Annotated in this window: 88 protein-coding genes, 2 rRNA genes and 4 pseudogenes (2 of these 94 cut by a window edge); 58 read left to right on the forward strand and 36 right to left on the reverse strand. The window is 38.1% G+C overall.

Features of this window, described 5'->3' with window-relative positions:
* From N824_RS20775 to N824_RS20785, 3 genes are all read left to right on the forward strand, one after another.
* Window positions 1–1,064: the final stretch of a TonB-dependent receptor gene (locus N824_RS20775; RefSeq protein WP_048907068.1), read on the forward strand. Its footprint begins 1,951 nt before the window's first position; the window shows 1,064 of its 3,015 coding nt (coding positions 1,952–3,015); the start codon falls outside the window, past its left edge; the stop codon is at window positions 1,062–1,064.
* A gap of 19 nt (window positions 1,065–1,083) precedes the next feature.
* The gene (locus N824_RS20780; protein WP_048907069.1) at window positions 1,084–2,601 is read left to right on the forward strand and encodes a RagB/SusD family nutrient uptake outer membrane protein; all 1,518 of its coding nucleotides are present in this window, start codon (window positions 1,084–1,086) and stop codon (window positions 2,599–2,601) included.
* 108 nt (window positions 2,602–2,709) lie between these two features.
* Complete coding sequence (locus tag N824_RS20785; RefSeq protein WP_048907070.1) at window positions 2,710–4,110, forward strand: aryl-sulfate sulfotransferase; 1,401 nt, start codon at window positions 2,710–2,712, stop codon at window positions 4,108–4,110.
* Window positions 4,111–4,120: 10 nt separating this feature from the next.
* On the opposite strand, the gene N824_RS20790 is transcribed toward N824_RS20785, so the two are convergent.
* The gene (locus N824_RS20790) at window positions 4,121–5,413 is read right to left on the reverse strand and encodes a DEAD/DEAH box helicase (RefSeq protein WP_048907071.1); all 1,293 of its coding nucleotides are present in this window, start codon (window positions 5,411–5,413) and stop codon (window positions 4,121–4,123) included.
* 227 nt (window positions 5,414–5,640) lie between these two features.
* On the opposite strand from N824_RS20790, the gene N824_RS20795 reads away from it, so the two are divergent.
* From N824_RS20795 to N824_RS20840, 9 genes are all read left to right on the forward strand, one after another.
* Entirely contained in the window at window positions 5,641–8,784 is a 3,144-nt protein-coding gene (locus tag N824_RS20795) for a SusC/RagA family TonB-linked outer membrane protein (protein ID WP_048907072.1), read from the forward strand.
* 28 nt (window positions 8,785–8,812) lie between these two features.
* Entirely contained in the window at window positions 8,813–10,303 is a 1,491-nt protein-coding gene (locus N824_RS20800; protein WP_048907073.1) for a SusD/RagB family nutrient-binding outer membrane lipoprotein, read from the forward strand.
* A 75-nt stretch (window positions 10,304–10,378) separates the two neighbouring features.
* Window positions 10,379–12,808 carry a phosphocholine-specific phospholipase C gene (locus tag N824_RS20805; protein WP_048907074.1) on the forward strand — a complete coding sequence of 810 codons (2,430 nt, stop codon included), beginning with the start codon at window positions 10,379–10,381 and terminating at the stop codon, window positions 12,806–12,808.
* Between the two features lie 289 nt (window positions 12,809–13,097).
* Window positions 13,098–13,511, forward strand: coding sequence for a hypothetical protein (locus tag N824_RS20815; protein WP_152542433.1), 414 nt, complete (start codon window positions 13,098–13,100; stop codon window positions 13,509–13,511).
* 3 nt (window positions 13,512–13,514) lie between these two features.
* A complete protein-coding gene (locus N824_RS20820) occupies window positions 13,515–14,066 on the forward strand; it encodes an RNA polymerase sigma factor (protein WP_048907077.1) in 552 nt (183 codons plus the stop codon).
* On the forward strand, window positions 14,063–15,286 hold the full coding sequence (locus N824_RS20825; RefSeq protein ID WP_048907078.1) for a hypothetical protein: 1,224 nt from the start codon (window positions 14,063–14,065) through the stop codon (window positions 15,284–15,286). The genes N824_RS20820 and N824_RS20825 overlap by 4 nt, the downstream gene beginning before the upstream one ends.
* A gap of 48 nt (window positions 15,287–15,334) precedes the next feature.
* The gene (locus N824_RS20830; RefSeq protein ID WP_048907079.1) at window positions 15,335–16,285 is read left to right on the forward strand and encodes a hypothetical protein; all 951 of its coding nucleotides are present in this window, start codon (window positions 15,335–15,337) and stop codon (window positions 16,283–16,285) included.
* Between the two features lie 18 nt (window positions 16,286–16,303).
* Window positions 16,304–17,392: a winged helix DNA-binding domain-containing protein gene (locus tag N824_RS20835; RefSeq protein ID WP_048907080.1), complete on the forward strand. Its 1,089-nt coding sequence runs from the start codon at window positions 16,304–16,306 to the stop codon at window positions 17,390–17,392.
* 29 nt (window positions 17,393–17,421) lie between these two features.
* Window positions 17,422–17,964 carry a YfiT family bacillithiol transferase gene (locus N824_RS20840; protein WP_048907081.1) on the forward strand — a complete coding sequence of 181 codons (543 nt, stop codon included), beginning with the start codon at window positions 17,422–17,424 and terminating at the stop codon, window positions 17,962–17,964.
* Between the two features lie 8 nt (window positions 17,965–17,972).
* Here the strand turns inward: N824_RS20840 and N824_RS20845 are convergent, their stop codons facing one another.
* Window positions 17,973–19,193: an FtsX-like permease family protein gene (locus N824_RS20845; protein ID WP_048907082.1), complete on the reverse strand. Its 1,221-nt coding sequence runs from the start codon at window positions 19,191–19,193 to the stop codon at window positions 17,973–17,975.
* A gap of 815 nt (window positions 19,194–20,008) precedes the next feature.
* On the opposite strand from N824_RS20845, the gene N824_RS20855 reads away from it, so the two are divergent.
* Window positions 20,009–20,761, forward strand: coding sequence for a DUF1835 domain-containing protein (locus N824_RS20855; RefSeq protein WP_152542434.1), 753 nt, complete (start codon window positions 20,009–20,011; stop codon window positions 20,759–20,761).
* A 130-nt stretch (window positions 20,762–20,891) separates the two neighbouring features.
* Here the strand turns inward: N824_RS20855 and N824_RS20860 are convergent, their stop codons facing one another.
* Complete coding sequence (locus tag N824_RS20860) at window positions 20,892–21,308, reverse strand: RNA-binding protein (RefSeq protein WP_048907085.1); 417 nt, start codon at window positions 21,306–21,308, stop codon at window positions 20,892–20,894.
* Between the two features lie 229 nt (window positions 21,309–21,537).
* Here N824_RS20860 and N824_RS20865 point away from each other — a divergent pair, with 229 nt between their 5' ends.
* Window positions 21,538–21,804, forward strand: coding sequence for a hypothetical protein (locus tag N824_RS20865; protein WP_048907086.1), 267 nt, complete (start codon window positions 21,538–21,540; stop codon window positions 21,802–21,804).
* A 162-nt stretch (window positions 21,805–21,966) separates the two neighbouring features.
* On the opposite strand, the gene N824_RS20870 is transcribed toward N824_RS20865, so the two are convergent.
* From N824_RS20870 to kaiC, 5 genes are all read right to left on the reverse strand, one after another.
* Window positions 21,967–22,503 carry a pyridoxamine 5'-phosphate oxidase family protein gene (locus N824_RS20870; protein ID WP_048907254.1) on the reverse strand — a complete coding sequence of 179 codons (537 nt, stop codon included), beginning with the start codon at window positions 22,501–22,503 and terminating at the stop codon, window positions 21,967–21,969.
* Window positions 22,504–22,675: 172 nt separating this feature from the next.
* Entirely contained in the window at window positions 22,676–23,902 is a 1,227-nt protein-coding gene (locus N824_RS20875; RefSeq protein ID WP_048907087.1) for a PAS domain-containing sensor histidine kinase, read from the reverse strand.
* A gap of 6 nt (window positions 23,903–23,908) precedes the next feature.
* Window positions 23,909–24,205: a circadian clock KaiB family protein gene (locus N824_RS20880; RefSeq protein WP_048907088.1), complete on the reverse strand. Its 297-nt coding sequence runs from the start codon at window positions 24,203–24,205 to the stop codon at window positions 23,909–23,911.
* Complete coding sequence (locus N824_RS20885) at window positions 24,198–24,497, reverse strand: circadian clock KaiB family protein (protein ID WP_200869920.1); 300 nt, start codon at window positions 24,495–24,497, stop codon at window positions 24,198–24,200. Before N824_RS20885 ends, N824_RS20880 begins: the two co-directional genes overlap by 8 nt.
* 5 nt (window positions 24,498–24,502) lie before the next feature.
* Entirely contained in the window at window positions 24,503–26,227 is a 1,725-nt protein-coding gene (gene kaiC, locus N824_RS20890; RefSeq protein WP_048907090.1) for a circadian clock protein KaiC, read from the reverse strand.
* Window positions 26,228–26,655: 428 nt separating this feature from the next.
* Between kaiC and N824_RS20895 the strand changes: the two genes are divergently transcribed.
* The 3 genes from N824_RS20895 to fmt are packed head-to-tail and all read left to right on the forward strand — an operon-like array spanning window position 26,656 to window position 29,147.
* Window positions 26,656–27,930, forward strand: coding sequence for an exo-beta-N-acetylmuramidase NamZ domain-containing protein (locus N824_RS20895; RefSeq protein ID WP_048907091.1), 1,275 nt, complete (start codon window positions 26,656–26,658; stop codon window positions 27,928–27,930).
* A gap of 35 nt (window positions 27,931–27,965) precedes the next feature.
* A complete protein-coding gene (locus N824_RS20900) occupies window positions 27,966–28,178 on the forward strand; it encodes a hypothetical protein (protein WP_048907092.1) in 213 nt (70 codons plus the stop codon).
* Window positions 28,179–28,238: 60 nt separating this feature from the next.
* The gene (fmt, locus tag N824_RS20905) at window positions 28,239–29,147 is read left to right on the forward strand and encodes a methionyl-tRNA formyltransferase (protein WP_048907093.1); all 909 of its coding nucleotides are present in this window, start codon (window positions 28,239–28,241) and stop codon (window positions 29,145–29,147) included.
* 5 nt (window positions 29,148–29,152) lie between these two features.
* Here the strand turns inward: fmt and N824_RS20910 are convergent, their stop codons facing one another.
* The 8 genes and pseudogenes from N824_RS20910 to N824_RS34485 form a co-directional block, all read right to left on the reverse strand.
* Window positions 29,153–30,136 (reverse strand): 2-hydroxyacid dehydrogenase, encoded by a 984-nt coding sequence (locus tag N824_RS20910; RefSeq protein WP_048907094.1) that lies wholly within the window; start codon window positions 30,134–30,136, stop codon window positions 29,153–29,155.
* A 59-nt stretch (window positions 30,137–30,195) separates the two neighbouring features.
* Window positions 30,196–30,564, reverse strand: coding sequence for a DUF4440 domain-containing protein (locus tag N824_RS20915; RefSeq protein ID WP_048907095.1), 369 nt, complete (start codon window positions 30,562–30,564; stop codon window positions 30,196–30,198).
* A 50-nt stretch (window positions 30,565–30,614) separates the two neighbouring features.
* Entirely contained in the window at window positions 30,615–31,856 is a 1,242-nt protein-coding gene (locus N824_RS20920; RefSeq protein ID WP_048907096.1) for an alkaline phosphatase family protein, read from the reverse strand.
* Window positions 31,857–31,862: 6 nt separating this feature from the next.
* Window positions 31,863–32,786, reverse strand: coding sequence for a metallophosphoesterase (locus tag N824_RS20925; RefSeq protein WP_048907097.1), 924 nt, complete (start codon window positions 32,784–32,786; stop codon window positions 31,863–31,865).
* 33 nt (window positions 32,787–32,819) lie between these two features.
* Complete coding sequence (locus N824_RS20930; protein WP_048907098.1) at window positions 32,820–34,613, reverse strand: RagB/SusD family nutrient uptake outer membrane protein; 1,794 nt, start codon at window positions 34,611–34,613, stop codon at window positions 32,820–32,822.
* Between the two features lie 33 nt (window positions 34,614–34,646).
* Window positions 34,647–36,884, reverse strand: a pseudogene (locus N824_RS20935) (SusC/RagA family TonB-linked outer membrane protein).
* Window positions 36,769–37,401, reverse strand: a pseudogene (locus tag N824_RS34480) (TonB-dependent receptor plug domain-containing protein). Before N824_RS34480 ends, N824_RS20935 begins: the two co-directional pseudogenes overlap by 116 nt.
* Window positions 37,307–37,849: pseudogene (locus tag N824_RS34485) on the reverse strand (carboxypeptidase-like regulatory domain-containing protein). Before N824_RS34485 ends, N824_RS34480 begins: the two co-directional pseudogenes overlap by 95 nt.
* Window positions 37,850–38,038: 189 nt before the next feature.
* On the opposite strand from N824_RS34485, the gene N824_RS20940 reads away from it, so the two are divergent.
* Window positions 38,039–38,665, forward strand: coding sequence for a TetR family transcriptional regulator (locus N824_RS20940; RefSeq protein ID WP_048907099.1), 627 nt, complete (start codon window positions 38,039–38,041; stop codon window positions 38,663–38,665).
* Here N824_RS20940 and N824_RS30385 read toward each other — a convergent pair.
* From N824_RS30385 to N824_RS20955, 4 genes are all read right to left on the reverse strand, one after another.
* Entirely contained in the window at window positions 38,633–38,896 is a 264-nt protein-coding gene (locus tag N824_RS30385; protein WP_152542435.1) for a hypothetical protein, read from the reverse strand. The two genes, N824_RS20940 and N824_RS30385, sit on opposite strands and share 33 nt — an antisense overlap.
* Window positions 38,897–38,959: 63 nt before the next feature.
* Entirely contained in the window at window positions 38,960–42,412 is a 3,453-nt protein-coding gene (locus N824_RS20945; RefSeq protein WP_048907100.1) for a gliding motility-associated C-terminal domain-containing protein, read from the reverse strand.
* 118 nt (window positions 42,413–42,530) lie between these two features.
* The gene (locus N824_RS20950; RefSeq protein ID WP_048907101.1) at window positions 42,531–43,487 is read right to left on the reverse strand and encodes a sugar phosphate isomerase/epimerase; all 957 of its coding nucleotides are present in this window, start codon (window positions 43,485–43,487) and stop codon (window positions 42,531–42,533) included.
* A 99-nt stretch (window positions 43,488–43,586) separates the two neighbouring features.
* Entirely contained in the window at window positions 43,587–44,507 is a 921-nt protein-coding gene (locus N824_RS20955) for a DUF6263 family protein (protein WP_048907102.1), read from the reverse strand.
* Between the two features lie 156 nt (window positions 44,508–44,663).
* Between N824_RS20955 and N824_RS20960 the strand changes: the two genes are divergently transcribed.
* From N824_RS20960 to N824_RS20980, 6 genes and pseudogenes are all read left to right on the forward strand, one after another.
* Window positions 44,664–45,248: a TetR/AcrR family transcriptional regulator gene (locus N824_RS20960; RefSeq protein WP_048907103.1), complete on the forward strand. Its 585-nt coding sequence runs from the start codon at window positions 44,664–44,666 to the stop codon at window positions 45,246–45,248.
* A 42-nt stretch (window positions 45,249–45,290) separates the two neighbouring features.
* Window positions 45,291–46,637: a TolC family protein gene (locus tag N824_RS20965; protein ID WP_052334243.1), complete on the forward strand. Its 1,347-nt coding sequence runs from the start codon at window positions 45,291–45,293 to the stop codon at window positions 46,635–46,637.
* Between the two features lie 21 nt (window positions 46,638–46,658).
* Window positions 46,659–47,825, forward strand: coding sequence for an efflux RND transporter periplasmic adaptor subunit (locus N824_RS20970; protein WP_048907104.1), 1,167 nt, complete (start codon window positions 46,659–46,661; stop codon window positions 47,823–47,825).
* A 19-nt stretch (window positions 47,826–47,844) separates the two neighbouring features.
* Window positions 47,845–48,021: pseudogene (locus tag N824_RS35630) on the forward strand (efflux RND transporter permease subunit).
* Between the two features lie 32 nt (window positions 48,022–48,053).
* A complete protein-coding gene (locus N824_RS20975) occupies window positions 48,054–51,020 on the forward strand; it encodes an efflux RND transporter permease subunit (protein ID WP_255327469.1) in 2,967 nt (988 codons plus the stop codon).
* A gap of 121 nt (window positions 51,021–51,141) precedes the next feature.
* The gene (locus N824_RS20980) at window positions 51,142–52,479 is read left to right on the forward strand and encodes a sulfatase-like hydrolase/transferase (protein WP_235207230.1); all 1,338 of its coding nucleotides are present in this window, start codon (window positions 51,142–51,144) and stop codon (window positions 52,477–52,479) included.
* Window positions 52,480–52,586: 107 nt separating this feature from the next.
* Here the strand turns inward: N824_RS20980 and N824_RS20985 are convergent, their stop codons facing one another.
* Both N824_RS20985 and N824_RS20990 read right to left on the reverse strand, forming a co-directional pair.
* Window positions 52,587–53,426, reverse strand: coding sequence for an aminotransferase class IV (locus N824_RS20985; RefSeq protein ID WP_048907105.1), 840 nt, complete (start codon window positions 53,424–53,426; stop codon window positions 52,587–52,589).
* Entirely contained in the window at window positions 53,427–54,458 is a 1,032-nt protein-coding gene (locus tag N824_RS20990) for an RluA family pseudouridine synthase (RefSeq protein ID WP_048907106.1), read from the reverse strand.
* Between the two features lie 299 nt (window positions 54,459–54,757).
* On the opposite strand from N824_RS20990, the gene N824_RS20995 reads away from it, so the two are divergent.
* The 3 genes from N824_RS20995 to N824_RS21005 all read left to right on the forward strand — a co-directional run bounded on the left by N824_RS20995 (window position 54,758) and on the right by N824_RS21005 (window position 57,516).
* Complete coding sequence (locus N824_RS20995; protein ID WP_048907107.1) at window positions 54,758–55,633, forward strand: 1-aminocyclopropane-1-carboxylate deaminase/D-cysteine desulfhydrase; 876 nt, start codon at window positions 54,758–54,760, stop codon at window positions 55,631–55,633.
* 147 nt (window positions 55,634–55,780) lie between these two features.
* Window positions 55,781–57,112, forward strand: coding sequence for an L-lysine 6-transaminase (gene lat, locus N824_RS21000; RefSeq protein ID WP_048907257.1), 1,332 nt, complete (start codon window positions 55,781–55,783; stop codon window positions 57,110–57,112).
* Entirely contained in the window at window positions 57,112–57,516 is a 405-nt protein-coding gene (locus N824_RS21005) for a hypothetical protein (protein ID WP_048907108.1), read from the forward strand. Before lat ends, N824_RS21005 begins: the two co-directional genes overlap by 1 nt.
* Here the strand turns inward: N824_RS21005 and N824_RS21010 are convergent, their stop codons facing one another.
* The 4 genes from N824_RS21010 to N824_RS21025 form a co-directional block, all read right to left on the reverse strand.
* On the reverse strand, window positions 57,517–58,878 hold the full coding sequence (locus N824_RS21010) for an acyl-CoA dehydrogenase family protein (RefSeq protein WP_048907109.1): 1,362 nt from the start codon (window positions 58,876–58,878) through the stop codon (window positions 57,517–57,519).
* A gap of 69 nt (window positions 58,879–58,947) precedes the next feature.
* A complete protein-coding gene (bshB1, locus tag N824_RS21015; RefSeq protein WP_048907110.1) occupies window positions 58,948–59,664 on the reverse strand; it encodes a bacillithiol biosynthesis deacetylase BshB1 in 717 nt (238 codons plus the stop codon).
* A gap of 27 nt (window positions 59,665–59,691) precedes the next feature.
* A complete protein-coding gene (locus N824_RS21020; protein WP_048907111.1) occupies window positions 59,692–60,168 on the reverse strand; it encodes a glutathione peroxidase in 477 nt (158 codons plus the stop codon).
* A gap of 5 nt (window positions 60,169–60,173) precedes the next feature.
* On the reverse strand, window positions 60,174–60,791 hold the full coding sequence (locus tag N824_RS21025) for a DUF4294 domain-containing protein (RefSeq protein ID WP_048907112.1): 618 nt from the start codon (window positions 60,789–60,791) through the stop codon (window positions 60,174–60,176).
* 315 nt (window positions 60,792–61,106) lie between these two features.
* Here N824_RS21025 and N824_RS21030 point away from each other — a divergent pair, with 315 nt between their 5' ends.
* From N824_RS21030 to N824_RS21045, 4 genes are all read left to right on the forward strand, one after another.
* Window positions 61,107–63,314, forward strand: a complete 2,208-nt coding sequence (locus N824_RS21030) for a bifunctional (p)ppGpp synthetase/guanosine-3',5'-bis(diphosphate) 3'-pyrophosphohydrolase (protein WP_048907258.1) — start codon at window positions 61,107–61,109, stop codon at window positions 63,312–63,314.
* A 63-nt stretch (window positions 63,315–63,377) separates the two neighbouring features.
* Window positions 63,378–63,869, forward strand: coding sequence for a Fur family transcriptional regulator (locus N824_RS21035; RefSeq protein ID WP_048907113.1), 492 nt, complete (start codon window positions 63,378–63,380; stop codon window positions 63,867–63,869).
* A gap of 37 nt (window positions 63,870–63,906) precedes the next feature.
* Window positions 63,907–65,184, forward strand: coding sequence for an adenylosuccinate synthase (locus N824_RS21040; RefSeq protein ID WP_048907114.1), 1,278 nt, complete (start codon window positions 63,907–63,909; stop codon window positions 65,182–65,184).
* Window positions 65,185–65,273: 89 nt separating this feature from the next.
* Window positions 65,274–66,524 (forward strand): anthranilate synthase component I family protein, encoded by a 1,251-nt coding sequence (locus tag N824_RS21045; RefSeq protein ID WP_048907115.1) that lies wholly within the window; start codon window positions 65,274–65,276, stop codon window positions 66,522–66,524.
* Window positions 66,525–66,559: 35 nt separating this feature from the next.
* Here N824_RS21045 and N824_RS21050 read toward each other — a convergent pair whose 3' ends face one another.
* Genes N824_RS21050 through N824_RS21065 form a run of 4 tightly spaced genes read right to left on the reverse strand, consistent with a single transcriptional unit; the run spans window position 66,560 to window position 69,322 of the window.
* Window positions 66,560–67,387 (reverse strand): M48 family metallopeptidase, encoded by an 828-nt coding sequence (locus N824_RS21050; RefSeq protein ID WP_048907116.1) that lies wholly within the window; start codon window positions 67,385–67,387, stop codon window positions 66,560–66,562.
* Window positions 67,388–67,397: 10 nt separating this feature from the next.
* Window positions 67,398–68,048: a glycerol-3-phosphate 1-O-acyltransferase PlsY gene (plsY, locus tag N824_RS21055; protein WP_048907117.1), complete on the reverse strand. Its 651-nt coding sequence runs from the start codon at window positions 68,046–68,048 to the stop codon at window positions 67,398–67,400.
* 3 nt (window positions 68,049–68,051) lie between these two features.
* Window positions 68,052–68,894: a carboxylating nicotinate-nucleotide diphosphorylase gene (gene nadC, locus N824_RS21060; RefSeq protein WP_048907118.1), complete on the reverse strand. Its 843-nt coding sequence runs from the start codon at window positions 68,892–68,894 to the stop codon at window positions 68,052–68,054.
* Between the two features lie 35 nt (window positions 68,895–68,929).
* Window positions 68,930–69,322 (reverse strand): DUF4783 domain-containing protein, encoded by a 393-nt coding sequence (locus N824_RS21065; RefSeq protein ID WP_048907259.1) that lies wholly within the window; start codon window positions 69,320–69,322, stop codon window positions 68,930–68,932.
* Between the two features lie 212 nt (window positions 69,323–69,534).
* Between N824_RS21065 and gpmI the strand changes: the two genes are divergently transcribed.
* Together gpmI and N824_RS21075 are read left to right on the forward strand one after the other, a co-directional pair.
* Window positions 69,535–71,055 (forward strand): 2,3-bisphosphoglycerate-independent phosphoglycerate mutase, encoded by a 1,521-nt coding sequence (gene gpmI / locus N824_RS21070; protein WP_048907119.1) that lies wholly within the window; start codon window positions 69,535–69,537, stop codon window positions 71,053–71,055.
* Window positions 71,056–71,586, forward strand: a complete 531-nt coding sequence (locus N824_RS21075) for a hypothetical protein (RefSeq protein WP_048907120.1) — start codon at window positions 71,056–71,058, stop codon at window positions 71,584–71,586.
* Window positions 71,587–71,639: 53 nt separating this feature from the next.
* Here N824_RS21075 and N824_RS21080 read toward each other — a convergent pair whose 3' ends face one another.
* Entirely contained in the window at window positions 71,640–72,266 is a 627-nt protein-coding gene (locus tag N824_RS21080; protein ID WP_048907121.1) for a tetratricopeptide repeat protein, read from the reverse strand.
* A 317-nt stretch (window positions 72,267–72,583) separates the two neighbouring features.
* On the opposite strand from N824_RS21080, the gene lon reads away from it, so the two are divergent.
* Together lon and N824_RS21090 are read left to right on the forward strand one after the other, a co-directional pair.
* The gene (gene lon / locus N824_RS21085; protein ID WP_048907122.1) at window positions 72,584–75,055 is read left to right on the forward strand and encodes an endopeptidase La; all 2,472 of its coding nucleotides are present in this window, start codon (window positions 72,584–72,586) and stop codon (window positions 75,053–75,055) included.
* A gap of 105 nt (window positions 75,056–75,160) precedes the next feature.
* Window positions 75,161–76,114, forward strand: coding sequence for a lipid A deacylase LpxR family protein (locus N824_RS21090; protein ID WP_048907123.1), 954 nt, complete (start codon window positions 75,161–75,163; stop codon window positions 76,112–76,114).
* Here N824_RS21090 and arfB read toward each other — a convergent pair.
* Window positions 76,111–76,521, reverse strand: a complete 411-nt coding sequence (arfB, locus tag N824_RS21095; protein ID WP_048907124.1) for an alternative ribosome rescue aminoacyl-tRNA hydrolase ArfB — start codon at window positions 76,519–76,521, stop codon at window positions 76,111–76,113. The two genes, N824_RS21090 and arfB, sit on opposite strands and share 4 nt — an antisense overlap.
* Before the next feature lie 91 nt (window positions 76,522–76,612).
* On the opposite strand from arfB, the gene cmk reads away from it, so the two are divergent.
* From cmk to N824_RS21130, 7 genes are all read left to right on the forward strand, one after another.
* Complete coding sequence (gene cmk, locus N824_RS21100; RefSeq protein WP_048907125.1) at window positions 76,613–77,293, forward strand: (d)CMP kinase; 681 nt, start codon at window positions 76,613–76,615, stop codon at window positions 77,291–77,293.
* A gap of 161 nt (window positions 77,294–77,454) precedes the next feature.
* Window positions 77,455–78,621: an efflux RND transporter periplasmic adaptor subunit gene (locus N824_RS21105; protein WP_048907126.1), complete on the forward strand. Its 1,167-nt coding sequence runs from the start codon at window positions 77,455–77,457 to the stop codon at window positions 78,619–78,621.
* 45 nt (window positions 78,622–78,666) lie between these two features.
* Window positions 78,667–81,843, forward strand: a complete 3,177-nt coding sequence (locus N824_RS21110) for an efflux RND transporter permease subunit (protein WP_048907127.1) — start codon at window positions 78,667–78,669, stop codon at window positions 81,841–81,843.
* Window positions 81,844–81,853: 10 nt separating this feature from the next.
* Complete coding sequence (locus N824_RS21115; protein ID WP_048907128.1) at window positions 81,854–83,254, forward strand: efflux transporter outer membrane subunit; 1,401 nt, start codon at window positions 81,854–81,856, stop codon at window positions 83,252–83,254.
* A gap of 88 nt (window positions 83,255–83,342) precedes the next feature.
* Window positions 83,343–84,020, forward strand: a complete 678-nt coding sequence (locus N824_RS21120) for a response regulator transcription factor (protein ID WP_048907260.1) — start codon at window positions 83,343–83,345, stop codon at window positions 84,018–84,020.
* Between the two features lie 28 nt (window positions 84,021–84,048).
* Window positions 84,049–85,362 (forward strand): HAMP domain-containing sensor histidine kinase, encoded by a 1,314-nt coding sequence (locus N824_RS21125; protein ID WP_048907129.1) that lies wholly within the window; start codon window positions 84,049–84,051, stop codon window positions 85,360–85,362.
* 77 nt (window positions 85,363–85,439) lie between these two features.
* Window positions 85,440–85,643 (forward strand): hypothetical protein, encoded by a 204-nt coding sequence (locus N824_RS21130; protein ID WP_048907130.1) that lies wholly within the window; start codon window positions 85,440–85,442, stop codon window positions 85,641–85,643.
* A gap of 211 nt (window positions 85,644–85,854) precedes the next feature.
* Here N824_RS21130 and N824_RS21135 read toward each other — a convergent pair whose 3' ends face one another.
* A complete protein-coding gene (locus N824_RS21135) occupies window positions 85,855–86,871 on the reverse strand; it encodes a LacI family DNA-binding transcriptional regulator (RefSeq protein WP_048907131.1) in 1,017 nt (338 codons plus the stop codon).
* Between the two features lie 264 nt (window positions 86,872–87,135).
* Here N824_RS21135 and N824_RS21140 point away from each other — a divergent pair, with 264 nt between their 5' ends.
* The 16 genes from N824_RS21140 (at window position 87,136) to N824_RS21215 (ending at window position 112,002) form a co-directional block, all read left to right on the forward strand.
* A complete protein-coding gene (locus N824_RS21140; protein ID WP_048907132.1) occupies window positions 87,136–89,535 on the forward strand; it encodes a TonB-dependent receptor in 2,400 nt (799 codons plus the stop codon).
* 8 nt (window positions 89,536–89,543) lie between these two features.
* Window positions 89,544–90,701: a PepSY domain-containing protein gene (locus N824_RS21145; protein ID WP_048907133.1), complete on the forward strand. Its 1,158-nt coding sequence runs from the start codon at window positions 89,544–89,546 to the stop codon at window positions 90,699–90,701.
* Window positions 90,702–90,833: 132 nt separating this feature from the next.
* On the forward strand, window positions 90,834–91,808 hold the full coding sequence (locus N824_RS21150) for a GlxA family transcriptional regulator (protein ID WP_048907134.1): 975 nt from the start codon (window positions 90,834–90,836) through the stop codon (window positions 91,806–91,808).
* Between the two features lie 173 nt (window positions 91,809–91,981).
* Window positions 91,982–93,916, forward strand: a complete 1,935-nt coding sequence (rpsA, locus tag N824_RS21155) for a 30S ribosomal protein S1 (protein ID WP_048907135.1) — start codon at window positions 91,982–91,984, stop codon at window positions 93,914–93,916.
* A 115-nt stretch (window positions 93,917–94,031) separates the two neighbouring features.
* Window positions 94,032–95,645, forward strand: coding sequence for a beta-N-acetylhexosaminidase (locus N824_RS21160; protein WP_048907136.1), 1,614 nt, complete (start codon window positions 94,032–94,034; stop codon window positions 95,643–95,645).
* 85 nt (window positions 95,646–95,730) lie between these two features.
* Complete coding sequence (gene pyrR / locus N824_RS21165; RefSeq protein WP_048907137.1) at window positions 95,731–96,279, forward strand: bifunctional pyr operon transcriptional regulator/uracil phosphoribosyltransferase PyrR; 549 nt, start codon at window positions 95,731–95,733, stop codon at window positions 96,277–96,279.
* Between the two features lies 1 nt (window position 96,280).
* A complete protein-coding gene (locus N824_RS21170; RefSeq protein ID WP_048907138.1) occupies window positions 96,281–97,213 on the forward strand; it encodes an aspartate carbamoyltransferase catalytic subunit in 933 nt (310 codons plus the stop codon).
* A 133-nt stretch (window positions 97,214–97,346) separates the two neighbouring features.
* Window positions 97,347–100,364: a tetratricopeptide repeat protein gene (locus N824_RS21175; protein WP_048907139.1), complete on the forward strand. Its 3,018-nt coding sequence runs from the start codon at window positions 97,347–97,349 to the stop codon at window positions 100,362–100,364.
* 11 nt (window positions 100,365–100,375) lie between these two features.
* Window positions 100,376–102,079, forward strand: coding sequence for a TonB-dependent receptor (locus N824_RS21180; protein WP_048907140.1), 1,704 nt, complete (start codon window positions 100,376–100,378; stop codon window positions 102,077–102,079).
* 54 nt (window positions 102,080–102,133) lie between these two features.
* Entirely contained in the window at window positions 102,134–103,525 is a 1,392-nt protein-coding gene (locus N824_RS21185) for an SPOR domain-containing protein (RefSeq protein WP_152542436.1), read from the forward strand.
* Between the two features lie 2 nt (window positions 103,526–103,527).
* Complete coding sequence (locus tag N824_RS21190) at window positions 103,528–104,238, forward strand: MotA/TolQ/ExbB proton channel family protein (RefSeq protein WP_152542437.1); 711 nt, start codon at window positions 103,528–103,530, stop codon at window positions 104,236–104,238.
* Window positions 104,238–104,639 (forward strand): biopolymer transporter ExbD, encoded by a 402-nt coding sequence (locus N824_RS21195; RefSeq protein WP_048907142.1) that lies wholly within the window; start codon window positions 104,238–104,240, stop codon window positions 104,637–104,639. The genes N824_RS21190 and N824_RS21195 overlap by 1 nt, the downstream gene beginning before the upstream one ends.
* Window positions 104,639–105,454, forward strand: a complete 816-nt coding sequence (locus N824_RS21200) for a hypothetical protein (protein WP_048907143.1) — start codon at window positions 104,639–104,641, stop codon at window positions 105,452–105,454. The genes N824_RS21195 and N824_RS21200 overlap by 1 nt, the downstream gene beginning before the upstream one ends.
* A gap of 43 nt (window positions 105,455–105,497) precedes the next feature.
* Window positions 105,498–106,784, forward strand: coding sequence for a folylpolyglutamate synthase/dihydrofolate synthase family protein (locus N824_RS21205; protein WP_048907144.1), 1,287 nt, complete (start codon window positions 105,498–105,500; stop codon window positions 106,782–106,784).
* A gap of 108 nt (window positions 106,785–106,892) precedes the next feature.
* On the forward strand, window positions 106,893–108,554 hold the full coding sequence (pafA, locus tag N824_RS21210; RefSeq protein ID WP_048907145.1) for an alkaline phosphatase PafA: 1,662 nt from the start codon (window positions 106,893–106,895) through the stop codon (window positions 108,552–108,554).
* An 85-nt stretch (window positions 108,555–108,639) separates the two neighbouring features.
* The gene (locus tag N824_RS21215; protein ID WP_048907146.1) at window positions 108,640–112,002 is read left to right on the forward strand and encodes a methylmalonyl-CoA mutase family protein; all 3,363 of its coding nucleotides are present in this window, start codon (window positions 108,640–108,642) and stop codon (window positions 112,000–112,002) included.
* A gap of 70 nt (window positions 112,003–112,072) precedes the next feature.
* Here the strand turns inward: N824_RS21215 and N824_RS21220 are convergent, their stop codons facing one another.
* From N824_RS21220 to N824_RS21230, 3 genes are all read right to left on the reverse strand, one after another.
* Window positions 112,073–113,053 carry an acyl-ACP desaturase gene (locus tag N824_RS21220; RefSeq protein WP_048907147.1) on the reverse strand — a complete coding sequence of 327 codons (981 nt, stop codon included), beginning with the start codon at window positions 113,051–113,053 and terminating at the stop codon, window positions 112,073–112,075.
* A gap of 231 nt (window positions 113,054–113,284) precedes the next feature.
* Window positions 113,285–113,396 (reverse strand): 5S ribosomal RNA (gene rrf, locus N824_RS21225).
* Between the two features lie 111 nt (window positions 113,397–113,507).
* Window positions 113,508–115,343: ribosomal RNA gene (locus tag N824_RS21230) — 23S ribosomal RNA — on the reverse strand; it runs 1,042 nt beyond the window's last position.

Genomic DNA, 115,343 nt, shown 5'->3' on the forward strand with positions numbered 1-115,343 from the left:
GTGGCCTAGTAGCTACACGTTTGCCAAATCCAGATTTAAAATGGGAAAGTAACTACCAATTTGATGCTGGTATAGACATGGGCTTTTTAAATGACCGTATCAATGTTACCGCAGATTATTATCACAAAACAACAACAGATCTTTTATTGGATATTCCAGTTCCACAGGAGTTTGGGTTTACAGTTCAAACAGTAAATGCCGGCGAGCTACAGAATCAAGGTGTGGAACTTTCAATAAACACTAGAAATGTTGAGACTGATAATATGACCTGGAATACGACCTTAAACATTGCTTACAACAAACAGAAAGCTACAGACTTATTTGGCAGACCTTACATCATTTCACAAACATCTAATCCAGATGGTAGCGTTCCAGCAGCTGATTTCACAAAACTGGTAGTAGGAAGAGAATTGAGTGAACTGTATGGGTATGTTTATGATGGTGTTATTAAAACCGATGAAGTTTATGCTCCACAGCCACTTTCTAAACCAGGTGATCCTAAATATAAAGATCTAAATGGCGATGGAGCCATTACTGCCGATGACCGTCAGATCTTAGGTAATGCATACCCTCACTATGTATTGGGTTTCAACAACAGTTTCACTTACAAAGGATTTGAATTAGGTGTATTCTTCCAGGGAGCTTTTGGTGCCGATCTTTACAACATGAATCGCTTGCTATTGGAAACTTACACGGGTACGGATGCGTTACAGCGCTGGACTCCTCAAAACAACAATACTGATATTCCAAGAAACGGATACTTTACTTCAAAATATGGTGGTTATATCAACTCCAGATTCGTAGAGAACGCATCATATGTGAAACTAAAAAACCTAACTATCGGTTACAACATCCCTACTTCAAAAATCGGGTTCTTAAAAGGGGTTAGTAAAGCTAAAATCTATTTCACAGCTCAGGACATATTTACGATCACCAATTATTCTGGTCCTGACCCAGAGGTAAGCACTAACGACGCCGGTAACTCAAACTTAAGAGCTGGTCTAGATTTCAATGCCTACCCTGCTTACCGATCGTTTACTCTTGGTCTTAAATTAAATTTCTAACCTATTACAATTGTCAATTATGAAACGTACTATAATTTTATTATCAGCTTGTTTAATAGGTCTTGCTTCATGTAAAAACACTGCAGAGCCTAACGTATATAGCATACTTACAGAAGTTAATGCTTTTCAAACAAAAGCAGATGCAGTAGCTGCTGTAAACGGAGTTTACGCCAGGCTGAAACAGCCAAGTGGAATTAGTGACTCGTACCAATACTATGCAGGCTTCCAAATGGCCATTACAGACTTTACAACAGATATTGGTCACTCTTTTCAGTCTGGAGATATTTCACAACTTTCAGATGCGCAATGGTCTACTAACAACAAATACCTAAATTTTGCTTACCAGCATCAATACAAACTGATTGCTGACGCAAATAACGCCTTAGTTAATATCCCTAAGATCAAAACACTAACTGAGGCAGAAACAAATCAGTATTTTTCAGAGATTAAGTTTCTAAGGGCCCTGGCTTATATTGATTTAACTGATGAATTTGGCCCTGTTATTCTTATAACAGAGGAAGAAATGAAAAATCCTGACTATTCTGCTAAAACAACACCGGCAAGTCTGGAAGCCATCAACACATTCTTAATAAACGACTTAGAAAGTGCAGCGGCAAACCTGCCTGTAAATTACGAAGGAAAAGCAATTTACCCTACAAATGATGTGGGTCGTGTTACTAAAGGTGCAGCCCTTTCTTTACTTACTAAACTGTACATGCGCGAGCATCAGTGGCAAAAAGCTTTAGAAACCATTCAAAAGATAGAAGACTTACACCAATATGAGTTATATCCAACTTATGCAGGGCTTTTTGCAGAAAGCAACAAATGGTGTAAAGAATCTATTTTTAGTGCACTGGCTGATGCCCTTAATGATGGAACAGAGTTAATGAACCACTTTGGGCCTTTAAACAATCCGCTTGTAACAGATCGCTGGCAGTACTATGCTGTAAGCTGGACTTTCTGGAACTCATATGCACCAAACGATGAGCGTCGTGAAATGTTCTTTTATAGCTATAAGGGCACTGACGGTTTACAGTACATGCAAGCACCTGCCGGCCAAACTACCCCGCCAGAAGGCAAATACTACTTACCAGATGTTGCTACTAAAAAATATGCAGATCCAGCAGGCTCTAAAACCTACTATGATGGTCACGGTATTCCAATTCTACGTTATGCAGATATTGTACTATGCAAAGCAGAAGCATTAAACGAAGTAAACGGACCTACGCAGGCAAGTATTGACCTGATTAACTCGGTAAAAGCACGTTCAAAAGCAACCCTGCTTGGCGCCCCGGGCACTTATACCAAAGATAGCCTTCGCGACAAAATTCTACAGGAACGAGGATGGGAATTTTTCTTCGAATGCAAACGCAGAGCAGACTTAATCCGTATGGGCAAATACCAGGAAGTAGTTAACACTTATCTAAAATCAGTTGGCAAACCAGCTTCTATAGATATTGCCAAACACAAATATTTCCCTTATCCTCAAACTCAGGTCGATTTAAATCCGAACCTGAACAATGCAGGAAGACTTTAATAATTAATAAATTTAATCGGGATACAGCAACCTACACGGTATTGTATCCCGTTTTTTGTTTCTATACATTTTCATATTACCTTGTACTACAGCTAAAAAACTATTCATATGCAATTCATAAAGAGACTGATTCCCCTATTCTTTTTATTTCTGTTAAGTGCCTGCGCTAACCAGTGCGAGCAACAAATTATAGAGATAAAACTCAGCGCTCCGGATAGGAATAGCTTAAAGGTACATGCCGATGTAGAACTCAAAACCTCTTTAGATGTTTCAGTCGAATATTGGCCAAAGGGAAAAGAAAAACAAATAACAAGAACTCCCGTTTCGGTCAACAAAAAACATCACCGCATCGTGATGACCAACTTAAATCCCAAACAAGAATATCAATACCGCGTAATCACTCAGACCAGTAAATGCGAAGCCAAAAGCAAAACCTACGACTTTAAAACAACGGACTTCCCAATGTGGATACAGGACTTCTTTAAAGTTTATGCCCCTGATCCTAAAGTAATCCCTACCTCTTTCAAAGAAGGCTATATGCTTATCTACAGAAGAGAAATACCCGGCATTATTTTCATTATAGATGATAAAGGGGCAATAAAATGGTACCATCAGGTAGATGGAACAGGTTTTAAAACTACTCACTTTACCCAAAACAAAACCTTGCTTTCTATTCTTGGTAATGATGAATACCCAACCAGTTATGGCAATGAAATACTGGAGGTATCTTTAAATGGCGATACCCTGCTTCATCTCAAAAAAGGTGAAAAGGATTTTAAGCAAACTATACATCACGAAATTATATTAAACAAGCAAAATCACGTAGTTACCTTGTGTGTAGAACAAAAGATAATGGACCTTAGTAAATATGGCGGCAGCAAACAAGACACTATTAAGAGCGATGGCATTTTAGTAATGGACAGGAATGGCAAAAAAGTATGGAGCTGGAAAGTATTTGATGAGCTTGATCCGTTAAAGGACAAAAATTTAATGAGAGACAAGAAAGACTGGATGCACGCAAATAGCTTAAACTTCGATAAGGATGGCAATTACATCATTTCCTTTTATAACAACGGACAAATCTGGAAAATAGACGCCAAGACAGGTAAAGTGATCTGGAAATTCGGTAAAGATGGCGACTTTAAAATGCCTGAAGGGAGCACGTTTGATCAAGGTCATTCGGTTCACATGAACAATCAGGGTAACCTGATGCTGTTCGATAATGGCACCAGTAAAAAACTATCGAGAACACTGATATTTAAGTTAAACGAAGGCAATAGAACAGCTCAACTGGTTACCGAAACAAAACTTCCACAGGAAATCTATAACGACCGCATGGGAAGCTCTTACCTGATAGCTGATACCGCAATTTTACAATGTACCTCAAAAAGACACACTGTAGTACTCACCAACTTTAAAGGCACTTTCCTTTGGATGCTCAAAAGTAGTATTATGCCTTATCGTGTAGAGTTTATACCTAAAGAAAAGTTAGCACCCTATATAGAATAACACGGAGTAATTAACCGTGTTTCTTTTTCATTGTCATTTTAGCTTTCTGCCCTATTCCGTAGTTGTAATCTTTCGTGTTGCTTTCTTTTTTATCATGAAAAGCACCACCACCTTTGGGAGCTTCAACGGTTTCTTTTACTGTTTTAATTTTAGTAGAGGCTTTAGCAACTTTATCAATCACCAAATCTTCAGGCAAATCCATAACCGGAATTTTAGCACCTAACGACTGCTCAATCTTCCTTAAATCTACCAGTTCCATATCAGTAGCAAAAGTAATGGCCACAATCTCTTCCGGCCCTGATTTTACAACCCTACTTAAAAACAATTCCTTTTGTTCAGTAACCTCAAAGTGGAATAAAAATGGAATACCCGATAGGTCTACACTTGCAGATCCCTCATTTGCTACAATTAAAACCCTTGCTTCAGGGGTATCTTTAAAATCTTCTATATGATCAAAACCCTCTTCATCAAAAAACAGCGGATTCAATACAGAAACCTCACCTGGTTTGGCTGAGTGTATGCTTTTGCCCAGTTTCTGCGCTGTTAATCTCGAATTCACGAAAACTACAACCTTATCAAACACCTCATCATCACGCAACAACAGGTTCAGTAAGTTCACCTTGGTTTTAAAATTAGGCACCTGGTATAACAAAAGCTCATGCGTTATTGCCTTACGCTCTCCAAGATCTTCAACCTCTAGAGTAGTAGGGAAATTCATAAACTGATCAATCATCAGGTTCAGTTTATCATGAACAACAGTGGTAAAAATCAAATGCTGAACCTTACCCGCACTTCTTGCCAATTCACAAACCGGCAATTGCATGCCTTGCTTTACAATCACTTCAGCATCATCAACTATCAGCATCTGTAACCTGTTTAAGTTCAGGCCAAGTTTTAAATATACCGCACGTGCTCTGGTAGGTGTAGCCACCACAATATCAATACCATCAAGCAGTTCTTGAATCACCTCATCCATACCCCCTGTACCATACAAACCGATAATACGCAGATTACGGTTTTTACTTAAAAGCCGGAACTCTTCAATTACTGCAAGCACGCGCTCCTGATCCGGAACCAGAATTAATACTTTAGGAGCCTCATCAGTACTGTATTTTAAACGCATTAAAACGCCAAGCACGTAGGTTGTGGTTTTGCCACAGCCTTCTGGTCCAACAGCAATAATATCTTGCCCGCCAATTATCCTGGACATAGTTTTTGCCTGAATTTCTTTAGCAGAGATATATCCGGCATCATTCATTGCTGTTACCAGCGACTTGCTTAGTTTTAATTTATCTAACGACACAGTTTCCTAATATTAAATTATAATGGCGCAAATTTACGGAAATAAAACAACATCGTTATTCATAGAAAACAGAAAGCTAATACATAGTTAACAATTAGTTTAATCTATAACCTTTAAGTTATAAGCAACTCCCTTCCTCTACTTCAAAATCACAAAACCATAATCCCATTTTCATATTGATTTTACAGCGCCCATCTAGCTTTGCGCTGTAAAAATCAAACTCAAACATGAAAAGAAAACTACTTTTGTTTAGTGTTCTATGCCTTTTCTTCGCTCAGGCAGCCATAGCACAAAATCTCATCAAAGGAGTCGTAAAAGACACCAAGGGCGTGGGCATACCAGGCGTTAGTGTAAGTGTAGCAAATACAAAAAAAGCAACAGTTACAGATTTCGAAGGTAAATACAGCATTCCGGCAGCTGCCGATGCTACACTTACTTTTACTTACCTCGGCTATATTTCTCAAAACGCAGACGTAGCAGGTAACACTCAGCTCGACATTACCCTCCAGGAAGATTCTAAAACACTAGGCGAGGTAGTAGTAACTGCAATTGGTATTAAGCAACAAAAGAAAAAAATTGGTTATGCCACGCAGGAGGTAAAATTAGATGTATTGTCAGAATCAAAAACAATGAACATCGGTAATGCCCTGTCCGGACAAGTTGCGGGTTTAACGGTAAATAACCCTACTGGGATGTTCCAGGCACCAGGCTTCTCTTTAAGAGGTAAAAACCCACTTATTGTAATTAATGGCGTCCCTGTCGAAACAGACTTTTTTGATGTTTCTGGTGATAACATTGCCAATATAAACGTACTAAAAGGCACGACAGCATCTGCTTTGTATGGTTCCAGAGGTAAAAATGGTGCGATATTGATCACTACAAAAAATGCTGAAAAAGACGGGCTTGAAATCAACATCAATACCAACAATATGGTTACTGCAGGTTTCACTGTATTTCCTGAAACCCAAACCGAATACGGAAACGGATCCAACGGCAAGTACGAATTCTGGGATGGTGAAGATGGAGGTATCTCTGATGGTGATATGATTTGGGGGCCTAAATTTCAGCCAGGTGTTAAAATAGCACAATGGAACAGCCCTATCAGAAACAAGCAAACCGGAGAAACCATACAATGGTACGGAAATGTTAAAGGTACCATTTATGACGATAAATCTAAATATGAAAGAGTACCTACTGATTGGGTTAGACACGACAACCTAAACGATTTTCTTAGGCCCGGTATAGTAACCAACAACGATTTCTCGGTAGCCTATAAAGGTGCCAAAGCACAATTTTATGCCTCAGGTAAATATTCATTTCAAAGAGGTCAGGTGCCAAATACCTCACTTACAACAGGTGGCATGAACTTTAACTCTTCATTTAACCTTACCAGTAATCTTCAATTAGACGCTACCCTATCTTACAACAAAGTTAGCTCTCCAAACTACCCACGTTACGGGTACGGACCTAAAAACCATATGTACACCATTTTGATATGGATGGGCGACGACGTAAACGGCAAAGATCTTAGAGACCATATGTATGTTCCAGGCATGGAGGGATACAGACAGGCAAACTATAACTACGCCTGGTACAACAACCCGTATTTTGCTTCACAAGAACTTACACAAGCAACAGACAGAAATGTATTAAATGCACAGGCAAAACTTAGATGGCAGGTAACGCCTGAATTAAGCTTGCAGGCAAGAGCTTCGGGACGTGAAAACAAATCGTTCGACAACATGAAAAGTCCTAAATCGTACATGAACTACGGCGATTCAAGAAATGGGGATTACAAAATGTGGAACAATTCACAAATGAATGTCGATCTGGATTTCCTTGCCTCATACAATAAAGAGATCTCAAAAGACCTCAACTTCACATTAAATGCGGGTGCATCAACCTTCAATAGAGACATACAGCAAGAATACTCATCTAGTGATGGTTTAATTGTACCTTTTGTTTATAGCTTAAACAACACCCAGGGCCCCGTACAGGCAACAAATTACCTGGAGCAGAAATCTATACGAAGTGTATACGGATCGGCAAATTTCGATTTGTTTAATGCGATTTACTTAAACGTAACTGGCAGAAACGACTGGTCATCAACCCTTGCAAAAGAAAACAGGTCATACTTCTACCCATCTGCATCTTTAAGTACTATGATTTCGGATTATATTAAAATGCCTAAAGCCTTAGATTACCTTAAACTTTATACCTCATGGGCAAAAGTATCAAATGATCTTGCTCCGTATAGCATTAGCTCTACTTACACAAAAGACGTAACCTACGGATCAACACCATCAGTTACCTACCCTAACGGGATCATCAACCCTAACATCAATCCAGAGAAATCTACATCCTACGAAGTTGGTCTATCAACCTCACTGGTAAAAAAAGTAGGCTTGGAATTTACTTATTATAATGTAATTGATGAAAATCAGATCATAGATTTAAGCACATCAGAGGCATCCGGCTTTAAAACACGTAAGGTAAACGGCAACAAATACAAAACTCAGGGTCTGGAAATAATGGCTAATTATAGCGCTGTAAAAAGCCAGAACTTTAGCTGGGATATCGCCACAAACTGGAGCACTTCTGTAAAGAAATTAACAGAAATCTATAACAACCAAGCTAAGTTTGGCGATCTGAAATTAAATGAAAGAGCAGATAGCTTCTACGGAACAGTATGGCAAAAAAGTGCCACAGGCGAGGTAATTCTTGATCCAAATACTGGTTTGCCCACCAGAGATAACTTCAACGTAAACCTTGGTCACAGCGATCCAAGCTGGCGATTAGGCTTGCAAAACAAGTTCATGATAAAAGGTTTTGATGTAAACATCGATATCGATGGAGCATGGGGCGGCGTTATGCGCTCTGTAACTATCGAAAAAATGTGGTGGGGTGGTAAACATCCTAGCTCCGTTGAATTCAGAGACGCAGAATACGCAGCCGGAAAAGCAATTTACATTCCACAAGGTGTAGTAATTACCGGTGGCGAACTTAAAAGAGACGTAAACGGAAACGTACTTTCAGATACACGTACTTATAAGAAAAACACAACTGCTGTAAACTGGCAAACATGGAGTCAGATCTATCCATACCAGGCAAGAGTTACTGAAGAAGAGAACAAGAAATTTGCTAATGTTTTTGATCGCTCATTCTTCAAATTAAGAAGAATATCGGTAGGCTACGACCTTGCAAAGGTTATAAAAATGGGCAGTTTAAAATCAGTTCACGTATCTGCTTACAGCTACAACCCTTTGATGTGGAAGAAAATGCCATTACTAGATCCTGATTACGGTAATGACGATAACCTGCAAGATCCATCTGCAAGATTTATCGGCTTCTCATTAAGCGTAAAACTTTAACAGCTATCACATTTAAAACAAAAGAATAATGAAAAAATTAATATATAGTTTACTAGCCGGGGTAATCCTTATGTCATCGTGCAAGGACCAGGATTTGATGAACATAGATCCGAATAAACCAACCCAAACCCACCCTCAGCTTTTGCTTACTAAAATAGAATGGGATACCTTCCGTGCCTACAGTGGTACTTCACCTCTTTACGCAACCCGTATGCTTGTGCAAACAGATGGCGAAAGTGAAGGTCAGTATTTCAAATGGGGAAGAGGTAATTTTGATTCATACTCCTCTCTTAGAAATGTGACCAAGATGATAGAAGAAGCCGGTCGTATTAATGACAACTCTTACATCGCCTTAGCCAAATTTTTTAGAGCTTACTACTTTTACAACCTAACCCTTACTTTCGGCGACATTCCTTATAATCAGGCCTTGAAAGGAGAAGATCAGACAGGTTATATGCCACCTGTTTACGACAGCCAGAAAACCGTGTTTCAAGGTATCCTTAAAGAGCTTGATGAAGCAAACAACATGCTTAAAGGCTTAAACGTGATCATTGCTGGCGATATCATTTACAAAGGCGATGCGGCTAAATGGCGCAGACTAGTTAACTCCTTCAGATTAAAGGTGTTAATGACCTTATCGAAAAAAGAAAACGACAACGACCTGAAAGTTAAAGAAGCCTTTGCTCAGATTGTACAAAGCGAACCTATTTTCGGCAATACAGAAGTCGATGGTGATGGTCAACTGATCTTTCTAGATCAGGAAGGAAGCCGGTACCCAGAGTTCAACTCAAGCGGATTCGGATCTGGTATGTTCATGGCATCTACTTTTATAGAGCATCTTCAAAATAGAAAAGACCCGCGTTTATTCCTGTATTGTACGCAAACAAAAATCGGCAAAGAGGCAGGTAAAGCAATCGATGATTTTACCTCATACGAAGGTGGAGACCCTGCTGCGCCATATGCAGAAACCAGTATTAAAGCCGCAGCAGGTAAGGTATCTAAAGTGAACGACCGCTTTCCAAGCAACCCCACAAATGAGCCATTAGTACTAATGGGCTACTCAGAACAGGAATTTATTATTGCTGAAGGAATTGTAAGAAACTGGATTTCGGGCGATGCCAACCAACATTATAAAAACGGTGTAAAGGCATCCTTTAAATTCTATCAAACCTATGTTAAAGGCTATGAGGCTTACTTAACAGAAGAAAAAGCAAATGAATACTTGGCATATCCAGTAAACAACTTTGCATTGAGCACTACAACTGCCCAAAAAATGGAGCAGATAATTACTCAAAAGTATTTAAGAACATTTTTCCAGTCGGGATGGAGCGCATTTTACGACAACCTTAGAACAGGATATCCTGAATTCCGTCGCCCTGCCGGTGTTACCGTTCCTTACCGTTGGATTTATCCTCAATCGGAATATGATAATAACAGAGACAATGTTTCAAAAGCAATTGAAACTCAGTTTGGTGCAGGAAACGATAAAATTAACCAACAAGTTTGGTGGATAAAATAAGCTCATATTCTTTATAATTTATTCAAAGGATTGATTAGTTTAGGCTAACCAATCCTTTTATTATAACACACTAAAATGGAAACCAGAAGAGACTTTATCAAGAAAGCATCCCTATTAACCGGTGCGCTAGGCATAGCTGGCATCTTACCGCCATCAATACAAAGAGCAATGGCAATAGACCCTAAAGTGGGCAGTACCTTTTTAGATGCAGAACATGTGGTATTTTTGATGCAGGAGAACAGGTCTTTTGATCATGCATTTGGCACACTTAAAGGCGTAAGAGGCTTTAACGATCCTAGAGCCATTGCCCTGCCTAACCAATACCCTGTGTGGTTGCAAAGCAATAAAAAAGGCCAAACGTATGCCCCATTCAGGTTAAACATTAAAGATACAAAAGCAACCTGGATGAGCGCTCTTCCACACTCATGGGAGAACCAGGTAGATGCCCGTAATAACGGAAAATACGATGGATGGCTGGAAGCCAAAAGATCAGGCAATAAGGAATATGCTGATATGCCATTAACCATGGGATATTACAATCGCGAGGACATCCCTTTCTACTATTCCCTGGCCGATGCATTTACAGTTTGCGACCATAATTTCTGTTCTATATTAACGGGAACCAGTCCTAACCGCTGCTTCTTCTGGACCGGTAAAATCCGTGAAGAACAAAATGCAACCTCAACCGCACACCACTCTAACGGATATATCGACGGTTCAGAAAATATTTCATGGGGTACATTCCCGGAGCGTTTGTCTAAGCACAATGTAGACTGGAAAATATACCAAAACGAGCTAAGTGTGGGCGTTGGTCTGGAAAATGAAGAAGATGACTGGCTTGCTAATTTTACAGATAATGATATGGAGTTTTTTAAACAATATCATGTAAAAAGGCATCCGGAACATCTGGTTTATCTGCGCAAAGCAAAAACTGAACTGGAAGCCAAGTTAAAAGACAAACCAGACGAAAAACTAAAAAAGAAGCTTGATTTTGTAACCAAGGAAATAAAGTTTTTAGAAGTAAACACTCTTGATAAATTAACTCCTGAGCAGCAAGATTTACATAAAAGAGCATTTGTAACCAATCGAAATGATCCAGACTTCCATCGTCTTGAGACCATCACTTACGATGATAAAGGCACTAAAAGAACTGCCCAGATCCCTAAAGGAGATGTGTTGCATCAATTCCGTGAAGATGTTGACGGCGGCAAATTACCCACCGTTTCATGGCTAGTTGCGCCAAGCAACTTCTCGGATCATCCCGGAGCACCTTGGTATGGCGCCTGGTATCTTTCAGAAACCATAGACATTTTAACCAAGAACCCCGAAGTATGGAAAAAGACCATCTTTATTCTTACTTACGATGAAAACGATGGATATTTTGATCACCTACCCCCTTTTGTATCTCCAGATCCAAAAAATCCTAAAACAGGGGTAGTTTCAAAATCCTTAGACAACAGCTCGGAGTATCTTTACAAAGGTGAAAATAGTGAGAGAGAAAGTTCTTTAGGTTTAGGCTTTAGAGTTCCAATGGTAGTTGTATCGCCATGGTCTAGAGGCGGTTATGTAAACTCACAAGTATTTGATCATACCTCCTCTATTCAGTTTTTAGAGCGGTTTTTAAGCCATAAAACCGGTCAGAAGATATACGAAGACAACATCAGTTCGTGGAGAAGAAGCCTATGCGGCGATTTAACTTCCGTATTTAGACCATACAATGGAGAGAACATTCCATTGCCAAAAGTAGTTGAAAGATTACCTTTTCTCGAAAGTATCCACAAAGCCAAATTTGCCAAACTACCTAATAACTTCAAAAACCTGGATCAACTTGCCATTGCAGGCATCATTAAAAACCCTAAAGGCAACCCTAACTTACCTAAGCAGGAACCCGGAATTAAACCCGCAAATGCAATCCCTTATGAGCTGTATGCACATGGTGCATTAGACATGGCAAACAACCTGTTTAAAATTGGCTTTACTGCAGGGAATAAATTCTTTGGCGACAGAGCAAAAGGTGTCGGTTTCATAGTATACGCTAATAATAACAACTGGAACTTTACCGTTGATGCAGGCGATACTATAGACTATAACTGGCCATTAAACAATGGCATTTATGATTTAAAAGTGTACAGTGCTAATGGTTTTTACCGCAGGTATAAAGGCAGTGCCAACGATCCTAAAATTGCGGTTTATTTAATGTACCAAAGTGAAAAAGATGGCAGGAGGGTTAATGGAAATGTATTGTTACACGTTAAACGTATAACCAGTGGTGAGCAAGTTAGCTTAACTGTAAAAGACACCAGCTACAAAAAAGCTCCCATTAAAGCTGTTTTAAAGAAAAATCAGGAAGAGATTTTTATACCTATTGACCTGAAATCAAGCCATAGCTGGTATGATTTGACTGTAACTTCAGAAAAACATGTGGGTTATAGTCAGCAATTTGCCGGGCATGCAGAACATTTAAAAGAAAGCTTTACCGATCCGCTAATGGGCCATTTGGTTTAAGGCTTCTCTCCCATCAAGATCAGTAGGGATGTAAAGAGATCGAAGCTAAAAACACTTGAAAAAGTATTGAGAAACACTTGGGTTGGAAGATCGTTGAGATATGTAAAAGATATTTCAATCATCTCTATAACACCCTTCAAGCATTCCTTAAATATATTTCCATTCAAGTGTTTCTCAAGCCTTTCTTCGGTATTTCTCAATTGTTTCCAATAGAAATCAAAAAAAATATCTGTAGCCTTGTAGCGTTTCTCATCGCCCCTGCGTAATAGTAAGATATAAACCAGCTATTATGGACATCAACCAAATACTACCAATTGCATTAAGCTTATGCTTATTTATGAGCTGTAAAAAAAGTGATGACAAAATAGTTTTTAGCGGAACATATACAGGAAAGTTTATTGAAGGTCCAGTCAATCAGCTTGTATCTGTTAACACAGAAGTTAAGTTTAGCGGCGACGGGTATGCAGCTACAAATGGTACTGGTATATTTACAGTTGAGAATTCTTCAAAGATTAAATTTTCCATGGATTATGTAGCATCAATGGATTATGTTGGTAACAAGGTTTTGCAGGGCGATTATAGCTATGTGACTAAAGGAGACAGTTTGATCTTAGACAAGATATTTCCTTCTACAGAACACCACTACACCTTAACAAGCACTATTAGTTACAAAAATCAATATAGATTAAAGCGAATGAAATAATAAATGTCCATCAAACATAACGCCTCAGATGCCGAGTTAATTAAGGAGTGTAAAAAGGGCAACCTAAAACACCAGGAAATGTTGTATAAGCGCTTTTATGCTTATGCAATGGGCATTGCCATGCGCTACCTTATTAATAAAGATGATGCTTTGGTGGTAGTAAATGACGCTTTTATTAAAACATTTAATGCGCTCTATACTTTTAAAGATGATTTAGAATTTAAGCCTTGGTTTAGAAAAATATTGGTTAATACCGCTCTCGATAGTAAAAGAAAGAACTTAAAATACATTCATGATAGTGAAATCCCAGAGGTGTTTCAGCAAACCATGTATCCATCAGCTATTGAAAAACTCTCGGCAGCTGATATTTTGAACTTAATGAAACAACTTCCGGAAACGCATCATGTAGTTTTTAACCTGTATGAAATTGATGGCTATTCACATAAAGAGATTGGTTTAATGTTAAGTATACCCGAAAGCTCATCAAGAACTTACCTGACCCGGGCGAAACAGGCATTGCAAAAATTAATACAAAGTGACCTTATAAAGATATGAACACGTTAGACGATAAATTCAGCAATCATATTAAGGCAGTTTTCGAAGAATTTGATACTGAAGGGGCAGATTATGGCTGGGCTGAACTTAGAAAAGATTTTCCGCCAAAAAGCAGTCATAAGCCACTGTACCTTTGGTTATCGGGCATTGCTGCATCTTTATTGCTTGCTGGGGTGCTCTTATTCAACACTTATAATAATGATTCTTTAAAGAATGTTACGGAGCAAAACAATATCACAAAAACCAATCCTGTAGCACCTCAAAAATCCGACAGCAATTTAGATAAGGCCACTAATAAGCAGATTAATACTTTTGATAAAAGCATTGTATCTGCAAAAATTATTGAAGGAATTGCGCCAGTCAACTTAGCCGGAAAACAGCTGATAGTTGATAAGGTTACTGATACAACCCTAAATAAGGAGCCCAACAGAGATAGCATCAATCTGCTTGCAAATGTTGTTACCGCTAAAACCGATAGTGTAAAAAAAACTAAACCTTCAACACTTGAGTTTTTACAAGAAGAGAATGAAAAAGAAAACAAATCTTTTGCATCTGTAGGTAAAAAAGCCAGAGAAGATAAAAAAAATGCATTATTTGATGTTTATACTGCAACGTTTTTAAATTATTACGCAGATAACCCTGTAAAAGTAAATGCAGGGGCGGGTTTCAATGCAAACATTCGGATCAATAAGAATGTGTACCTTTCTATGGGTGCCGGCATTAGTGAAACCAACATTACTTACCAGAGCTCTGTTCCTTCTTCTTTATCTAATTTGTCGAGCGGTGCAGCAGATGCCGCCCTTATGAACGGTTATGTAGTGGGGGCAAATGGCACTAAATTGGATGCTCGTTTTATTAATATAGACGTTCCTGTAGCTGTTAAGTTCTATCCCGGCAAAAGCGGCAAGTACTATCTTTCTACAGGCGTAAATTCAAGTACCTACCTCAATCAAAAATATTCCAGTTCTATAAGTGGTTTTAATCCCTCTGCAAATAGTTATTCAGACTTTAAAGGAAGAACTGAAGAAAGCAATTTTAAGGGATTTGATTTTGCCAACAGTGCTATTTTTGCTGTAGGGATAAATCAGTCGCTTGGAAAAAGCAGCACATTAACTTTTGAGCCCTTCTTTAGGCCGTCGTTACGTGGTTATGGCGACAAAAATATCAAAATAAACACCGCCGGCCTGAACCTGAAATTAAGTTTGGGTGGCAAGAAATAGTTGTTAAATTTGATGGTAGATTTACCATCTATCTTAAATTAAATATCTATGAAAAAGACCTCTCCAATCCTGACCTTGCTATTGCTGGTTTGTTGTGTTAATGCAAATGCGCAATTCGGCAAATTAAAAGATGCGTTAAACAATGCCGCAGGAAACATCCTTAATAATAAACAACTTAAGCTACTTCAAAGCGACCCTATAACAACCAACTTTGACGATTGCAACAAGAAGGAAACAATGCCTGTAGACTTTGGCGCCGACTCCGTAAAAAAGAAACTCTGTGACTTAACCTCAAGCTATACATCGGCACAGGGCTTTACTTTAAAACCGGGCTTTTATACCGGAACTTTTAAAAGCTTTTGCTTAAAAGCAGGTACTCATGGACCAGGAAATGGCGATGGCTATTTATATGCCCCGCTGGCAGGCCCGAAAGAGACGATTGCCAGAACGCTTATCGCAAATTGGGAACAGCACCCTGAAATTGAACAAAGCAAAGTGCAATTGCTTTTATGGGCAATCATTGCAAAAACTAACTTCAGTAAGCTCTCGCCTGATCTTCAGTTGGTGGCAGCTAAATTGCTTAACAAAAATGATATTTCGGCCTTAAGCAGCAGCATAATGGATTATTTATCGAGCGAAGCGATGTTAAAAATAACTGCCAACCTACCTGAACCTGCCAAGACCATTGTAGAAATTGAAAACAAAATGAGAGGACTGTTATATCAGGCCAATTCATCGTACGATCAGATTGAACAATTGGCAATGCTTAGTGGTAGTGCTGTTCCAAATACAGATTTCCCAAGGGGGATATGGGGTTTGCATCCTGATGGTTATTATATTAAATACCTGCCTCATTCTTATACCAGAACGGAAGTGGTTATTTATGTCCCTAAAACAATTGCAACTGTAAATTATCTGCCTGTTGGTATGGTTGCCGTACCTGCAAGCAGGGGTTGTCAGCGTTTAGGGCAGTCTAATTTATTGGCTTGCGAGAATTAACATCGTACACATCCCTATATGAATGTTTCTGATATTATTAATTACCGTCTCTTTAATCAGCAGATTGCCAAAACTTCATTTAGTACTCCTCAGGAAATTGTAAGCTGGATGGTGGCCATGCAGGCGCAGGAATATGCAATGTCGAAATGGGCAATTGGTTTGCGGCTAAACGATGTTACCGATGCGGATGTAGAAAAAGCCTTTAATGATGGCCAAATACTGAGAACTCACTTGCTTCGCCCTACCTGGCATTTTGCAACTCCAGAAGACATTAGATGGTTACTTGAGCTTACTGCTCCCAGAATCCGTAAAGCCATGGCTTATTACGAAAGGGAGCTTGAACTTGACGGCAATCTTTTTAACAAATGCAATGATATTATTGGTAAGGCATTAACCGGTGGCCATCACCTTACCCGACTTGAGTTGAGTGATCTGTTTCAAAATAATGGGATCAGTTTAAATGGCAGACAAATGGGTCATGTAATGATGAATGCGGAGATGGACTGTTTGGTGTGTAGCGGCAGGCGCGAAGGCAAACAATTTACTTATGCTTTGTTTGATGAAAGAGCGTCGACTGCGATCTCGATAGCTAGAGATAAGGCTTTATTATTGCTAGCCGAACGATATTTTGCAAGCAGAGGGCCTGCTACACTTAAGGATTTCTCAGTTTGGTCTGGCCTAACTATTACCGACGCGAAAAAAGCTGGTGCCATGCTTGATAGTAAGGTATTTATCAAAGAGGTATTTGAGGGTAATGAATATCTGCTAAAAAGGGAAACATTGGAACTGGCATTGGATGCTTCCTTAGCTAAAAAAATTCAAAAGAGTTTCCTGATGCCTGATTACGATGAGTATGGCATGGGATACATTGATCGCACTGCGATATTTAATCCGATAAAGTTAAGTAGTGAGTTTAGAAAGAAAAACCCTGTGTTCGACAGAATGATTATTGTTGATGGCATAATTGAGGGGACATGGAGAAGGACTATAAAAGGCAAATCTGTAATTGTTGAGACGTATCTTTTTAGGGAATTAAACAAAGTAAAATCAGAGGCTGTTAAGAAATCGGCAAACAGATTTGTTAAGTTTACAGGTAATAGTGAATGATTTGCATTAGATATAAATAGACCACCAAAATGACTTCAACTGAGTTAGAAAAACTACGTTACCCGATTGGAAAGTTTGAGCAACCTGCTCAAATCACTAAAGCTTTATTGGATGGTTATATAGCTACTATTGCTTCGTTTCCTGAAGTTTTAAGGAAAGAGGTAGCTCATTTAACCGATGCGCAGCTAGACACTCCTTACAGACCAGGAGGCTGGACTGTGAGACAGGTAGTTCATCATTGTGCCGACAGCCACATGAACAGCCAGATAAGACTTAAATGGGCTTTGACCGAGGATAGCCCTGTAATTAAAGCCTACTATGAGGAAAGATGGGCTGAACTTGCAGATAGCAAGGGATTGCCGGTTGAATCGAGCCTGAGGATATTAGATGGGTTGCATCAGCGATGGGTGTTTCTACTAAATTCACTTAGTGCAGAAGAATTGGAAAGAGATTTTATACATCCTGAACATGGCAGAAGTATAAAGATCAATGAAAATACGGGTTTATATGACTGGCATTGCTGTCATCACCTTGCTCATATTACTGAATTGAAAAAGAGACAAAGCTGGTAACTAGCTTTCTATTTAAACCTGATTGCTTTTAAAGGGCTTATTCTGCTCACCAATAACGAAGGTATAATAAGTACCACAAAGCAGATTACAATTGTAGAGATGTTTAGTAGCAGCACATCGGTAAATTGTATTTCAATTGGCACATATGCGAGGTAATAAGAGGTTTGATCTAATTTAAAGATATGGGTATGGGTTTGCAGAAAGGCTAAGCCAAGTCCCAGAACGTTACCGAGTATAACCCCGATTCCGACCAGGTAAAGTGCATTATAAAGGAATATTTTCATTACACTAAAATCGGTCATGCCGAAGGTTTTTAGCATACCGATCATATTGGTACGTTCCAGTATCATGATCAACAAAGCAGTAATCATATTGATTACGCCCACTACCATCATTAACGCCAGGATAATTTTTGTGTTTACATCTAACAGGGATAGCCAGGTAAAAATTGCCGGAAAATAGTCTTGAACAGATTCTGACTTCAGCTTTGTTTCCAGTTCTGTGTAAATGTTGGTTGAAACGGTTTTTAGATTGGCAAAATTCTTAATTCTGATCTCTATCCCTCCTATTTCATTCGGTTTCCAGTTGTTTAAACGGCGGATCAGATTAAGATCGCCCATTACAAAGCCTTTGTCGATCTCTTCTACACCGATATCATAAATTCCTACTATTTTAAATGGTCGCCTGCGAGGAGGATCCTGTACGAAATGCATGATAAAGTCATCGCCTGTTTTTAGTTTAAGGCGATTGGCAGTAAATTGAGATATCATGATTTGCTTAGTGGCGGCAGCACTATCAGCAAAGTTTATAACTGTTCCGCTTACCAGGTGTTTACGTATGTAATCCCAGTTAAAGGTCTTATCTATGCCTTTAAAATTTATGCCTTCAACTTCATCATTAGCAGAAATGATGGCTGGTTTTGTAGCATAGGGTTGAAAATATTCGATATCGGGATTGCTTTTGAGCTTGGCAATAGTTTCTGGTTCAGGTACAAAAGGCGACAGTTCAAATGAATTGTTAAGATCGAACTTAAAAATCCTTACATCGCCAATGTAACCTCTTACTTTTTCCTGTATTTCGCTTTTAAAGCCTTTAATAATAGCGACAGAAAGCATCATTACAGCAAGACTGAGCATTACCCCTGCTATAGCAATACGAACTATTAGTTTTGAGAATGTGCGCTCAGATTTTACGGCGATACGCCCTGCTATGAAATATTCTGTATTCAACCTCTTGCAATAAATTGTAACGTAGCAACAATGCTTATTTTAAAAAGCACATTTTGTCTCTTTTCTACTATCATTTCTGGTTGTAAAAATGCAATTTTTATTTCATTAATTATTCTGTTAATTCCAAATGGAATTAACAATTAAATCCATATTCTTAGATGTTCGCCTTTTAATTCTTGTTGCTCAATTCAAAGCGAGTAAGAACCCGAAAGTTACTCCTCTGTTTAATGGTGTTATCATATGTAGCGTTTTGCATTCTCAACTCGTACAAATACTAACAGACTTAAATTACAATAAAATTAATGAAACTAAATACGTTTTATATTTATGGTATTACTGGTTTGGCCTACTATGATACAAACATTGCCTAACAGAAAAATCTTAAAATCTATGCTTAGAACAAGGTACTATCTAATCTCATTGCTTTTATTTCTGATCTGCCTTTATGCTGTTCTTATGTTGAGGGCTAGTGTAGATCTGGATAAAGTTATCGCTGCTGTAAAAATTATAGTTTTCCCTGCTTTGGTGTGCCTGCTGGTTATGCTGCTGCTGCCATTGTCATTATACCTTTTGTACAAAGGCAATAGTACGGGTAGGGTCAAAAAGCATGTCAGATTTCGATAGTGATAATAACTTTTGCATGTGGCGTAACCCAAAATATTTCTATTATGGTAAATACAGAACTCGCGATAAGTAATCTTATTATATTCAAAAACCTAAACGACAAAATGGCGATTGGTTTTATGCAGTCCTCAGCCATTATTTATATCTTTATAWSWKCRRWAKARATAAGCCTCATAAAAAACCTTACAGTCATGGTGTACAATATTTTAAATGGCGAGTCCCTTGCTTATAGTTTTCCAGACGCAAAAATTGAAGGGGATATTATTGTTGTTAGAGAAGGTCTTATTGACGGAGAATTATCAGGCGACAACCTTCATGACTTTTGGCATACAAGAGCCAAATACATGAAAATAACAGAAACCGAATACAATAATTCTGTTGTAAAAGAATTTGAAAAAATAACAAATGCACCTGATAATTCAGAGTTTAATCTTTGGTTTGAGTATGACTTGTTTTGTCAAGTAAACATGTGGTTTGTTATTTCAATTATCAATAGTTTGCCAATAAAGAAAAAGGTTTTTGCTGTTTATACTTCTTACTTAGACAAAACCAGTAAACACTTTTGGAATGGCTTTGGACCAGCAAATTCAGATGAACTTAAGATTTGTTATGCGAATAGAATTCCTTTAAGTGAAGTTGACATGAATTTAGGTCAACAGTTGTGGAAGGCTTATAAAAACGGTAATCTGGAAGAGTTGACAAATCTTTCAAAGCATCAATCTTTAGCTTTTCCGTATTTACAAGAAGTAGTGAAGGCACATGTTGACCGCTTTCCAAAAGATGGCACAAAAGGGAGACCAGAAAAGGTTATTGAAGACATTACGAAAAATATTTCCACTGATTTTCATAAAGTTTTCAAAGAATTTTGGAACCGAGAAAGCATTTATGGTTTTGGCGACATTCAATTGAAAAGTCTCTATGACAAAGTAATGCACTACCGCTAACTTGTGTATTGCTTCAAGCGCGGCAGCCGCCTTCCCTCTTTACWRAKANWTTATTCTTCTTCTTCAACAAACGTGATCTTATTGTCAAAAGGATCGTAAACGGTTACTGTTATGATAACCTCGAAGACCATTAAACCCGATCCTCACTACTCTTTACCGCCATACTGTTCGTTGAGGCCCTCTCTTTTCTGGGACGTTTGTTTTTAGCATTTAATCCCGAAACGTCACTTTTTTTAGAATTTAGGGCACCCTGAGCTAAATGAGCAGCGTTTTGTCTTGAAATCGCATTGTTCTTCACTGTATTCTTTTGCTCTGCTAGCTTAACGGTAACTTTTCTGCCTTTTACGGCCGTTCCATTTATAGCGTCGATAGCCCTATCGGCGCCGGCCTGATCCATCATTTCAATAAAACAATAGCCCAGACTTTTATGCGAATCCTTATCCCTAACCATACTTATACTATGAATCATTCCATAAAGCACAAACAACTCAATAAGCTCTACCTCCTGCATATCAGTCGGATACCCTACAACAAATAACTTAACCATGAAATTCTGATAAATAAATCCCTTAAAGAAGCCAAAATAATAAATTATAATTTCATTTTACTACACAAAAACCAGCACAATTTGTTACAGTAATAATCGAACTTATCTTGTCGTAATAAACTGATGCCTTTTACGGAAATTTTGGTAATTCCAACACCAGACAATGAAACAATTTTATAAACCACCGAATGCAATGTAATTTGACGAATAAAAAACTTACTTTACGCATATGAACGAGCTCAGGAACGGATATTTCGAATTTGACATCGATATTTATCAGGAATGGAAAAGAACAGGGTATCATTATGTAGCTATCATCACCATTAATGCAGACATGTACGAGTACCTGGATGAATCAGCATTTGAAATTATCCCACATACCAACAGACCAGAAATAGTAGAAGAGGTCTACGCCATTGACTCTGAATATCTCCTCGCCTGCGCTAATCAAGACCTTTTGGCGACAATGTTCATCGTGCATAAACGTTACTTATAATTTCTCAATATTTCGTTCTTAGCTTGTTGTAATAAAATTAATCATGATTGTCCATTGTTCGACAGTTGATACCTAAGTTCTTCCCTTGCAGATATGGAAATTTACTGGCTTTGATGTATAAAACCAGTAAAGACAAAAGCCGGCACAGCAGAACTGTGATTTTTATACCTTAAGCTGGCCTTCAATGGAATCGTCCAGTGTCTTACCTATTGCGGCACCGATCAGCATTTTAACACCGGCGACCAGGTTACCGTTTTTCGTATCCCAGTAATAACCGTCACTGGGACTCACTTTAATTAAGGAAATTCTAGAATCATTTTCTCCCTCTGTAAACCAGGTTTTCATGAGTGGCTTCCAAAGTGCCTTGATTTTTGATTTATCGTCATGAATGGTGGCTGTACCGGTTAAATACAGGAAGTCTGAATGTTTGGAGCCTTTAAAGTAGAGCTTCACTTTAGACGCTATATTAATTTCCAAATTGGTATGACTATCATTGGCACTAACCAACCAAAGGTCTCCATTATCTTCTACTTGTTGTATACTCATTGGTCGTACTCCCATGGAAGGCCCTGTTTCTGCCTGTGTACAAAAAAAACAAATGTCCGACTCTGCGATGAGTTCCCTGATTTTTTCGACAGCGTCTTTGTTATTAAGATTTTCGTAATTTTGTTCCGGCTGGTTTTGATTGATGCTATTCATAATTTTTGGCTTTGTTCTTTGGTTAACAAGCCCCACCCGTAAATGTTTTGTATATTTTGGACCTTCCCTAAACAGGATAAAAGCGGCGAAACAAGTCCATGACAATTAAAATAAAATTAGTTTATACTTTTTTTAACATCCATACCAGACACCCTGGTATTGAATAATTTGGTTAACTTATTAATGGTAGTAATACATAGAAGGTTGACCCTTGGCCGAAGTTACTGGTAACACCCATTTTCCCTTCATGGGACTTTACAATTTCCTCGCAGATATAAAGGCCCATTCCTAACCCCCCTGCCATAACGCTGGCTTCATCCACGCGGTAAAAGCGATCAAAAATTTTCTCGAGCTGCAGCTCAGTCATACCAATACCGTAATCCGTAACGGCAATTCTGACCATACTTCCCTCTGCGAAGATCTTAATAAAAGCATTCAGGTTTTCAGGAGAATATTTCACGGCGTTGCTGATCATATTCATCACGACCTGTTCCAGCCGCTCCTGATTGCCCAATACAAAAAAATCACCTTCAGCGTCAAATATCAGCTTAAAATCAGGAAACATATAACCAGCGTTTTCTACACATATTCTCACAAGCGAACTTACCTCAACTTTCGTTTTACTGAAGTTTAGTTTCCCCGCTTGTATCTTACTCACATCCAGTAGGTCGTTCACCAATATCTCCAGTTTATTTAGAGAACCAGAAGCCTTAGCAATTAGCATGGTGAACTGATCGGGGATATTGTCATTGCTGTACCTGGAGATTAATTGTAAATACGCTTTCAAACTGGTCATGGGTGTTTTGAGTTCATGACTGGCAATGCTGATAAATTCATCTTTTCGCTTGATCATTTCGGTCTTGGCCGTTAAGTCTGCAGCTTTATTTTGAGCCTCTATCTGCTGAGTCAAATCTGTGCAAATGATGCTTAAGGCTGTACCATCTTCCATATCGAGATTGGTAAATGAAAGCTGAACGGGCATTTCTTTACCACTATTTGTCGTTAGCAATTCTCTAGTTTTATAATCGCGCAGCCCTTCGGAGGATAGAACAAGGCTTAATTTTTCAGCGGTATACCCGCCGATAAATTCATCAAAGTGCCTTCCGATAATTTCATCCAGAGTTATTCCACACATATCTGCGAAATAGCTATTGCAGTAAAGTATAACACCTGAACTGTTGAGTGTAATTGCTCCCTGCTGCATTTTTTCAATTAAGACCCTAAAGGTACGGTCGGCACTTTTAAGCGTATAGACCTGATGGCCGGATACACCCTGCACCACTAAGGCGTCTACCATCCCAGTTCGTATGGCCTCTATCGTGTCAGTGGCTTCTTCCAGTTGATGCCGTAATTCCGCCAATTCGGCTTCTAGTTGCTCCTTTGTATTTTCGTAATGCATAACTATTTAGATCGCTATATCTGAGGGGTTAATGCCCAGTCCGCGCAAAACCTTGACACGATCAGACATGTCGCCTATCAAATGCCGTGTGGGTGTCGGACTTTTTTTGATTAAGGTGGGAAGGGCGATGATCTGCTCTTGCTTTGCCAGCTCCGGTTGCTGGTATACGTCCACCACTTCAAGTTTATAATTTCCTTTAAGATGCATTTCGCAAATTTGCTTGAGGTTATTTAAAGCGCGAACAGAATTCGGCGACGCACCTGAAACAAACAGCACCAGTCTATATTGTGGGCTACTAGACATCCACACTCGATTTTACAGAGATGATATTTAAGCCAACGAGAACCTTCTCCTCATTACTGAGATCTCCGATAATTTTACGGATCGGCACCGGAACTTTTCTTACCAGGGTTGGCACGGCAAAAATCTGGTCGCCTTCGGCCAATTGTGGTTTCTCCAGCAAATCGATCACTTCTATTTTATATTTGCCTCGTAAATGTTCCTCACAATACTTCTTAAGATTGCTTAACGCACTTACAGACTTTGGGGTCTTACCGGCGATGTACAGCCTTAATTCCCAGGTTTGCTCCGTCATCCCCATTATTTCCTTGCTTTAATACTCTTACGTTTTTGAATCATCTCCATTCGGTTATCTTCCTGTATCTTATGCTTCAATTCCTCTTCAAGATATACCTTGTTTAGTTCTTCTTCCACAGATTCGAATTCGGTCTGTAGGCCGGCAATCTTCGCTTCCAGCAACTTACGCTTTCTGCTAATTTCACGATCTTTACGGCTAACAGCCTGACCGTGCAGAGCTTGTCCTGTTTGCTCACGCAAAATATGTGCCTCTCTTGCCGAGCCAACCAGAACACCATCCGGTCCCAGGTAAACATCTACCAACTCCAGACCTTCGTCTGTAATGATAAATTCCCTGATCTGGTTGGAGTGTCCCATACCTCTCGATTTCATCACATATAAACCACGGTTACGCTCGCCATTCGATTCGATATCCCTGATGAGCAGCCAGGCGTCAACCAGAGAAGAAATCCCCTCATCTGTCTGCTCATTAAAGGTGTTATTTAAGGAAAGAGCGGTAAACATTACCGTGATGCCCTCGTTTTGCAGGTAATCTACCAACCTGATTAACATAGATTTCACTTCACTTACTGATCCAACAGTAATGAGATTGGTAACGGGATCAAGGACCACAATATCAGGTTTGAACCGTTTAATACTCTTATGGATAGCGACCAGATGCATCTCCAGTCCATGTAAGGTTGGCCTGGAAGCATGAAATTCCAGCAGGCCAGATTTTATATGCTTATTCAAATCAATGCCGATAGAGCGCATATTTCTTATGACTTGCTGAGGTGATTCTTCAAAAGCAAAATAGATGCATTTTTTCCCATCCAAACAGGTGGCATTTGCAAACGAAGATGCTATACTTGTTTTACCTGTACCGGCCGTGCCGGAAATGAGGATGGTGCTTCCTTTGTAAAATCCAGCACCGCCAAGCATTGTATCAAGGCTGGGGATCCCTGAAGAGATCGGTTCTGTAGAAACTGCGGAATCAAGTTGTAAGGAAGTAACGGGCAATACAGAGATGCCATCTTCGTCAATTAAAAAGGGATATTCATTGGTGCCATGTACAGAACCACGATATTTTACGATTCTCAGTAACCGCGTTGAAATCTGGTTACTGATCCTGTTCTCTAACAGAATCACACAGTCAGATACATACTCCTCCAATCCCTGCCGGGTTAAAGAGTTGTCACCTCGCTCACCGGTAATGATTGCGGTAACACCTTTTTCTTTTAACCATTGGAAGAGCCTGCGGATTTCAGATCTTAATACGATTTGGTCATCCAATCCTGCGAAGAGGTTTTCAATGGTATCTAATACGACGCGCTTTGCTCCTATACTGTCTATCGCATAACCAAGCCTGATGAAAAGACCTTCGAGGTCATATTCACCCGTCTCTTCAATTTCGCTCCTTTCAATATGAACGTGGTCTATTCTGATCAGCTTATCTTCAATCAACTGATTCAAATCAAAGCCCAGGGACGCAACGTTCATGGTCAGCTCATCCGCTTTCTCTTCAAATGCCATGAAAACACCGGGTTCATTGTAGGTTAACGCCCCTCGCACCACAAATTCTATAGACATAAGTGTTTTACCACACCCGGCCGCGCCGCATATCAAGGTGGGCCTGCCTGCTGGGAGACCACCCCCGGTTATCTCATCCAAACCATTAATCCCTGTTCGTGATTTCGGCAGTAACCCTGCTTTTTTCTGCTTCTGCAATTTATTTATTTTCTTAGTCATTACAATCGGACACTTTTCTAAATCTATTAAAAAATCATTAAATCTCAGAATTAGCTAATTGTCTTAAGCCTGATCCCTTTTAATTCGCGTTTCTTACCCTATAATACCAGTTACAATGGCTAGTCTGCGTAACGCTTTTCGCTAAATAGCATTGGTGATCCTCACCCCCATTCTGCCTGATTATTTACGTGCAAATTGTATAAAACATCGGATAATCCACGTAATACCAAAGCATATCTTAATCTTTCTTTGTTAAAATATTAATCAAAAACAGTTGAACACCCATATTGTTTGCGACACGCCACCTAAGCAGTAAGGGTACTGAGTTTTTATGCCGCCACCTTTAATGAGGTATCTTATCAGCCATTTTTTATTATCTTTATCTTTGTAGAAGCGGTTCTTCAAACGTAAACTTTACCCTAAACCAAATGACATCATCTATTATACATACTTTAAGTACTGCATTGCTTACGCTTTCTCTTCAGGCTTGTGGTTCATCAACCAAAATAGCCCTTAACCCTGCGGTACCAAATCCATACAAAGTAAAAGCTGAAAACTTTGACAAGCCTAAAGCAGAGGAGCTACGTACCGGTGCAGAGCAAACGGAATTGTACCTGCCTTATTTAAAGGGAAAGCGTGTAGGTATGGTGGTAAACCCAACCTCCATTATTGGAAAGGAAACAACGGTTGACAGCCTGCTGACGCTTGGCGTAAAGGTGGTTAAGATATTTGGACCCGAACATGGTTTTAGAGGCGATGCAAGTGCAGGTGTAGCGGTGGATGATGCAGTAGATGCTAAAACTGGAATAAAGGCGATATCGCTATATGGAAAACATGCAATTCCAACAAAAGAAGATCTTAGTGATGTAGATATTATGATTTTTGACATTCAGGATGTTGGAGTTCGTTTTTATACATACATAAATACTTTACAGCATGTAATGGAAGCCTGTGCCGCTAATAATAAAGAGGTATTGATTCTGGACAGACCAAATCCTAATGGGTTTTACATTGATGGGCCTATATTAGAGCCGCAACACAAGTCGGGTATTGGTTTAAAACCGATTCCGGTTGTACATGGATTAACTGTAGGCGAATATGCTCAAATGCTAAATGGCGAAGGTTGGCTTGATAATAAATTGAAATGCAAAATTAAAGTAATTAAGGTTGCCAACTATACACATGATACTCCTTATGAGCTCCCGGTAAAACCATCACCAAACTTAAATACTGCGCAGTCGATTTTACTATACCCTACTACCTGCTTGTTTGAGGGCACTTATTTAAATCATGGGCGCGGCACTATGTTTCCTTTTACTATAGTGGGTTCTCCTTTTTTAAAGGATGAGTACACCTTTTCGTTTACCCCAAAAAGCATTAAAGGTATGTCTGAATCTCCATTATTTATGAACCAGGTATGCTATGGGTTGGATCTTAGGGAATATGATGTAAATGAGTTTAGAAAGGAAAAGAAAATAAAACTGAGCTGGTTAATTGAACTATACAAGGCATCTCCAAACAAAGCAGATTTCTTTAACTCTAAATTGAGCAAACAAATGGGCACTATTGAAAAGCTTATTGGCGTTTCGAGCTTTAGGACACAGATTATTGCCGGTAAATCTGAAGAAGAAATAAGGGCAAGCTGGGAGCCAGGATTAAGTAATTACAAAACAATGCGCAAAAAATACTTGTTATATCCATAAGTAGCCACTAATGGCTATTATTAAAGACTTTGGATATGAATAGCGAGCCTAAAAAGAAAAATGAAAAGCCAAGCAGTAACTTCAGAGAAGAAGTTTCGAAGGACAAAGTTCCTGCGGGGAATAAGGCTGTAAAAAAACCCGAGGATAAGGATTATAACAAGGAAGAGGCAAACTTTAAAAACCCTGCCAAGAAAAGGGAACAAAGCGAACAACCCGTTCATTCAATAAAAAAAGCCCCTAAAGAATAGCGGCCATTAGCTGTATATGCGCTAATTTTTTAGTTATTTTGCCACCTAAAACACCGGTTAATGAAAATAGTTTTTATGGGTACGCCCGATTTTGCAGTTGTTTCTTTAAATGCTTTGGTTGAAGCCGGATTTGATGTGGTTGGTGTGGTTACCGCAGCAGATAAGCCCGCTGGTCGCGGACAAAAACTTAATGAAAGTGCTGTTAAACAGTATGCAGTATCCAAAGGAATAAAAGTATTGCAACCTTTAAAACTGAAAGACCCTTTGTTTATTGATGAATTAAAAAGCCTAAACGCCGATTTACAGGTGGTGGTAGCGTTTAGAATGTTGCCTGAAATGGTATGGGATATGCCGGCAAAGGGAACTATCAATCTACATGCATCTTTACTACCACAATATCGCGGGGCAGCTCCGATAAATCATGCGATCATTAATGGAGAAAAAGAAAGTGGCGTTACTACATTCTTTTTGAAACATGAAATTGATACAGGCGATGTAATATTTTCGGAAAGCGTCTCGATCAGTAATGATGACACTGCGGGAGATTTACACGACAAGTTAATGAATGTGGGCGCTGGATTGCTGGTTAAGACCGTAAAGGCAATAGAAGCCGACAACTATACAGAGCAACCTCAACCACAAGGTGATGAGCTGAAACATGCGCCAAAGATATTTAAAGAGCATTGTTTAATAGATTGGAACCAGTCTGGCGATAAAATATACAATCTGATTCGTGGATTAAGTCCTTACCCAACTGCTTTTACTAAACTAAATGATAAAACCCTTAAGGTGTTTAAGGCCGAGTTTGAAGAAAAAGAACCGGGTATCTCGCCTGGAAGCTTTTTATCAGATGGGAAAACTTATTTAAAGTTTGCTGCCAGGGATGGTTTTATCAAATTCACTGATCTACAATATGAAGGCAAAAAGCGTATGCAGGTTGATGAATTTTTAAGAGGCATGCGTTTGTAAAATCTCTATTTTACCCGGTTTACCAATTCTTCTCCATTCGAAAATGCATCTACATTTTTAAATGTTATTTGAGCTATTTCTTCCATTGCTTCTTTGGTAAAAAAGCCCTGATGAGAGGTAATCAGTACATTGGGGAAAGAGATGAGACGGGTAATCAGATCATCCTGAATAACGTTTTCTGAGTGGTCATGAAAAAAAAGGNTGCTTTCCTGCTCGTAAACATCGAGGCCCAGATATCCAAGCTGTCCAGTCTTTAATGCTTTAATAACTGCTTTTGTGTCGATCAGACCTCCCCTGCTTGTATTGATCAGCATTGCGCCCTCTTTAAAAAGTTTAAGGGTTTCCTTGTTGATCAAATGTTTGGTTGTTTCGGTAAGCGGACAATGAAGCGCTACAATATCCGCATCATCTAATGTTTCCTGTAAAGTGCCATATTTAACGCCAAGTTCCTGAAGTTCTGTAGATGGATAAGGATCATGTGCGCTTATTAAACAACCAAAACCTTTTAAGATTCTACAAAAAGCCTTGCCTATGTTTCCAGTACCTACTACAGCTACTTTGTGTCTATGTAAATTAAAACCCATGAGTTTCTCCAGGGAGAAATTACCTTCACGAATCCGATTATAAGCTTTATGTGTTTTACGGTTCAGGGTAAGAATTAGCGCTATCGCATGCTCTGCTACAGCCTCTGGCGAATAGGCAGGGACTCTTAAAACAGGAATAGCCAATTCATTTGCTGTTTCAATTGCCACATTATTAAAGCCTGCACAGCGCAAAACAATTAGTTTTATTCCGCCTTTATGCAGGGTTTTTACGATATGAGAATCAACACGATCATTTACAAAAATGCATATTGCGTCGAAACCTTCTGCCAGTTTAACGGTTTCTTCTGTTAAGGCAACGGTAAAGAAAGATAACTCATGACCAGTATTAAATTTGCTTAAAAATTCTTCATCGTATCGGTAAGTACTAAATACAGCTATCTTCATGTCTATAGGGTTATGTGCTCTAAGTTAATGACTCGGGATTAATTTCTGCTATAACCAGATTAGTTTAGTGAAACATAAAGCTCGCTTTGTGTAAGCCATTTTCCTTTTACCTTACGCCACATTGCGGCATAATTACCATGATACTTGGCATTTTTGTAATTCCATTTTCCGTTTTCCCATGCCAGATCGCCACTTTTACTGATCACAATTGTTTCGGGGATTCGCTCAAAAAGTGGACTGCTTTTGGAGAACATGTATTTCCAGTCGGCAGCAATTTCAGCTTTGCCAACGGTATGGCTACCATCGCCAGCGATCTGTACAAAATCATCAAGCCAATATTTGGATACTCCGTCGACATCCTTTTTTGCGATGCAGTTGTTTGAGTCTAATCTTGCTTCTTTTATTAATAATGCCTCTGGTGAATTCATAATGGCAAAATTACAAGTTAGACTTGTAATTTTGCCATTGCTTATCGCATCTATTTTGCCGGAGAAAGGACTACCCATTTGTTTAGGGTATTATCTTTAGCCTGAATGACAACCTTATAAAACTCCGATGGATAGTCTTTAACATTGGCAAAAAAGTGCTGCTGACTAAGATCTGTTTCACCTAAAAGATGATAAGTATCTTTTCCTCCTGTTTTAAAATTATTTGTTGTGGTCAGCCAGATTTTAACCTTTCCGGTTTTTTGCAACGCTTTCCAGCTGACATCAATATGATTCTGAGTATAGATTGTTTTAAGCGCTGCAATAGATACCGGGCCAATGAAAGAAGTGCCATCAACTTCTTGTGCTATACTGTCGGGTAGTTTTACATTTAAATAATTGGCTATTGAAGGCATTATATCAACCACGCCAAGATCGAAATATTGGCCATAAGTGTTTAGGTTTTTATAATTGCTTACCATCCAGGTTGATCTTTGTCTGTCGGACTGCCCACCGTGTCCCTTTCCGCTTTTTTCATCACGACCATGATCTGTGGTGATCACAATTAGCCAGTCCTCTTTAAAGTTTTTCTGACGGTAGCTTATTGCCTCCCATACTTTACCTACCTGTTTATCCAACATCGCCACAGCATTATAGAACTCAGGACTATCGCCGTGTGCATGGCCCATATCATCTGTATATTCCAGATAGATCCAGGAAAGATCAGGTGCTCTATCATGAATGGTGGTAGCAGCATCAGCAATTACCTGTTCATCAATACGGTGCATATAATCTGCCTTTTTATCGTGCTTAAAACGAACAGTATCCAGTTCATAGCCGTCAAAAAAGTAATCAACCTTTAAGTTCCCGGCTTCCGGTAAATTATGGCCGAGTAATTTGGTGCGGTTATCTGTCCAGCTAGAGAAAATAGCAGCTTTCTTATTTGGATATTGGGTCTTAAATAACCTGAATATGTTCTGATAGTTATAATTTGGCTCCTTGATATCATTATCGGGCACATTGTGCTTATTCACCCATGTGCCGGTTAGCAAGCTATTATAACCAACTGCAGAAATAGTAGGAGTTTCACTGTAGGTACCTTTGCCACCCCCAACATACATTCGGGAATAAGATCCTGCCTGTACGATCTTCTTAAAATTAGGAAGATTTTGGGTTTCGATTACGTCGGCAGGAATGCCATCAGCAATAATGTAAACCACTTTTTGTTCTCTCTGCTGCGCATTAGTGGCTGCTGATAAGAAAAAGCAGATTGTTAAAATAAATGGGATTCTCATGGTTTGTTAATAAGTGTGTGGAAAATATTCATTTTCAACTGTTCCATCTTCATAGAGATTCAGCATTGCATAGCCGGGAGGAGTTTCTAAATAATAACCAAGGCCGGCAGATTCAGCATCGCCTTTACCCCACCAGAAACCACTCATTGCACCATTACAGCAATACAAAACATCATTATAATGAGTATTATCTGATAAGTGATTATGTCCGCTTAAGCAAACTCTTACTTTATCGCGATGCTTCTGAAACAGGTCTTTTAGCTTCTTACAATCAGAGTGACCACCACCTACAAGAACTTGAGTAGTACCCAAAATTGGATAGTGCGACATTAGTAATGTTGGTGTAGATGCCGGCAATTTTTCCAATTCTTTCTCCAACCATTCGTATTGTTCCTGATCTAGTGAGATATTGCCATTGTTCCCGTCAAGTACAATAAAATGCCAGTTCTTTTTTGAAAAGCTGTAATATCTGTTAGGAATTTTCAAGCGCTTAACCACATAGTTTTTTCCATACATTTCATGTTCTTTAGATGGGGCCTTCCACCATGAATCGTGGTTACCAATGCAGCTGTGGACTTCGTATTTATCCAGTGTTTTTATGCAATCATCCCAAATACCCCACTGCTTAATTACCTGATCATATACAACATTGTCGTACGATGCATCACCAATAGAATCACCACCGTTCAAAAAGAAATCTGGTTTGTGCCTAGTAATGATATGTTTTAAGCATTTTTTAAAACGTTCAGGGGCATTTTCACCTTCTCCAATATGCACATCGGTTATATGTGCTACAGAAAGAGCCAGCTTTTTGGTTTTCTTATCCTGCTTTTCCGGATTGGAAGCAAAGGCAGACAGGCCGCTGGTTGCTACGGCGCCAACAGCTAGTCCTGCTGCCTTTAGTAAAGATCTTCTTTTCAGTGTCGTCATTTTGTTTTTTTTTCTAAATGGGCATATTGGTCATTACCAGCCAAATACTTGTTTTAGGTTCGAATTTAATACAATTTGTTGCTGAGGAATAGGACGATAATAATATTTTGGATCCTCAAACTTACGGGTAACATTTTCAGTTACGATAGCTCCTCCATTGGTACCATTTTTAAGGAATACAGTAGCATCAGATCCTATCTCTCCAGTGCGGTAATATATAAGTGTTATTCCTAATGAGTTCTTTTCCTTCTTGTCTTCTGCAGGAATAGTAACAGACTTATCTATTAAAATAATATCTTCTATCCCATCTCCAGTTAAATCATATTTACCTAAACCTGGAAAATACATTCCTTCCGGGCTTTTAGTCAATAGTTTTCCTGCTTTCCATCTCATCAAATCATCGTACCTGCTGTTTTCAAAAGCAAACTCAACCCTACGTTCTCTTCTGATCTCCAGAATTACACCCTGATTCGATTCAATATTGTCAAACTGCTGCTGTAGTAATGGATCAGGAGATGCATTTGCCTGCGCTAAATTAAGATCTGGCATGCCAACTCTTCTTCTAATCAGGTTAACGGACTCATCTAACTGCGATTGATTAAGTGTACCCAATTCAGCCAATGCTTCTGCATAGCTTAATAGTACTTCTGCATAGCGATAAACAGGAAAATCAACGCTGTTTAAAATTACATTATCGGTACTGTTTACATATCCTTTTAATTGATGATAGCCTGTAAAGTTTTTATTTAGCCTTTGAAGATAGGGCTGCGCATCGGGAACTCTAATCCATCCTGGATAAGCCATTGTTTGAGCTAAACGCGGATCGCGGTTTTCAAACTCCTTTACAAAGCCAAGTTTATCGTAATTTGGTATTGCGGTAAAACGACTGCCATCCTTCATTAAATAGGCCTGTATAAGGTCTTTTGCTGGTGCTTGTTCATAATCTCCAAATACTACACCATTTACATTTTGGCCTCTGTTCTTGGCCTGATCAAAAATATTAACCAATATAACTTCTGGATTAGTAGCCAAATCCTGACTTCCAAATAAGGTAGCATAATCTTGCAGGGGCTTTCCTGTATTGTAGATAGAGAACTTTTTAGAAGCCATTATCTCACCACTAACCCTGGCTGCAGTTTCTAAGAAAACGTTTGCTGATGCTTTTAAATTAAGCTCAGTGTGATACTTGCGATAAGTTCCTTCATAAAGCGCTGTTCTTGCATATAAAACGGCTGTAGCCCATTTCCCTGGTGTTCCGGCAGGTACACTTTCTCTAACATTCTTGTAAGCAAAATCCAGGTCGGCCATTATGCTGTCAATCACCAGTGCCCGTGGGTCACTCGCTTTAAACAACAATTCTTTATCCTGCGGATTCAAAGTACCAGAGTACCATGGTACATTAGAAAAACGCTTTACTTTATCCAGATAAAATTGCGCACGATAGTACTTGGCCAAACCAACATAATGCTTTTTAATTTCGGAACTAATGTTTGCTTTGTTGTAGTTCTCCAGAAAATAATTAATGTCACGCAACCTGGTCCAGCCCCAGCCAGTATTGATATTTTGAGCATTAGTATTACCTGCCATTACATTCTTTACTTCTACAGCAGCAGTTGTGGCTACGTTATCACTGCTTTGATCGTTCAGATAACTACCACGGTCTGGCATAGATAATAGTCCATTTACATACAGAGCAAGATCTTCCTCTGTGTTAAAGAAAAGGTTTGGGGAGATAGAAGTTTGGGGAAAACGATCCAAATCACCCTTTTTACAAGCGCCCAATACAGTTACAATAACTATAAACAGGATATATATATTCTTTTTCATAACTAATTTTTAATGATTGTTAAGCTCCGATTATTAAAAGTCAAGGTTTAAACCAACTGCATATTTCCTTTGAAATGGATATGCCCATGCGCTTGTACTTTGATTTACAGATTCTGGATCTACGAATTTCTTGATTGCGGAAAACTCATAAATATTTTCTCCAGATACAAATATCCTTAAGCGGTTAACCTTAAAACGTTTGGTTAAACTCGATGGTAATGTATAACCTAGTGTAATATTTTTAATCCTTAAATAAGCTCCATTTAGTAAATATTTTGTTTGCGGTATATCTAAACCACTACCATAATTAGCATCGGCCAACCAAGATTGCAGTACAGGATACTGAGAATCAGTATTTGCATCGGCAAGTCCTGCTGCAATGTATGATGCAGAATGTTTAGCCCGTTGTTCAGGTGAATCGGCAGATCCCCTGTAGAAGTTTAAGTTCCATGGATAAACATTAGCGTAAGGTTGTTGATAAGGACCCCAGAATAAATAATGATGAGGATAAAAGTCTCTTTTTAGTACCCCTTGAAGGAACACTGAAACATCAAAGCCATTCCAATCCATATTCAGGTTGGCTCCAACACTATATCTATCACTACTGTTTCCGATCACTTTAAGATCTTTTGGGTCATCAGTACTTAAACCTCTTTCTATCTTATTATCGCCGTTCAAATCTTTATACTTTGGCCATCCTGGAAGGATTTCCAACGCGCCCCAAGGAATAAGGCTCGATTCATCTAAAGCAGCTATTTCTTCTTTGTTCTTGAAGAAACCATCATTTTCAAGTCCCCATATCTCGCCAATATTCTGTCCTATACGGTAAGAAGAGAATAAGTTCTGATCGTTTGTGAATTTTGTAATCTTAGAGCGGGAATCTGAAAGGAATATCTTAGTTTGAAAGTTAAATGGTTTAGATCCAATATCAAATCTATCCCGATATGTTACAGACAATTCCCATCCTTTGGTTCTGAGATCTGCAGCATTTTGCGCGGGAGGTGTTGTCCCCAATACACCTGGCAACTCCTGCCCTGCAACTAACATTCCTTTAGTGTCGCGAATATAATAGTCAAATCCAAGAAGGAATTTATCATTAAGCAATCCTATATCGGTACCCATGTTAAGTGTTGAAACCCTTTCCCAGGTATAAGTTTGTGGATCGATAAACAATTGCGGAGCTCCCAGAATAACCTGACGCTGCACACCATCAATCAAATAATTTGAAGGACCTGCCGGAAGCGTTTGAATATAAGAGAAGTCACCTACATTCTGGTTACCAAGATCTCCATAGGTTGCACGAAGTTTAAGGGTTGACAATACCGGAGCCAAAGGCTTAATAAATTCTTCTGAACTTGCAATCCACGCAAGTGAGGCTGATGGGAAGAAACCCCAGCGGCTTTTAGTTGGGAAACGGGATGAACCGTCATAGCGTCCGGTACCTTCTAAAATATAACGATCTTTAAACGTATAGTTTAATCGGCTAAAAACACTGTTGGTTCCATAAGCCTTGTAGCTTGTGCCTATTGTAGGATCACCTGTGGTTAAACCAAGATAAGGAAGGGATGATGAAATCAACACGCCACGCTGAGCATCTACTGTTGAATAGCGATAGTTTTCGCTGTTATAGCCCACCATCGCACTAAAGAAATGATCGCCTATGGTTTTCTTATAGGTTGTATACAAGTTAAATACATTATTGTATAAATAGCCATTGCTTTCATTTACATAACCATTACCACCTTCTTCTCTAATATCGTCGGGTCCATATCCAATTTTATATTTTTTCGAATCATTATGGTATTTCCATAATTCCCTTTTGAATGAAGCATCCCCATTTACCTGTAAGTCGCCATTAAGGAAGGTGGCAACAGCGCCAGTGATGTTGTGAAAGCCAAACATATTCTGAAGGTTACTGCCTCCATCAACCAATCTGGCGGCAAGTCTGCCCGCAGATGTATTTGCCCAGGTTCCATCCGGGTTTTTAGCAACATCGGTAGGTTGCAGATAATATAAGTCTCTAATGTCTGCAGTAGGTAAAGCACGCTTAGTTTCGTAAATGTTAAGGTTATTATCCAACTTAAGCCAGCTTGTTGGAGAAAACCCTACTCTTGACCGTAAACCATATCTGTCCCAAAAATCAGCTGTGAGTTTGTTAAGTCCGTTCTCTTTTGCGTAATCTGCAGATAAATAGTAGGTCAGCGGNWTMWSATYKRMANKWGCKYCGYSTNGRKAAAGAKWTAGTATGATTTTGCGATATACTTGCATCATTAAAAAAGTACCCATACCAATCGTTGCTTCCCATGTAAGCCCACTTTCTTGGATCAGCTGGGTCCAGTCGGGTATCTGCAATGGAGGGATTTTCTGATCTTTCTTTTGCCCATTTATAATATTCGTCCGAGAAATTCACGTAATCCCAGGGAGTATTATCTGTAGCTGTTTCCAAAACCCTGGAGAATATATACGGATCGGTAACGGGTTTAGCAAGTACCGTTGGCTTACCCCAAGAGCTAAAGGCATTATAGCTAATGGTTTGTTTACCGGCAGCTCCCTGTTTGGTTGTAATCAAAATTACACCAAAAGCGGCTCTGGCACCATAAATTGCAGCTGATGCAGCGTCACGTAAAACAATAAATGATGATATGTCTGATGGTGTTAACCTTAGCATATCATCGTTGGTTGATGGAATTCCATCAATTACAACTAAAGGTGAACCTCCGTTGATGGAAGTATATCCTCTTATATTTATTACTGGGACAGTACCAGGAGCACCGCCACCATAAGAAATGTTTAATCCAGKRYTRANRKCMKTGYAAWGNNKGMAYWAMGYTGGCCACCGGTCTTGATTCGAGCTCCTTTCCAGATATCTGATCTATTGCACCTGCAATGTTAATCTTCTTCTTTGTACCAAATCCAACAACCACCACCTCTTGAAGGTCGCTCAGATCTGGAGTTAGAGTTACGTTTAGCTGTGTTTCCCCATTAAGGTTAATTTCTTGCTGTTTATATCCAATGTAGGAAAAGACAAGAATTGCCTTAGGGCTTACATTTGTTAGGGTGTAAATACCATTTGTGTTTGTTGCAGTGCCCAGCTTTGTTCCCTTTACACTGATGTTAACTGATGGAATTGGCCCTTTAGTTTCGGCATCCCGAACCACACCCTTTACGGTGATATTCTGGGCAAAACTCTTTGCTGCAAAAAACATGAAGCAAATTAGTAGTAGCTTTTTTTTCATAATTGCATTGAGATTAAGTTTGTTTGGTTTGGTATCGTATTTACTGTCTGAGCGTCGCAAATATCCACTTGCAATGTTAACAGCAGGTTAGAACTAAATTAATAAATTAATTGAACATACATTCAATCTATAAAAATAAATTTGTGAAATAAGATTACTTTTGATTAGTTTGGAAGAATAAATTTTATCATGGGAAGAAAGAGCCTGAAAGAGGCAAGACAACTAGAAATTATTAAGATATTTTATAAGGTTGCTAAAACAGAAGGTTACGAAAATACCTCAATAGCGAAAATTGCCAAGGTGATGGATATCAATCCAAGCCTTATTATCCACTACTTCGAAACAAAAGAAGACCTAACTTATGGCCTTATTGATTATATACTTGAAAGATATCTGCTGATCTACACTATTAAAAATAAGGACGCAGTTACGCTTTCAGATTTACAGAAAACAATTGAAATGCTCTTCTCAAAAAAATGGAATTTGCTTTTTGATGATGGATTGTTTTATACTTTTTATGCTCTGGCATTCAGAGAAAAAAAGATAAAAGCAAAGTATAAGACCATACTAGACTCGCTTCGTTTTGCTCTTGCTTCAATGATAGCACGGTGCAATGAAAAAAACTTGATTAAAATAGAGGATTCTAAAGCGGCAGCTGACTTAATTTTTGTACTGGTTGATGGTGCTTATTTTTACCTTTCTTTAGAAAACGATAAAAAGGCCTATGCTGAAAGACTGGATTACTATAAAAGTAAAGCCTATCAGATTTTGGGAATGGACGCGTTAATCCTTTCGGACAGTACTCTGAGTCCTTAACTGGCGCCCTAAAGCATATACTCCAATAAACATCCAGAGTATGTTGGCAACAGCATTTGGCATATCATTACTGTCCACCGCTGTTGCCACTAAGCATAGTCCGCCAATTATATTCAGCAACTGAAAAGTGAGCGATTCAGCAGTTATCAGTTTTATGCTTAATAATAAATAGCCTACAGTACATAAGACCACACCCAGCCAGCCAATGCTCGTTAATATAATTTGCTGCATACTTGAAACTTGTTTAAAGAGTTAAAAGTAAAATTGCAATTTTAATATGATACCGAGGAAATTTTATCGGATAATAGTTATACTGCCTTTTAATAAACCACAGGCTCGTTTTAAATCAATTATGTAATAGTAAGTACCTACTGGCAAATCTTTTCCATTTTGCCGGCCATCAAACGGTTGCTTATACCCTGTGGACGCAAATACCTTCTGTCCGTAACGATTAAAGATCAACACAGTCCCTTCAGGATAATTTATCATATCGGGTATTAGCCAAACGTCATTATGCCCATCATTATTAGGAGAAATAGCATTTGGTAATTTAGACAAACCTTCATTTTCAATAGTAACTCTTATTCTTGCAGCGGGACTTTCACATAATCCTACTACTTGTCTAACAAAATAGTTTTGGCTAGTTATAATATTAACCTTAAAAGTCCCAGAGGTACTTTGATCTAAACGGGTTCCATTTTCATTAAGCAGCACATAAGTGCCGAATTCAGGCTGCATTACCTGAATAAAAGCATCACCAGGAGCACAAATCTTTAAATCATTTAATATTGGAGGAGATAAGATTTTATCTTCATTTAAAACAGTATACAGAATAATTTGTCTCGAACAGGTAACCGCATCACCAATCGTAAGCGAATAATTACCTGCGGAAATATTTTCAAGAAGTGATCCAGAACCGATTGACTGACCATTACTGTCAGACCAATAATAATAATATGGAGGCATTCCGGAAATACCAGGAGCTTTAATGCTTCCTTTGCCTAGATTGCATTGGTCGTTTGTAACTTTTTCTTCGTCCCGATTTATAACAGCTGCAGCAATGTTCAATATTGAAAATTCTCTATAGAAAGATTCGCAGTTCTTATTATCAGTAAGATATAATTTATAGCTTCCACCCGGCCCCGTTAAAGTCATTGAATTACCCACTGTCATGCCTGAGGCATTAACCCACCTAACTCCCGAAGGTTGTAGACCATTTACTTTAATTGTGATTGATCCATTTGGTTGGTTACAGGAAGAAATGGTCTGACTAACACCTTCGACATCAAATCTTGTAGATGGTAATTCTTTAACTTCATAGACCTGGCTTTGCTGAGTACAGCCAGAGGCATTGCTTGCCACCAAATGATAGTTCCCGACACCAACTCCTGTCAAGTTCAAGGAATGTCCTACTTCCTGATTAGCTTGATTCAACCATTTATATGTAGTAGCCCCCGTAATTATCAAGCCGGTTACCCCGCCAATTGTTGAATTACAAGCTACTGGAATGAGCTTCGCATTCGCTTCATCAATAGTAATTCCATTTGTTTCTTTGACCTGAACGGGAGCAGATGCTAAAACGGGGCATGCCGTTCCATCTTTCACTTCAAGAGCATACCAGCCTGATTGAACATTTACTAGGTCTCTTGTATTACCTACAGTTACTCCTGCAGCATTTTTCCAGGTGTAAGTAATATTTCCAGTTCCTGTTACTTTAACGCTGGTTATGGAACCACTAGAGCCATTGCAGGTTGTATTTTTAAAAACGGCACTGGATAGGTCAATGGAAGGGCCGGTTTGATTGGTCAAAACAATTGGGCCATACCTAACTATACAATCGTTATAACTGGCCTCAACAAAGTAAGTCCCTGCTCCTGCTTCAATTAAATCAAGGGAATTTCCTCTTTCCCTACCGCTCTGGTCTGTCCACTTAACTTTATAAGGAATACTGCCATTTGATAAATAAAGATAAGTAACCGAGCCGTTATTCATCCCACATGATGGATTTTGGATTTTTATATCCCGATCATCAAATTTTGGCGTCCCATCCAAAATTTCATAATCATAAGTTTCTGAGCAGCTGCTATTCAATAAAGTTAAGCGGTATTTACCCGCAGGCACATTCTTTAGGTCCGGATCATTGCCTACAACCTTATTTTGTTCATCAGTCCACTCATATCCCCCAGTATTTTTAAAACGCTGACCGACAATTGAGCCATTGCTATTCCCACAGGTAGCATTTAAAATATCAGTATATTCATACAAAATTGGCATGGTATACATTGAAGTAAAACCATTACGGGTGGCTGTTGCTACGATCCCTTTCTGGATATCACCTTCGTATTTCCATAAACCATTAGCATCTGCATCTATCGTTGTAATATAAGATACGGGCTGGCACCTCTCACAGTCGTCATCCCAAAAAAGCTCTACTTTTGAAAGGGGTGTAGCCGTTCCGGACACAAAGGTAGCCGTCATTTGTTTAATTTCTATCTCAGGCAGGAGTGTGCTGGGTGTTACATACACTGCTTCTTCCCGTCTAATATTTACACAAAAAATACTGTTACGTTGTACCAATATAGATGTTGGAGATACAACAGCTAGCTGTTGTCCACTTATGACGTTTGGTTCTCCGGAATTCTCACCTCCTACCTTAACATTATCATTTGAAGTCAAGTGAATTCCTGCCGGATATGAGGGAACTCCAGGGTAAGACTCTTTTACAATTCTATTTCCTTGAAAATTTATTCGCCCTGAAACCTTTTGAATAAAAGTCGAATACGACCCTTGTATCTTATTATCCAAAACATCAAAGGAATAGGGATAGTAATCATCCCCGTTAAAACTGAAATTATTAAAATTAATTGCGAAAATCATTCCATCATAAAATCCGGGCAGTGAAATAGTGGCCCCATTAAAGTCATATCCAAAGTGATTATTTTGTATTAGAAAGGAGGATTCGAATACCCTATTGGGTAAGGCAAACTGGCTGGTGATACAATTTGTGCCTCCAATTATGTTTCTTTTGGCTACATCATCACCACCAATTTCAATCCTGCCTTTGCAGTAACTTAAATCAATTCCTCCATTATAACCAAAAAGAACCTCTCTGTTTGTTTTGCCATCGGGTTCAAATCCAAGAATATTTGAGAAAAACTTAAGATTTTCAACACCTGACTCCGATGCTTCTACACCATTTTTTATTGAAACTGGAGAAGTAGAAATAACATACCCATTATTGACTATTACGTTCCCTTTTCCGGGAGCACCAATTTGGATATTTCTGGCATTTTCAGCATATATGGCAGGTGCTGGTGCTAATAATTCGCCATCCAGTCCATAGATTATACTCCCTTGGAAATCTCTTATATAACATCCATAAAGTTCAAACCCATCTATATCAACAAGAACAAAGGCACCAAAAGATAGGGTTTGGCTTTGAGGCTGTATAATTACTTTGGCATCACTAATACCAAAACTATTTCCAGGTTGTGTGGTTCCATCTATGGCAAGATTTGAAGTCAGATATTCAAGGGCGGTGATCAGAGTGATCGTTCTCTGATCCTGGGATGTGCCAGGTAAATTAAAATGAATATAATCTTTCTGGCCCACCCCGTTTGCTGCAGCTTTCTGAAGGGCTTCCCTTAACGAACCAACGCCACTATCAGCATTGCTGGTCACTACAAAAATTTCAGAAAAAGCACTAAAATTCAAGCAGAGTAAAATCAACAGCAATATAAACCTCATAATAAGAGCGCGTATTTAATGGCAAAAAAGCATTGCTAGCTTATCTAACAATCAAATCTAAGCTTTTATTAATATTGGTATATATCAATTTGAGATAAAATTTTTACAGATAGATGCTCTATACCCCTGCTTTCTTAAGCACCTCTAAAGTTTTTCTTAATCCCGTTTCTGCTACCTTTTGCAAATCCTGTTTATAATATTCGGGATTATAAAGCTCCAGAGAAATGCAGCCTTTAAAACCTGTTGATTTAAGGTCTTTGAAAATCTGCGGCAGAGGCAGAATTCCATCACCAGGGAAAACACGGTCTTTATCTCCCAAGTCGGCAACCGCTGCCGGAGAAGAAGGCACATCTGAGAATTGGAATATAGCAATAGCATCGCCATTGATGAGTTTCAGCCCTTCAAAACCACCTTCAGAGATATACATATGATAAGTATCAGGAATCACCATCGCTTTTGGATGATTAGCATCTAAAGCAATCCCCATTGCCTGGCCCAATGTTTTTACGGGTTGATATTTTACAAACACAAGGGCCGGGTGAATGTTAAATTCCTTTAACCCAATTTCAATAATATCCTTATATCTATTTGCTATCCATTTCTGATTAAAGTTATCTCCAGCTGTATCAGGAATGGTTTGAATATGCTGAGCGCCTATATCTGCAGCCATGCGCATTCGATTGCGTGTATCTTTCAAAGATTTGTCGAACAATTCTTGTGTAGGAGGCAGGGAGTTCCATAAACCTATTACACTTGGCACAAACAGACCCAGGTCTTTTATTTCTTTTCCAAGGTCCTTCAAATTACCGCCCTTTGCTTCGTACTCTTGCAATTCTCCATCCCATGGTTCAATTGCATCGTAGCCTGCTTTAGCAGCTATTTTTATTTTATCTTTTAACGATGCGGGTCTTATAGTAGCAGTATCCAGACAAACAGGCCACGGACTGGCACCTTTTTGATAACGTTTTTCTTTTTTGTCTTTTGATAATCCTGTTTCTCCAAGCACATACATAGTTGGCGCAACAGAAACTGCTCCTGCAATAGCACTAAGATTAATAAATTTTCTGCGGTTCATATAATTAGATCAAGGTTTTATAATTCGGTTTTCACGAATATAAAAATATTCCAATCTTTTTAATACTTCGTATCAGTTATTATACGAAACTGTACCTGCCTACTTATCTGTAAACACCATATCACTGGTCATTTCCATAGGAATCGTCACACCTTCAGGCATCTTATCATTTGCTTTAATCTCCATACTTCCTTTAATATCCTGATTAATCTTTCCTTCAATTATCCAACCTGTATTCTTATCAATCTTAATAACTGAATTCATAGTGCCAGCAAGATTATACTTTATTGGCATTCTATTAATTTCCGTATAAACATCCTTATTTTTTGTGGTAAACATGGAAGCGCCACTAACAACAAATTCTGTTGCAGTAATTTCATCAAGCTTATAAACACCATCTAACGTTGCAGACATGCCTGCTTCCAATTCTGTTTTCACATTCCATGTATCGCCTTTTGCTACTGCTCGGTCGGGGAACACCGCAGACAGCATTTCCAGATTACCTTTAAAAGCTTTATCGCCATACGACTGCATAATCTTACTCCGCATTTGCTCTTTCTGCTCAGCAGTGAGCTGAGGGAACTTTTCAAATACTCCCGCATATAGTGCCTCTACATTCTTTACTTCCGTTATTTTACCCGCCTTGGTCATTTTAATTTGGAAAGATTTATTTTTCATCATACCAAAAACCGAAGACAAAACATCTTTTTCATCGTTCTTTTCAGAATCAAAGGTAGACTCGCCACCCGGGTGAATTATTTTCATTGACAAGTTTACATAGCTTACGTCCATGCTATATATCCCTGCTGTATTATCTGTAACAACATACTTCATTTGACCGGTTATGGTCATATTAATATTTATAGCCTGACCATTCATTGTTTGCTTTACAATGGTATTGGCTACAGTTTTCTGAGTATAAGTTTGTCCTTTAGTTAGCTTTAACTCAATCTTTTGAGTTTGCGACAAACAAGAAAAACATACAAAAACAGAAAGAAAGAAACTGAAAATAATTTTCATAAGGCGTTAGTTTGATTTAAAGAATTAGTTACAATAACTAGAGTAAAATTACAGGAAAATGCGACATTTCTCTAATATCACCAATAAATCATTTATATGTAACATTCTGTTTATATCACTATATATCTACTAAAGATTTCTCTTCTTTGCGACCGAATGAACGTTCAATTAAACAATTTCAACAGCAAGCGCGAGGCTATTTTAAATAGCACATTAGTACTCGTTAAGGAGTACGGATTTCATGGCGCTCCTATGAGCCAGATTGCCAAACATGCCAATGTGGCCGCAGGAACCATCTATCATTATTTTGATTCGAAAGAAACACTAATTGTTGAGCTTTATATAAGAACTAAAGATCAACTGGCAGAAGCCATACTTGAAGGCTATGATGAATCAAAATCCTATAAGGATCGTTTCTTTAAATTCATGATCAATCAATACAATTTTTATATACAAAATGAACCTGCAATGGTCTTTCTGGAGCAGTATATAAACTCCCCTTTTGCAAAGAATTTCCCCGAAAAAGACAGTATTTTGTTTAAGGAAAAAGTAATTGGATTTTTTCAAGCCGGAATAGATGGAGATTATTTTAAAAAAATAGACCCCAGATTGCTCGGACCAACAATAAGAGGCACGTTAGTTGCGGCTGCAAACTTCAGATTATCAGAGCATATGATATACTCTGAAGAGGACATTACGGAGGTGGTGCAGATTGTTTGGGACGGAATTAAAAGACAATAATATATATAATGGCTTTAACTATACTCAATTCCCCTTTTAAATATGAAAATTCATAAATTACTCGTAATGCTTCTTATAGGTTTACCCGCATTGCTACCCGAAAAGTTGGTAGCACAAACGGCAAACAATGATAAACAGCTCAGCAATGCTACACTTCAGGAAGTGATAGATTATGCACTAAATAACAGACCGGGGGTGAAGCAATCTCAGATCGATGAAGAGATTGGCGAGCGCGATATCAAATCAGCGCTGTCCGGCTGGTTCCCTCAAATTAGTGGTAATGCGAATTATAACAACAACCTAAAGCAACAGGTAAATGCGCTTACTACTAATGGCGAAACCAACTACATAACCTTTGGCACCAAACATACTTCTGCGGTTACTTTACAGGCCGATCAGCAATTTCTAAATGCTGGTCTTATTCAGGCTTCAAAAGCCTCTAAATATTACAGACAACAGTACAAGCAAAGTACAGAAAACACTAAAATAAATACTGTTGTAGATGTGAGCAAAGCATATTTTGATATCCTTACCAGTGGCGAGCAGTTAAACATTATCAATGAAAACATAGCCCGTTTAGAAAAACAACTGAAAGATGCATCTGCTCAGTATGAGCAAGGCTTGGTAGACAAAACAGATTTTCAACGTGCCCAAATTAGCTTAAGCAACTCCAAAGCCGATAAAAAGAGAACTGAGGAATTGCTAAAATATAAATACGCTTATCTTAAAGAGATCATCGGATATGGTACTGATAAAGACTTTAGTTTAAACTTAAAGTCCGACAGTATGGAACAAGGTATTCTTTTAGACACCAATGCACAACAGGCTTATCAGAACAGAGTTGAATATCGTTTGCTGCAAACGCAAAAGCAATTACAACATTTAAATACCAGCTACAATAAATGGAGCTACCTGCCCTCCATTTCTGGTTTTGTAAACTATAGCTAWAATTATTTAAACAACAACTTTAGCAATCTGTACGATAAATCTTTCCCAAGTTCGGTACTTGGGTTAAAACTAAGTGTCCCAATTTTTCAGGGAACCAAAAGAATTCAGGAAATCAGAAAATCTGAATTACAGGAAAAAAGAATTGACCTTGATTTGTTGAATACTAAAAATCAAATCAATACGCAATATGAGCAAGCAATGGCTACTTACAAAGCAAATCTGAACGATTGGAAAACAGCAAGATCAAACGTTGATATTTCCAGACAAGTATACAATACGATTAAACTTCAATACGATGAGGGGATTAAAACTTATCTGGACCTGATGACATCAGAAACAGATCTGCGTACTGCCCAACTCAATTACTTAAACTCATTATACAGTCTGCTTTCTTCGAAACTTGACGTACAACAAGCACTAGGAACTATCATCGTAAATTAACGTAATTTAATAAGAACTCAAATGAATACTACTAACTACATAAAACTAGGCATCGTAATACTAGGAACAGTTACATTAGCCTCTTGCGGTGGCGATAAAAACGCCGGACAACAGCAAGGTCCCCCTCCCGCTACACCCGTAACCACTTACACTGTATCAGATCAGGAAGTAATCACTACAGATTCTTATCCTGGGGTAGTGGTTGCTTTAAACGAAGTTGAACTACGCCCGCAGGTTGGTGGCTACATCACGGCTATCTACGTAAAGGATGGTCAAAAAGTATCAAAAGGTCAGAAGCTTTATGAAATTGACCGCACAAAATATATTGCTGCAAACAACACGGCTAAAGCAAATCTTGCGGTTGCCAAAGCTAATCGCGATAAAGCAAAAAAAGATGCTGATCGTTATACCAGACTTGCAGAGCAAGATGCAGTGGCAAAACAACGTGTTGATTACGCGTTAACAGATTTGGCAAATGCAGAATCACAGGTAGCCGCAGCACAGGCTCAGTTATCATCTGCTGCAAATGACCTACAGCGTTCAATCATCGTATCGCCGTTAAACGGAACAATAGGAATATCTCAGGTTAAACTGGGCGCTTTAGCAACTCCTGGTACAACTTTATTAAATACGGTTTCGAGCAATAATCCTATAGCAGTAGACATTGCTGTTAACCAGGCAGAAATTCCTCGTTTTGTACGTTTACAAAAGAATACTGCAGCAGTAAAAGATTCACTTTTCAATATTCAATTACAGGATGGCAGCATTTATACCGGGCAAGGCCATATTACCGCTATCGATCGCGCGGTTGACCCCCAAACAGGAACCATCAAAGTAAGGATCAGTTATCCAAACGCTGAAGGGAAACTTTTTGCAGGTATGACTGTAAATCTAAAAGCTTTAAATAAAGCGTCAGAACATCAACTGGTAATTCCATACAAATCTGTTATAGAGCAGCTGGGCGAATTTAATGTTTTTGTTGTAGGTGATAGCAGCAAAGCCGAAGCCCGCATCGTTCAACTGGGTAAACAGTTTGATAAAAATGTAGTGGTAAAAAGCGGACTAAAACAAGGGGAAGTAGTTGTGGTAGATGGTGTACAAAATGTACGTCCAGGTGCTGTAGTTACGACCGCTCCGGCTGATGCAGCCCCGGGAGCACAACCAGCAGCAGGCGCAGTTAAAAAATAGATTTAAAGAATTCAGAGATATGATATCAGAAGTATTTATAAAGCGACCCATCACAGCTATTGTGATTTCCCTTTTGATTGTTCTGGTTGGTACCATCGTGATTACCACATTGCCGATCAGTCAATACCCAAATATAGCACCTCCAACGGTTACTGTWAGNTNGRMAYSWATWYCKGWKCAKATGYGCAAACTGTAGAGCAAACTGTAACTACACCCATAGAAAGCCAGATCAATGGTACTCCGGGCATGAAATACATGTCATCGAACAGTACATCTGATGGCCGCTCGGCAATAACCGTTACTTTTGATGTGGGTACAAACATAGATGTCGCCGCCCTCGATGTTCAAAACAGGGTGGGTATTGCAGAACCTGCCTTACCCGAAGCGGTAAGACGTTTAGGAGTAACCACTAAAAAAGCAAACAACGATATTTTGATGGTGCTTGGACTTTACTCTCCTAATGGCACTTATGATCAGAAATTCATTTCGAACTACGTAAACTTATACGTAAAAGACGCTCTATTAAGGATTAAAGGTGTTGGAGATGTTCAGGCATTCGGTCAGCCTTTTAGTATGAGGATCTGGCTTGATGCCAACAAACTTGCCAGACTGAACTTAACCCCAGCAGATGTTTCGGCTGCAATTGCAGAACAAAACTCTAGAATCCCGGGTGGTACAGTAGGTGGCCCTCCTCAAAACAGCAATCAAACTTTCGAATTCTCAGTAATCCTTGATGGTGACCTGAGTACGGAAGAGCAGTTTAGAGACATTGTAGTAAAAACAGGAGCCGATGGTTCTGCAGTTTACTTAAGAGATGTAGCCAGAGTAGAGCTTGGTGAGTTTGCTTATTCAACCAATTCAAAGATAAACGGTAAGGTGTCCTCTATGATGGCCATCAACCAAACTCCAGGTGGTAATGCTGTGCAAACAGCCGATGGAATAGATAAAGCCATGCTGGAGCTAAAAAAATCTTTCCCTAAGGATCTGGATTATGTAGTGGCTTACGAAACGGTATCTATTGTAAAGGTTTCCATCAACGAGGTAGTTCATACCCTTGTAGAAGCCCTTATACTGGTAACGCTGGTTGTATTTTTCTTCCTTCAAAGCTGGAGAGCAACGTTGATCCCAATTCTGGCGATCCCCGTTTCCATAATAGGTACTTTTATCTTCTTTACCCTTTTCGGATTCTCTATAAACGTACTTACCATGTTTGGTTTCGTACTGGCCATCGGTATTGTGGTGGATGATGCGATTGTGGTGGTAGAAGCTGTGCAGCATTACATGGATCACGAAGGACTTTCGGCACCTGATGCAACACGCAGGGCGATGAAAGACATCACCGCACCGGTAATTGCCATCGCATTAATACTTGCAGCTGTATTTATTCCGGTAGGATTCATACCCGGCATGGTTGGTCAGTTGTATCAGCAATTTGCCATCACCATTGCAGTTTCGGTATTGATCTCGGCATTTATCGCTTTATCATTAACACCGGCATTATGTTCATTGCTGCTTACACCAATGAACCTGAACAAAGATTCAAGGGGATTAAACAAGTTCTTCTTTAAATTTAATATATGGTTCGCCAATGTAACCAGCAAATACTCAAACGGTGTAAAATGGGCCTTAAAAAAGGCTCCTTTAATGATGATCATTTTGATCTGTCTTTATGTTGGAACCATTGGTTTATTTGCTAAAAAACCATCCGGTTTTATACCTAATGAAGATGCAGGAGTATTTTTGATGGGTGTTACTTTGCCAGAGGGAGCCTCTGCAGTACGTACCGATGCATTAATCAAAAGAGTTACAGAATCCATACTAAAAAAATACCCTGAGGTAAAAAATGTTACTTCAATTGGTGGTATCAACATCCTAAACAGATCATTCAAATCTAATGCTGCCACATTCTTTGTGCAGTTAAAAGATTGGGACGACAGACCAGGGGACGTGGCTACAACTATCGCCAATATTTCTCAGGACTTTAAGGGTGACAAAGAAGGGAGTGTAATTGTTGTTGCACCGCCTCCCATTCCTGGATTGGGTATTAGTGGTGGTTTCTCTTTACAGATCCAGGAAAAACAAACCGGCGACATAAAGCAGTTTGAGGCCAACGTGGGCAAGTTCCTTGCTGCCGCCAATCAGAGACCGGAAATTGCGATGGCCTATACCCTATTTAATGCACGAACTCCAAATTACCAGGTCCACGTTGATCGTGACCAGGCTAAAAAGATGGGCGTCTCAATAGGTACAGTTTATAGCACTATTTCCGCTTATCTGGGTAGTAGCTATGTAAACGACTTTACCAAATATGGAAGAAATTTCCGTGTAGTTACTCAGGCCGACACCAATTTCAGAAAAGGTATTGAGAACCTTAACGGTCTGTATGTTAAAAATTCGGCAGGTGCCTCTGTACCATTAAGTTCAATAGTTAGCTATAACATAGTAGAAAAAGCTTCCATTATAAATCACTTTAACCTGTTCAGGTCTATTGAGGTAACAGGAGCGGCAAAACCAGGCTTTAGTTCTGGTGATGCCCTTACTGCAATGGAAGAAGTTGCAGCACAAACCTTACCGGCAAATTATTCCTATAATTTCTCCGGTTTGAGTTTAGAGGAAAAAGAAGCAGGTAACAGTACCACATTAATCTTTGCACTTATTATTGTTTTCGTATTCCTGTTACTCGCTTCTCTATATGAAAGTTGGTCTGTTCCATTCTCTATCCTTTTGGCTGTGCCACTTGGTCTGTTTGGAGCTATTCTGGCACTTACATTTTTGCCAAAACTCGACAATAATATATACGCACAGGTCGGTTTAATTACACTGATTGGTCTTTCTGCAAAAAATGCAATCCTTATTGTCGAATTTGCGAAAGAACGTGTGGATTGGGGTATGGAGTTAATTGCAGCTACAATTGAAGCAGTGAAACTTCGTTTACGCCCAATTATCATGACATCTCTGGCCTTTATATTAGGGGTTATTCCATTGATTATTTCTCATGGTGCAGGTGCTGTTTCCAGGATGACAATCGGCTGGACAGTTGCAGCAGGTATGCTTTCGGCAACCATTCTTGCCATATTTATTGTACCTGTATTATTTGTGTTAATTACTAAGCTTGCGTATGGTAAAAAGAAACTTGCAGAATTGCAGGCTTCTTATAAACCAGAAGAACATAAAGATACTTTGCATGCCGATTAAGCTGTAAAGAGTAAGGTTTAAACACGTAAAAAGCTGACCATATGGTTGGCTTTTTCTATATACAAGTATTTGATAATGGATGTATTTTATTACATTACGTACCTGTTTAATCAGCGTCCATATGGTTAGTTTTATTATGCGAAAATCAACACTTTTAAAAACCTTGTTTAGTATTGCAAGTTTTACCCTTGCATCTTTTCAGAATATATCTGCCCAGCAAAAACCCAATATTGTATTTGTTTTAACAGATGATATGGGCTACGCTGATTTGGGTTGCTATGGTAATCCGGTTATAGAAACACCTTTCTTAGATCAAATGGCCGCCAAAGGTATTAAGGCTACCAATTTCGCACTGGCATCTCCAACCTGTTCGCCGTCACGTGCGGCATTTCTTACCGGTCGATACCCTACCAGATACAATATCCCTGCGCCTTTAGGGCCTGGTTCTGATCAGGGTTTGCCTGCCTCAGAACTTACAATGGCTGAAATTTTAAAAACCGGTGGGTATAAAACCAACATGATTGGTAAATGGCATTTGGGCGACAAAAAGGCTAACCTGCCAATGGAACAAGGTTTTGATAATTATTACGGATTGCTATATAGCCACGATTACCGCAGCCCTTATGTGCAAACCGACACCACCATTAAACTGTACCGAAACTATAAGCCAGAGGTCTACAAGCCTGCTGATAGCTCACTAACCTCTTTATACAACAATGAAGCTATAAAGTACATTAAAAAACAAAAAAAGGGGGAACCATTCTTTCTATATCTTGCCTATAACATGCCTCATTTACCAGTATATTTTGCTGCCCACAAAAAGAATAGCGACTTAACACATGGCGGGGAACTTGGTTACGTTGTAAACGAAATGGACAGAGGTTTAAGTCAAATCTGGAAAACATTGGAACAACAAGGCTTAGCCGACAATACTATTTTTATTTTTACGAGCGATAATGGCCCCTGGACTAATTACCCTGAAAGGATGTCTGGAGATGGTAAAACACGACAGAACCATGTCGGATACGCCGGAATATTCCGCGGCAGTAAGGCTACTACCTATGAAGGTGGCACAAGGGTTCCATTTATCTTATACTGGAAAGGACACACACAAGCACAGGTTCAGAAACAACTTTTTAGCAGTGTTGATTTATTGCCTACCCTGGCCGAATGGAGTGGTACTAAACTACCTGATAACCTTAAAATTGACGGGCAATCAGTAACTCCATTATTTACTAAAAAAGACGTACCCTTCCAGCATCAACCAGTATACTACGTCCATTACGGTGTTCCGGAAGTAGCCCGCATAGGAGATTGGAAACTTAGAAGAACCAAAGAAAGCGGGATAGAATTATTCAATCTGGCAGAGGATCCTTCAGAACGGGTAAATTTAAATAACGATTATCCGGAGGAATCCAAAAAGCTATTAAAAATACTAGACAATTATCCTGACAAATAAGGTTTTAAGCCTGGGTTGCTAAGGTCTTGCCAGGGCTTTCAGTGGGCTTTAGCCCTACCAAGGCCCTGGCAACCCCCTAGCAACGCCCTCTCAACTACGGTATATAATTAAAGTGCATTTAGCTTGTCGCTAAGCAACTTAGTTACTTCGTTAAAGTAACGTTTACGGCCGTAACCCATTACCCAGCGGATGCCTCCTAAAGCATTGGTAATAAAAACTTCTTCAGCTTCTTTTAATACTTCAGGGTTTATTTGTGCTTGTATTACAGGAATTTCGTTGGTTTTGGCAATATTCATTACCACATTTCTCATTACCCCTGCAATACAACCTTCTGTTAAAGCCGGTGTATAAATCTGTTTATCGTAAACCACAAAAATATTGGAACTGATGCTCTCGCATAAAAAGCCATTTTGGTTCAAAATAAAAGCCTCATCAAGGTTGTATTGTTTTTTATACAGCCCAGCCATTACATAAACTAAAGAATTGCAGGTCTTATAATTTGAAAGTTTATCAACAGGCTTTGTAAGTTCATCAAATACGTCAACAATTAATCCTTTTTTATTGAGTTCGTATGTGCTTTCGGTTAATGCAGATGCCTCCAATACATATCCCGATTTGTTGCTGTTTGGCGTATATAACCCATCGCCTGCCCTGTAAACAGACAATCTGAACCTTACATTATCTTTAAGCTTGTTCTTTTTACAAAGCTCATTGGTTTTTTGTTTCAGAAAATATTCATCGAACAAAGTTGCACTCTCCATTTTAAGAGCTTTCATTCCAGCTCTTAACCTATCGGCATGCAATTCGGCAAACTTAAGTTTTCCGCCAGACATTCGCATAGATTCAAAAAGGCCATCACCATACCTGAAACTGCGGTTATCAGCAGTTATAATAGGTTGATTTTTTAATATAAATTCGTCGTTATGTAAAATGTACTCTTGCTGCATTTATTGAGGCTCTACGATATAGTTTCTCCATTTATTTAAAGCTGTATCGAAATCGGGTGGCAAAGGTGCTTCAAATTCCATATACTTTTTAGTAGTTGGATGAATAAAACCTAAAGTTTGTGCATGTAAAGCCTGTCGTGGTAAAATATTAAAGCTGTTTTGTACAAACTGCTTGTATTTATTAAAGGTAGTCCCTTTTAATATTTTATCACCTCCATAATTTGCATCATTAAATAATGGATGCCCTATATGCTGCATATGTGCCCTGATTTGATGTGTTCTTCCCGTTTCAAGTTGACAACTAATTAGTGTTACATATCCTAAACGTTCCAGAACGGTATAATGTGTTACAGACCACTTACCTTTTTCTTCATCATCGTAAACGTCCATCACTATTCTATTCTTAGCGCTACGGCCGATATAACCTGTAACAGTACCATCCTGCTCTATATCGCCCCAGGCTAAGGCAACATATTTACGGGTAATGCTATGATCAAAAAATTGCTTGGCAAGTTTGGTCATGGTGATTTCGTTCTTACTAATCAGCAATAAGCCGGAGGTATCTTTATCAATACGGTGCACCAAACCAGGCCTACCCTCATTACCTGGCAATTGTGGCAATTGCTCAAAATGAAAGGCAAGCGCATTTACCAGTGTACCTGTATAGTTATTATATCCGGGATGGACTACCATTCCTGCTGGTTTATTTACTACCAAAAGATCAGCATCCTCATAAACGATATCTAGTGGAATATCTTCAGGGTAAACTTCAGTGTCTCTTGGAGGATGTGGAAATACAACAGATATTTCATCTGCCGGCTTTACTTTATAGCTCGGTTTTACTGTTTTTTGATTAACCAGAACGTTTCCCGCGTCTATTGCGTTTTGAATGCGGTTACGGGAAGCATTTTCTACCCTATACATTAAAAACTTATCAATGCGCAATAAAGACTGTCCTTTATCAACAACAATGTTCAAATGTTCATACAGATCCTGCTCCTCTAATTCTGCCCCGCTGTTGTTGTTTTCCATTAAAATTGTGTTTTATTTCTATTAATTAATCATTAAATGCTCCTGCAATATCCCTCAATTTTAATATTTCGGGGTTTTAGCGATTTCGTTTTGCAAAACTAATCTTTAGCAACAACATATTTAGAAAAGAAATTGGCCTATTATTTGAGAAGTGCATGATCCAGACTAAATAATCTTACTATGAAAAATTTTACTGAGAACATAAAAGTAATTCTTAACTTCTTTCCTTATTTGATTAAAAAAATCTACTTTAAGCATTAATTAATACTGTTTAATAAAAGGCTATTTATATTTGTACAATGTTTACAGATATTTATAGTCCTATACATCAATTAAAGCACCCTGCAAGAAACCAGGTATTGGTAAAAAGAGATGATTTAATTGATCCTTATATTTCTGGAAACAAATGGCGTAAGCTAAAATACATCTTAAAAGATGTACAGAAAAACAATAAAAAACACATTGTTACTTTCGGTGGAGCCTTTTCTAATCACCTTGTTGCAACGGCAGCTGCTTGTGCCAGGGCTGATCTAAAAAGCACAGCTTTTGTGCGTGGCGAAGTGGTAAGCAATGAAATGCTATTGCTTTGCAAGCTGTTTGGGATGAATTTAATTTTTACCGACAGAGACAGTTACAGAAACAAACCATTATTATTTGATGCTCATTTTGGAACGGATCCTGACGCTTATTTTGTTGATGAGGGCGGTGCCGGTGCAGAAGCTGTTAGAGGCTGCGCAGAGATTATTGCTGAACTACCTCAGGATATTGATCATCTGTTTTGCGCCGCAGGAACAGGAACCACTGCTGCAGGTCTGTTAAAAGGAATTCATCAGCGTAAGTTAAAAACTCAACTTCATGTAGTACCCGTTTTAAAAGGCGGTGACTTTATTGCCGATGAAATTTATAAGCATACCGGAAACATTGAGCAACTGGTTATGCATACTGATTATCATTTTGGTGGATACGCCAAAACCCCTCCTGCATTGATTGAATTTATTAAAAATTTTATTGCTGATGAGGGGATGCTTATTGACCCCGTATATACCTCAAAAATGTTCTTCGCAATTGACGACCTGATAGGCAATAATTACTTTAAAAAAGAAGATAAAATAATTGCCATCCATACCGGTGGTTTACTGGGAATCTGGGGTATGAAAGATAAGTTTATTTATTAACACTTGTTAGACCGAAATAGATTCTATTTCAAAAACATACTTTAAATCGTTTAAACCTAGTTTTTACTTCTAAGGGTTCAAATAGTGCCCGCATTTGTTAATTTGGGGGTTTTTATTACATTTGATACGTATCAAAACATAGAAATTATGTATCAACTAACTGTAGCTCCAGAGCAGGTAAATGAAACTTTAAGCAAACACATTTTAGCAGATGGTTTTGACCTTACATACGATATGGAAAAAAGCCAGGGGGCTTATATTTATGATTCGAAATATAAGCGTTCTCTGCTCGATTTTTTTACTTGCTTTGCGTCTGTTCCTTTGGGCTACAACCATCCTAAAATGATAAATGATGAGGCTTTCAAGAAAAATCTTCTACAGGCCGCATTAGCCAATCCTTCTAATTCGGATGTATATACGCAACAATACGCTCAGTTCGTAGATACCTTTGCAAAAATTGGTATCCCTTCATATTTACCTCATGCTTTTTTTATTGCAGGAGGTGGACTTGCAGTTGAAAATGCCCTTAAGGTGGCTATGGACTGGAAGATTCAAAAGAATTTTGCTAAAGGATATAAAGAAGAAAGGGGTTTTAAAGTACTTCATTTCGAAAAAGCTTTTCATGGCAGAACTGGTTATACCTTAAGTTTAACCAATACGCTTCCTGATAAAACCAAATGGTTTGCTAAATTCGATTGGCCAAGAGTGTCTGTCCCGGTAGTAAAATTTCCATTGGATGGCGACAACTTAAGGACAGCTGTTGAGACAGAAGAAACATCCATTGCTCAGATAAAACAAGCCTTTGCCGATAATAAAGATGACATCTGTGCAATTATTGTTGAGCCAATTCAATCTGAAGGTGGAGATAATCATTTACGTGAAGAATTTTTAATTCAGTTAAAAGCATTGGCTGATGAAAATGATGCTTTTCTAATCTACGACGAGGTGCAGACCGGAGTTGGCCTTACTGGCAAATTTTGGTGCCACCAGCATTATAGTGAAAAAGCGCGTCCGGATATTATTGCATTTGGCAAAAAGATGCAGGTATGTGGAATTTTGGTAGGCAACAAAGTTGATCAGATAGATAGTAACGTATTTAAAGTACCCTCTAGAATTAACTCTACCTGGGGTGGCAATTTGGTTGATATGGTTCGTTCTTCGCAAATCCTTCAAATTGTTGCAGAAGATAACCTATGCGATAACGCGGCAGTTGTTGGCCAATATTTAAAAGAAGGCCTGCAAACACTAGCCGGAAAGTATGATAAAGTAACCAATGTTAGAGGTAAGGGCTTACTTTGTGCTTTCGACTTTCCAAATAAAAGCATGCGCGATGAGTTTATAAAAAAAGGAATGCAGCATAATGTAATGTTTTTAGGCTGCGGAAATCAGACCATAAGATTCAGACCTGCGTTATGTATGGAGAAAAAACATATTGACGAAGGTTTAGCAATCATGGAAACCATTCTACCAGCCTTATAATGCAGAGAAAATATTTCAACATCCTGCTGGGTGTTATTGTTTTGGTTTTAGTTGGGTGGATGTTAAAGGGTATGTTTACTCAACCCGGAATAGATGGACTAAAAGGCGAGTTTAAGGAAATTACACACTATAGGAACGACAACAATACAGGCCCCATACAGTACGTATTTGCTGTTACTGTAAAGGACACTGTTTGGAATGAAATGATAACCTATGGCGACTTTAAGCCTCATCATAAAGGAGGAAATACTAAAGTATATTACTTTTTGGAGGGCACACCCGTGCCACACAAATTATATGCAGGTAAAATAAATTTCGATACCAGTTTTAATAAATATTGTATTGCCCTTTATGAAAAAACTGCAATGGGCAATACAAGTATCGAAAAGGCACCTTTTAAGTGATTACACAAAAGCTGAAAAACCGGTTATAGCACGCCCCACAATAAGGGTATTGATCTCTTTGGTTCCTTCGTAAGAATAGATGGCTTCTGCATCGGCTACAAAGCGAGCTACATCATATTCCAGCAAGATACCATTACCTCCCATAACTTCACGTGCCCTGCTTACTACATCGCGTGTGCGCATTGAACAGAAAACTTTGGCTAATGATGCATGCTCATCCGTAAGGAGGTTCTGATCTTGTAATTGAGACAACCGGAAACAGAGTGTTTGCATGGCCGTAAGATTGGAGAGCATTTCTACAAGATGGTTTTGTATCAATTGGTAGGATGCAATAGGCTTACCAAATTGCTTTCTTGTCCTGGTATATGCAAGTGCACTTTCGTATGCACCTCTGGCACAGCCTACGGCCTGCCATGCTACCCCTGCCCTGGTCATCTTTAACACCTTTGCCGTGTCTTTAAATGAATTTGCATTTTGTAAACGGTCTTCTTCGTCAACTTCACAATTGGTAAGTGTTATAAGCCCGTTTTGTACAATCCTTAATGCCATCTTGTCCTGCATCTTCTCAACAGCAAATCCTTTTGTACCTTTTCTAACCAGGAAACCTTTTACCTCATTATCGTCTACATCTCTTGCCCATATTATAGTAACATCTGAAAAGGTAGAATTTCCTATCCATTTTTTTTGCCCATTTAATATCCATTTACTGCCTTGTCGCTTAGCCGTTGTGGTTAACCCGCCTGCAACACCAGAACCCACTTCCGGCTCAGTTAATCCAAATGCTCCAATTATTTTCATCTGTTGCATATCTGGTAGCCATTGCTGCTTTTGCGCGTCGGATCCTAAAAGATATATCGACCCCATGGCCAATCCACTCTGTACACCAAAAAAAGTAGATATGGAGGTATCTACTCTTGCCATTTCCATTGCCAGCATACCTTCCATAAGATTCGATTTGTTGGGGCATCCGTAGCCCTGATAAGTCAAACCACAAATATTTAATTCTGCAATTTTAGGAATAAGCTCAAAAGGAAATTCGGCTTTAAGCCAGTATTTATTAACTACGGGCTTTACTTCCTTTTCCAGAAATGCTCTTACTTTTAATTGAAGAGCCCTATCTTCATCTTTTAAAGCTTCATCGCCCAGATGGTAAAAATCGCCTTCAATTGGAGGTAGTTCTCTTTTTTTATGAGGTGTTCCAATCATCTTCATTAGTCCCTGCAATTGGGTTTCATCAAGATTAGCTACTGAGTCTACAATTTTGGGTAAGTCTACCTTTTTAGAAAGCTCATCAAGTTTCTTAAAATCTACACTTTTAAAAAGGGTATACGCGTTCTTTAAAGAAGAAAATATATTGGCCATATTAAACTGTTTATATATAAAACAGAAATTAACTCTTTTTGTTGGAATATGGCCAATAAAATATACTGATTAGGTAAGGTCGAAAAGGCTGTTCACCCCTAAAAGTTTACGACAGGTAAAGCCTTCGGCATAGGTTGTTCCAATTGATTTACCAAACTCACGCGCCCGGCCAATTACACTTTCAAAAAAATCTGGCGAGGAAATATAAGTATCTGGCCCATCCAGTTCAGGGTTGAAGAATTGCGTTTTAAATGCTTTTATGGAAGCTAACTTAGTTTCAATATATGGGGTAATGTCGATAATGATATCGGGTTTAATATAACGATCCTGAATGTATTGGAATTGTAACCGTGGTCGCCATGCTTGTTGTTTCACTCCGTTAAGCTCGGTAGTTATCTTTGGCAGTCCCGACAGGAAACAGGCATCATTAGCAAGATCTCCGGCCCTGCCATGATCAGGGTGTCTATCGTGCAGGGCATTGGTTAATATAATCTCTGGCTGATACTTGCGGATCATTTTTACAACTTCAAGCTGATGTTCTTCATCATTCTTAAAGAAGCCATCTTTAAACCTTAGGTTTTCACGCGTCTGGAGGCCAAGTATTTTGGCCGAATCCGCAGCTTCTTCATCACGTGTTTCTGCTGTACCTCGTGTACCGAGCTCTCCTCTGGTAAAATCGACTATTCCTACTTTTTTACCTAGGGCAATGTGTTTGGCTATAGTTCCTGAACATCCCAATTCTGCGTCGTCTGGATGAACGGCAAGCACCAATATATCTAACTTCATGATGTGTATAGTTTATAAAAGATTGCTTTAAAGCAATTTCTGTATTTTCTTTTTTACTTTGGATGAAAGTGGCGTAGTAAATGGGAAAAAATAATCTACTACCTCACCATCTCTATTGATTAAATACTTGTGAAAATTCCATCTCGGGGTTGATTTTTGAGTCAGGAATTTGAAAAGCGGATGTGCATGGCTTCCGCGAACCATTATTTTATCGAACACAGGGAACTTAACGCCATAGTTAACCTCGCAAAAGGTATCTATTTCTTTTCCATCCAGAGGTTCCTGCCTGCCAAAATCATTTGATGGAAAACCCAGCACTTCGAAACCCTGGGCATTATATTCATCTCTTAAGTCTTGTAATTCTTTTAACTGAGGTGCAAAACCGCATGCAGATGCAATATTTACAACCAGAAGTACTTTATCTTTATAATCAGAAAGGTTTTTGTCAGAGCCATTAATCAGTTTTGCTTTAAATTGATGTATACTTTTGGATTTATCAGCCATAGGTTCTATTGATAAAACCCTGAAGAAATAATGATGGATTCGATATCTCTCTCTTCTTGCGGGTTATATGTACTTTTCAAATTATGCCCTACTACCCTTGCAACAGATTGGTACAGGAACGCGGTAAAACCTCCCTTAGTTTCTTTCACAATATCGTAGGTTGTTCTGCCCAGTTCACGATCGATCAGTTTGGTAAGTATTTGACCCTGGGTTATGGTAAGTTCTTTTATTTCTCTGTTGAACATGTCTTTAATTTCTTTATCACATTGTTTAACAAGCTTTTTCTGTTCTCTTTTTTCTTGCGTTAGGGCCAAATCCTTTTCCAGTTGCTCATATCGTTGTTTTGCATAAAGAGCATAAGGCATCACCTTCATCACATTATACCTCAATCTGCTATAGGCAGCTCGTTCAGCCGGGGATTTGAATATTCTGACACCATATATAACAACCTCTTGTAAAGGTATCCATGGTATCATTTCGCCGTTATCATTAGTTCCGGCAACACGGATAGTATCATTTTTTCCAAGTACAGGCATTTTTATAGTAACGCCATTAACCTGCGCCCTAACCTGGGCACCGCTAATAATGACAATTAACAGAATAAATAACCTATAAAATTTCATAAATTTATACCCCTATAAAGGTAAAGCTAATTTATATTTTAGTTTTCATTTTCAACTCTAATATAATCTTTTAACGATAAAGAGCTATATTTTTTACGTAAATAATACAATACAAGTCAAATAATGACAAACTTAAATTTGGAAGAATTATTGCTCATATTAGTTACATCTTTATAAAAAACTTATATTGATAAAAGGGAGCGTAATCAACCGGGCAAATCAGCTCAACCGTTAATTACAAAAAACTAGTAGTAAAGCAATAACATGGAGGCTGTAGCTGGCAGAATTCATAACAACCAAAAAAAGGAAACACGAATGAAAAACGCTTTAGTGATTGATTTAGAAGCAGAGAAGCAAGAGATCCTAAAAAGATACAGGGCACTTTTACGCGCCTGTAAGCCGACACTTCAAAGGGGGGATAAAAAGGAAATCAGAAAAGCATTTGACATGGCTCTGGAAAGCCACAAAAACATGCGTAGAAAATCTGGAGAACCATATATTTACCACCCTATTGCCGTGGCTCAGATTGCAGCAGAAGAAATTGGACTTGGAACCACCTCCATTGTATGCGCATTGCTTCATGATGTGGTAGAAGATACAGACATTACACTTGAAGATATAGAACGTGAATTTGGAAAGAAAACAGCAAAGATTATTGATGGGCTGACCAAAATCTCGGGCGTATTTGATTACAATAGTTCTCTACAGGCAGAGAATTTCAGAAAAATGTTACTTACTCTGGCTGACGATGTAAGGGTAATTTTAATTAAGCTTGCCGACAGGCTGCATAACATGCGGACTATGGATTTTATGCCAAGGCAAAAACAATTAAAAATTGCTTCTGAAACTATTTATCTATATGCCCCGCTTGCACACAGGCTAGGTTTATATGCCATTAAGTCTGAGCTGGAAGATCTTTCAATGAAATATCTTGAACCAGATACTTATAAATACATTGCAACTCAACTAAATGAGAAAAAAGCTGAACGAACCTTATTTATTAAAAGATTTGTTGAGCCTATAAATGAAATACTGGCAGAACAAGGTTTAACGGCAGATATTTATGGCAGACCGAAGTCTATCCATTCGATATGGAATAAAATGAAAAGTAAAAACATTCCCTTCGAAGAGGTGTATGATCTTTTTGCTATCAGAATTATATTAGACAGCGCCCCTGAACATGAAAAAGCAGATTGCTGGAAAGCATACTCTATTGTAACGGATCTTTATCGTCCTAATCCGGACAGGTTGCGCGACTGGGTTTCTTCTCCAAAAGGAAATGGCTACGAATCGTTGCACACTACCGTAATGGGGCCTAAAGGTCAGTGGGTAGAAGTACAGATTCGTACACAGCGAATGAATGAAATTGCCGAAAAAGGATTTGCTGCACACTGGAAATATAAGGAATCATCTAACGACAATGGTCTGGACCAATGGATCATGAAGGTAAGAGAGATGCTAAATAACCCTGAAGCTAATGCATTAGATTTTCTTGACGACTTTAAAATGAATTTATTCTCTGATGAGATTTTCATTTTTACTCCTAAAGGTGCCTTGTTACAGTTACCACTAGGTGCAACAGCACTTGATTTTGCCTTTGAAATACATACTGACGTAGGTGCAAAATGTATTGGAGCAAAGGTAAATCATAAGCTTGTACCGCTTTCGTATAAGCTCCAGAATGGCGATCAGGTAGAAATTATCACTTCGAGTAAGCAAACACCAAAAGAAGACTGGTTAAACATTGTTGTAACGGCAAAAGCTAAATCTAAAATCAAATCGTCTTTAAAAGAGGAAAAAAGAAAGGTAGCTGATTTAGGTAAGGAAACGTTGGAGCGTAAGCTTAAATCTTTAAAAATCACTTACAATACAGATAATTTAAATAAGCTTACTTATTTCTTTAAACTACCATCAACCCAAGAACTTTTTATAGCGGTTGCAAATGGGAAAATTGAGGTAAAAGACCTAAAAGATTACCTGGCAAGCGAGAAAGAGATTGAAAATAGAGGTTCTGACAGAAATGATCACCAAAAGATTGAAACGCTACTCAACAAGGTAAAAGGTCCTGAATCTGACACTTTATTGATTGGCGAAGACCTGCAAAAAATAGACTATACTTTGGCTGCATGTTGTAATCCAATACCTGGAGATGATGTTTTTGGATTTGTAACTGTAAATGAGGGAATTAAAATCCATCGTACAAATTGCCCTAACGCAGCGCAATTAATGGCTAACTATGGGTATAGGGTTGTTAAAGCAAAATGGAATAAACAACAGGAACTTACATTTTTAACGGGCTTACACATTATTGGAATAGACGATGTGGGATTAATTAACAATATTACAAAAGTTATCTCTAATGATTTTAAGGTAAACATGCGTTCTATTACTGTAGATACCGATAATGGTATTTTTGATGGTTCAATAATGATCTTTGTAAATGATAAGGAGCACTTAGACAACCTGATCGAAAATCTGCTTCGGGTGAAAGGTGTAACGGGAGTTACTCGCTTTGATGCCTAAAATTGCTAAAAAATCATAGAGTTTTATATAAAAAATGGTACCTTTGAAAGGAGTTTAAAAACTATGTCTACAAACCACAACAGCGAGTTGGTAAGAAAGATTTTCGAAGCCTATCTCGAAAATAAAAGCCTGAGAAAAACACCGGAGCGTTTTGCCATCTTAGAAGAAATCTATTCAAGAGATGATCATTTCGATGTAGAGACCCTCTATATCCATATGAAAAACCAAAAATACCGTGTTAGCAGGGCTACAGTATACAATACTTTAGAGTTATTGGTTTCATGTGATTTGGTTACCAAACACCAGTTTGGCAAAAACATGGCTCAGTTTGAAAAATCATACGGCTATCATCAGCATGATCACATCATCTGTATTGATTGTGGTAAAGTTGTAGAATTCTGCGACCCACGCATTCATCAGATCCAGAGTATGGTTGGCGAACTGTTAAAGTTTGAAATTAAACACCACTCTTTAAATCTTTACGGCGTTTGTTTTGATTGCTCTGCTAAGGCATCAATGGAAAATCAGAATGCCGCTATTAAACATGCAAGTTAAAATTCAATTATTATATTTCCATTTTTAAATTTAAATAATGACGCAAGTAGACGTGCTTCTTGGCCTGCAATGGGGCGACGAAGGCAAGGGTAAAATTGTTGATGTACTAAGTCCACAATATGATTTGATAGCTCGTTTCCAAGGCGGTCCGAACGCCGGACATACTTTAGAGTTTGATGGTAAAAAATTCGTTTTGAACACCATACCATCAGGTATCTTTAACGAAAAAACAATGAATCTAATCGGAAATGGTGTGGTAATAGATCCCATCATTTTAAAAAGAGAATTAGATAACCTACAGAAAGCCGGCCATGATCCGGTTGCAAAAGGTAAACTTGTTATTGCACGTAAGGCACATTTAATTTTACCTACTCACCAATTGCTGGATGCAGCAAATGAGCAAAAAATGGGTAAAGATAAAATCGGTTCTACTTTAAAAGGAATTGGCCCAACTTATATGGATAAAACAGGCCGTAATGGACTGAGAGTTGGTGATACTACTCTTCCTGACTTTAAAGAGCGTTACAAAAAATTGGTTGAAAAACATAAAGAGATACTTTCTCATTATGATTTTGAATATGACCTTACTGAAAAAGAGGCTGCTTTCTTCGAAGCAATTGATTTCATTAAAAACATCCCTCATGTTGACAGTGAGCACTTTGTTAACGGGTATTTAAAAGAAGGAAAAACCGTTCTTGCTGAAGGTGCACAAGGAACTTTATTAGACGTTGACTTTGGATCTTATCCTTTTGTAACTTCTTCTAACACGACTACTGCAGGCGCTTGCACTGGTTTAGGTATTGCACCTAATAAAGTTGGAAGTGTTTATGGTATTTTCAAAGCTTATTGTACAAGAGTTGGTGGTGGCCCTTTCCCTACTGAGCTTGATGATGAGGTTGGAGAGACTTTACGTCAGGTTGGTCATGAATTTGGCGCAACAACTGGTCGTGCCCGTCGGTGTGGATGGATAGATCTTCCAGCACTTAAATATGCAATTATGCTTAATGGTGTTACTGAATTAATTATGATGAAGGCTGACGTGTTAGATGGTTTTGATACCATTTATGCCTGCACTCATTATGAGCACAATGGCGAAACTATCGATTACATGCCATATGACATTATCACAGTAAAACCTACACCGGTTTTAAAAGCTATTGATGGCTGGAAAACTGATGTTACCAAAGTAAGTAAAATTGAAGAGATACCAGCTAAACTTAGCGAATACATCGCTTTCTTAGAAAAAGAACTTGAAGTTCCTGTTAAATATCTTTCTGTTGGACCTGATAGAGTACAAACACTTATTTTGAATTAATTTCTCTGAAATAAAATTAAAAAAGGCGGCAATTTGTCGCCTTTTTTCGTTTATGCTATTCTGATATTCTATACATTTGCGCAAACAAAATGAAAGTACAGGATTTAGATTCGTTTAAGGAAAAAGCATTGCAATGGGCCAACACATTTGATGTTTGTTGTTGCTATGATTCGAACAGCTATCCTGATTCTTATGGAGAATTCGACTTCCTATTAGCCGTTGGCATTAAAGACTCAATTAATCTTACATACGGTGCTGCTTTTGATTCCCTAAAAGAATTTTATGAAATCCAGAAAAACTGGATGTTCGGATTGCTTAGTTATGACCTCAAAAACGAGGTTGAACAATTAAGCTCCAGGAATCCTGATCGTCTTAATTTCCCCGATTTGTTTTTCTTTGTTCCCAAATACCTAGTTGCAGTAGTTAAAGGAGAAATAAAGCTTATCATTGGAGACCAAACCCTGTTAGATCAAATTGAGGAATATAATAGCGATGATCAGCCCCAATCTGGTATTGAAATTCAAAGTAAGTTATCAAAGGAGCTTTATATCAAAACAGTTGAGGGGCTACAAGAACATATTATAAGAGGCGACATATATGAGGTCAATTTTTGTCAGGAATTCTTTGCTGAGCACGCTCATATAAATCCATTAAATATCTATACAAAATTAAAAAAGCTATCTCCTACTCCATTTTCAGGTTTCTTTAAAATAAAAGATCAGTATATATTATCGGCCAGCCCCGAAAGGTTTCTCTGTAAAAGAGGAAGTAAACTGATCTCACAGCCAATTAAAGGAACTGCCAGACGAAGTGGCAACATAAAGGAAGATGAACTTATAAAGCTCAATCTGCAGAATGATGCTAAAGAACAAGCGGAAAATGTAATGATTGTGGATCTGGTTAGAAATGATCTGACCAAAAGTGCGGTAAAGGGAAGCGTAGTGGTTGAGGAGCTTTTTGGAATTTATGGCTTTGCTCAGGTTTATCAAATGATATCAACTGTTACCTGTCAGTTAGATCCCACTATACATTTTATTGATGCCATAAAAAATGCTTTCCCTATGGGCTCGATGACCGGGGCGCCGAAAATAAAAGCTATGGAACTGATAGAAGAGTATGAATTTAGCCGTCGTGGCGCTTATTCTGGAACATTTGGATATATAACGCCTGAGGGGAATTTCGATTTTAATGTGGTCATCAGAAGCATCTTGTACCAATCATCCTCAAAATATCTTTCCTTTCAGGTTGGAGGGGCAATTACATACGCATCTAATGCTACTGCTGAATATGAAGAGTGCGTGCTTAAAGCATCAGCCATAATGCAAACTCTTGAAAACTAAAAAGCCTGCATCGTGATGAAGCAGGCTTTTTAGTTTTATTTTATTGGTTTCCCGGTTGTAGATTTATAGTATTTCTGTGCTTCTGGTATACTTCTTTGTATCTGTGCTATCCTTGTAGCATCACTAGGGTGGGTGCTTAAAAATTCAGGTGGTTTCTGACTACCCTGAGAGGCAGCAGCCATCCTTTGCCAGAATGATGTTGCGCTTTGAGGATTATATCCCGCCATTGCCATAAAAATAAGCCCTAACCTATCTGCTTCCAGCTCTTGATTACGAGAATAATTAAGCATCACTAAAGGTGTACCTACCCCATAAAGGGTATTAAATACAGATTGAGATTTTGCATTTTTTGATAATGCTACATTGCCCGCCACACCTAAACCTTGCGAAACCATTTGTTGCGACATACGCTCAGCCGAGTGCCCTGCAATAGCATGAGCAATCTCGTGTCCCATTACAGTAGCTAAACCAGCATCATCCTGAGTAACCGGTAATAATCCTGTATAGACTACAATTTTACCGCCAGGCATACACCAGGCATTCATTTCTTTATTTTCTACAACATTTACTTCCCATTTATAATCTTTAATCAAATCTGCATAGCCATTATTATTCATATAACTTTTTACAGATAATATAAGGCTGTTTCCTACCCGTTTAACACGTTGTGCCTGGGCATTTGTTGAAGATAATACTGCTGTCTTATTCTCAGTAAGAAACTGTGAATATGCCTGAAAAGCCATAGGCAATACCTGATCATCACTTACTAGATTTAGCCTGCTCCTGCCTGTTAAGGGAACAGTAGAGCACGAGGAAAACGCCAGGCCAATTGCTGTTACCCCGATTATCAATATCTTTTTCATTAGGTTAAGGTTAGTTAATTTGTCTTTTTTTAAACAGATATACTTTAGATTCTTTGCCTTTGAGTAGCCGCTCCAAGTTCTTTTGATGTGTTACCAAAATAAGTATACAAACACACATACCATATAAAACCTCGGACTTTACTGATGAATGAATTATGAACACTATGCTTAACGGAAAGGTAAACCCTGCACAAATAGAACTTAGTGAAACATATTTGGTCGCCAATAATACTACTACAAAAACCAGAACGCAAAACATAGCTGCCGTGAAGTTAACTGCCAAAATCATTCCAAAAAGAGTTGCTACTCCCTTTCCGCCTCTAAATCCGGCAAATATGGGGAACAAATGGCCCATAACGGCAGTAACACCAAGGGCAAGCTCATAATTTATAAATTGGGAAGAATTTTGGGGACCGGTAACAGAGAGACCTATAAAGTATGCAAGCTTTGTTGCCGTGTAGCCTTTTGCAATATCTATTGTCATTACAGCAATCCCGGCCTTTTTACCTAGTACTCTGAATGTATTGGTTGCACCTGCGTTACCACTTCCATATTCGCGAACGTCAACCCCATAAAACGCCTGGCCAAGCCAAACCGCTGTTGGTATAGAACCGAACAGATATGCTAAAATAACCGCTGAAATAGAATAGATGGAAATCATAACCTAAAAGGCTTTTAAACTCATGTCTAAACTCTTAACAGAATGCGTTAATGCACCCATGGAAATAAAATCCACCCCACAAGCTGCATATTCTGCAACATTTTCTTCAGTAATACCTCCTGAGGCTTCTGTGATGTATTTACCATTAATTATTTTAACGGCTTCTTTGAGATCGGCAAATGTAAAATTATCTAGCATGATCCTGTTTACATTACCATTTTTTAAAACCTCCTGTAATTCGGACAAATTCCTAACCTCGATCTCAATATCAAGGGTCTTGTTCTTCTCTTTTAGATACTGGTTTGCTGAATTAATAGCATTTGCAATACCACCGGCATAGTCAACGTGATTGTCTTTAATTAAAATCATATCGTATAATCCTATACGATGATTTACGCCTCCACCAATCCTTACAGCCCATTTTTCCAGATACCTTAATCCAGGAGTAGTTTTTCTTGTATCTAGAAGTTTAGTTTTATAGTTACCTAAAAGCGCAATCACGTGGTTTGTTTTTGTTGCAATACCACTCATACGCTGCATGCAGTTTAAAACCAGACGCTCGGCCAACAAAATTGAATGTGTACTGCCTGATACCGTTAAAACAATATCTCCATATTTCACGGCAGCCCCATCTTTAATAAATACTTCTACGATTAATCTAGGGTCAATATGATTGAAGATTTGCAATGCCAACGCTACTCCGGCAACTATCCCATCTTCTTTAATTAGCAATTTCGCTTTCCCCTGAGCATTTGCTGGAATGGTTGATAAGGAGGTATGATCTCCATCGCCCAAATCTTCCGCAACTGCATTTTTTATAAATTGATCTATAGTTAGCTTATCCAAAACTTAAATTTAAACCCAAAAATAGCATTTTACAACTATTTCTCAGTCTCAATTCTTAATTCAGTAATAAAAAAAGCATTGCCGGCCTTTTTCATTGTAATGGAAACTCTAAAGGTTCCATTCTTTGTAACAAGAGAAAGGGCCCCGTATCTGTAATTAGGGTTGGTATTTAACCGATGGATTACAGATGATTTTACAGGAATATATTTAGTGAAAAAACTTCTTAATATCTGTTCAGCTTGTGCTTTTGAATATACATCTTCTTCGTCTATTATAATTAAATCGACAGAAGGGGAAAAATGAGCGGCTATTTCTTTTGAATTTCCGGCTTTAAAATTTGTTGATAAGCCATCAATAATATCGCCTTGAATAGCAGCAAAAGAGGAAAAGTGAATAAAAAAAACAAATAATGAAAGTAAGGGCTTCATAATCTCTAAATAGCTAATGATCATTCTTGCACATAAACTATGCCACTAATAGCATAAAAAGGACTTACAACTCAAACCACTCAGTATGTGAGACTATAAAATATATTGACATGTTCTTGTAAAAACACACAAATGTTAATATGAATTTTAATTAGGTTCAAAAAAAAGACACAATAGACTTATCTTTGTTAATAAACGAAAAGTAGACAATAATGAATAATAAAAAAGTAGTATTACTTATCCTTGATGGTTGGGGTTATGGAAAAAAAGACAAATCTGATGCCGCTTATGCTGCTAACACTCCATTCTTTGATTCCTTATTAAAAAAGTACCCTAACTCAAAACTTGAGGCTTCTGGGGAAGCTGTCGGTTTACCAGCAGGACAAATGGGAAACTCAGAAGTTGGCCATATGAACTTAGGTGCCGGACGAGTAGTATATCAGGAACTCGGACGAATCAATAAAGCAATAAGCGATAGAACTTTGCATCAGAATGAGGTTTTACTAGATGCTTTTAATTATGCTAAAAACAATAATAAACAAGTTCACTTTATTGGCCTTGTTTCGGATGGAGGTGTTCATGCTCATATTAATCATCTGAAGGCGTTATGTGATGCAGCCGACGAACAAGGGCTTAAAGATGTATTTGTACACGCTTTTTTAGATGGAAGAGATACTGATCCAAACTCAGGACTTAAGTTTATAAAGGATTTGGGCCACCATTTAGAAACTTCTTCAGCTAAAATAGCCAGCTTAATTGGTCGCTACTATGCTATGGATAGAGATTCAAGATGGGAACGAGTTAAGTTAGCTTATGATCTGCTTACAAAAGGAGTTGGCGAAGCTACCACTAACCCTATTTCAGCGATAGAGCAATCTTACAAAGACGGTATTACTGACGAGTTTATTAAACCTGTTGTAATTACAAAAACAGATGGTTCACCAGTTGCAATTATACAACCGGATGACGTGGTTATCTGCTTCAATTATAGAACAGACAGAGGAAGAGAAATAACTTCAGTATTAAGCCAGGCTGATTATCCCGATTTTGGAATGCATAAATTGCCATTGTATTATGTGACAATGACAACTTATGATGAAAGTTTTAATAACGTAAGAGTTATATTTACAAAGGACGATCTTTCTCAGACTCTTGGAGAAGTACTTGAAAAAAATCATAAGAACCAAATCCGAATTGCAGAAACAGAAAAATATCCTCACGTAACTTTCTTCTTTTCAGGCGGTAGAGAGCAAGAGTTCGAAAATGAAAAAAGAATACTTATCCCCTCTCCAAAAGTAGCAACTTATGATTTACAACCAGAAATGAGTGCTGCGGGAATTACCGAAGCCATTTGTAAAGAATTAGAGACGGGTTGGCCGGATTTTGTTTGTTTAAACTTTGCAAACCCTGACATGGTGGGCCATACGGGAGTATTTGAAGCTGTTGTTAAAGCTGTTGAAACTGCTGATAGCTGTGCTGAAATTGTAGTAAATAAAGGAATTGAAAATGGATATTCGTTTATTATACTGGCAGATCATGGCAATTCAGAATATATGATAAACGGCGATGGTTCTGTTAACACTGCCCACACAACTAACCTTGTTCCTTGTATTTTAATTGATAAAGATTTCAAAACTGTTGCTGATGGCAAACTAGGAGACATTGCCCCTACTGTTTTACAAATAATGGGTATCCAAAAGCCAGAAATTATGACTGGTAACAGTTTAGTATAAATGAAAAACACAATCCTATTATTTTTCATTGTTTTGTTTTTTATCAGCTGCAATAATTCAGCTGATAAAAAACAGAAAACTGATATAACCTTTTTTGATGTAAAGGGCTATTTTGAAAAAGAAGCTGCAAGGCTAAACAAAGAGAATCCCTTAATAAACAAAACAGTAAGTATAAATGGGGCTATAGAAAGTAAGCGAACTAAAATTCCTGACTGGAAAAAAGAACTAGGTCTTTTTTCAGATGCTGATATGAATAGGGCTTCATGGAAAGGTTTATTTGAACTTAAAAAATCGAAGGATCAGGAGCTTTACTCGTCTCATAACGAGAAGGTTCCGGTTAAAGAACTAATAGTAACTTACAAAAACAACGAGGTGTTTGGTATTAAAGTACTAATAAAGAATACAAATTCACTGTACACGTCTATTGATACCTTGACCTACTATGCAGACAGCCTATACCAGGTTAAGAAAATGCAAAACATTAAATTACTATCCAAAAAATCATATACGATTACGGGATCTTTCCAATAGAAAAAGACCAATGCAAATTATGCATTGGTCTTTTTTTTAAGCTAAGCTTCTTATTATTTTAAGCTGGTTACTTGGGCTTTTACGTAATCGATTAAAGATATAATGTCTTTACGTTGTGGTTGTACAAGTAATATCTTTTGAAAATCAGAAACTGAATTATTGAATAAGGCAATGCAGGCTTTTTTCTCTACTGCCTTTTTTATCTTATAGGATTTATAAATTCCATAGTCCTTATAAGCCAATCCTCTGTTTTGTAACAATTGAGGATCTTCTTCCCCATTTATCTCTATGGCTTTCGAAAAATCTTTAATAGCAGCAAGATAAAAGCTTTCTCTCATCTGATTTAGTGATTCTTTTGGATCATTAGCCACATTTAATCTGGCTTTTCCTCTATAATAATATGCAGAGTAATCTGATGGCTTCAGAGTCAAGAAACGGCTATATGTATTTATCGCATTTTCATAGTCGCCACACTGATAATAAGAATAGCCTAACATCTTTAGAACGTTAGAATTATTAGGGTCTTTGGTATCCGCTTTTTCTAATTGGGCCACTGCACCTTTATAATCGCCTTTTAACCAGGCCTGCATTCCCAGCTTATCATAGTTATTGTTTTGAGCAATACTACTGTTGGCCGAAATAACAAGTAATACCAGAATTGTTTGCTTGAAATAGTTCATTAATTTTTATTAAAAAATAAATATATTTAGTTTTATTCAATACCCTCACAAATTTTAAAACTTTTTTTCCAGGTATCTCGGAGTTTACATTAGGCAACTATCATACCATTTACAAATATGATATACTAAACGTTAAATAATTAAAAATATGATCGGCATCGGGATTATTATTTTTTACCTGACTTTTTAACATAGAAAACAAGTAATATCGCTTTTGGCACAGGAGTTGAAATTATAGGTATTCAATATAATTAATAATTTCGCAAGCGACATGCTGTCAGATTGTCGTTTTTTTAATTTTAAGAAGGACTATATTAATGAGTAAACAAGATCAATTTGATTTTAGCAATGCACTACCTATCATAAATGAAGATACTGAGTTTTTTCCGTTGATGTCTCAACAAGACGAAGATGAAATGAACAATGAAGAAACACCAGAGGTCCTGCCCATACTCCCGCTTAGAAATACCGTCTTATTTCCAGGTGTGGTTATCCCTATTACAGTAGGAAGAGATAAATCAATAAAACTAATAAAAGAAGCTTATAAAGGAAATCGGATTATTGGAGTTGTTTCGCAGCGTGATGTTTCTATAGAAGACCCAACTTTTGAGCAGTTAAATAGTGTAGGTACAGTCGCACACATTATCAAAATGCTTCAAATGCCTGATGGAAATACTACGGTAATTATTCAGGGAAAACAGCGCTTCAGATTAATAGAAGAGGTTCAGTCAGAACCTTATATTAAAGTAACAATCAGTAAGTTTACTGAAGCTAAACATAAGAGCGACAAAGAGTTTAAGGCTTTGGTTGCTTCTATTAAAGAGATGTCGAGCCAGATTATTCAACTGTCTCCAAACATCCCTAGCGAGGCCGGAATTGCATTAAAAAATATTGAAAGTACTTCCTTCCTGATTAACTTCATATCATCTAATATGAATGCCGATGTGTCTGACAAGCAAAAAATGCTTGAAATGACTAACCTGCGTGAACGTGCCATGATGGTAATGGAGCTGTTAACACTGGAGCTTCAAATGCTTGAGCTTAAAAACCAGATACAGTCTAAAGTACGAACGGACCTTGATAAGCAACAAAGAGATTACTTTCTAAACCAGCAATTAAAAACAATACAGGAAGAACTTGGAGGCAATTCATCAGATCTGGAATATGAAGCTTTACAAGCCCGCGCCAAGAAGAAAAAATGGGCATTACACATTGAAAGTCATTTCAGCAAAGAGCTGGAAAAGCTAGGCAGAATGAATCCTGCGGCTCCAGACTATTCTGTTCAGATAAACTACCTTGAATTACTGTTAGACTTGCCTTGGAATGATTTCACTAAGGATAATTTTGACCTAAAACGTGCACAGCGTATTTTGGACAAGGATCATTTTGGTCTTGAAAAGGTAAAACAAAGAATTATTGAGTATTTGGCCGTTCTAAAGCTTAAACGTGATATGAAAGCTCCTATCATTTGCTTGGTTGGCCCTCCGGGAGTTGGTAAAACATCACTAGGAAAGTCAATTGCTAAAGCTTTAAATAGGAAATATGTTCGTATGGCTCTTGGTGGAATACGAGACGAGGCGGAAATTCGTGGTCACAGGAAAACCTATATTGGTGCAATGCCAGGCCGAATAATACAGTCTATAAAAAAAGCGGGCGCTGCTAATCCGGTATTTGTTTTAGATGAGATCGATAAAGTAGGTTCTGATTTTAGAGGAGACCCTTCATCTGCTCTTTTAGAAGTATTAGATCCGGAGCAAAACAGTGCTTTTAACGATCATTATGTTGAGGCGGATTACGACCTGTCCAATGTTCTTTTCATTGCAACGGCTAACTCTTTAAGCTCGATTCAGCCAGCTCTGCTGGATCGTATGGAGATCATTGAGGTTAACGGTTACACCATTGAAGAAAAGATAGAAATTGCTAAAAAGTATTTACTTCCAAAGCAAAAGGAACAGCATGGCATAAAATCTAAAGACATTGCCTTGAAAGGAACTTTGATTGAGAAAGTGATTGAAGATTATACTCGTGAATCAGGAGTTCGCGGTTTAGAGAAAAAAATTGGTTCACTTGTACGTGGCGTGGCTACAAAAATTGCCATGGATGAAACTTACGAGCCTAATTTAAGTGCTGAAGATGTTGAACGCATACTTGGAGCTCCAATTTACGATAAGGACCTTTACGAAGGCAATGAGGTTGCGGGTGTTGTAACCGGATTAGCATGGACTCAGGTTGGTGGCGATATCTTATTCATTGAAGCGAGTTTAAGCCCGGGAAAAGGAAAGTTAACCTTAACAGGTAACCTTGGAGAGGTAATGAAAGAATCTGCCATTATAGCATTGGCTTATTTAAGAGCTCATGCTGATCTGTTTGATATTGATCATTTACTGTTTGATCAATGGGATATCCATGTTCACGTTCCGGCAGGAGCTACTCCTAAGGATGGCCCGTCAGCAGGTATAACTATGCTAACAGCGCTAACTTCTGCATTTACTCAACGTAAAGTAAAACCTAATCTGGCTATGACCGGAGAAATTACATTACGTGGTAAAGTTTTACCGGTTGGAGGTATAAAAGAAAAGATACTTGCGGCAAAAAGAGCAAACATCAAAGATGTAATTCTTTGTAAATCAAACAAAAAAGATATTTTAGAAATTAAAGAAAGCTACATTAAGGATCTTAACTTCCATTATGTAACTGAAATGAAAGAGGTAATTGAGATTGCACTAACTAAGGAAAAAGTTAAAAACCCTCAGAATCTTAGTATTAAACCAAATCCAATCGCTAACTAAGACATAATATTATATCGAATAATGGCTATTCGCTTTCATTTTAGTCATTAAGTATTATATTAGACTCCGGTAATTTATACCGGAGTTTTTTTTTACAACCAACAAATGAACAGCAAATCCATTCTACTATTTTCGATTCTATCTATATTAACATTTGGTGCTTCCGCTCAAACTTTCAAGAATGAGTTCGGTTTTAAAAGCGACAATGACTCTTATCTTGCACAAGGTTCTGACCGTTACTATACCAATGGCTTATTTATTGATTATCGCAGAGCGATGGATCAGAGCAAGCTAAGAAATGGACTAGAAAAAAAAATCTATGAAATATCTGCGGGGCAAAAAATGTATAATCCTATTTCGGGTTATGCACCAGACCCTGAAAAACAAGACAGGCCATTTGCAGGTTATTTATATGTTGGAGGTGCCCTAAGCTGGTTCCATAGTAATGAAAGTATACTAAAAACCAGTATAGAAATAGGAACAACCGGGCCAAATTCATTAGCTGAAGACGGGCAAGAATTATTACATAGTACTGTGGGATTTTATGAGCTTGATGGCTGGCAATATCAAATCAGAAATGAGATGGCGGTAAATCTTTCAGCTCAATACACAAAGCTATTGCACCGTGCATCCAACAATGCTATAGATTTCTCATTTGATGGTTATACAAATGTGGGTACTACATTTAGTGGAGCGGGGGCAGGTATTTTATTTAGAGCAGGCGGTATTAATCAACTGTTCAATTCCGCTTATACAAATGCGGTGATCGGAAATAATGCAAAAACAAAAGCATTGGTAAAAAGAGAGATTTTCTTTTATGCCAAACCGCAATTGAATTTTGTTGCCTATGACGCGACAGTACAAGGAAGCATGTTCAACAACAATAGTCCGGTTACATTTGGTATAAAACCTATTGTTTTTGCTCAACAGATTGGATTTAATTACAGCTCACAACGCTTCACATTTGATTTCGGAATGCTTTTTAAAACGAAAGAGATAAAAAGTACAGCTAAGGCACACCAGTATGGATCAATTAGCATGTTTTACAGATTCAATTAGTCAAACTGAGGGCGCCTTCTGTTTTCTTTTTTAGCTGCCGTTATTTGCTTATCTGCCAATCTTTTTCTGATAACTGATTTGGGGATTTTTGTTGGTTTCCTATTTTTTTGAATGTGAAGAGCAGATTTCAGCAATGCAATTAATTTAATAATGGTTCTTTCCTTGTTCATCAGTTGACTGCGGTCTTCTTGTGAAACTATATGGAGGTTGCCGTCCTGATCTAGCCTATGCACTAATCTTTCATTTAAAAGTTGCTTTTCGTCCTCATTTAAAAAAGATGCTGAGTGTAGATTTAAAATTAGTTCAACCTTACTAGAAACTTTATTTACATTTTGTCCGCCCTTACCTCCGCTACGGGAAGTTTTAAATAGCACGACTTTAACAATATCTTCTTTAGTGGGTATCATATGGCAAAAGTAATTATTTCTGTTGCCTTCAATTTACTTTATTAGAAATTTTGATTGAAAATCATTTCTCAAATTGTTAGCTTTGCTTTATATGAGAAAAAATCTGGTTATAGCTATTGACGGCTATTCTTCATGCGGAAAAAGTACTCTTGCAAAGGCTTTAGCCAAAAAACTAGGTTTTATCTATATAGACAGCGGGTCTATGTACCGTGCTGTTACCCTATTCTTTATTCGCAATAAAGTCGACATTAGTGATCCTGAGGCAGTAAAAGATGCACTTCAGCATATCGAATTAAACTTTCACTCAAGAGATTACGAATCTCATATTACGCTGAACGGCGAAGAGGTTTCTGAAGAAATCAGACAAATGCCTGTTTCCGAAAACGTTAGTGAAGTCTCTGCGAACAAAATTGTGCGTAAAGAAATGGTAAAACAGCAACAACGCATGGGTAAGTCTAAAAATATTGTAATGGATGGCCGCGATATAGGCACAACAGTATTTGCAGATGCTCAGGTAAAGTTTTTTATGACTGCTGATCCTAAAATCAGGGCTGAACGTCGTTTTAAAGAATTACAAAGTAAGGGCGATACAGTTACTTCTCTGGAAGATGTTTTTGAAAATCTAGCTCATAGAGATTACGCAGACACAACACGTGCAGAGAGCCCGCTAACCCGGGCTGAAGATGCTATAATTCTTGACAATACAGAATTAACACAAGAAGAACAGCTTGATTTTGCATTAGAGCAAGTTCATCAGCATCTACCCGTCTGATTTTCGGGTCTCCGACCACTTAATCACTTTATTATTTTTCTGCAAAGCTTTAGTTACAAAAGCTGAAATAGGTTAAACATTACATTTTGATGTTTTATCTATTTTAAAGTATGAATAATTTCGCCACCCGATAGTTAATATCTTAAAAACCTGCTACAAGAATGAAAACAAAGTTCCAATCTATTTATTTTTTATTACCAGTTTTATTAATCATTAGTTCTTGTGGGAGTAATGATAAGAAAAAGGATGCCGGAGCGGCAAATCAGGTACAAGCCTATCCTGTTGTTGCATTAACGGCTCAATCTACATCACTTGAAACAGACTATCCTGCAACAATTGAAGGTATTCAAAATGTAGACATCAGACCAAAGGTTGATGGCTTTATTGAGAAAATTTATGTTGACGAGGGCGCAGTAGTAAAGAAAGGTCAGCGACTTTTTAGCATCAATGCCCCACAATATGAACAATTGGTTAGAACTGCAACCGCCGCAATTAGTAGCGCCGAAGCTGATGTGAATGCTGCACAGCTACAAGTAAATAAAACAAAACCCTTAGTTGAGAAAGATATCATTAGTAAGTATGATCTAGATGCTGCTCAACTTACGCTTCAAAGTAGAAAAGCTGCATTAGCTCAGACAAGAGCTGAATTGGTTAATGCAAAGGTAAACCTTGGTTACACCACAATTACTAGTCCGGTTGATGGTGTAATTGGTAGTATACCTTTTAAAACCGGTAGCCTGGTAAGTGGCAGCAGTGCAGAACCGCTAACCACTGTATCAAATATTTCAAAAGTTTATGCTTATTTCTCTTTAAATGAGAAACAACTTCTTGATTTTTCGAGGAATTATAAAGGCGCAACACTTGAGGCGCAAATGAAAAACATTCCTGCAGTTTCGTTAATATTAGCTGATGGAAGTGCATATGCTGAGAATGGAAAAATTGAGTCTATAAATGGCTTAATAAATACCAACACAGGTTCTGCGAGTTTAAGAGCAACTTTTTCAAACCCTTCTAAACTTTTAAGAAGTGGTGCCAGCGCATCGGTACGTATACCACAGCATCTGGAGAATGCTATTCTTATCCCTCAAAAATCAACTACTGATTTACAAGGTAAAAAGTTTGTGTTTGTTGTTGATGACAAAGGAATCATTAAAAATACGGAGATCGAAATCATGGAAAATGCAAAAGGTAATTTCTATGTAGTTACCAAAGGCCTTAAAGCCGGAGATAAGATTGTACTTGAAGGCTTCCAATCGTTAAAAGATGGTGCAGAGATTAAACCGGAAGAAAAAAGTGCAGATTCAGTATTCGCTGATCTTAAAAAATAAATAACAGTTTATCCAATCCGGCAATAGCCGGTTGAAATAGAATATATGTTTAAGAAATTTATAGAGAGACCTGTTTTATCAACAGTTATATCCATTATAATTGTAATATTGGGGGTACTAGGTTTAATTACTTTACCTGTATCTCAATATCCAGAAATTGCCCCACCAACAGTTCAGGTATCTGCATCCTATCAGGGTGCCAATGCCGATGTTGTGATGAACAGTGTTGTTGTTCCGCTAGAGGAACAGATTAACGGTGTTGAGGATATGACCTACATGACCTCAACAGCCAGTAATGATGGTACAGCAACAATCACAGTAAACTTTAAACTCGGTACAAATCCGGATCTTGCAGCTGTAAACGTCCAGAACCGTGTATCAAGAGCTACCAGTTTATTACCTGCAGAGGTTACACGTGCGGGGGTAATAACAGCAAAAAAACAAGCGAGTAACGTTTTGATCTTCGGTATTTATAGTGATAATCCATCCTATGACCAGACGTTTCTTCAAAACTACTCCAACATTAACTTAATACCTCAAATTAAGCGTATCAATGGTGTTGGTGATGCGAATGCTTTTGGTTTAATGGATTATACCATGCGCATCTGGCTTAAGCCAGAAGTTATGGCAACTTATGGCTTAGTACCAAATGACATTAATGTAGCGCTTGCTGAACAAAATGTTGAAGCCGCCCCAGGCCAGTTTGGAGAACAAGGCAATCAGGCATTCCAATACACGTTAAAATATTCAGGACGTCTAAAAAATGAAAGTGAGTTTAGTAATATCATTATCAGAACTGCTGCAAATGGACAAGTATTACGTCTTAAGGATATTGCAAGAATTGAATTAGGAGCTCAAAGTTATGCCAGTTCAGTAAGGTTTGATGGTAAGCCTGCACTTGGTATTGCTATAAACCAGACCGCAGGATCAAATGCAAAAGATGTTATCGAAGGCGCAATAAAGGTTTTGGACGATGCATCGGTTAACTTTCCAAAAGGTGTTCATTATGCACCACTTGTAAATGTTAATGATTTCCTTGATGCATCAATTGAAAAAGTAATACATACACTGGTTGAAGCATTTATACTTGTGTTTTTAGTTGTGTTTATATTTCTTCAGGATTTCCGTTCGACCCTAATTCCTGCAATTAGTGTTCCGGTGGCTATTATTGGTACGTTCTTTTTCTTAAATCTTTTCGGCTTTACCATAAATCTATTAACACTCTTTGCCCTGGTTCTTGCCATTGGTATTGTTGTGGATGATGCTATTGTGGTAGTTGAAGCGGTACATGCTAAACTCGACCATGGTTATAAATCGGCCAAAAAGGCCACTATTGATGCCATGGAGGACATTACAGGAGCAATCATATCCATCACATTGGTTATGGCTGCTGTATTTATTCCGGTAAGTTTTATCCAGGGGTCTTCCGGGGTATTCTACAAACAATTTGGATTAACCCTTGCTATTGCAATCATATTATCAGCAATTAATGCATTAACATTGAGCCCTGCTCTTTGTGCGCTGTTCTTAAAACCTCACGAAGAAGATCATGAGAAAAAGAAAAGTTTCCTTCAAAAATTCTATGTAGGTTTTAATACCTCATTTGATATGATGACTAACAGATACAAAAGATCTGTTAAATTTCTTGCCAGGAGGAAATGGATTGCTGGTTTGGGTATCGCCATTTTCACAGTAGTTTTAGTTTGGACAATGAATACCACGCCTAAAGGATTTGTTCCTAATGAGGATTTAGGCACCATTATGTCTGATATTTCATTACCCGCTTCTACTTCACAGGAACGGACAAATGAAGTTATTGCACAAATTGACAGTATTGTTCATGCTATTCCAGAAGTTAGAAACTCGATTAGGGTAGTTGGTAGAAGTATGATCAGTGGATCTGGAAGTTCTTATGGTATGGTAATTTCAAGACTTAAACCCTGGAATGAGAGAACCCGTGACGTAAAGCAGATTATTGGTGAATTATTTGCTAAAACAGCAAGTATTAAAGGCGCGAAAATCATTTTCTTTGCACCGCCTACAATTCAAGGTTTTGGTACCAGTGGAGGTTTTGAATTTCAATTACAAGATAAAACTGGTGGTGATATTAATAAGTTCAATGCCATAGGGAACGATTTCCTTGCAGCCCTTAGCAAACGACCTGAGATACAATATGCATCTACTTCCTTTAACCCTAATTTCCCTCAATATCAAATTGATGTTAATGTAGCCACAGTAAAACAAGCTGGACTAACTGTTACTGATGTTTTAGGTGTTTTACAGGGATATTATGGTGGTGTTTATGCCTCTAACTTTAACAAATACGGAAAACAATACCGCGTTATGTTCCAGGCTGATGCGCAATACAGGGCGAATCAGGCTAGCTTAAATAACATATATGTAAGAAATGCAAGCGGCAAAATGGCGCCCGTTAGTGAATTCATAACCTTAACTAAGGTTTATGGTCCTCAGGCAATTTCCCGTTTTAACTTATTTACTTCCATTGCCGTAACTGGAAATCCAAACAACGGATATAGTTCTGGTGATGCGCTAAAGGCTGTACAAGAAGAAGCTGCAATACACTTACCAGTTGGTTATGGTTACGAATTCTCAGGATTATCTCGTGAGGAGATGTCAAGTGGTAGTCAAACCATTTTTATATTCCTTCTATGTGTTGTGTTCGTTTACTTTTTACTTTGTGCACAATATGAGAGTTACATTTTGCCTCTTGCGGTTCTAATTTCACTTCCTATTGGTCTAGCTGGTGTATTTATCTTCGATAAGATTTTCGGAATTGACAATAACATTTACACTCAAATCACGCTGATCATGCTTGTAGGCCTACTGGCTAAAAATGCAATTTTGATTGTTGAATTTGCCGTAGATAGAAGAAGAAAAGGCATGAGCATAGTAAATTCTGCTATTAACGGAGCAACTGCGCGTTTACGTCCTATTTTAATGACATCATTTGCCTTCATTCTTGGGCTATTACCTTTAATGCTTTCAACAGGGGTTGGTGCAGCAGGTAATAAATCAATTGGTACAGGTGCTGTTGGGGGAATGCTTATAGGAACAATATTTGGAATATTTGTTATTCCCGCACTATTCATCATTTTCCAAACCTTACAAGAAAAGGTAAGCAACAAATCTCCTTTTGAAGAAGGTATTGTTAAAGAACAAGCAGAACTTGAATTCCCGGCAGTAGATACCCGTGAACATTAAATTTAATCACATGAACTTTAGATATAAATCTTATATAATCATCGGTTTTGCCACACTCTGTTTAACCGCCTGTGTAACTAAAAAATATGAGCGCCCGGCCTTAAACAGCAATGATCTTTACCGCGACAAAACAGGAACCGATACTGCGACTATCGCAAATTTACCCTGGAAAACTTTATTCGCTGATGGCACTTTACAAACTTTAATTCAACAAGGTTTAAATGAAAACCTTGATTTAAAGCAGGCTGTTGAACGTATTAAAATTGCTGAAGCTACATTAAGACAAAGTAAAGCTGCTTTTTTGCCTAGTTTAAGTGGAGATTTATCTGTTACTGATGCTAAACAATCAAGAGCGGCATTAAACTTCCCTCCAGGAATAAATATCAATACAGAAACGCAAACCTATAAAGCACAATTAAGTACAAGTTGGGAAGCTGACATATGGGGTAAACTTAGTAGCGCCAAAAGATCAGCATATGCTTCATTATTACAAACAGATGCGGCAAAAAGGGCAGTACAAACGCAACTAATTGCCAATATTGCAAACACTTATTACAACTTACTTGCTCTGGATAAACAACTAGCTATTACAGAACAAACTGTAAAAATCAGAGAAACTGATGTTGAAACCATGAAATCTTTAAAAGAAGGTGCAATAGTTAATGGAGCAGCAGTTGTACAAAGTGAAGCAAATTTATATGCAGCGCAGGTTACTATCCCAGATCTTAAGAAGAGTATCAAAGAGACAGAAAATGCACTTAGCATACTTTTAGGAAAAGGACCTGGAGCGATTAACCGCACTACTTTAGATGAGCAACAGCCATATAATAGTTTGGAGACAGGTGTATCGTCGCAGCTATTACAAAATAGACCAGATGTACAGGCGGCTGAATTTGCTTTCAGATCAGCGTTTGAAAATACGAATACAGCAAAAACATACTTCTATCCTGCTTTAACATTAACTGCTAATGGTGGATTATCGAGCCTTGACCTGAAAAATTTCTTTGACCAATCTGTATTTTACAACCTAATTGGAGGCATTACACAACCTATATTCAATAAAGGGCAAAATAAGGCTAGATTGAAAACTGCTCAGGCACAACAGCAACAAGCATTCTATAGTTTTCAACAAACGCTTCTAACTAGCGGACAGGAGGTTTCAAATGCATTATTTGCTTACCAAACGGCATCTGAAAAAGAAACAACCAGAGCAAAGCAGATTGCATCTCTTACCAAAGCAGTAGATTACACAAAAGAGTTGCTTCGTTATAGCTCGGCGACCAACTATACAGATGTTTTAACCTCTGAGCAGAGCCTCTTAGCTGCGCAACTGAATAGTATAAATGATCGTCTTCAGAAACTTCAATCAATTGTTAATTTATACAGAGCCCTGGGTGGCGGTTGGAAATAGAAATCTAATTGATTAATATTACAAAAACCTGCATGAGTTTATTATTTTTAAAATAATATAGCTCATGCAGGTTTTTAGTGTATTAGAAATGAAAATACTTATTGTTGAAGATGAAAAAACATTAGCGCTCGAAATGGCTGAATTTCTAGGCAAAGAAGGATATACCATTGAACATGCCTGGAAAAAGTCATCTGCTGAAGAAAAGATCTTTGTAAATTCTTATGACTTCATTTTACTTGATCTGGGATTGCCCGGTGGCGATGGTTTTGAACTCTTACATCAGTTAAAACAAATCGGCGGTCGTGATGATGCCGTGATTATACTTACCGCACGTGGTGATGTTGATGATCGGATTAAGGGGTTAGAGGCTGGGGCCGACGACTATCTGGCAAAACCTTTCTCTTTAACAGAACTTTTGGCTAGAATGCATGCCATTATCAGGCGCAAGCATAAGCTCGAAATGAATGAGATAAATGTTCACAAATTTACCCTGGACATTAAAAATCATGAGGTTTGTTTTAATGGAGAAAAAATTAATTTGACAAATAAGGAGTTTGAAATTTTCAATTACCTGGTGCTAAACAAAAACAGAGTAATTTCAAGAGTGAACCTTACCGAACATGTTTGGGGAGATATTCTGGAAATTAATTCAGATTCAAACTTTGTTGATGTACATGTTAAAAATCTACGTAAAAAACTATCAGCTCATGCTTCCATTAACTGGTTTGAAACCGTTAGAAGTATTGGATACAGAATCAACTTCTAATGTGTAATTTCATATAGGCAATCCAATTATGAAATTACAATTTAAGCTTGCTTTATACAATACACTAACCAAGATCGCTATTATTACCTTTCTGGGGATATTAATACTGGCATCTATTAATCATATTTCGATAAAACACCTTCAGAAGCGTTTGATTCAGAAGAAAGCTAAATTTGTATCAAACCTCTCAACTGGAGAGATTAATGACTTACTCACACAACAAAAAACCTTTACCGATTATAACTTACTTAAGGAAGAATACATCATTCTAAAAGAGGTTAAACAAGATAACAAACCTCTTAAAAATCACTTTAGTCAAGAGATACGTAGTATAGAAGATAGTGAAGAAGAGTATCAGATCCTTACTACGGATCTGGTTTTTGAAGGAACAAGGTATGAACTCGAATTGGGCGAGACCATGGCAACGGTATACCAATTAGAACATACCATTTCAGTTTTTACATTTTTTATACTCCTTGCCGCAGTTATCTTAACATTAATAACCGATCTGGCTTTCACTCAGTTCTTATTAGCTCCTTTTTATCGGATTATAGATCAGAAGCTAAATAGGGTAAATGACCCAATTAATTTCAATTATGAACCAATAAAGACCACAACAGAAGATTTCAAAATACTGGATAATAGTATCAGTATATTAATGAATAAAATTGCAACCTTATTTCTTACAGAAAAGGAATTTATAGCCAATGTCTCTCATGAATTACTTACACCCCTCTCAGTTTTAAATACCCGATTAGAAAATTTGCTGAACGATGAACAACTAACTCAAGAGGGTGAAAACAAACTATTTGCGTGCCTCAAAACGCTAAGTCGCCTGAAATCAATTATAAACAGCTTGTTACTAATCTCTAAAGTTGAAAATAATCAGTTTAATAAGCCGGATCTTATTTCAATAAAAGATACAGTAACAGAGGTCTATGAGGAACTGGAACACAGGCTATTGATGAAGAAGTTAACACTAAACATCAACCTTCCCGAAGATTTTACTTTTACCGGCAATCGTTCACTGCTCCACACCTTAATAAGTAATTTGGTTAGCAATGCCATTAAATACAATGTTGAATCAGGTCTGATAAACATATATAGCAAAAAAGAACATGATGGTTTTCATCTTTACATTGCCGACACCGGTCAAGGAATGAACCTGGACGAAGTGAAAAATGCTTTTGTCCGTTTCGAAAAATTCGAATCAAAAAAGGAAGATAGTTATGGTCTGGGCCTTGCTATTGCAAAAAGTATAGCGGCATTTCATCAGATCATAATTGATATCAAATCTAAAAAAGATAAAGGCACTACGGTCGAATTAATTTTCCATTTTTAGCCTTTATCTATCTTCATTAAATCTTCATGTTTGCTTTGCAACTTTGATCTAACAATTAACACAAAATAATTTTAGATATGAAAAGAACAATCTTAGCGTTAGCATTAGTTGCAACAACTTTTGGCGCATTTGCACAAACTCCTGCTGCTCAAAAACCAGCTGCTCAAACGACTGCTGCTGCTCAAAAACCTGTAGCCCACAAAACTAAATCACATAAAAAAGCCGCAGTAAAAAAAACAACTACAGCTGTTGCTCCAAAAGCAGCTGAAATTAAAAAATAAGTCAATTAATTAGGTTCAATAGTTTTGTCTAGCCGTCTGTTTATTAACAGGCGGCTTTTTTATTTACAAGCAATAACCCGGATTCTCTCTTAAATACTACGCATAAGCATTTTACCCTCATCTTTTAACTCTCGGCCCCGCTCTGGTTTTAAGATCATAGAGATAAATTCAACCAATATAATTCTTGGCTAAATCACAGAAATTGTTGTTATTATTTTACTACAGTTGAGTCCCTGATATTTAAGACTGTAGGTAAGATTACTTCGTAAGGTTCATGATCGCCCTTTTGATTATCAAGTCTATTCAATAATATTTTCATAATATTTTCAGCGATTTTTTCAAGGGGCTGAGCTACTGCAGTAATTGGAGGGGCAGAAAATTCAAGTAACTCAAAATCATCAAAAGATAACAGAGCGATGTCTTTAGGAATTTTTAAGCCCAATTTCTGGATTGCTCTTAGACTTGCCATAGTGATGTAGTTAGTAGCGCATATCACTGCATCCAACTTTTTTTCTTCTTTCAAATAATCAGCAACCTCTTGAATTAATTCGTTCGAAGGAGCATAATTTAGTTTTTTAACGTATGAGTTTAACCCTTCCGCTTTAACTGCATCTTCATAACCACTCAAACGGTCAAGCATTTGCTGCTCAATTGTATCTATAGTAATAAATCCAATGTTCTTATATCCCTTATCCTTTAAATGCTGAACAGCACTGTATGTACCCTGATGATTATTAATAATTACATAATCAGTTTTTATATCAGGAAAATACCTGTCAAACAACACAACTGGTTTCCTGCTCTTCGTCAACAATTTTACCTCATCTTCCAAACCATGAGGAAGAGCTATAATATAACCATCAACATGTCGGTCCTGGAAAATCTGTAATAATTCCTGTGCTTTTGTTTTATTATTTTTTGTACTACTATAGATAATTTTATACCCCTTTTGCGAAGCTTTTTCATCTATAAGCCGTGCAATGCTGGAAAAAAAGGGTTCAGAAATATCATCAACTAAAAACCCTATAATATTGGTTTTTCCAGTACGAAAACTTTTTGCCAGAGCATCCGGTTTATAACCTAGCTCTTCAACAAGTTCTAAAACTTTCTTAGTCAAGGGCTCACTAATTCTTTTCTCTTTAGCTTTACCATTTACTACGAAAGAAACCGTACTGATTGAGATACCCAACAATTTGGCGATATCCTTAATTGAAACTTTTTTTTCCATTAACTTAATTTCCCTATTAATGATGCAATATAGTAAATCAGGAATTATTTCCTATTTTTTCCATATAAGCACCTTATCATAAAAAACAACAAGAGTCTTCCAAAACACTCCTGTTTTTCTCTTAATTCAATATTTTAAAGACATTTTTCAAAACCAAAAAGCCAACCAGATTAGACTAATTCTAAATAAATTTTGATTATAGGATATTAGACACTTACTTTGCAGCAAATTAGAATTAATCCAAATAAACAAACAAAAGAATAAATGAATAATTTTAGACTAGTTAATTTACTTATAACGCTGTTATTCCTCTCAGTTAGCGCTATGGCCCAACAACCTGGCAGCATCACTGGAAAGATCACTACATCAGATGGACATAATGCTGCATTTGTATCAGTTAAGTTAATTGGGACACCATTTGGGGCAACTACAAATGAAAAGGGTGACTATGAAATCAACAAAGTGAATCCTGGAAAATATACAATAAGGGTTTCAGCAATTGGCTTAAGTCCTCAGGAAAAAACAGCAGAGGTTACAGAATCTGCAAGTACTAAAGTTGATTTTGTGTTGAGAGAAAACCTTAGCACACTGGAAGAGGTAAACATATCAACAAATGCAAAAAGATACAAAGTAGATCAACCCTCTTCCTCTTTAAGATTAAACCAACCCCTGTTAGAAATTCCACAAAACATTCAAATTGTAACCTCTTCTGCATTGGCCGATCAGCAAATAATCAGTATGAGCGACGGGCTAATTCGTAATGTAAGCGGTGCTGTTAGACTTGAACATTGGGGAGACTTGTATACAAATATTACCATGCGTGGCTCACAAATACAGGCTTTACGCAATGGCTTCAACGTAGTGAGTTCTTATTGGGGACCCTTAACGGAAGACATGAGTTTTGTTGATCACATTGAATTTGTAAAAGGTCCCGCCGGCTTTATGGTTTCTAATGGAGATCCAAGTGGCCTTTACAATGTTGTAACTAAAAAACCTACAGGACAGGAAAAAGGTCAATTGTCTTTGACAACCGGCAGCTTTGGCTTATACCGTGCGGAAGTTGATCTTGACGGAAAACTAAATAAAAGTGGAAAGCTGCTTTACCGCCTGAATCTGGCTGGTCAGAATAAAAAATCGTTCAGAGATTATGAATCAAATAATCGCTACAGCATAGCTCCCGTTGTTTCTTACCAAATAGATGATAAAACGAAACTCACCGCCGAATATGCTCTTCAGCATGCAGCAATGACAAACGTTGGTTCCTTTTACGTATTTGCCACTGATGGATACGCTAAACTTCCAAGGAATTTTACACAAGTAGCACCTGGATTACCCCTAACAAAAATAAATGATCATAGTTTATTCTTAAATTTAACTCATGAGATCAACGATAATTGGAAAATAACAGCTGCTGCTTCATATTTTAACTATCAGCAAAATGGGTCTTCAATGTGGCCGACAAAGGTTAACGATAATGGCACGCTGATTAGAAATGTTGGTATCTGGGATGCAAAAAGTGAAATGACAATGGCACAAGGCTTCATTAATGGTACTGTGGTAACCGGAGCAGTTAGACATCGCATACTTGCAGGTTTCGACTTAGGTAACAAAAATTATTTTGCAGACTGGGGTCAAAGCCATGACCTGGACACAGAGGCTTCGCCTTTTGACAACAGCAATCCGAATTATGGCGTACCTTCAAATGGCTTTCCTCAATTTGACCGTTCACTCAATCTGGAAGCAAGGGCTACCATTGCTGGTGGTGTAATTTCACAAGAATACAGCAGTTTATATGCGCAGGATGAGTTGGGCTTCATAGACAACAAATTGAGATTGACATTGGCAGGCCGCTATACCTATGTAAAACAATTTTATTTCGGTTCTACATCCGGCAAGAAATTCACCCCTCGGGCGGGATTGAGTTATACTATTGATAGTCAAACATCTGTATATGGACTATACGATCAGTCTTTTGTTCCGCAAACCGCAGGAAGATTATTAAATGGCGGAGCAGTAAAACCGATTACAGGTAACAACGTTGAATTTGGAATTAAAAAGGACTGGGGGAAGAATGGCTCATGGAATACTACACTTGCAGTATATAGGATACTTAAGAACAATGAAGCACAAGCAGAACCAAATCCTCAAAACATCAACAATCCAAAATATTTCTTATTGGGACAGAAAAGAGCCCAGGGTATTGAATTTGATATACGAGGTGAAATCATTTCCGGGTTAACGTTAACAGCTAATTATGCGCTTACTGATTCCCGTGTAAACAAGGTAGGCAGTGATGTCCCTTCCGATCTAGCAATCGCCAAAGGTGATATTGTACCTGGTTACGCGAAACATACCACAAATGCCTGGTTAAGTTATAAATTACAAAATGGAGTACTAAAAGGGACAGGTATATCAGCAGGTTTCACTCACCTAGCCAATCGCGAGACAGATTCATGGAGCGAATCTGATGTCCGTTTACCTAATTATTTTAAAGTTGATGGAGGTCTATTTTGGGAAAATAGTAAACTTAGACTAAATGCTAATGTATTTAATATATTTGATAAGTATCTGTATACAGGCTCCTATTACAGTTGGTTAAAATCATTCTATTGGCAGGCGGAAGCTCCTAGAAATTATAGACTTAGTTTATCTTATAAATTTTAGAACAGCCAGTGAACAAAAATAAAAACAGATTCAAGTACTGGATCGGACGAATACACTTATGGCTCGGATTAACATCCGGGCTTTTTGTCTGTTTTTTAGGTATCACCGGCTGTATACTTGCATTTCAACGAGAGATAGAAGATACTGTACAATCGTACAGATATGCGGAGATTAGAAATCAACCGCTGCTACCACCTTCTGAAATAAAAAAAATTGCAGATCATGCCCTCCCCGGTAAAGAAGCCCATAGTATAGGATACCAAAACGGAAGGGCTTCAATAGTATCTTATTTTAAAGAGGGTGAAGACTATTATTGGACTGTATATGTAAATCCATATTCAGGTGAAGTATTGAAAGTGAAAGACATGGCCTGGGACTTTTTCAGGATTATGATCATGGGTCACTATTATCTCTGGCTTCCTCCAAATATTGGCCAGCCTATGCTCGCTACCGCTACCCTGTTGTTTACTTTCCTATTATTTTCAGGATTGATACTTTGGTGGCCTAAAAATAAAGCTGCGAGCAAAAAACGTTTTACTATAAAATGGAATGCAAAATGGCGAAGGGTAAATTATGACCTGCACAATGTATTTGGTTTTTATATGACCTGGGTGCTGATTTTTCTGGCATTTTCCGGGTTGGTAATGGGTTTTCAATGGTTTGCTAAATCTGTCTACTGGGTATCTTCGGCAGGTAAGCAGATGGTTCCTTTTGAAGAAAGTATCTCAAAAAGCGCTCTTGATGCTAAATTAGTTGCATCAACTGTGGGTAAAGCACCGGCGGAGGATATTCTTTGGGCAAAGGCAAGAGCCGATAGACCCGGTTTCGAGGGCAGTATGGATGTGCATCCACCTCATGCTAAAAACTCAGCAGTAGAAATATCGATTAATCCCGATCCCGACACTTATTGGAAGTCAGACTATCTGTTTTACGACCGTTACACGCTGCAAGAAATAGAAGTAAACCATATGTATGGCAAACTAGCAAATGCGACAGCAGCAGATAAATTAGCCCGTATGAACTACGACATTCATGTGGGAGCTGTGCTAGGTCTTCCAGGGAAAATAATGGCCTTTGCGGCCAGTTTGATTGCTGCCAGCCTACCCATCACCGGTTTCCTGATTTGGCGCGGACGTAAAAAGAAAAGCAAGCAATCCCTCAATTGATTCACACATCATGTATACTCCTTCACAAAAAAGTGCCCATTTGTGGTTTTGGGAAGGAAGTGTGAGCATTGTGTGAAGAAATCATTACCTTGAACATTTTTTTCCTAATTTGCATTTCCAAATACAAAACCTATGATACAAGTTGCACTATTATTAACTAAAAAATATCGTCTCCTTAGTATTGCTGCGATCTTAGATGTATTTGACACTGTAAACAGCTATTATAAATCCAATGGTAAGGATGCTATTTTTAATCTGAATCTATTTTACATTGGAGATTATACCAATGAAGTAGCCACTTTTGAAAAATATATTCCCAAGCTTTTAACTTCTTCCGACAAACAAGATATTGTGTTAATACCTGCATTTGATACCGGAGAAATAGGCTTGTCCTTAAATGAGAATGTTGAGTTTTTACCCTGGCTACAGCAACAATATAAAAAAGGTGCAGAGGTTGCTAGTTTCTGCACTGGAGCATTCTTACTGGCCGCAAGCGGTTTGTTAAATGGTAAACAAGCAACTACGCACATCAATGCCAGCTCAGCTTTTGCTTCTTATTTTCCGGATGTAACTTTTAAGCCTGATGCCGTAGTTACTCATGATACAAGAATATATACAAGTGGTGGGGCAACAAGTAGCTTCCATTTATTGCTTAGATTAATTCATAACTATTGCAATCGGGATGTAGCAGTACGCGTAGCCAAAATATTCTCAATTGATATGAACCGCGAGCAACAAAGTCATTTTGGGTCCTTTACCCCTATTCGCGACCATGGAGATGAACTGGTCTCCAAAATCCAGCATTGCATGGAAAACACCTACAGTGAGCCTATAACAATTGAAGATATATTAAAACAAATCCCCTCTAGCCGGCGCAATATTATCAGGCGGTTTAAACAGGCTACAGGGAACACACTAATTGAATATCTTCAAAAAACCAGGATAGAAGCCGCAAAAAAACTACTTGAACAAACAAATCAAAGCATTTTGGAGGTTATGCTAAATTCAGGATATAATGATCTTAAAACCTTTAGACAGCTATTCAAAAAGAATTCTGGAATGCCTCCTAAAGATTATCGCGATAAATTTAAAGTGCGGGTTGCATAGCCCAGGTACCCCAACCTTTTTAGAATAACTATAATATATATGCTTATTTAAATGTTGTGGCAATCTCTACACAATCTGTTCTAAATCAACAACATTTATCAAAAAAGTCTTTTCTTTAAAAATATTAATTATTATCTTTGCCGTCCCTAACGGGAAAAGGAGATTTAATTTTAATGGCTAAAAAACAAGTAGCAGAAAAAGAACTAGAGGCTAAAACAGCTGAACTACAAGGCGCAGATGCTCGTCTTGCAGAAAAAGAAACCATTGAATCAGAAGCTGATTCAGTGTCGATCGAACAGATCAAATCATCGTTAGCAACACCTGATCAAGATTTTGACTGGGATGCTGATGATAAAGTTTTCGGAAAATACTCTGATGAAGACCGTAAGAAGTTTGAAGACATGTATACCGATACTTTCAATCAAATCACTCAAGGTGAAATCATTAGCGGTACTGTTGTTTCTATAAACAACAAAGACGTGGTATTGAACGTTGGATTTAAATCAGACGGTTTAGTATCTACTTCTGAATTCCGTGATACACCTGATTTGAAAGTTGGCGATAAAGTTGACGTTTTCGTGGAAGCTCCAGAAGATGCTAACGGCCAATTGATTTTATCTCGTAAAAGAGCTAAAACTCAGAGATCATGGGAAACTATCAATGAAGCCCTTGACAATGACAGAATCATCAACGGATTTGTTAAAAGCCGTACTAAAGGTGGTCTTATCGTTGACATTATGGGTGTTGAGGCTTTCTTACCAGGTTCTCAAATTGACATCAAACCTATCCGCGATTACGATGTATACGTGGGTAAAACAATGGAATTCAAAGTTGTTAAGATCAACCACGAGTTTAAAAACGTAGTTGTATCTCATAAAATCTTAATTGAAGACGACTTAGAAAGCCAAAAAGTTGAGATCGTATCTAAACTTGAAAAAGGTCAGGTACTTGAAGGAACTGTTAAAAACATCACTGACTTCGGTGTATTCATCGATTTAGGTGGCGTTGATGGTTTACTTCACATCACTGATATTTCTTGGGGCCGCATAGAGCATCCAAAAGAAGTATTGAGCTTAGATGAAAAAATCAACGTTGTAGTTCTTGACTTTGATGACGAGAAAAAACGTATCGCATTAGGATTAAAACAATTAACTCCTCACCCTTGGGAATCTTTAGATGCTAACTTAGCTGTTGGTTCTAAAGTTAAAGGTAAAATTGTTACTGTTGCTGATTACGGTGCTTTCCTTGAAATCATTCCTGGTGTTGAAGGTTTAATTCACGTATCAGAAATGTCTTGGTCTCAAAACTTACGCAGCCCTCAGGAATTCCTGAAAGTTAGCGACGAAATCGAAGCTGAAGTTTTAACTTTAGACAGAGACGAGCGTAAAATGAGCTTAGGCATTAAACAATTAACTCAAGATCCTTGGCAAAATGTTGCTGAAAGATATCCTATCGGAAGCAAACACACCGCTGTAGTTAAAAACATGACTAACTTCGGTGTATTTGTTGAAATCGAAGAAGGTATTGACGGTTTAATCCACATATCTGATCTTTCTTGGTCTAAAAAAGTTAACCACCCTAACGAATTCACTAAAGTTGGTGATACATTAGACGTAGTTGTTCTTGAATTAGACGTTGAAAGCCGCAAACTAAGCTTAGGTCACAAACAACTTGAAGAAAACCCTTGGGATACTTTTGAAACTATCTTTACTGTAGATTCAATCCACCAGGGAACTGTTGTTAAAGTAACTGATAAAGGTGCTGTTATTGCTTTACCTTATGGTGTTGAAGGTTTCGTACCTACTAAGCATATGGCTAAAGAAGATGGTACTACAATCAAAGCTGAAGAAACTAATGATTTCAAAATCATTGAGTTTAACAAAGATGCTAAACGTATCGTTGTTTCTCACGCCCGTATCTGGGAAGAGGCTAAAGCTGAAGCTGTTGCTGAAGAAAGAGCTACTAAGAAAAAAGAAGCTAAAGCATCTAGCAATGCAGTGAAAAAAGTTAAAGATTCAGTTGAAAAATCTACATTGGGTGATTTAGGCGTGCTTGCACAACTGAAACAACAAATGGAAGGTGAAGAGAACAAAGCTAAAAAAAGCTAGTTCCATTTAACTTATATATGATATAAAGGCCCTCAAAATTTGAGGGCCTTTTTTTTGCTCTAAAATTTGGACTCATATTTATTACTTTTGAGCAACATACATTATACCTCCTACTATGAGAATAACGCTTAGCTTATTTTTACTTATCATTCTTTCCTTTAAAATGAGTGCGCAAGATATAATACCGGCACCCGTTGAAATGAGAGCAGGATCTATGCCTAACGAGAAATTTAGTATCGAAAAAAACACTGTGATTTTTATTAACACTTCACAAGCGCAATCTTCCGCTCAATTCTTATCAGATTATATTTCTAACCATTATAACTTACGACTGGATATAATTACTGAGATTGCAAAAATTGGCCCTCGGCGATCCATAAAATTAATTGTAGACAGTACATTATATTCCAATCCTGACAGGTACACACTCTCAGTACTTCCAACCACAATAAATGTAGGATCACCATCTCCTCAAGGCATTTTCTATGCAATACAAAGCATTATACAGCTTTTACCATCGCAACCAGACAGTACGGAAAAGCTAGTTATTCCAACGGTAGAGATTATTGATTATCCCCGCTTTGCCTATAGGGGAATGCATCTTGATGTTAGTCGGCATTTTTTTGATGTTAGTTTTATCAAGAAATATATTGATTATCTGGCATTGCACAAACTAAACTATTTCCATTGGCACCTGACTGATGATCATGGCTGGCGGATAGAGATTAAAAAACACCCTAAGCTTACACAAATTAGTGCCTGGCGCAATGGAACCATTGTTGGCCTTTATCCTGGAACGGGAAACGACGGAATTAGATATGGAGGATACTATACACAGGAGGAAGTTAAAGAGGTAATAAAATATGCGGCAGAAAGGTATATCACCGTTGTTCCTGAAATTGAAATGCCCGGGCACAATATGGCAGTATTAGCTGCTTACCCGGAATTGGGAACTACTCCTGCTATACCGACTCAGGTGGCACAAACATGGGGCATCTTCAATAAATTCAATAACGTGCTACAGCCAACGGAGAAAACGTTTAGCTTTTTAGAGGATGTTCTGACAGAAGTAATGGAATTATTCCCGTCTCAATACATTCATATTGGAGGGGACGAATGTTCAAAGATCTGGTGGAAACAATCTCCATTTGCCCAAAAACTGATTAAAGAAAAAGGACTAAAAAATGAGAATGGCTTACAAAGCTATTTTATTCATAGAATGGAAAAATTTGTAAACAGTAAAGGAAAAACGATAATTGGATGGGATGAGATTCTGGATGGCGGCCTGGCGCCTAATGCTATTGTGATGAGCTGGCGTGGAGAGAAAGGTGGCATTGCAGCGGCAAAACAACACCATAAAGTAATCATGACTCCAGAAAATTCTATGTACTTTAATCACAGTCAGTTTATGAAAGATGACTCATTGACGGCGGCTAAATTTTTACCACTAAAAACCGTTTACGATTATGAGCCCGTTCCTGCTGAACTTACTCCCCAGGAAGCAGAATATATTTGGGGCGGACAGGGAAATCTTTGGTCGGAATATATTGCAAATCCAGCCAAAGCTGAATACATGCTTTTCCCCAGATTAGATGCACTTAGCGAAGTTTTATGGAGCCCAAAAAATAAACGCAATTATGTGGATTTCAGAAGAAGACTAAAGGTTCAATTTAAACGATATGACTTGTTAAAAATAAATTATAGTAAAAGATACTTAACTGATCAATAAGGGATTTATATTTCTTTCTTCAATTTTATCAAAAACAACCATTAAATTCAATTCGATTTTTTTATATTTGCCTAATCATTAGTCAATGCAAAAGAGAACCCTGCTAGACGGACAAAAATTCCAAATCACAATTAAGCGACTTTGTCATCAATTAATTGAGAATCACATCGATTTTTCTAATACTGTTTTAATAGGTATACAGCCAAGAGGCAGTTACTTTGCCAACAGGGTGCAACAAGAGCTTTCACAAATCCTTAAGAAAACCAATATTAAAAAAGGCAATCTGGACATTACCTTTTTTAGAGATGACTTTAGGAGAAAGGATGGAATAGTTTCTGCAAACAGCAATACCATAGATTTTATAATTGAAGGCCAGAATGTTATCCTTATTGATGATGTATTGTGGACAGGCAGAACGATTAGGGCTGCAATGGACGCATTATTGGCATATGGAAGACCGGAAAAGGTTGAACTAATGGTATTAATTGACAGGCGTTTTTCCAGACAACTACCTATTGAGCCAGATTACATCGGCCAGAAGGTAGACAGCCTAAACTCACAAAAAGTTAAGGTAAGCTGGAAAGAAACCGAAGGAGAAGACAAAGTTATCTTATTATCAGAAAGCAATAAATAGTATGGCAGTAGAGAAATTATCAACCCGACATCTTTTAGGTATCAAAGATATTAACCGGAATGATATTGAATTGATTTTTGAAACTGCAGATAACTTTAAGGATGTAATTAACAGACCTATCAAAAGGGTTCCATCTTTAAGGGATATCACCATTGCCAATATCTTCTTCGAAAACTCCACCAGAACCAAACTTTCTTTTGAACTGGCAGAAAAGAGGTTATCGGCTGATGTGGTTAATTTTGCAGCGTCTTCTTCCTCTGTAAGTAAAGGAGAAACGCTAATAGATACTGTAAACAATATCCTCGCTATGAAAGTGGATATGGTAGTGATGAGACATCCATATGCCGGAGCCGGACAATTTTTAAGTAAACATATCAAAGCTCAAATTGTAAACGCAGGAGATGGTGCCCATGAGCATCCAACTCAAGCTTTACTTGATGCTTTTTCCATTCGCCAGAAACTGGGCGATGTAGCCGGGAAAAAAGTAGTAATCGTTGGCGACATCCTGCATTCCAGAGTTGCCATATCAAATATTCTTTGCTTACAAAAACTTGGTGCTGAGGTGATGGTTTGCGGCCCTACTACTTTAATCCCTAAACACATACAAAGTCTTGGTGTAAAGGTTGAGCATAATCTAATTAAAGCACTCAACTGGTGCGATGTGGCAAATATGCTCCGCATCCAGCTGGAAAGGCAAGACATTAAATATTTCCCCTCATTAAGGGAATATGCCATGATGTATGGATTGAATAAACAGATTTTGGACAATCTGGATAAAGAAATCATTGTAATGCATCCAGGCCCAATTAACCGAGGTGTGGAGATTACCAGTGATGTTGCTGATAGCAAACAATCAATCATCTTAGAACAGGTAGAAAATGGCGTTGCTATAAGGATGGCAGTGCTTTATTTACTTGCCTCGCAAAGAGATTAACTTTCTTTAACAGCTTTTTTATACCATTTTCTTTTTCTGTTCGTTAAACCTGTGTTATTAACACATGTTAATTTCTTATGCTATCAAGACACAATACTATATCTATATTAGTACCAACCATATTTGAAATCAGATGCAAAAAAAATACTTTTTTATTCCGCTGTTACTAGCAGGCGGCTATACTGCAAGTTATGCCCAGTCGAGCCTACTAGTTAACCTCAATAAAAATTATCAAACAGGACTCGAACTGCTTGACAATGAAAAATACGTTGCTGCCGCCCAGCAATTTAAACTGGTTGAACAGCTTAGACAAAAACCAGGAACACAACAGGAAAGCAATTCAGAACTTTCTTTATTAAAAGAGAATGCTAAATTCTATGCTGCTGTTTGTGCATTAGAATTGGGTAATAATGATGCAGAGAGTTTATTTCAAAATTTCATAAAAGATTATCCGCTTAATCCCAATACAAAACTTGCCTATTTTCACGTAGGAAAATCATACTTTGATCAGAAAAACTACAAAAAAGCATTAGAGTGGTTTGAAAAAACAGACCCTTCTACACTTTCTGCTAAGCAACGTTTAGAATATCAGTTTAAGCAAGGATATGCTTATTTTTTACAGAACGACATTGAAAAAGCCGAGCCTTTATTTGAAACTGTTAAAAAAGAAAAATCTCCTTTCCAGGAAAGTGCTACCTATTATTTTGCGTACATTAATTACCTGAACAAAGAATATAAAACTGCATTAAGCAACTTTGAAAAACTTAAAGGATCTCCAACATACGAGGCAAGTTATCCTTATTACATTACTTCAATGTATTATCTTGATGAAAGATATGATGATGTATTAGAATACGCCCTGCCTATCCTTAAATCTTCAAAACAACAATATGAGGCAGAGATGTTAAGTCTTATTGCTGCATCATACTTTGCAAAATCTGATTTTGTAAATGCGGAGAAGTATTTTAAAGAGTTCTACGCTAAAGATAAATCAAATGTTAAAAATAACCTTTTCATTTATCAATACGGATACTCGTTATTTCAATTGAAAAGATATCCTGAATCAGTTTCAATTTTAGAAAAACTCGATACAGATGATGTATACCTTCAAAGCGGGATGTACACTTTAGGTCGCTCTTTCATTATTCTTAAAAACAAAGAAAAAGCCAGAAGTGCTTTCTTCAGAGCATCAAGACTTGACTTTGATAAAGTTATACAAGAAGAATCATGGATCAACTATGCAAGGCTAAGTTATGAACTGGACTTTAATCAGCAAGCCCTTGAAGCAACTCAGAACTTTTTAAAACAGTTTCCAACTTCCCGCAAAATTAACGAAGCAAAAACTTTACTTGGAGAAATTCTATTGACCAGTAAAAACTATCAGGCTGCTATAGATATTCTTGAACCTATTCAAAGCAAATCGCCAGAGGCCAGAGAAGCTTATCAAAAAGTAACTTACTTTAGAGGACTAGAGTTTTATAACGAGCGGGCTTTTCCTAACGCTTTATCAATGTTCTTACGTTCTGAGAAGTTCCCGGAGGATAAAGAAATTCACGCATTAAGTACCTATTGGAAAGCTGAGGCTTCTTATGAATTAAGAAAATTTGGTGAAGCTGTTAAACATTTCGAGACATTCCTCGGAATGCCTGATGCTGATAAAACCGGGGTGTATAATTTTGCAAATTATGCCCTTGCTTACGCTGCATTTGAAAACGAAAGCTACGGAAAAGCAGCTACATACTTTGAACGCTTCCTAGCGGGTAACGATAAGGATCAGAAAACAGTCAACGATGCCATAATAAGGTTAGCTGACTCATATTTTGTAAATAAAAGCTATGGCAATGCGCTTGTAAATTATAACAAGATCATCAATGCCAGATCCACAGGAGAAGATTATGCACTTTTTCAACGTGGCATGATCCAGGGATTGGAAAACCAAAATGAGGCCAAAATTGGAACCATGCAGGATCTTCTTAAACAGTTCCCTAATTCTAATTACGCTGATGATGCTGGTTTCGAAACTGCTTATACCTATTTCAATATTGGAAATTTCGATAAATCCAGTACAGATCTTATTAGTTTAGTTAGTTTGTATCCTAATAGCAGTTATGTTCCAAGAGCTTTGGTTACCATTGGTCTTGTACAATATAATCAGGATAAAGACGATCAGGCATTAGAGTCGTTCAAAAAAGTAATCAGAGACTACGCCAGTAGTGAAGAAGCAAAACAGGCACTAGAATCTATCAAGAATATCTATGTTGACCGTGGTGATTCACAAGGTTTCATCACCTATGCTAATTCAACTCCTCTAGGTAATTTCTCTGAAGCAGAACAAGATAATATAGTTTTTCAGGGAGCAAATAACCTTTATTTGAAAGGCGACTTCAAAGGTGCTTTCGAAGCTGTAAATGCTTATTTTGATAAGTATCCGAAAGCAATACATGACAAAGAAGCTAAGTTTGTTAGAGCTGAGTCATTGGTTAAACTTGGTCGACCTCTGGAAGCTGTTGCAGATTATGAGTACATTCTTAATGACTGGACAAGTGATTATACTGAGCGTTCACTGGTAAGTATTTCTCAATTGTTTTTAGATCAGAAGAAATATAACGAAGCAATTGTTTATCTAAAAAGATTAGAAACTACTGCCGATTACAAAGTTCACCATAGTTACGCTATAAATAATCTTCTGAAAGCTTACGATGCATTAAAGATGCCCGATGATATGATCAAGTATGTTCAGTTGATTAAAGAGTCTGAAAAAGGCTCTGAGGAAGAAAAGAACAGTGCTGATCTATATGCAGGTAAAGCTTATTTATTAAAGGGCGACACAACAAGTGCCGTAAAAGCTTTTAATAATGTAGTTAGTAAAACTAAAACCTTGGCAGCTGCCGAAGCTAAATACAATATCGCTGCGGTACAATATGCCAACGCTGATTATAAAACCTCAACTAAAACATGTTTTGATCTGATTAACAATATGGCCTCTTATGACTATTGGGTTGCCAAATCGTTCCTTTTATTAGCAGATAATTATGTAGCTCTAAAAGATAAGTTACAAGCTAAAAGTACACTCTTAAGTATCATCGACAATTATGAAGGCAAGGATGATATCGTCCCAACTGCTAAAGAGAAATTAGAAAAAATTAAATAAGATTAAGCGACATGAGATTAACTAAATTAATATATAGTACCCTTTTCTTTATCACAGCTGCATCCCTAGGATTGAAGGCTCAGGATACAAAAACTACAGAAAAGAAGACGGATGATAAAGCTGTTACCGAAGAAATTGAAGTTGTAAGACCTTACAAACCTATTTTGGCAGAAGCGGTAAAACTGAGAAGAAGCCCTGATCTGAACGATATAAAAACATACAAGGCTAAATTTAACTATAGCCTTACTGACAGAAAATTAGAGCTAAATTCTGACATCAATAAATTACAAGCTCAGGAAGTAGTTGCGGAGAAACAAGAAGAGCTAATAAACAACTATATTAAAGGTGGTTTTGGATCTGCGAAGACTATTTTTGGCGAAGCGTATATAAACCTAGGCCGCGACGAGGCTATGCAAGCTGGTGGGTATTTTCAACATTTTAGTCAGTCAGGCAAGCTAAATAAACAACAGTCCAGTCAGCAAAAACTTAGCGTTTTTGGCCGTAGCATTGGTGATGTTGTTACCTTAAGTGGTCGCGTTAATTTTCAAAGAAACGGATTATATTTCTATGGGATCGATAAGGCCAATCCAACATTAAATCCCGATCCTGAAAAACAAACACTTAATTTCTTTGAAGCAGAAGGAGAACTTGTAAATAAATACACAGAAGACCCCGATGCCCTTAGTTATGCATTGAAACTTAACGGTTACATCTGGAGTGATAAATTTAATGCCAAAGAAAACTCAGTTGTTTTAAATGGATATGTAAATAAGAGAATCAGTAAGTTTAACTTAGGTCTTGCAGCATCTACAGAGTTCGGAAGCACTAAAGATGAGCTAGTAAGTGTTGGCAACAATCTTTTAAAGTTAAATCCTTATATCAGATTACAAGCGAGCGGTGTAAAAATAACTGCAGGAATTAATTTCGTACAGGAGTTTGGTGCATTCTCATCAAGTAGAATTTTCCCTGCTGTAACAGCAGATTTTACATTAATACCTGATTACCTGCAAATATTTGGAGAAGTAAAAGGAGATGTAAACCGTAATTCTTTAAAACAGTTTAGTGATGAAAACCCATTCCTGAACAACAATATTACCATCAGAAATTCTATCGAAAAGCTAAGTGTCAGTGGTGGTATCAAAGGTACAGGCGGCCCTGGGTTTGGATATAAAGCAAGAGTATACCACAAGAGCATTGAAGATATGCCATTGTTCGTAAACAACTTTTCAAGTTTTAATAAATTTGATGTGATCTATGATTTCGGAACCATGAAGCTTATTGGAATCGAAGGAGAACTTTCTGTACAGGTAAGTGATGCTTTAAAATGGACCGGTAAATTAAATTTTGAAGATTATAAACCTGCTGCAGAAACACAAAGCTGGTTTAAACCTCAAATGCGTTTAAGTTCTGATCTATCTTATGTGATCAACAAAAAAGTAACCCTTAATGCTTCGGTCGCACTTCAGGATGATAGCAAAGCAAAAATTTATACTGCAGCTCCTGCAAATCCTTATTATACACCTGATCCTGCCAATGAAACCGTAGTTACCGTTAAAGGATTTGTTGATTTAGGGGCCGGGGTATCATATAAAATAAATAATAAGTTTTCTGCCTTCGCAAGAGCTAACAATCTGTTAAACTCATCATATAGCAGATACTTGCATTATGAGGTAATTGGGCTTAATGTTTTCGGAGGTATAAGCTACTCATTCTAATAGGTTTTTAATTAATAATTGGTTGATACGGAATTAAAATTTATTTTTACCAGAATGGATATCTTATCATACCTTACTGAACTTATAAAAACTCGTAAAGAAGTTGGAATTTCTGGACTGGGTACTTTTTATAAAAAGAAATCGCCAGGAAGGTACGATGTTGAAACACACTCTTTTCTGCCCCCAAGTTATACTTTGGCATTTGTAGAAGAGAATAGAGAATCTCAATCTCTTATCACCTACATATGTAAAAAAAGAAACATATCGACGGAAGCGGCTACTTATTATATGGACCAGTTTGCCGATGAGACTATAAAACAACTTTCCGAGAAGCAATACGCTGATTTTGGAGAAATAGGTATACTATCTGGCACACCTGGAAACTTAATTTTCAACCCCAAAGATCAACTAAAATTTGGCTTTGACTTTTATGGTTTCCCTCCTTTAAAAGAAGAAGCAACTGCCATTATTAATGAAAACATTGCGGAAGCTGAAATAGTTGATGAAGCAGCTATTGAACAATCACTTTCTTTTGAACAAGAGCCTATAATTACAGAAGAGCAATTGAATCTTGAAGATAATAATGCCGATTTGAGTGACGGGTCAGATGAGATAGAAGTTATTGTTCATCATCATGAAGAAAAACCTGCACGTGATGACCAACCTGTTTATGACGAAATATCAGAAGTTAAAATAGCCCAAAAACCTACCTCTTCAATTTCAATTGAAACTCCGGAGGGACAAGACGATGATTCAAACGTTGTTGAAGAACCTATCGCTCCAAAAGTTGCCAATGCTCCATTCTTTAATACACCAAGTCCACTACAGCCGCAGATTGCTGAACCAATAGAGACCGAAGAAGAAAGCCAGGGGCTTCCGTTCTACCTAAAAATTATAATTGCCTTTGCAATAATAGTAGCGATAGGACTGGCAGCATATTTTATTAAGCCTGATCTTTTTAATGGTGCTCTAAATAAATCTGATAATAACCTTCATGACAATTCTGAACTGATTAAAAATAATGATAAAATCAGAACTGATTCAATTGCCGAGGCAGATAGCATAAGAATAATCAATGAGAAAGCAATACAAACTGCAGATTCAATAAAAAAGGATAGTTTGGCTGTTAGTCCCGTTAAACCAGCGCCAACTTCCGCTGTTTCCGGAGCTATTGTTAGTGGCCCTGAAGGTCCAGTTACATGGGAGGTTATTGGTGCGTCAGTAATTAATCAAAAGGAAGCAGATAAATTTATCGCCCAAATGAAAGCAATAGGTATAACTGCAAAAGTTATCCCAACCCTTCCTGGTAAAAGGAGATTGAAAATTAGCATTGCAACATTTAAAGATGAGGAAAGTGCAAGAGAAGGACGCAAACTACTAGTTACAAAATTAAAAGATCCAGGAATTTATATACATCAAAATAAACACACACACAAACCACAATAAATATGATCGTTTTATTACAAGGTGCAACTGATACCGCTAACAAGCTTATTGATACCGCTAATAACTTAAACCAAGCAATTACAACTGCCCCACCAGAGCTTCATTTCATAGACCTTTTATTTAAAGGCGGATGGGTAATGCTTCCTTTAGCTTTTTTGGCATTTTTAGGATTAGTGATTTTTGTTGAAAGATACCTGACAATAAGAAAAGCTTCCAAAACTGAATCCAATTTAATGCTTCAGATCAAGCAATACATTCATGATGGAAGATTAGAAAATGCAATAACTTTATGTCGCAATAATAACTCTCCATTGGCAAGAATGCTTGAGAAAGGATTGAAACGTATTGGTCGCCCAATTAAAGATATTGAAGCTGCAATTGAAAACAATGGAAAGTTAGAAGTATCGAAATTAGAGAAAAACATAGGCATACTAGGAATTATAGCGGGTATTGCTCCTATGCTTGGTTTCGTAGGAACAATTATTGGGGTAATTACTATCTTCCATGATGTTTCCATTAAGGGTGCTATCGAAATTGGTACAATTTCTGGTGGTCTTTATACAAAAATGATTACCTCGGCAACAGGGCTGATTATAGGTATTATTGCTTATGTATTATATCATATTTTAAATATGATGGTTGAGCGCATAATTTTAAGAATGGAAACCGATGCTATCGAATTTATTGATCTATTAGAGGAGCCAGGAAAATAATGAATTTACGCAAAAGAAATAAAGGAACTGTAGAGGTACATACCTCTGCTTTGAACGACATCATGTTCTTCCTGCTTTTGTTTTTTCTATTGGCATCAGCTGTAGTTAATCCACAGGTAGTGAAGCTATTATTACCTCGTTCAGAAGCAGGACAACAATCAAATTCCCAAAAAACCGTTACTATATCTATAGATGATAATTTAAATTATTTTGTCGATAAGCAGCCTACCAAGCCTGAAAATATTCTGGCTGTAGTTGAAACCATGCAAAAGGCATCACCGGATTTAACTATAGTCGTTTACGCTGAAAGAAAGGTTTCTATTGAAAATGTGATGTCTATCTACGATGTAGGTAACAAATTGAAACTCAAAGTTGTACTCGCTGTAGAACCTAAGAAATAATGACTTATCCTAAAGAAGAAAACAATTATCCCAAGGCACTGGCAATATCTACCGGTATCATGGCTGCATTGCTTGCTTTAAGCTTCTTTATTGTTATCGGAAGCTTTGAGCCTGAAGAAGCAGGTATGGGGGGTATGGTTGTTAACTATGGAACTTCTCCTACAGGTATGGGTTCAGATTACACCAGTATAGAAGAGCCATCTGCCGATCCGAATGCAAATAATCGTAAACCAGATAAAGTAACACCAGAAGAAGTAACTAAAGAAACTCCTACTCCGCAAACAAGCGAAAAAGAGATCGTTACCCAAAACTCTGAGGATGCTGTAGTTGTAAAGAGCAAAGCAACTAAAAAAGAGGCTACTCCCACTGCAACTAATACAGAGACCAAGCCTTCAAAACCAGTTGTTAATCAAAATGCCCTATACAAAGGAAAATCTAGTAAAGGAACTGGTGCAGGTGATGGAACAGGTGATACACCAGGAAATCAGGGAAGTAAAAATGGTGATCCGTTAGCCAATAATTATGGAGAAGGTGGATCCGGCTTTGGTGAAACTCCTATTGCATTAAGAAAGTTTACAAACCTGGTTACTCCACAGGATGATGGTCAGAAAACCGGTAAAATCGCTGTACGCATAAAAATAAACAAAGCCGGTCTTGTTATAGATGCTACCCCTGGAGTTAAAGGAACTACGCTAAATGATAGGGAGTTATGGCAAAAATGCAAGGAAGCATTAATGGGTGCTCGTTTAGCACCATCAGAAACGGCCCCGGATATTCAAATTGGTGTAGTTGTTTTCAACTTTAAAGTTAAATAATCAGGTAGCTTTGATACTTTTGTGATGTTATAAAGCATCAGAAATGAATTACGAACAAACCATAGATTATTTATACCGCAAACTACCAATGTTTACCAGGGTTGGTGCTGTTGCCTTTAAAAAGGATTTGCACAATACCATCGCTATGTGCGAAAGGCTGGATAATCCACAAAATAATTTTAAGACGATACATATTGGCGGCACAAATGGGAAAGGTTCAACCTCCCACATGTTAGCCGCCATTTTTCAACAAGCAGGTTATAAAACCGGATTGTATACCTCCCCTCATTTAAAGGATTTTAGAGAACGTATCAGAATTAACGGCGAAATGGTTTCTAAAGATTTCGTAATAGATTTTGTTGATCAACAACAAGAAATCATTGAAGAACTTAGTCCTTCTTTTTTTGAGGTTACCGTAGCCATGGCATTTTCATATTTTTCTGAACAGAATGTTGATATTGCTATAATTGAAGTAGGTTTGGGTGGCCGACTAGACTCAACAAACATTATAACTCCAGAATTGTCTGTTATCACCAATATTAGTCTTGATCACACCAACATCCTCGGTAATACATTAAAGGAAATTGCAGGAGAAAAAGCTGGAATTATAAAACCAGGTATTCCTGTCGTAATTGGGGAAAGCCATCCAGAAACCGATCAGGTTTTTATCCAAAAAGCAAAGGACACACAAAGCCCGATTCTTTTTGCCGACCAGCAAATACAGATTAGCAAGTCAGTTAAAGAAGATGAGTATTTAAATGTTTCCATCTCACAGAATGGAAATATATTGATTGAAAATCTCCTGCTTGATCTTACTGGAAAGTATCAATTAAAGAATATTTTAACAGTTATTCAAGCAGTCGAGACTTTAAGAACATTAGATTTCAAGGTTGATAATGATGCGCTTTATGCTGCGTTAAAAGATGTAAAAGGTCTAACCGGTTTAATGGGGCGTTGGCAAATATTAAGTAAAAACCCTTTAATTGTTTGCGATACCGGACATAATATTGCAGGTATAACGGAAGTAATGCAAAATATTTATGATACACCGCATAACAAACTTCATGTTGTAATTGGAATGGTGAAGGATAAAGACATAAGTGGTGTATTAAATCTTCTTCCTGCAAAAGCCACATATTATTTTTGCCAGCCCCACCTTGAAAGGGCACTGCCTGTCCAAGAGCTTGCAAATGAAGCAAAAAAACATGGACTAAAAGGATTCGTATTCCCAACTGTTGAACTTGCTATAAATGCCGCTAAGAAAAATGCAAATGCTGATGACCTTATTTATATAGGTGGAAGTACTTTCGTAGTGGCCGAAATACCATAAAACTTTTACACTATATTAAAGGATACCTATGGTCAAGTAATTAACTTTATAAAATCCTAACAAAACTGTTCTGTTGCCTTATAAACTCTAAAAATTCAACAAATAATGATGAAAAGAATTATCCTTTTATTTACCATTTTAGCCCTGTTCTCGAAGGGATCAATAGCACAAAAAAAAACAGTGCCTGCAAAGAACACATCTTCCACTACATTAAACAGACCAAAATTAGTGGTAGGATTAGTTGTTGATCAAATGAGATGGGACTATCTGTATCGTTACTATAACAGATATTCAAATGGTGGATTTAAGCGAATGGTAAATGAAGGCTTCTCTGCTGAGAACACTTTTATTCCATACACTCCTACCTATACAGCATGTGGGCACTCGAGTATCTACACCGGATCAGTTCCGTCTATTAACGGAATCATCGGAAACGATTGGTATGATCCACAATTAAAACGCGGAGTTTATTGTGCCGAAGATACCACAGTTAAAACGGTAGGTAGTGATACCAGAGCTGGTTTAATGTCTCCTAAAAACTTACTTACCACAACTATTACTGATGAACTTCGTTTAGCAACAAACTTTAAAAGTAAGGTAATTGGTATATCACTAAAAGACAGGGGATCGATTTTACCAGCAGGTCATTCTGCAAATGCAGCCTATTGGTTTGATGGGGGAACCGGCGATTGGATTACCAGTACACACTACATGACTCAATTACCATCATGGGTAGTAGATTATAACAAGTTGAAAATGGCAGATAAGTATTTTGAGAAGAACTGGAATACATTATATCCAATTGAAACTTATGATCAAAGCACTGACGACAACAAGGAGTATGAAGGAAAATCTCGAGGAGAACAAACCCCTACGTTCCCTCACCCTTTCAAATTGTATGCAGGAAAGAATTATGAAATGATAAAAAGTTCTCCTTATGGAAATACAATGACTTTAGAATTGGCTAAGCTCGCTATAAATTCAGAGCATCTTGGTCAGGGAAGTTCCACTGATTTCCTTGCTGTCAGCTGTTCTGCAACAGACTATGTTGGACATCAATATGGACCAAATTCAATAGAAGCAGAAGACACTTACCTTAGGTTAGACAAAGATTTGGAACAGTTCTTTAATTATCTGGATACTAAAATTGGCAAAGGAAATTATCTTGTGTTTTTATCTGCTGATCATGGAGCAGCTCATGTGCCAGGTTTTATGGCAGAGAATAAACTACCTGGGGGATTATTCAATGACTCTCCTGTTATAAAGAGTTTAAATACTACCATTGAAGAAAAATTTAAAGTAAAGAAGGCAATTATCACTTCTACTAACAGCCAGTTTTATTTCAACCATCAGGCCATTAAGGATGTCAATGCCGACTTTGATGCAATAAAAGCATTAGCAATTGCAACAATAAAGGAACAAGATGGAGTTATGGATGCAGTAGATCTCACTAAATTAGCCAGCTCTACCTTACCTGATCCAATAAAGAAAGCCATTACCAATGGATATAATGCACGTAGAAGTGGCGATATTTATTATATATTAAAATCAAACTACTTCGAAGGTGGCAAAACAGGGACAACTCACGGCGCATGGTTCCCATATGACTCGCACATTCCATGTGTATTTATGGGATGGAATGTAAAACCAGGAAAAACAAATAAAACTCATTATATGACAGATATAGCAGCTACTCTGGCTGCAATGCTCCATATTCAGATGCCTAGTGGCTGCATAGGCGAACCTATAACAGAACTAACACATCAATAAAATCTTTATAGGTACAAGAAGGCCACTCAAGAATATTTTTGAGTGGCCTTTTTGTTACCTTTGATTACCAATTATTAAACCAGCTATGGAACAAATTGAAATCTATAAGCCCAAACATAAAATCCGTTTTGTAACTGCAGCAGCATTATTTGACGGACATGATGCTACAATCAATATCATGCGAAGGATTCTTCAATCCTCTGGGGCAGAAGTAATACATTTAGGCCATAATCGCTCGGTTGAGGAGGTTGTAAACTGTGCCATACAAGAAGATGTTCAAGGGATTGCGATGACTTCCTATCAAGGTGGTCATATCGAATACTTTAAATATATGTATGATTTGCTTCAGGAACGTAGGGCACCCCATATCAAAATATTTGGTGGTGGTGGTGGTGTGATCCTGCCTTCGGAAATTGCAGAGTTACAGGCTTATGGCATTACAAGAATCTATTCTCCTGATGATGGCCGTAAAATGGGGTTACAGGGCATGATTAATAATATGCTTGAACAAACTGACTTCATCACTACAAAATCTTTAAATAGGGAATTAAAAAACATACCAAAAAAAGATATTAAAAGCATTGCTGCAGCCATAACAGTTGCAGAAAATGATCCAGATGCTGCTCAATCTTTTGTAAACAAGTTAAAAAAACTCACTATCAACAGCAATGCTCCGGTTCTTGGCATTACAGGAACCGGAGGATCCGGTAAGTCATCCTTAGTTGACGAGTTGGTAAGAAGATTCCTAACAGAAGTAAAAGATAAAACACTCGCAATTATCTCAGTTGATCCATCCAAGCGCAAAACGGGCGGCGCCTTACTTGGAGATAGAATCAGGATGAATGCAATAAATAATTCCAGAATATATATGCGCTCATTGGCTACAAGACAAGCCAACTTAGCACTTTCAAAAAACGTTCAGGAGAGCATTGATATCTGCAAAGCAGCAGGTTATGATCTAATTATAGTTGAGACTTCCGGTATTGGGCAATCAGATACCGAAATAACAGAACATTGCGACATTTCTTTATATGTAATGACTCCCGAATTCGGTGCAGCGACGCAGTTGGAAAAGATTGATATGCTCGATTTTGCTGACCTCGTTGCCATCAATAAGTTCGATAAGCGCGGTGCCCTGGATGCTTTACGCGATGTCCGAAAACAATTTAAACGCAATCACAATCTGTTCAATGCAGATGATGACAGTCTTCCTGTTTATGGCACAATGGCCTCCCAGTTCAACGATCCAGGCATGAACAATCTCTTTACTGCCTTAATGCAAAAGATAAAGGAAAAGACAGGGATCGATTTTAAAGCCCAAATGGAGCTTATTGGAGGAGAATCCGAAAAGATTTATATAATACCCCCAGACAGAATACGATATCTAGCAGAGATCGCTGAATCTAGCCAGACATACAATGAATGGGTAGATAAACAAGCTGCAATTGCTAGAAAAATGTATCAATTACAAGGTGTTATCGATCTTTCAACTGAGGAAAACCTAACAAATCCCCTAAAAGAGATTTATCAACATCAAGAGGAACAACTGGATGGGGAATGTAGGAAATTACTGCGCCAATGGCCCGAGACTAAAATCAAATACCAGCAAGAGTTCTTCGTATACAAGGTAAGAGATAAAGAAATCAAACAGCCACTCTTTTACGAATCACTATCTAAATTGCAAATCCCAAAGGTATCACTCCCTCGATATAAGGATTGGGGCGACATTCTTCAGTGGTTATTAACAGAGAATGTCCCTGGTGAGTTCCCTTATGCAGCCGGTGTTTTCCCCTTAAAACGCGAAGGAGAAGACCCAACCCGTATGTTCGCAGGAGAGGGCGGCCCAGAAAGAACAAATAAAAGATTCCATTATGTATCTTTAGGTCAGCCTGCACACCGCCTATCCACGGCCTTTGATTCTGTAACTCTTTACGGAGAAGATCCCCATATACGCCCTGACATTTATGGCAAAATAGGCAACTCTGGTGTAAGTATAGCAACTCTTGATGATGCTAAAAAATTATACTCCGGTTTTGATCTTTGCGCTTCATCAACTTCAGTGTCCATGACAATAAATGGGCCAGCACCTATGTTGTTAGGATTTTTCATGAATGCCGCAGTAGATCAGCAATGCGAGAAATACATAATTGAAAATGGACTACAAAAAGAAGTAGAAAACAAAATTCTTTCGATATATAAGGGAAAAGGACAGCGGAGACCAACCTACAATGGATCTTTACCTGAGGGGAACGACGGTCTGGGATTAATGCTTCTTGGTGTAACCGGCGATCAGGTATTGCCAGCAGATGTATACGCCAAAATTAAAGCCCATGCAATAAGTACAGTTCGTGGCACTGTCCAGGCAGATATTCTTAAGGAAGATCAGGCACAAAACACCTGTATTTTCTCAACCGAATTTGCCCTAAGGATGATGGGTGACATTCAAAACTATTTTATTACCGAAAAAGTACGCAACTTCTATTCAGTATCAATCTCCGGATATCATATTGCTGAAGCAGGTGCAAATCCAATATCTCAACTTGCCTTTACATTGAGCAATGGTTTTACTTTTGTTGAATATTATCTGAGCAGAGGAATGAACATTGATGATTTTGCGCCTAATCTATCTTTCTTCTTCTCTAATGGTATCGATCCTGAATACTCGGTGATTGGCCGTGTAGCAAGACGTATATGGGCCAAAGCAATTAAAAACAAATACAAGGGAAATGATAGGTCTCAAAAACTAAAGTACCATATCCAAACCTCAGGCCGTTCATTACATGCTCAGGAAATTGATTTTAATGATATACGAACCACCTTACAGGCACTATATGCGATCTACGACAACTGTAATTCTCTTCACACAAATGCTTATGACGAGGCTATAACTACTCCCACCGAAGAATCTGTGCGCAGGGCGATGGCTATTCAATTGATCATTAACAGGGAACTTGGCTTAGCTAAAAATGAAAACCCACTGCAAGGAGCCTTTATCATTGAAGATCTAACTGACCTGGTGGAGGAGGCAGTATTGTTGGAATTTAAACGTATTAATGACAGAGGAGGAGTGCTAGGAGCGATGGAAACCATGTATCAACGAGGTAAAATACAGGAAGAAAGCCTATACTATGAGACATTGAAACACACCGGTGAGTATCCTATTGTAGGTGTAAATACTTTTCTAAATAAAAATGGCTCACCAACAATAATACCCGGAGAGGTAATTAGAGCAACAGAAGAAGAAAAACAATATCAAATTACAGCACTTAAGACCTTTCAGGATAGAAATTCAGATTCATCAACGTCAGCATTAAAAAAGCTTCAAAAAACTGCTATTGCCGGAGAAAATATATTCAGTGAACTTATGGAAGTATGTAAGATATGTTCTTTAGGGCAAATCTCTAATGCACTTTATGAAGTTGGGGGGCAATATAGACGAAATATGTAAAACGATAATACTATAAAAGGCCTTGTTTCTCAACTCAGGCCTTTTTCTATTAAAAGATACAGCTTTTTAATTAAGCGTGAATCCAGCTAAATTTATAGTCCATTGTTGGATTGTTCATTCTCTCAGCAACACGCAATAGCCTGTTTGGTAAAGCCATGATATAATCACGTGCTTTTTCTCCAGCTTCATTCAAATCACGCATACTTTCTAACTTCCACTCTTCAATTAACTGTTGCATTATCTCCACGTAATCAATCGCAGTATACACTCCTAAACGTTGAGCAGCATCAGTAAAATGTCCGAATGTTTGGCCAATTTTCATACCCATTTCACGTAAAAAGTGAGCAGGCATGACGATCTTCTTTCTCATCATATCTTCAAAAGCGACCATTGCCTCATTTGGATCAACCTCAAATATTTTCGACATAAAATCCTTATACGCTTTTGCATGACGGGCTTCATCAGAAGCAATTACTCCACACATTTTAGAAAGTAATGTGTCACCATCCTTTTTAGCCAAAGAAGCTACTCTCCTGTGAGAAATATTTGTAGCTAACTCTTGAAAACTAGTATATATAAAGTTTCTATATGGATCATGGCCGGTTCCTATATCAAACCCATCTGCAATTAAGTACTGAGTTGATATTTCCATCTGGCGCATATCAACGCGTCCTGACAAGTAAAGATATTTATTTAATAAGTCACCATGCCTGTTTTCCTCCGCAGTCCAGTGACGTACCCATTTCATCCATCCACCTTGTTCATTTCTAGTAATCCCGTCCACCATACAAAGCCACGACTCGTATGTCGGTAATGCTTCTTCCGTAATAGTATCACCTATTAAAACAGCTACGAGATCATAAGAAAGATCCTTAGCATTCTCACGTAATAATTTTATATCCTGGTAGAAAGTTTCACTAGTAGAATCAGGCAAAAAATCAGATGGCTGCCAATTTGTATCAATCGGTTTCAGGTATGTTTCCATCATATCAAGCATATAGCCTTCTATATGTAACATTACTTCCCTTCTCTTTTCCGCGAATAAATTCATTCGTTTATATTATTTTAAATTTGTATCAAATATACCAAAATTATTGCATAAAGATGGTTGTACCAATACTTTATTAAGAAATAATCTAAGGGCCCTATCCCATTATCTGGTTGATTATTATGCAAGGTATTTATGAATATAAGAATAACATAGCATTCACCAAGAAGGTTTTCCAGAAATGAGTATAAACACAAAAACCCTGCAGATATGATCTACAGGGTTTTGCTTAAGATTTGGCACCGACCTACTCTCCCACGTGTTACCGCAGTACCATCGGCTCTGGTGGGCTTAACTTCTCTGTTCGGAATGGGAAGAGGTGGACACCACCGATATAGGCACCTAAATATTTTTAATGTTATCTTGTATGTCCCCTGTTTATTCAGGTCCACACGCCACAACAATGACATATTATTGAAAGAAGTTAAGTTTTGAAGAACAAACAACAGTTTACTGCTCTTGAAAGCTTCGGATTATTAGTATTACTCGACTTTGATGTCACCATCTTTACATCTGTAACCTATCAACGTAGTAGTCTGCTACGGTCCTATATGGAATTCTCATCTCGTGGCTAGTTTCGCACTTAGATGCTTTCAGCGCTTATCTATTCCCAGCGTAGCTACTCTGCAATGCCCCTGGCGGAACAACAGATTCACTAGAGGCTAGTCCAACCCGGTCCTCTCGTACTAAGGTCAGCCCCACTCAAAATTCCAACGCCCACAACAGATAGGGACCGAACTGTCTCGCGACGTTCTGAACCCAGCTCGCGTGCCACTTTAATCGGCGAACAGCCGAACCCTTGGGACCTTCTCCAGCCCCAGGATGTGACGAGCCGACATCGAGGTGCCAAACCTCCCCGTCGATATGAGCTCTTGGGGGAGATCAGCCTGTTATCCCCAGCGTACCTTTTATCCTTTGAGCGATGGCCCTTCCATGCAGAACCACCGGATCACTATATCCGTCTTTCGACCCTGATCGACTTGTCTGTCTCACAGTCAAGCAAGCTTATGCTATTGCACTCCTCATACGGTTACCAAGCGTATTGAGCTTACCTTTGAAAGCCTCCGTTACCTTTTTGGAGGCGACCACCCCAGTCAAACTACCCATCAAACAATGTCCTCCACGTTGCAGAGTTAGACACCGAATACAGAAAGGGTGGTATTTCAACGTTGACTCCACGACGCCTGGCGACGCCGCTTCATAGTCTCCCACCTATCCTACACATCCTGTATCCAATGTCAATGTTAAATTGTAGTGAAGGTGCATGGGGTCTTTCCGTCCCGTTGCGGGTACCCGGCGTCTTCACCGGGACCACAATTTCACCGAGCTCATGGCTGAGACAGCGCCCAGATCGTTACACCATTCGTGCAGGTCGGAACTTACCCGACAAGGAATTTCGCTACCTTAGGACCGTTATAGTTACGGCCGCCGTTTACTGGGGCTTCGATTCAATGCTTCTCCTTGCGGATGACATCCCCTCTTAACCTTCCAGCACCGGGCAGGTGTCAGGCCTTATACTTCATCTTTCGATTTTGCAAAGCCATGTGTTTTTGTTAAACAGTCGCCTGGGCCTTTTCACTGCGGCTGATATTGCTACCAGCGCCCCTTCTCCCGAAGTTACAGGGCCATTTTGCCGAGTTCCTTAGCCATGATTCACTCGAGCACCTTAGAATTCTCTTCCCGGATACCTGTGTCGGTTTGCGGTACGGGTTTTTATAACCTGAAGCTTAGCGGTTTTTCTTGGAAGTCTGATTACCTGCACTATCCACGCCCCCGAAGGTTTGCGGTACTATCAGCGTTCAGCTAGACCGGCGGATTTGCCTACCAGTCCAATACCTACAGCCTTCAACGATCTATTCCGTCAGATCGCGGCAGTGTCACTACTCCGTCCCCACATCGCAGTTATAAAAAGTACGGAAATATTAATCCGTTGTCCATCGAATATCCCCTTCGGGTTCTCCTTAGGCCCCGACTAACCCTGATCCGATTAGCGTTGATCAGGAAACCTTATCCTTTCGGTGGGCGGGTTTCTCGCCCGCCTTATCGTTACTTATGCCTACATTTGCTTTTCCAGAAGCTCCAGCACAACTTACGTCATACCTTCGCTGCCGCTGGAATGCTCCCCTACCGTAATATTAATATTACCCATAGCTTCGGTGTACAGTTTAATGCCCGTTTATTATCCATGCCCGATCGCTCGACTAGTGAGCTGTTACGCACTCTTTAAATGAATGGCTGCTTCCAAGCCAACATCCTAGCTGTCTATGCAATCGGACCTCGTTAGTTCAACTTA

This window comes from Pedobacter sp. V48 (assembly GCF_000523515.1).
GTDB lineage: Bacteria > Bacteroidota > Bacteroidia > Sphingobacteriales > Sphingobacteriaceae > Pedobacter.

Bases quoted from the DNA above. Each gene is read 5' to 3' on its own strand.
- pafA (WP_048907145.1), top strand. From the start codon at position 106,893: ATGAAAAGAATTATCCTTTTATTTACCATTTTAGCCCTGTTCTCGAAG.
- plsY (WP_048907117.1), bottom strand. From the start codon at position 68,048: ATGATTTCCATCTATTCTATTTCAGCGGTTATTTTAGCATATCTGTTC.
- N824_RS21220 (WP_048907147.1), bottom strand. From the start codon at position 113,053: ATGAATTTATTCGCGGAAAAGAGAAGGGAAGTAATGTTACATATAGAA.
- N824_RS21035 (WP_048907113.1), top strand. From the start codon at position 63,378: ATGTCTACAAACCACAACAGCGAGTTGGTAAGAAAGATTTTCGAAGCC.
- N824_RS20825 (WP_048907078.1), top strand. From the start codon at position 14,063: ATGAACACGTTAGACGATAAATTCAGCAATCATATTAAGGCAGTTTTC.
- N824_RS21075 (WP_048907120.1), top strand. From the start codon at position 71,056: ATGAAAAACACAATCCTATTATTTTTCATTGTTTTGTTTTTTATCAGC.
- N824_RS21120 (WP_048907260.1), top strand. From the start codon at position 83,343: ATGAAAATACTTATTGTTGAAGATGAAAAAACATTAGCGCTCGAAATG.
- N824_RS21150 (WP_048907134.1), top strand. From the start codon at position 90,834: ATGATACAAGTTGCACTATTATTAACTAAAAAATATCGTCTCCTTAGT.
- bshB1 (WP_048907110.1), bottom strand. From the start codon at position 59,664: ATGAAGTTAGATATATTGGTGCTTGCCGTTCATCCAGACGACGCAGAA.
- N824_RS20990 (WP_048907106.1), bottom strand. From the start codon at position 54,458: ATGGAAAACAACAACAGCGGGGCAGAATTAGAGGAGCAGGATCTGTAT.
- N824_RS20900 (WP_048907092.1), top strand. From the start codon at position 27,966: ATGAATAGCGAGCCTAAAAAGAAAAATGAAAAGCCAAGCAGTAACTTC.
- N824_RS21025 (WP_048907112.1), bottom strand. From the start codon at position 60,791: ATGAAATTTTATAGGTTATTTATTCTGTTAATTGTCATTATTAGCGGT.
- N824_RS21190 (WP_152542437.1), top strand. From the start codon at position 103,528: ATGATCGTTTTATTACAAGGTGCAACTGATACCGCTAACAAGCTTATT.
- N824_RS20980 (WP_235207230.1), top strand. From the start codon at position 51,142: ATGGTTAGTTTTATTATGCGAAAATCAACACTTTTAAAAACCTTGTTT.
- N824_RS30385 (WP_152542435.1), bottom strand. From the start codon at position 38,896: ATGCAGCAAATTATATTAACGAGCATTGGCTGGCTGGGTGTGGTCTTA.
- N824_RS21170 (WP_048907138.1), top strand. From the start codon at position 96,281: ATGGCAGTAGAGAAATTATCAACCCGACATCTTTTAGGTATCAAAGAT.
- N824_RS20970 (WP_048907104.1), top strand. From the start codon at position 46,659: ATGAATACTACTAACTACATAAAACTAGGCATCGTAATACTAGGAACA.
- N824_RS21200 (WP_048907143.1), top strand. From the start codon at position 104,639: ATGACTTATCCTAAAGAAGAAAACAATTATCCCAAGGCACTGGCAATA.
- N824_RS21160 (WP_048907136.1), top strand. From the start codon at position 94,032: ATGAGAATAACGCTTAGCTTATTTTTACTTATCATTCTTTCCTTTAAA.
- gpmI (WP_048907119.1), top strand. From the start codon at position 69,535: ATGAATAATAAAAAAGTAGTATTACTTATCCTTGATGGTTGGGGTTAT.
- cmk (WP_048907125.1), top strand. From the start codon at position 76,613: ATGAGAAAAAATCTGGTTATAGCTATTGACGGCTATTCTTCATGCGGA.
- N824_RS20985 (WP_048907105.1), bottom strand. From the start codon at position 53,426: ATGCAGCAAGAGTACATTTTACATAACGACGAATTTATATTAAAAAAT.
- lon (WP_048907122.1), top strand. From the start codon at position 72,584: ATGAGTAAACAAGATCAATTTGATTTTAGCAATGCACTACCTATCATA.
- N824_RS20855 (WP_152542434.1), top strand. From the start codon at position 20,009: ATGGTGTACAATATTTTAAATGGCGAGTCCCTTGCTTATAGTTTTCCA.
- N824_RS21045 (WP_048907115.1), top strand. From the start codon at position 65,274: ATGAAAGTACAGGATTTAGATTCGTTTAAGGAAAAAGCATTGCAATGG.
- N824_RS21030 (WP_048907258.1), top strand. From the start codon at position 61,107: ATGAAAAACGCTTTAGTGATTGATTTAGAAGCAGAGAAGCAAGAGATC.
- N824_RS21050 (WP_048907116.1), bottom strand. From the start codon at position 67,387: ATGAAAAAGATATTGATAATCGGGGTAACAGCAATTGGCCTGGCGTTT.
- N824_RS20780 (WP_048907069.1), top strand. From the start codon at position 1,084: ATGAAACGTACTATAATTTTATTATCAGCTTGTTTAATAGGTCTTGCT.
- N824_RS20920 (WP_048907096.1), bottom strand. From the start codon at position 31,856: ATGAGAATCCCATTTATTTTAACAATCTGCTTTTTCTTATCAGCAGCC.
- N824_RS20885 (WP_200869920.1), bottom strand. From the start codon at position 24,497: ATGACGGAGCAAACCTGGGAATTAAGGCTGTACATCGCCGGTAAGACC.
- N824_RS20960 (WP_048907103.1), top strand. From the start codon at position 44,664: ATGAACGTTCAATTAAACAATTTCAACAGCAAGCGCGAGGCTATTTTA.
- N824_RS20840 (WP_048907081.1), top strand. From the start codon at position 17,422: ATGACTTCAACTGAGTTAGAAAAACTACGTTACCCGATTGGAAAGTTT.
- N824_RS20815 (WP_152542433.1), top strand. From the start codon at position 13,098: ATGGACATCAACCAAATACTACCAATTGCATTAAGCTTATGCTTATTT.
- N824_RS20955 (WP_048907102.1), bottom strand. From the start codon at position 44,507: ATGAAAATTATTTTCAGTTTCTTTCTTTCTGTTTTTGTATGTTTTTCT.
- fmt (WP_048907093.1), top strand. From the start codon at position 28,239: ATGAAAATAGTTTTTATGGGTACGCCCGATTTTGCAGTTGTTTCTTTA.
- N824_RS21090 (WP_048907123.1), top strand. From the start codon at position 75,161: ATGAACAGCAAATCCATTCTACTATTTTCGATTCTATCTATATTAACA.
- N824_RS20820 (WP_048907077.1), top strand. From the start codon at position 13,515: ATGTCCATCAAACATAACGCCTCAGATGCCGAGTTAATTAAGGAGTGT.
- N824_RS21065 (WP_048907259.1), bottom strand. From the start codon at position 69,322: ATGAAGCCCTTACTTTCATTATTTGTTTTTTTTATTCACTTTTCCTCT.
- N824_RS20865 (WP_048907086.1), top strand. From the start codon at position 21,538: ATGAACGAGCTCAGGAACGGATATTTCGAATTTGACATCGATATTTAT.
- N824_RS21135 (WP_048907131.1), bottom strand. From the start codon at position 86,871: ATGGAAAAAAAAGTTTCAATTAAGGATATCGCCAAATTGTTGGGTATC.
- N824_RS20950 (WP_048907101.1), bottom strand. From the start codon at position 43,487: ATGAACCGCAGAAAATTTATTAATCTTAGTGCTATTGCAGGAGCAGTT.
- N824_RS20870 (WP_048907254.1), bottom strand. From the start codon at position 22,503: ATGAATAGCATCAATCAAAACCAGCCGGAACAAAATTACGAAAATCTT.
- N824_RS20800 (WP_048907073.1), top strand. From the start codon at position 8,813: ATGAAAAAATTAATATATAGTTTACTAGCCGGGGTAATCCTTATGTCA.
- N824_RS20785 (WP_048907070.1), top strand. From the start codon at position 2,710: ATGCAATTCATAAAGAGACTGATTCCCCTATTCTTTTTATTTCTGTTA.
- N824_RS21005 (WP_048907108.1), top strand. From the start codon at position 57,112: ATGCAGAGAAAATATTTCAACATCCTGCTGGGTGTTATTGTTTTGGTT.
- N824_RS20860 (WP_048907085.1), bottom strand. From the start codon at position 21,308: ATGGTTAAGTTATTTGTTGTAGGGTATCCGACTGATATGCAGGAGGTA.
- N824_RS20795 (WP_048907072.1), top strand. From the start codon at position 5,641: ATGAAAAGAAAACTACTTTTGTTTAGTGTTCTATGCCTTTTCTTCGCT.
- N824_RS21130 (WP_048907130.1), top strand. From the start codon at position 85,440: ATGAAAAGAACAATCTTAGCGTTAGCATTAGTTGCAACAACTTTTGGC.
- N824_RS20805 (WP_048907074.1), top strand. From the start codon at position 10,379: ATGGAAACCAGAAGAGACTTTATCAAGAAAGCATCCCTATTAACCGGT.
- N824_RS20995 (WP_048907107.1), top strand. From the start codon at position 54,758: ATGTTTACAGATATTTATAGTCCTATACATCAATTAAAGCACCCTGCA.
- N824_RS20895 (WP_048907091.1), top strand. From the start codon at position 26,656: ATGACATCATCTATTATACATACTTTAAGTACTGCATTGCTTACGCTT.
- arfB (WP_048907124.1), bottom strand. From the start codon at position 76,521: ATGATACCCACTAAAGAAGATATTGTTAAAGTCGTGCTATTTAAAACT.
- N824_RS20925 (WP_048907097.1), bottom strand. From the start codon at position 32,786: ATGACGACACTGAAAAGAAGATCTTTACTAAAGGCAGCAGGACTAGCT.
- kaiC (WP_048907090.1), bottom strand. From the start codon at position 26,227: ATGACTAAGAAAATAAATAAATTGCAGAAGCAGAAAAAAGCAGGGTTA.
- N824_RS21115 (WP_048907128.1), top strand. From the start codon at position 81,854: ATGAACTTTAGATATAAATCTTATATAATCATCGGTTTTGCCACACTC.
- N824_RS21010 (WP_048907109.1), bottom strand. From the start codon at position 58,878: ATGGCCAATATATTTTCTTCTTTAAAGAACGCGTATACCCTTTTTAAA.
- N824_RS21125 (WP_048907129.1), top strand. From the start codon at position 84,049: ATGAAATTACAATTTAAGCTTGCTTTATACAATACACTAACCAAGATC.
- N824_RS21205 (WP_048907144.1), top strand. From the start codon at position 105,498: ATGAATTACGAACAAACCATAGATTATTTATACCGCAAACTACCAATG.
- N824_RS20875 (WP_048907087.1), bottom strand. From the start codon at position 23,902: ATGCATTACGAAAATACAAAGGAGCAACTAGAAGCCGAATTGGCGGAA.
- N824_RS21215 (WP_048907146.1), top strand. From the start codon at position 108,640: ATGGAACAAATTGAAATCTATAAGCCCAAACATAAAATCCGTTTTGTA.
- N824_RS20880 (WP_048907088.1), bottom strand. From the start codon at position 24,205: ATGTCTAGTAGCCCACAATATAGACTGGTGCTGTTTGTTTCAGGTGCG.
- N824_RS21105 (WP_048907126.1), top strand. From the start codon at position 77,455: ATGAAAACAAAGTTCCAATCTATTTATTTTTTATTACCAGTTTTATTA.
- pyrR (WP_048907137.1), top strand. From the start codon at position 95,731: ATGCAAAAGAGAACCCTGCTAGACGGACAAAAATTCCAAATCACAATT.
- rpsA (WP_048907135.1), top strand. From the start codon at position 91,982: ATGGCTAAAAAACAAGTAGCAGAAAAAGAACTAGAGGCTAAAACAGCT.
- N824_RS21040 (WP_048907114.1), top strand. From the start codon at position 63,907: ATGACGCAAGTAGACGTGCTTCTTGGCCTGCAATGGGGCGACGAAGGC.
- N824_RS21080 (WP_048907121.1), bottom strand. From the start codon at position 72,266: ATGAACTATTTCAAGCAAACAATTCTGGTATTACTTGTTATTTCGGCC.
- lat (WP_048907257.1), top strand. From the start codon at position 55,781: ATGTATCAACTAACTGTAGCTCCAGAGCAGGTAAATGAAACTTTAAGC.
- N824_RS21195 (WP_048907142.1), top strand. From the start codon at position 104,238: ATGAATTTACGCAAAAGAAATAAAGGAACTGTAGAGGTACATACCTCT.
- N824_RS21020 (WP_048907111.1), bottom strand. From the start codon at position 60,168: ATGGCTGATAAATCCAAAAGTATACATCAATTTAAAGCAAAACTGATT.
- N824_RS20930 (WP_048907098.1), bottom strand. From the start codon at position 34,613: ATGAAAAAGAATATATATATCCTGTTTATAGTTATTGTAACTGTATTG.
- N824_RS20915 (WP_048907095.1), bottom strand. From the start codon at position 30,564: ATGAATTCACCAGAGGCATTATTAATAAAAGAAGCAAGATTAGACTCA.
- N824_RS21175 (WP_048907139.1), top strand. From the start codon at position 97,347: ATGCAAAAAAAATACTTTTTTATTCCGCTGTTACTAGCAGGCGGCTAT.
- N824_RS20945 (WP_048907100.1), bottom strand. From the start codon at position 42,412: ATGAGGTTTATATTGCTGTTGATTTTACTCTGCTTGAATTTTAGTGCT.
- N824_RS20830 (WP_048907079.1), top strand. From the start codon at position 15,335: ATGAAAAAGACCTCTCCAATCCTGACCTTGCTATTGCTGGTTTGTTGT.
- N824_RS21180 (WP_048907140.1), top strand. From the start codon at position 100,376: ATGAGATTAACTAAATTAATATATAGTACCCTTTTCTTTATCACAGCT.
- N824_RS21185 (WP_152542436.1), top strand. From the start codon at position 102,134: ATGGATATCTTATCATACCTTACTGAACTTATAAAAACTCGTAAAGAA.
- N824_RS20940 (WP_048907099.1), top strand. From the start codon at position 38,039: ATGGGAAGAAAGAGCCTGAAAGAGGCAAGACAACTAGAAATTATTAAG.
- N824_RS21140 (WP_048907132.1), top strand. From the start codon at position 87,136: ATGAATAATTTTAGACTAGTTAATTTACTTATAACGCTGTTATTCCTC.
- N824_RS20835 (WP_048907080.1), top strand. From the start codon at position 16,304: ATGAATGTTTCTGATATTATTAATTACCGTCTCTTTAATCAGCAGATT.
- N824_RS21110 (WP_048907127.1), top strand. From the start codon at position 78,667: ATGTTTAAGAAATTTATAGAGAGACCTGTTTTATCAACAGTTATATCC.